The following is a 111,031-nucleotide window of genomic DNA, read 5'->3' on the forward strand; positions in this document are numbered from 1 at the left end:
GTGGCCATCACCTCCACCAGAACCTCGCCCGCCTTCGGACCCTCCAGCCGGATCGTCTCAATCGTCAAAGGCTTGCCAGCCTCCCACGCAACCGCCGCCCGCGTCTCCATCTCGTCCTCCCCATGCGATTCGATGCTGGAATATGTGAACCGGCTTAACGGAAGGTCAATGGACGGCAGCCTTCGATCGCGGGGTTTCCAGGAGAGCCTGCGGGTCATATGTGTTGCCTCGACAATCGAAGGATCCGCCCGTGCCCAATGTTCGCGCCGCCATCATTCCCGTGACGCCATTCCAGCAGAATTGCACGTTATTGTGGTGCGAGAAGACCAGGAAGGCCGCCGTGATCGATCCGGGCGGCGACCTGGAGCGTGTGCGCGATGCGATCGCGCAGAGCGGCGTCACCGTGGAGAAGATCCTGCTCACCCATGGCCATATCGATCATGCGGCGGGAGCGGCCGATCTGCGCGATGAGCTCGGAGTGAAGATCGAAGGCCCGCACAAGGCGGACGATTTCCTGCTTCAGCGCCTCGCGGAGCAGGGACAGGCTTACGGGATCCCTGCGCGCGCCGTCACGCCGGACCGGTGGCTCGACGAGGGTGACGTCGTGACCATCGGAGAATTGACCCTCGACGTCCTGCACTGTCCGGGACATTCGCCCGGCAGCGTGGTGCTGGTCTCGAAGGCCGAGCGGTTCGCCATCGTGGGCGACGTGCTGTTCCAGGGCTCGGTGGGGCGCGTGGATCTTCCCGGCGGCGATGGCAAGGCCCTCATCCGCTCGATCGAGGACAAGCTCCTGCCGCTCGGAGACGACATCGCGTTCATCTGCGGTCACGGTCCCATGAGCACCATCGGGCAGGAGCGCCAGACCAATCCCTTCCTTCAGGGTGAGGGGCTGCTCTGAGAAACAAGGACGGCCCGGGATCGCTCCCGGGCCGCTTCTGATCGCCCCTACGGCTTGCTTTGTTTATTCGGCTGCCTGGATCAGGACGGCGCCTTTCAGGCCCAGGCGCTCCGCGACGCCGAGACCATAGGCCTTGTCGGCGAGATAGAAGTGCACGATCTGGCGCTTCACGATCTCCTCCGGCACGCCCTGCATCGCTTCCGCGATGTTGTCCATGAGCCGGCTCTGCTCGTCCGGCGTCATGAGGCGGAAGAGGTCGCCCGGCTGCTTGTAGTCGTCGTTGCCGGCGCGGTGATCGTAACGATCGGCATTGCCCGAAATCTTGAGCGGCGGCTCCGCGGCGCGGGCGGTCTGCACCGGTCCGTTGAAGGAATTCGGCTCGTAATAGGCATTGCCCCGGTTGGGGATATCGAACAGCATGCCGCCATCCGCATGGTAGTGATGGACGGGGCAGCGCGGACGGTTCACCGGCAGCGCCTCGTAATGGGTGCCGACGCGATAGCGGTGCGCGTCCGCATAGGCGAAGATGCGGCCCTGCAGCATCTTGTCGGGCGAGAAGCCGATGCCCGGCACGATGTTCGACGGCGAGAACGAGGACTGCTCCACTTCCGCGAAGTAGTGCTGAGCGTTGCGGTTGAGCTCGAGCACGCCCACCTCGATCAGCGGGTAATCCGCGTGCGGCCACACCTTGGTGACGTCGAAGGGGTTGTACGAGGTCTTCTCCGCATCGGTCTCGGGCATGATCTGCACGCAGAATTTCCAGCGCGGGAAGTCGCCGCCTTCGATGGCCTCGTAGAGATCGCGCTGGGCGCTCTCGCGGTCCTTGGCCACGACGGCTTCGGCCTCGCGGTTGGTCCAGGTCTTGATGCCCTGCATGGACTTGAAGTGGAACTTCACCCAGAAGCGCTCGCCTGCCTCGTTGATGAAGGAATAGGTATGCGATCCGAAGCCGTGCATGAAGCGGTAGCCCTGCGGCAGGCCGCGGTCCGAGAACAGGATCGTCACCTGATGCAGGCTCTCGGGGCTGAGCGACCAGAAGTCCCACATGGCCGTGGGCGAGCGCAGATTCGTGGAGGGATGACGCTTCTGGGTGCGGATGAAGTCAGGGAACTTCAGCGGGTCGCGGATGAAGAACACGGGCGTGTTGTTGCCGACGATGTCCCAGTTGCCCTCTTCCGTGTAGACCTTCAAGGCGAAGCCGCGCACGTCGCGCTCGGCGTCCGCCGCGCCGCGCTCGCCGGCAACGGTCGAGAAGCGCAGGAACACCTCCGCCTGCTTGCCGATCTCGGAGAACACCTTCGCCTTGGAATATTTCGTGATGTCGTTGGAGATGGTGAGCGTGCCGTAGGCCGCCGAGCCCTTGGCGTGCACCACGCGCTCCGGGATCCGCTCGCGGTTCTGGTGCGCCAGCTTTTCGATGAGCTGATAATCCTGAAGCAGCAGCGGACCGCGCTCGCCGGCCGACAGGCTGTTCTGGTTGTCGGCGATCGGCGCACCGGCCGTGGTGGTCAGAGTCGTTGTCTTCGTCATGGTCGTCCCCGTTGTGTGGGCGCACCATGCAGGGAAGGTTCGATAAGGTCAAATTGGATTGATTAGAAAGAGCGATCAGATATTCTGATCAGCATCATGGTCACACTTCGTCAGCTACGTTATTTCGACGCGCTCGCTCGCGCGCAGCATTTCGGCGTGGCGGCCCATCACTGCGCCGTGACGCAGCCTGCGCTCTCCATGCAGATCAAGGAGCTGGAGCGGGAGCTCGGCGTCGAGCTCGTGGAGCGGCGCGGCAATTCCGTCGTGCTCACCCGCGCCGGACGGGAGATCGCCGAGCGGGCCGAGGCGATCCTGGGTCAGGTGCGTGAATTGGCGGCGCTCGCCCGTCAGCATCAGGGCGTGCTCTCCGGCCCCGTGCGTCTCGGAATGATCCCCTCCGTCGCGCCCTATCTCCTGCCCGCGATCCTCTCGGAGGTGCAGCGGCGCTATCCTGCCCTCGATCTCCAGATCCGCGAGACGCAGACGGACATGCTGGTGGACGAACTCCTGCGCGGCGATCTCGATGCGATCCTGATCGCCTTGCCGGTGCAGAATGCACAGCTCGAAGCCGTGCCGCTCTTCGACGACCGCTTTCTCGTGGCGGTGCAGGCTCAAGCCGCTCATCGATGGGCCTCCGAGAACCTGCTGGAATGGATCGGTCAGGAGCGTTTGCTTCTGCTGGAGGAGGGGCATTGCCTGCGTGACCAGGCGCTTCAATATTGCCAGGTGGCCAGCATGCAGGCGCGAAAATCCCTCGGCGCCGCATCGCTCACCACCATCATGCAGATGGTGGCGGCAGGGCATGGCATCACGCTTCTGCCGGAACTGTGCGCGGACGCCGAGGTCGATCGCCGGCGCGTGACTCTCATTCCGTTTCCAAACGATCCGCCCAAGCGTACCCTGGGCCTCGTGTGGCGGAAAACGTCAGGACGGAAAAAGGACTTTTTGGCTCTCGCCGATCTCATCAAGAGCCTACGGCAATCTCAGACGGCATAGAGGATGAAACGGGCTTCCCGATGCGCATCGGGAAGCCTCTCTGTGTGGGAAGCGACAAGCCTAACAGCCCGTGAGCTTCACGCGCTCCACCTCCAGGCCAAAGAGCGGACGCACGCGGGTGCCGATCACGTTGCCGGCGAAGGCCGCCACGAGCCAGATCCAGCCATGCAGGCTGCCCGAGGCGATTCCGGAGAAATAGGCCCCGATGTTGCAGCCATAGGCGAGACGGGCGCCATAGCCGAGAAGCAGGCCGCCGACGATGGCTGCGACGGCCGAGCGGAGCGGGACCTTCCAAACCGGTGCGAAGCGCCCCGCGAGCGCCGCCGCGAGCAGGGCGCCGAGGATGATGCCGAAATCCATCACGGTCGTGACGTCGTTGAAGATGCTGCCGTTGAGCTCCGCCAGACGGGCCGGCGAGGACCAATAGGGCCAGCTCGCCACGTCGAACCCGATGGCGGCTGCGATCTTCGAGCCCCAGAGGGCGAACGCGGAGGTCACGCCCCAGGGGCGGCCCGCGAGATAGAGCGTCACGAAGTTGAGCAGGGCGAGCGCCACCGCGCCGGCCACGATCGGCCAGGGACCGCGCAGGAAGCGGGCGAGGCCGTGGCGGGGCGAGGGGGCTGCCTGGATCAGCCGGCCGTGACGGCGCTTCTCGAACACCACCGTGACGGCGGCGATGAGCGCGAAGACGGCAAGCTGAACGGCCAGCGCGGTCCAGGGCCCCCAGAGCTCGATGATCGAGATCTTGGGCAGGCTCGGCAGCGCCGTCCACCAATGCAGGTGCGCCGCGCCGACGGCGGAACCGGCGATGAAGGCGGCGAGCGTGATCAGCATGCGGGTCGAGCCGCCGCCCACCGTATAGAGCGTGCCGGAGGCGCAGCCGCCGCCGAGCTGCATCCCGATGCCGAAGATGAAGGCGCCGAACACCACGCCGACGCCTGCGGGCGAGACGTTGCCGGCAACGGGCTGGCCGAAGAGGGTGCCGGAGGCGAGGACGGGAAAGAACAGGATGGAGGCGATCGCGAGCATCACCATCTGCGCGCGGAGACCTTCTCCGCGCCGGTCGGCGATGAACACGCGCCACGCGGAGGTGAAGCCGAAAGCGGCATGATAGAGCACGAGGCCGAGCGCCGCGCCGAGCACGTAGAGCGTGGCCTGCTTGGGATTGATGACAGCCCCGAGAAGAGCTGCGCCGCCGATGATGCCGGCGGCAGCCGCCAGGGAGGCTGGGGCGCTGAGGGTCGAGCCCGCCCGGTTCCCAGCGGAAAGAGGCGAAGCCACGGCAGAGCTGGACATGGAAGGTTCCTTGCTGTGTCGATAGAAGCGGAATGTGATCTGAGGATCCGCAAAATGAACATGTGGTTCTTTTTAAAGAACGTCAACACTTGTATTATGATAAATAATAGCGATATCTGGGTGTGGAATAGCAACGAATTGCGTCCTTTCGTCCTCCGTCCGATGCTCCGCCGCTGAAACCTCAAGGAACGAGCGCAGCCATGTCCATCAAGTGCGACGTCCCCGCCGCCATCGGCAACACGCCCCTCATCAAGCTCCGCCGTGCCTCGGAACTCACCGGCTGCACGATCCTCGGCAAGGCCGAATTCATGAATCCCGGCCAGTCCGTGAAGGACCGGGCGGCGCTCTTCATCATTCAGGATGCGGTGAAGCGCGGGGCGCTGAAGCCCGGCGGCGTCATCGTGGAAGGCACGGCCGGCAATACCGGGATCGGGCTTGCCCTCGTGGCCAATGCCCTGGGGTTCAGGACGGTGATCGTGATCCCCGAGACGCAGAGTCAGGAGAAGAAGGACATGCTGCGGCTGGCCGGCGCGGAACTGATCGAAGTGCCGGCGGTGCCTTACGCCAATCCCAACAACTACGTGAAGGTTTCAGGCCGGTTGGCGGAGCGGCTTGCGGCATCGGAGCCCAATGGGGCGATCTGGGCGAACCAGTTCGACAATGTGGCCAACCGGCAGGCGCATATGGAAACGACCGGACCGGAGATCTGGGACCAGACGGACGGCAAGGTCGACGGCTTCGTCAGTGCCGTCGGCACAGGTGGGACGCTGGCCGGGGTCGGCATCGCGTTGAAGGAACGCAATCCCGGCATATCGATCGCGCTCTCCGATCCCATGGGCTCGGCCATCGCGAACTGGGTCAACACGGGCGAACTCAAGGCAACCGGCACGTCCATCACCGAGGGCATCGGGCAGGGGCGGGTGACGAAGAACCTGGAAGGTGCGCCCATCGACGTGGCATTCCAGATCCCCGACGAGGAGGCGCTGCCTGTCGTGTTCGATCTTCTGGAGCACGAAGGGCTATGTGTCGGCGGGTCGTCGGGGATCAATGTTGCGGGTGCGATCCGGCTGGCGCGGCATCTCGGCCCTGGGCACACGATCGTGACCGTGCTCTGCGATTACGGCACGCGCTATCAGTCGAAGCTCTTCAACCCGGACTTCCTGCGCGAGAAGAATCTGCCGGTGCCTGCGTGGCTGGAACGCAGGAGCGCGATCGATCCGGGCCTCGTCTAACGCCTCGTGCAGACCCGGCTTTCCGCGTCCAACAATGCTCTAAGGTCTTGCAAAACGAACGCCACGCCCGCGGAGAAGGCGGGTGCGGCGCTCGGGATCGTTTGCAGATTCAGGCGGCCGACGGCGTACTGGTTTCGGCGTTCTCGTTCTCATCAGGCCGCTGTGGATGCGTGCGGGAGAGATTGACCGGAGGACGCGGCGCCTGAGTCGATCCGTTCTTTGGGACGCCCGTGAAGTTCTGAAGGTCCGCCTGGATGCTCTCGAGGAGGTCGATCATCCATATCTCGCTCGCGTCGATCTTGTCTCGCAATGCGGACTTGGCGATGTCGACCTTCGCCGAAATCTCCATCGGGTTACGGGATTGCAATGTGCTGAAATCCTGCTCGACGGTCGCGAGCTCAACCAGAAGCTCATCGCGAAGCGCCCGCTGTTCCTCGGCGGCGATCAGCGGCGAGTTCAGCATGCCGCGCAAGGCGGCCCAGCGCAGGCCGAGAGCGCTCACCGACTGCGTGCTGCTGAGTTCTGCAAGTTTCTGTGTTTCAGCCACGAGATCATCCTCTGAAAGAATTGGATTCGAACCGCGCCAGAAAGCGGGATTGTTGTGGCGTGAATCGGGCAGCGTGGAAGAAATGCGCCCTTACGCGCGAACTTTTCGCGCACCGTCAGCGAACGAAGAAATACAGTGTCAGCGCAGCGCCCACCGCAATCACCAGCCAGCGGATCACGCTCGCCGGCAGACGGCGTCCGAACACGACGCCCAGATAGCCGCCGACCACGGATGCAGCGCCCACGATGAGCGTTTCGGGCCAGCTCACGAGACCTGCCGCGATGAACAGCACGACGGCGACGAGCTGGATGAGCGTGGAGCAGAGATGCTTGGCCGAGTTGATGAGATGGAAATCATCACCTTCGGTGATGGCGAGCGCCGCCAGCATGACGATGCCCATGCCCGCTCCGAAGAAACCGCCATAGACGGCAACGAGCGTCTGGAAGGCGAGGCCCGCCGCCCAGGCGCGGGTGGAGGGATGGCTGCCCTCGCTCTTCCCGATGCGGCGGGCCAGCGCCACGATGCGTGGGCTTGCGGCGAAGAGCGCGGTGGCGAACAGCAGAAGCCACGGCACGAGGAGGCGGAACGCTTCGTTGTTCGTAACGGTGAGGATATAGGCGCCGCCCAGGCCGCCGATGAGGCTCACCGCGCCCAGAGCCGCAAAGCGGCGGGCGTTCTCGGCAAGCTCGCGGCGATAGGCCCAGGCGCTCGACAGGTTGGCGGGCGTCACCGCCACCGCGCTCGTGGCATTGGCCACCACCGGAGGGAGGCCTGCCGCGACAAGAGCCGAGAACGTGAAGAAGGTGCCGCCGCCTGCGATGGCGTTCACGAGACCTGCCGCAAGACCTGAAGCTGCCAGAAGCGCCGCAGTGGTGAGTTCCATGATCCGATCTGTCTGCTGAAAAGAGGGCGAGGAAGACGAGAGGGGCAGATAGCACGCTGGCGCTTGCAAAGCCCATAGGGCGAATGTCTAGAGCTGTTTTCCCTGCCGGGGAAACAGCTCTTTTCCTTGATCTGCCGCATTTGTTGACGGCGAAGCGGAGCCACTTCGCCGAACAATGCCCTTGAGCACCGGCGTCACCTGGATCCGGGATTGGCTTGCGATGCGCCCGCGACCGGCGGCCAATCCAAGGATCCAAGGAGCCGAAATCAGCCGTCGGGAGCGCCTTCGTGTGGAAAAGCCGCTGCTTTCCTGTGGATCGCAGCGCGAGCGTCCATTGCTCTTCGGCCCGCGAAAGCGGATTTTAGAACACATGTCGAACGTCATTCCCCTCGCCCCGCGCCTGAAACAGGCCAGGTCCGCCGTCACCGAGGCGGAGGAGCGTGCCGCTTTGGCTGCCGATCTCATCGATCTCATCGAGCGCGTGCGGGACGTGACCGAACATGTGGCCGCCCTTTCGGGCCCGTCTCTGCCGATTCAGCAGACCGCCCAGCAGCTTCTCGATGCCGGCACCGCTCTGGAGCGGGCCGTCGAGACGCTAACCGAAAACGGCGAGTGGGTGCCTTTCTAGGATGCCCTCGGCGTCCGGCCGAGCGATGCTCCTGGGCGAAACTTCATTTCAATGCCTGTAATCGCTCGGAAGCCTGGGACATCCCGAGCGCCTGGGCTTGCTCATAGAGCTTTCGGGCCTTGTCCGCGTCACCCCGGATGCCCAGCGCTCCGAGCCTGGTGAGAGCATGGGGGTCAAAGGTCTCGGCCAGCAGGAAGGCAGCCCTTGCGTTGCCGCTGTTGAGGGATCGTTCGAGCAGGAGACGGGCGCCGCTCACGTCGCCTTTTCGAAGGAGTTCCTCCGCGCGCGCCGTGAGCCGGTCCTCCGGCTTGATCGCGGGCGGGGCGGGGATGACCTTGGAATCCCTGGCCGGCGGCGCTTCCACCTCAACAGGAGCGGGGGCAGGCGCAATGCTGGCCGACAGGGGGAGCGCGCCTCCGGACAATTGAGCGACTTCTACCGGGGCGCCGTCCCCCAAGGGGAGCGCGGATGCAGGCTTGGCGGAGGCCGGTATGTCCTCCTGAGGCGGAGCGATGTCCTCCGCTTCCACCGGTACGGATTCGGAGATCAGAGGCTTCGGCTTTCGGTTGTTCGCCTCCTGGAGCAATCGCAGCGCGCCGGTTGCGGCGGCGAGCTTTTGCGCAAAGTCGTCGCTTCTCGCTCGCGTCTGCGACAGGGCTTCTTCCAGTTCGGCGATCCGAACGGCCGATGCGGCCTCGTTCTCAAGCTGGCTGTCCTTGAAGGCCAGCAGGTTGCGGGCCTCCTCCCGGGCGCTGGCGAGTTGGCGTTCGGCGTCTTCGCTGCGCTCTCGCTCCCGCTGCAGCAGGGCTTCCAGATCCGCAACATGCGATGATGTCCGTGCGTCCTTCGACTGCGCCGAGGCTTGGAGCGCATGATGCTCCGCCTGCAGAGTTGCGAGTTCGCTCACAATCGCCTCACGCTTCTGCTGCTCTTGCTGCAGGGCATTCTGAAGCTGAGAAACCTTGAGCAGGGTCTCGGACGCGTCCGCGTCCCGGCGGGCCGTGAGGGCGTTGTACTGTCCCATGAGATCGGTCAGCGTCCGTGTCACCATGCCGCTGTAGGCGGCCTCGTGATCCAGGGCTTCCTGCAACTGCGCCACATTGGATGCGGGTATCGCGGCAGGCGCGGGGCATTCCCGAGCGGCGTTCGATCGTCGCGCATCCTGAAGGTCGAGACCTTTCAGGCTTGAGAGCAGGTTCGGATCGTTCAGCCGGTCGATGAGAGCAATCGCGAGAGTGCCGGTCTCAATCGCGGCATTGAGGCTGTGTTCGGCGCCTTTCAGGTTGCCCTGTTCGATGGAGTCGAGAAGCTCTGCCGCAAGCCGCCTCCGCTCGAAGGAGGTGATCAGGAATGGGAGCGCGGCGGATAGGTCGTTGGCGCTTTCCGCCACGTCCGAGGGTCCGTGGCTTACGGGCTCGTCGAGGCGTCCAGCGGGGAGGCTCTCGGCGAAGCCGGGGCCCAGAAGCGGAAGGCCGATCAACGGGAGCGCCAGCCATCCGGTTGCGGGTTTCAGGAGTTTGGGACGATTGCGCCGTGTCATGTCGGACCTCCTCGGGTGGTGGCCGAAGGCCCGTTCATGAGCCTTCGCTTCGGTCCTGCTGTCGCGTCTTCGAGTGTTGGATCAATCCTGGCGGGTCACCCGTCGGGATGCCCTCTGGCGGTCGTTCCGCCAGGCGAGGAAATCGCGGAAGAGTGCCTCGCGCTGTTCCGGCGAGACCACCATGCCCCGGCTCTGCATGAAGCTCTCGAAGGTCTGTGCCTCGGGCGAGGGCCTGCTGGCGGCCACGGCCCGGTCCAGCCAATCCTGCGCGGCCCTGCTCCGCTGCCAGCCGGGAACGTCCGCCGCCAGATTGACCTCTTTCCACTTCGGGTGCCGGCCCGGCTGGAGGAATTCGTCGAACCGGGAGAAGAACGCGTCCACGAAGCGCTTCACACGATTGTACCGGTCGGTGTTCTCGGGCCAGTTGTACACCGCGAGCAGGCTCCCGACCGCGAGGGTGTCGACCGTCTTGTCCTGTTCGACCAGCTGAGGGTAATCCGCATTCTCGAAACGGGCCGGGAAGTAGGATTCGGCGATCTCGCCCTCGAACGGAATCGAGAGGAGGTGGAAACGTCCCTCGGTCTGAAACTCCGCAATCGCCCGGACGGGGCGTCCGGCGACGTAGAGAGCCGCCTGGATCTCTCCGGATTTGAGCTTCGCGTAGGACGAAGCCTGATCGAAGGTCGTCATCTCGGGCTTGATCCCCAGCTTGTCGAAGATGAGGCGCGCGGTCAGGTTGGTGCCGCTTCCGGCCTTGTCGATATTGACCTTCTTGCCTTCGAGCTGACGGATGTCCGTGATCTCGCGGTTCGCGATGATATGAACCTCCTCGTTATAAAGACGCGTGATGAAGCGCAAGCGCTGCACGGCGTCGTCCTGGAGGTTCTCCGCCCTCAACTGCTCGCGCGCGTCCATCTGCACGATGCCGATGTCGACGCCGCGCAGGAACATGATGTCCTTCAGGTTCTGCAGCGATCCGCGCCCGATCATCGGCAAGATGCGCAAGTCCTCGTTGTCGAGCACGTTCGCGAGATCGGCCGCAATCCGGATATAGGTGCCGTCGGCGCCGCCAGAGATGACGCCCAAGGTGCCCTTGTTGGCGCGCGATGCGTTGAAGCCCTGTAACGTCTGGGCCGAGACGCCGACGATGCCGGAGAGAAGGCCCGCAGCAATGAGGCCCACCCGGATTACATGCCGGATTGATGGAACACGAATGGCCAGAAGATCATGAACTCGGCCCGCCATACTTCGTCCTCCCTGGACTAGCCATTCGGCTGTTTATCGTTTCGATCGTTTTGCTTCACGAATACTGTATATGAAAAGAATCTTGCTGTATCCGAAGTGCATAGCGAAAGAACGAGCATCGTATGCCCATGAGAGGTTCGGTCAATTATGTTTTGAGGACGGATTAATACTCAAGAAGTGCTAGGTAATAGCCACAAAGGTATAGATATTATCTCTATATTCCTTGCTTCGGCTCAATTTCTTAAAAGGCTATCCCGTCATACCCCTTCGGGAAAAATGGGAATCTCCGGTCGGCTACTAAAAAATTGTTAGCGAAGGAGCGCGCTCCTTAACGGTCCATTAACCATAAGCGTTCGAAATCAGGGGGTATTAAAGGAATTTGAACTCCCGTGACCATCGCCGTTCGCCCCCGTCCCGCACTTCGCTTCCGTGGCAGGTCCTTCATGGCCCTGGTCCTGGCACCTGAAGTGCCGCTGAGGGACTGGCTCGAGGATCTCGATGCCGTGTCGGAGCGTTCGCCCGGATTCTTCACCGGACGTCCGATCATTGCCGACGTGTCCAACCTCAAGCCTTCCAAGTCCGAGCTGAAGTTTCTCCTGGCCGCGTTCAAGATGCGCAACATCCGCATCATCGGCCTCGAAGGCGCTGCGCCTGAGAACGTCGAGCCCGACATGCCGCCGCCGATCACGGGCGGCAAGCCCGCGGGCGAGATCGACGTGCCGGACGCAGCCCAGGCTGCCGCCATGGCAGCGACCGCAGTCTCCGCGTTCGCTCATCAGCCTTCTGCCGACAAGACGCTGATGATCGAAGGCTCCGTGCGTTCCGGCCAGTCGATCCTTCACCCGGAGGGCGACGTGACGGTTCTCGGTTCCGTCGCCTCGGGCGCGGAGATCGTGGCTGGAGGTTCCATTCACGTTTACGGCGCGCTGCGCGGCCGGGCGATCGCCGGCTGCACGGGCAATGGTCGCGCACGCATCTTCTGCAGAAAGTTCGAGGCCGAGCTGATCGCGATCGACGGCCTCTATAAGACCGCCGACGACCTCGGCACCAAGTTCCATGGTCAACCCATCCAGGTGAGTCTGGATGGCGATTCGATCATCCTGCAAACCCTGGATTGATAGAGAGAAAGAGGGACGACAATGGCCAAAGTCTTGGTCGTAACATCCGGCAAAGGTGGCGTTGGCAAGACAACGTCCTCGGCAGCTCTGGGCGCGGCGCTGGCGCATGGCGGCGACAAGGTCGTCGTCATCGACTTCGACGTCGGCCTGCGCAATCTCGATCTCGTCATGGGCGCCGAGCGCCGCGTGGTGTTTGATCTCATCAACGTGGTGCAGGGCGACGCAAAGCTCTCCCAGGCTCTCATCCGGGACAAGCGCCTCGAGAATCTGTCGCTGCTTCCCGCTTCCCAGACACGCGACAAGGATGCGTTGACGGAAGAAGGCGTGGCCAAGGTGCTCAACGAACTGCGTGAGAAGTTCGACTGGATCATCTGCGACAGCCCGGCCGGCATCGAGCGCGGAGCGACCATGGCCATGCGCCATGCCGACGTGGCCGTCGTCGTCACCAACCCGGAAGTGTCTTCCGTGCGCGACTCCGACCGCATCATCGGCCTCCTCGATTCGAAGACCGAGAAGGCGGAGAAGGGCGACCGCATCGAGAAGCACCTGCTGCTCACCCGCTACGATCCCGCTCGCGCCGAGCGCGGCGAGATGCTGAAGGTCGACGACGTGCTGGAGATCCTCTCCATCCCGCTCATCGGCATCATTCCGGAGAGCGAAGAGGTTCTGCGCGCATCGAACGTGGGCTCGCCGGTGACCCTCAACAACCCGGCGAGCGCCCCCGGCCGCGCTTATTTCGACGCTGCGCGCCGCCTGAAGGGCGAGAGCGTCGAGCTCACGATTCCGAGCGACAAGAAGAGCCTGCTCGGCAAATTGTTCGGACGGAGGGCCGCATGAGCCTCATGAGCTTCTTCAACCGGCGCACGTCTGCGCCTGTGGCGCGAGAGCGCCTGCAGATCCTGCTGGCGCACGAGCGTGGCATCGTCGGCGGCAAGCCCGATCTGATCGCGCAGCTGCGCGAGGAGATCCTCGCGGTCGTTCGCCGCCATGTGGCGGTCGAGCACCAGAACGTTCAGGTGAAGATGAACCGCGATGCGGACATCTCGACCCTGGAGATCGAAGTGGAGATTCCGGGTCCCACTCCGGTTGCGGCTCGCTGACCCCGTCTCCAAAATCGTTCTGACGGCCCTCCGCCGTGCGGGGGGCCGTTGCGCCTAATTCTGCTTGCTCCACACGCCGAGCTTCGCTTCGCGCGCTTGGTCCGCAGCAGCCTTGAGTTCCGGGGTCGCCTCGGAGGTTGGTTGTCCGCCCCCATTGTAGAGAATGACCCGCGACAGATCCTGCTCGCCGACACGGCAGCGATAGGTGTCGTTGCCGCCCGCGGGCTCACAGGTCACTTCGCGCCCCTGGAGATAACTGGTTAGGTCTTCGGGCTTGCCTGCGCCGGGCGCCCATTCCACGCCGAAGAGGCGAACCACTTCGCCGTCCAGTGACAGCGTGGCGGTATCGATCACATCCGGCACACCGCGCAGAGTGCGACCTCCCGATGAACGGGACACCGGCGTCTGCGCAGATGCAGCCTGGCTCGGCGCGAGGGAGCCCGTTTGCGAAGGATTATCGGCAGCCGCCTGGGTGGCATTCTCGGGACGCAGAAGGAAGAATGCTCCCACGGCCAGCAGCAGCGCGACCGCCGCCACAGCGCCCAGCGCAAAGCCTGGGCGGCGGGAGACGGGCTTGTCCTGGAGATGGTCGAAGAAAGCCTGAGCGCGTGCCTTGGATTCGGCGATGGAGTTCGTCAGGTCGTGCCGGAGGCCTGACGCCTCGGAGCCGCTCAGGGCATGCGACACCCTTTTGGACCAGCCATGGAAGCGAACCTTGCCCTTGCGCCAATGCGTGAGCGCATGCGTGCTCCGTGCCCGCGCAGGCTCGTCTCCGGACACCGGTTCACCGGAATCGAGCTTCAGCCAATCCCGGCGCGGAGGCTGTTTCACCTGCTTGGCCGCCGGAGGCTCGGGTGTTGCAGATATTTCTTCGGCGGCAGCTTTCGGCGGGGGCGGGGATTTGAACAGAACCGGGTGGAGCGTGCGCAGCTCCGCGATGAGGTCGTGCAGGGTGAAGGGTACCTGCTGCCCATTCTTCTCGACCATGCGCGGTTGCCCCGCGCTATCGATCACGGTGAGTTTCAGTTCGCCATCCGCGTTGGACGGACGCAGGGACGATTCGATGATGAGTTCCAGTGCCCGGCGAGCATCGTCCGTGGGATTGATTTTTTCAACCTCGGCATGGATGAGCGCGCGCATCCGCTCTCTCAGCTGCACGGCGTTGCCGATTGGAGTATCGCCAAGGTTCCCAGAGGTGGTGCGAAGAGACGTGACATCACTCATTCGAGGTTCCCTCCAGAGCAAGGGTGCGCCTACGCGTCTGCTTGAGCAACGTGCTGTGCTCCGCGACGATCACAGGTTTCTCACCGATGAATTCCACGATGAGCCGAACGGCCCCAGATCCTTCCGAGATCTGGCGGCGCTTCGGATTGGCGGCAGTATAATCGAAGACCGCGTGCACGGTGCAGATCGACCCGTCGGGATTGCACAAGACACCCATGGCATCGGAACGGGGCCGGTACTCGCGTTCAGGCCAGCGGCGAACGAAGCGCTGCTTTTCCCTGTAGAGCCGCTCGAGGGTCACAGTGCGCCCATGGAAGAGAACGCGCGGGGCATATAGCTCGGCCGTTGCCTCGAGTGCGACATCGTTCCGCGCCGACCATGAACTCAGATACTCGATGGCGAAGTTCTTCGCCATCTCGGCCCGCGCCAGGCGACGCTCATCCCAGGACGGCGATTGTCGCGGTTCGGCCGCTTTCGTACGCGGCGCAGGTGATACCGGCTGCGAAGGTTGCGGCGAGGCTTGCGGGGGCTGCACCGGCTGACGCACTTCCGGCGTTGGCGAGACGGGCGGAAGCCTGGGCGGCTCAGGGGATGCGGCAGGCGGTGCCGCCGGTGCCGCCTGCGGAGCGCCGCCATTTGCCGGCGGGTCGACCCATGATCTTGCTTCCTGGGCAAAGGTTGTCGAGCCGCTGTCCGCGCCCAGAAGGACGAGAATCAGCGACGATGTCAGCAACCGGCGCGCTTGCATGGGATGCTCCGAACAGCTTTCCCTGGTTGAGAAGGTGACCGGGGAAAAGCGGGCTGGACGGTTCCAAGTTCCATCGAGCGCCCGCTTTGAGATGCTCGATCAAAGCTTCGCAACGGTGACGGCAGCGACGCCCTTGATGCCGATAGCCTCAGCCGAGGCGCGGGAGAGGTCGATGACACGACCATGCGCATAGGGGCCACGATCATTGATCCGCACCACCACCGACTTTCCGGTGCGCTTGTTCACGACGCGCACCCGGGTGCCGAAGGGCAAGGTGCGATGCGCCGCCGTCAGGTCATTGGTATTGAAGGTTTCACCGCTTGCGGTCCGTCGCCCATGGAAACCGGGGCCGTACCAGGATGCACGCCCGTCCTGGATGACTTTTTCGGATTCTTCCTTCGGCTCAGCCTGCGCCGTCGAAACGGGCAAGACAGCGAGAGCCGAAAGGAGGAGACCTGCCAGGTTAAGTGTTACCTTTCTTTGATCCACAATGCATTCCCTTGTTGTTGTAGAGGGCGCGCAAGATGGAGCTTAATGAGGCGATAATGAGACCTTCATAGTTGATGATCTTCGGAGTTCCCCAAATTTATACTGAACAGTTATTCATGTGGGAGGTTAATATCGTAACTTTATGCTGATTATAGCCTCAGGCTTTGTTTGATGACGCTGAATTGCAGGCTGATCGTTTCCAGGTCCTGAGGATCCATTCATTGTGAGCATGGTGCCGGTGTGGTCTTTGCACTTCTCATGCGGGGAAAACGAATCTTTAGTGGTGTGCTCATTGCCTCCAGGCTCGCAGCGCCCGCGTGCGGGCCTCTTTTTTGAGTCGTGCATGACCGCTGCTTTCAAAACGTCCGACAGCAAGGTTCTTTCCGGGATCGCTGATCAGCCCCTCCATGCGCAGGCTCAATCTCCGGCACGGGGCATTCTGCTTCTCGTGGCATCCACAATCGTCTTCTCCTTGTGCGATGTCATCACCAAGCATCTGGCTGCCACGCTGCCTGCGGTCGAGGTTGCGTGGCTCCGTTATGTCACCTTTGCGTTCATCGTTGTTCCCTGGGTTATGGTCTCCGGCGGCAGAACGTTGTTTCGCGCAAAGCGTCCGGGCCTCCAAGTGCTGCGGAGCTTCGGTATCATCGGCTCGACTTTGTTCTTCACCCAGGGCTTGCGTTACCTGCCGGTGGCGGAATCGACCGCGATCTACTTCATCTCGCCGATCCTGATCATGGCGCTCTCGATTCTGTTCCTGGGCGAGACGGTCGGCTGGCGGCGTTGGACGGCGGCCCTCGTCGGGCTCGTCGGGGTGCTGATCGTCATCCGGCCCGGTACGGATGCCTTTCAGCTGACGGCGCTCCTGCCCTTGCTCGGGGCGACAAGCTGGGCCGCCGGAGCCGTGGTGACGCGCAAGATGAGCGGCAGCGAACATCCGCTGACCACGCTTGTCTATTCAGCCATCATGGGTTGTCTCGTTCTGAGCCTTCTGTTGCCCTTCAACTGGGTGACTCCGACGGGGAGCGAAGTGGGGCTTGCGGCTCTCATGGGCGTGTTCTTCGCTGCCGGGCAGTGGCTCGTCGTGCTGGCATACCGCCACGGCAATGCGTCCGTGATCGCGCCCTTTTCCTATGTGCAGCTGCTCTGGGCCGGAGCGCTCGGTTATCTGGTCTTCGGCGCGCTGCCCGATGGCTGGACCATCCTGGGTGCCGGCATCATCGCCGCGAGCGGTCTCTATACCGCCTATCGTGAGCGCGTCCGCATGCTGCAGGCGCGCCGGGGAGCCTGACCGGTCAGGCTCCCGAGTGCACGACGCGCAGACGCGGGCGCGCTGCGCGGCTGTAGAATGTAAGCGCGACGCAATCCTCTGCAGATGCGCCTTCGACCAGGCGATAGCCGAACTGTTCCGCCACCGCTCGTACCTGGCCCAGATTGGCCTTCGAGATGCGGCGGCTGAACTCCGTGACGTCCTGGCTCATGAGGGCGGCGAGCATGCCGACCTCGACGCCCTGGTCGAAATCGACGCTCCGTGCCGGAAAACGAAGCCGCAACCCCTCGGCAAGGTGGATGTGATGCATGGTATCCCGTTCGCTTCACGACGTTTCGGAAGGGTTATGGCGCACAACATCCTACCGCTTGTTTAAAGCGTGCCCCGAGCGGCCCGCTCTGTGGATAGGGTGGAGAAGACGTCCTGGATCCGAAAGCTCCTTCCGGCATTTATTCACTCACAGGCTGTGCTGTTGGGCCATGGAATGGCAAGGGGTGTGAGATGAAGATGCAGGGAATGGGTGTCGTGCTCGTGGCGGGCTTTCTGGGTGCGGGGCCGCTGGTTGAAAATACTTATGCTGCTGACATGACACGACAAACGGTGACCCGAACCACGCGGGTGACCCGCGTCGTACCCGTTGTCCCGGAGCGGGCCATCGCCCGCTTGGCGGATCGGGGGCTCGGCTATTCCGTCCTGCATGAGGGCGCCGGCGTGCCGCAGCGGGGTTACCGGGTGCATGTCACCTGCACGGTCACCGAGACCTTCGCGCAGACCTATTGCCCCACCCCGGCCTATCAATCCTACTGCCCGAGCGCCACCATCGTCTGTCGTTAGGGACACGCGGTCTGAACGACCCCAGAGGAAGGGACGGTTTCCCCGAATTGAGGGAAAGTTGTTCCATGCCGATCCAGGCTATTGGCGCTGCCGAACGCACTGAACGATGAATTACTTTCGGTGAGTGCCTTGTCATTTGGGGTTTGGGGCACTACGTGATGCTTATCGACATTTGGCCGGACAATCGGGCCGTACCGCCTTGGCATGCCGGGCGCACGTTCAGACACTCTCCCAAACATCGACGAACCGAGCAGGGGCGCGCTTTGGCGCGGGCCGACGCTCACGTGCACTGACGCAAACCAAGGAAGACTGCCATGATCACGGGCACCGTGAAGTTCTACAACGACCAGAAGGGCTTCGGCTTCATTCAGCCGGACAACGGCGACAAGGACGTGTTCGTCCACGCCACCGCGCTTGAGCGCGCCGGCATCCGCGGCCTGCGCGAAGGCCAGAAGGTGTCCTTCGACACGGCCGAGGACCGCCGCTCCGGCAAGGTCGCGGTCAACAACATCCAGACGGCCTGACGCGCCGTCTCCCGCGGGCGGCGGGCTCACCCAGGCCGCCCGCCAAAGCCGCCCTTCGGGAGCGGCTTTTTTGTTTGCGAAGAAAGGAATTTCCCAATGGCCAAGGAAGAACTGATCACATTCGAGGGCGAGGTCATCGAAATCCTGCCGGATGCCCGCTACCGCGTGAAGCTGGAGAGCGGCCATGAGATCGTCGCCTACACGGCCGGCAAGATGAAGAAGAACCGCATCAAGACGCTGGCGGGGGACCGCGTGACCGTCGAGATGTCGCCCTACGATCTCGACAAGGGCCGGCTCATCTTCCGTCACAAGGACAGCGGTTCGGGCGCTCCCCGTCCGGGGGCCCCGCGCCGTCCGCAGTTCCGCCGCCGGTAACCCGCATCAGTCGAGGATTTGAGCCCAGGGAAAGGTTATGATGCCTGAAAAGACTTGGACGTTCGAGGCTGGTGACCTGGTGCCGGAATGGCTCATGCGCCAGACCAATTGCGTGCTGAGGTTCGGCCGGGACGCGATCGTTGTGGAAAGCAACAGCGAGTTCCAGATCTATCCGGCCAGTGCCATGGAGCCGGAGGACACGATGGTGCTGGCCGAAATCATCGATCAGCAGGTCGATGCTGAAGTCGAGCATACTTTGCCGATCAAGGCCCACACGGTCCCCCGGTCGATGTCCCTCAACTGAACGCTACACAGGAGACCTTCATGAGCCACAAGTACTCCCTGGGCCAGCTGGTCCACTCCGCCGGTGCGAGCTTTGCGGACCGGACGGGCGGCGTCTACGAGGTCGTGCGCCTCATGCCGGAAAGCAGCAATGGAGAACTCGGCTACAGGATCCGGCACACCACCAGCGGCACCGAGCGTGCCGTCGGGGAATCCGAGATCCGCGCCGTTGCTGCGGAGGAGGCTCACACCACGGCCGGCTGAGGTGTGAGGCGGGTGTTTTGACGTTTACCTTCGGGGTGGCGGCATAATAAGAACACGGCTCGTTCAGTGTGGACCGAGCAGCTTTGCAAGACATGACAGTGACCGGCGTCTATGGGACACCTCCGGCAGAACTGGCCGAAGCGCCAGCGGGCAGCATCCAGTTCTCTCCCCTGATTCCGGGTTCCGGAAGGTTGGAGGACCGAGAGGAGGGCGCCTTGAGCGCAATGGTGCTGCTTGCACCTCCCGGTACGGTCGAGCGGCGCTATACGGTCGCTCTGGCCCTGAGGGCGCTCGCTCCCGGGGGAGTGCTCACCGTTCTCGCGCCCAAGGACAAGGGAGGCTCGCGGCTCGGCAAGGAGCTGAAGGGCTTCGGCTGCGAGGTCCGGGAAACCTCCCGACGGCATCACCGGATCTGTGAGTGCGAAAGACCGCCACAGCTTGCCGGGATCGAGAGCGCTCTTGCCGAAGGCGCGCCGCGTGTCGACGATGGGCTTGGCTTGTGGACGCAGCCCGGGGTATTCAGCTGGAACCGGCTGGATCCCGGCAGCGCCCTCCTCAAACGGAACTTGCCCGCCTTGAGCGGCAAGGGCGCCGATTTCGGGTGCGGCATCGGAACATTGTCGCGCACCATCCTGTCCTCGCCGAAGGTCACGCATCTGGTGATGCTGGATATCGACCGCCGGGCCACCGAAATGGCGGCGCGCAACGTTCAGGATTCCCGCGCCGAGATCCGCTGGGCCGATGTGCGCTCGGGGCTGCGCCTCAGCGGCCTCGACTTCGTAGCGATGAACCCGCCGTTCCACGACGGCGGCGCCGAAGACCAGAGTCTGGGCCAGAGCTTCATCCGCAGGGCGGCCGAGTCCCTGCGCCCGGGCGGTGTCCTCTGGCTCGTCGCCAATCGCCACCTGCCCTACGAGGGCGTGCTGAAGCCCTTGTTCAAGCGCGTGACGCTTCGAGCGGAAGCTGCCGGCTACAAGGTCTACGAGGCCCAGAAATGAGCAAGATCCCCACGCTTCGTCTCGACCGGCTGCTCGCCAATATGGGCTATGGCTCGCGCCGCGAGGTGCAGCAGCTCGTCCATGCCGGTCTCGTCACCCTCGACGGCGAAACGCTCGAGGATCCCGATCAGCGCATGGCTGTCACCCGCGATCTTTCGGAGCGCATGCTCATTCGCGGCAAGCCCCTCGATCCCCCGCCGGGCCTCGCGCTGATGCTGCACAAGCCCTTGGGGGTCACCTGCTCGCACAAGGAGGCGGGGCCCCTGGTCTACGGGCTTCTGCCCGAGCGCTGGCGTCGCCGCGACCCGGCGATCTCCACCATCGGCCGCCTCGACAAGGAGACCTCCGGGCTCCTGCTCATGACCGATGACGGCAACCTGCTGCACCGTGTCATCTCCCCACGCACCCATCTTCCGAAGCGCTACCACGTCACCCTCGACCGCCCCTTGCGCGGCGACGAGGCCGAGATTTTCGCCGCCGGCACCCTGATGCTGGAGGGCGAGGAGAAGCCGCTTCTGCCGGCCAGACTGGAGGCGCTGGCCGAGCAAAGCGCCTATCTGACGCTCACCGAGGGACGGTATCATCAGGTCCGCCGGATGTTTGCCGCCGTTGGCAACCACGTGACCGCCCTGCATCGCGACAGGATCGGGGATCTGATCCTGCCGGGCGATCTGGAGCCGGGTCAATATAGGGTCCTGAGCGAGGCCGATCTGGCCTTAATCCTACCGCCTGCAAAGGGTGCATAGGCGAGAGACTCCGATCCAGGTTGTCCCGGAATTGTTCATCTGGTCAGTCTCAATCGCATCGAACCTCTCAAATTCCGTCCTGATCCTGGGGCTATGCCGTGCGGCAGCGGACCGCCAAGGAAGCCTGGCCTGCGCGGGCGCCCCGGAAGCATCCCGGGTCCGGGCTCCGGTGCATGGGTTGGGGACGAGGAAGCCGTTCAGGCGGCTTCCTCGTCAGAGGTTGTCTTGGCGCTGCTAATCGGGTAGGGAAGAGATCAGGCCCACCGCCGTAAAGCACCCGTAGCTCAGCTGGATAGAGCGTTGCCCTCCGAAGGCAAAGGTCACACGTTCGAATCGTGTCGGGTGCGCCATTCCTAACCCCTTGTATAACTTGGGTTTCAGGCGCAAAGGCTAAGCCTCCCAAACAGCCAAGAAGTCCAATCCGTAACAGCCCTGTCACAGCTGAACGGAAACACGACGAATGGCGACCATCCGCAAGAGAGGCTCTTCCTGGCAAGTTCAAGTGCGCAGAGAAGGCTTCCCGCCTGTTACAAAGACATTCTCCACCAGAGCCGATGTCGCTGAATGGGCAAGGGATAAGGAGAGGCAGATCGACCGCGCTGAGCTTCCGACCACAATACGAGACTTCAAAGGAATGACCGTTGCTGACCTTCTCAAGAAGTATGAGCATGAGATTACTCCTAAGAAGCGGGGTGCTAAGTTCGAGCGGTCTCGGCTCCGCCAACTCCTCAGCCACAGCATAGCTAACGCTGGGCTTCACCACCTGTCCGGTGAGCTGGTTTCTCGCTACCGAGATGAGCGGTTGAAGGCTGTTAAACCTGCCTCTGTCCGTCGGGAGCTAGTGGTTCTCCGCCGTGTCTTCGAAGTGGCTAGGACTGAGTGGAACGTGCCTATCCGCATCAACCCAGTCCATCAGATCAAGCTTGCAAGTGACTCTAAGCCGAGAGAACGGCGTCTTGAGGAGGGGGGACAATGAGCGGTTATCCCATGCAATCAACTCAAACTCCGCTTGGTATCTCCGGCCCTTGATAGCCCTAGCCATCGAGACCGGGATGCGCAGAGGAGAACTCCTGTCGATTGGATGGAAGGATGTCGATATGACTGCTCCAACCATCCGCATCCTCAAGACCAAGAACGGCCATCCTTGCACGATCCCGCTCACTCCCAAGGCGGTTGAGATACTGTCCTCACTAGATGCGAAGCTGGCTAAGGCTACGGTCGGGTAGGGGTCAAAAGAAACGAGACGAATCCGGGCATTGGTCAAGGCGGCAGGTCTGGGAAGAGCCCAGATGCCACATTGCCTTGTCCTGGCGAGCATTCCTAGGAAATATGACCTGTGCGCTATAGCACAGCTTGTTTGTTCTCGGCTATGTAGTCACGGGTCGCCTAGATCGATCTAGGACCATGACGGAACACCTTAGGGGCGAGAATGGCAATCATCCGTGGAACAAGCACCAACACGAAACTGATCGGCACGAGCACGAAAGACTGGATCTACGGCTTTCTGACCAACGATAGCATTGATGGCGGCGCTGGAAACGACTTTCTGTCTGGCGGCAACGGAAACGACACTGTCTTTGGCGGCACGGGCAATGACAAACTGTATGGAGGCTTTGGAATCGACAATCTTGATGGCGGTATCGGTAATGACTTCCTCGATGGAGGGCTTGATACGGTTCGGGACATCCTGAAGGGCGGCGACGGAGACGATACGGCGGTCGTTTACGATAACGATAGCGCCCTCGGAGGCAGCGGGCTGGACATCCTGTCGATCGGCAGCTTTGACGTAGATACGGCCATCAAATACACGCTCAATCTGTCCAAGATCAACGGATCAACAGCAACGGCGATTGGCCACAAAGGTATCACTGCTGGCCAGTTCGAGGGCGCATATGTGTACATGGGCAAGTTCCTTGCCGGGTCGTCGGTGATTGGCTCTGCTGGTGAGGATGAGATCATCGGCGGTTGGAACGACACCACCAGTCTGATCGGAGCAACACTGGACGGTGGCGCAGGGGATGACATCATTCTCGGCACCAACAAGAATGACTCTGTCATTGGTGGGGCAGGCTACGATCAACTCGCTGGCGGCGATGGCGCTGATACTCTCACAGGCGGAACGGGTGCTGATCAGTTCGTTGTTGATCTGTCATCAATCCAGTATCTGCCGCCCAAAGTGGACATCATCACCGACTTTAGTGCAGAGGACTTTTTCCTCGTCGATCCCAGCCCGTTCTATGGGTATATGGCAAGCACCGCAAGCAATGTCGATCAGAACAATCCTCTTGAGGTTGGATCAACCCCGAAGGCCAAGTCGACCAAGGCTCAGTTCCTGTATGACACTGATGACGGACGGCTCTTCTATGATGCGGACGGAACCGGCTCTAAGGCGGCGATTCACCTGTACACCCTTAAGAACAAGCCTGTTCTGAACGATTTGGACTTCATCGTCTGAAATCAAGCCTGAGAAGCCACCTTCGTTCTGCCTCTAAGATCCCCCGCTGCGTGTCATACCAGTGGGGGTTTTTGCGTTCGCAACTAATTCGATTGACCTCTCACTCAGGTCCACTTTGAGAATAACCCTGAGCCTGATCAGGGTGTCAGACAGGATCCAGCAATTCGATCGCTCTATGATGTTTGCAGGGTAGCTGCCCCTTCAGCGCTCATCCTGCCCCAGGTCAAATTAGCGCCCACAAGACGTTAGAATGGACCTCTTGGATCGTCGTGCCAGTAGTCCCTCAGTTCCTTCTGGCGGTTGCGGTCAGGCCAGACCAGATCGTCACCTTCGTACCCATAGAACGATGGTGCGTCTCGGACCTGCTCCTCGGTAATCTCAGTGCGGTAGCCTTCAAGTGCCTTGTCATAGGAGAGCTTATCCCACGGGATGGTGCGGTGGTGAACCCCGATGCCAAGAAAGCCACCAAACGTCACGTCAACATAGAGGACTTTGCCGCTGACCTTCTCGATCAGGAGACGCTTGATGGTGCCGATCTGGCTGCCCAGCTGATTGAACACAGCCGTGCCTTCGATCCTATCGCTCTCGATTATCGGGTGAAATGTGGCTGTGTTGTCGCTTGCCTCCCAGAGAAAGAAGCCATTCTCTAGCATCCCGGCCGCAACGAAGGCTCGACCAACGCCAAAGGTCCACTGCTCGGCTGGGCGAACCTCCTTCACAAATGTCCAAGGTCCACTCTCGGCTGGAACCTTCTCGCCAGTTGCACTGTCAGTGAAGGCCAAGAGGTTGGGGTTCGCGTCAGACTGGAAGACATAGCAGGTTCTCATAGGTGCCTCTTGAGTGGATAAGACGCACGACCATTGTCTCAGTCATTCATGACCAAAATAGAAACAGATAAACAGGAAGATTTAACCAGAAATCGGGATGTTGCCCTAGGATAAAGCTAATATTCATCTATGTTTTTCAAGATGTATTTTGACTTGCTACCATACTAGTACACTGACATGATCAGAGGTACTTGTCTCGAACCGACTATCATGAATCGTACAACAAGGCTTCAGAAGATCTAACGTAACCTAAGCACTGATCAATTGAGGCGATAACTGAATCCGGCGATTGGTCACGGCTATTGAGCTAAGCCTCAGCCTAACTTCAAAGACGGACTATGTAAGGCGCAGGGCTAACGCAAAGGCTTTTCCCCTCCCACGAGTAAGAACGCCTCTGATGACTGCTCCTGAGGAGTTCACATGTTGTCACCAACGCTTTATAGCGCAGCTTGATGAAGCAGTTTCCAGGTCTTTCCGCAAGGCGGCTACAGAGTATAAAGATGATTAACGCGCCTGATTAAAACTTCGGTGTTGCTTTTAAGGCATAGGACGTTCTTGATACTGTCGACTGAGGGGAAGTTAGCTTATTTCGAAGCGAGCTCATCGCCGGAAGCGAAAACACTCTATCTGGTTACTTGGTATTCAGAAGCTGGTCTCGCTGCACTTCCCCGGTGCTCCTGACCTGTCACAACGCATATGGCAGTCGGTGGGCTAACATAATCCCTCCAGGCCCTTAGCTTCCGCCCTTTCAAGCCACGCTTCATCCTTGTCCGTCACTAACTCCCCACAACATGCGAATCGTGCCAGCAGCCTCAATGAGCAAAGCGGATAGCTCCTCGGGTATCTCGTCAGCCGCTCGGTCCGATCGTCCAACGATGTCTGTCAGATCGCTCATTGTATCCCTTCTTAAACAGCAGCCTGTCCAATAGGTCAGCCGGGGATCGCCGGGTTACAGGGACTTCCAGTTTCACGGCAGGGCAAGCCGAGCAGAGCCAGCACGGCTCGTAACGGACGCGCAGGTGTCTCCGCTCTGATGCTTCAAGAGTATTACTGAGATATGCCTTACGGAAATATGAGAGCCGAGACCAACACACTTGCCATGAACGCCAACAGAATCAACAGCGGAGCCAGTAGTGAACCTGATACAATCAGCAACAGGGATAGACTGAGGCGTCGCATGGTGAGGCTCCTCCACTCCGGTAGGTAAAGCCTAAGGCAGACCGTGGCCGCAATATGTTGCATAGCCTAGCCCACAAGAGGGAGAGCTTCGTTCTTTGTTACAAAATCCTTTGAGTCCATTGCGCCACCCTTGTTCAGCCCTGTTCCCCCGGGTGGGGGTGGCCTTCGGCTTGTCACAGCGAGTGTGATTAACTAGGTCAAGCGGATGGCTACAAGCCCCTTGCCAAGCTCGGGGAGACTGTTAGGTTGGTCATTGTAACTGATTGGATTCACTAACTGTTTCTTAGGCTCATCGCCGTAAAGCACCCGTAGCTCAGCTGGATAGAGCGTTGCCCTCCGAAGGCAAAGGTCACACGTTCGAATCGTGTCGGGTGCGCCACCTCCCAGCCGCATGTCGAACATGACCGAGAGCCCGTGTTCTCGTCTGCCGCCGGGAGCATGTGAGAGCCTGCCTCGCCCGTGCCATGCCTCCTCGGCCTATCGCTCAGGCAGCGATCGTTGCGAGGAAGCATCCGTCCCATGATCGCAGCATGGTCGGCCAATCCCTAAGCGCAACCTTACAAGCTCCACGGGTGGCAGTGCTACGCTGGGTTGTCAGCGCGCGTGATATTCTATTACTCTTGCCTGGTGAGTCATCGGCGGCCCTTGCGCTGTGCGTGCCCGCCTAGGATCGGTTGAACGGCTCGATGAACAGGGCCGGTCAGGGAACCCTGCCTTAGGTCTCAGAGGGCAGGGCTAGTAGAAAAGGGGCGCCTATGAAGCCAGTAGAGCAGCGTCGCGCCAGCCCTCGGTCGCACACCCATCTCAAAGGGCACATCATCTTCAATAACGGTCTCTCCCGTATGGAATGCACGGTGAGGGACTTGTCCGAAACCGGCGCGCGCCTCGCGTTCGCTCACCCGGTCAAAGTTCCCGCCGAGTTCCAGTTGCAGATCCCGGGGAAGAAGCTCATTCGGCGTGCCCAGGTCATATGGTATGACGGGCGCAGCCACGGGATCATGTTCCTCGACCGCGACGTGGGAGCCGACGCCCCCGAAAGGCTATCCTTGCCCGACCTGGAGGCATCGGGCGTATCGGATATTCTGGAAGAGGCCCGCCAGAGGATCGCCCAGCTTCTGGGGGTCTCTGTCGATATGGTCCAGCTGAAGGTCGCGATCGAGCGATGAAACGCCGGATCTCCTGCCTCGCATCACCTCGTGCGGACTTGAAGGCCCGCGTCGGCGAATCACCGGGATCGTCTTCCTGCCCGATCGCCGAGAGCTGTTTCCAGGGGGTGTGGGATCATCCCTTCTTGGGTGCGCCGCATTCTTAACGGCGAAGCGGATCCACTTCGCCGAAAATGCTTTAGGCGACCATCCATTCGTGGTCCGGATCGTTGTGGAATTTCCAGATCCGTTTCGGCCCCGCCATGACGTTCAGATAGTAGAGCTCGTAGCCGTGCGGCGCGCCGACCGGGTGATAGCCTTTGGGGACCAGAACCACGTCGCCATTGCTGGCGGCCAGCGTCTCGTCGAGGGAACGGTCGTCCGTATAGACCCGCTGCAGGGCGAAGCCTGTGGGCGGGTTGAGGCGGTGGTAATAGGTTTCCTCCAGCAGCGACTCGTGAGGGAGCATATCCCTGTCATGCTTGTGGGGCGGATAGCTCGACCAGTGCCCGGACGGTGTGATCACCTCGACCACGAGCAGGCTTTCCGCGGTTTCCGTCTCAGGCAGGATGTTGCGCACATGGCGCGTGTTCGTGCCCTTGCCGCGAGTCTCCTGACCCACCTGATCGGGACGGATGACCCGCGCCGGCAGCTTGCCCTCGGCAGGTGCGGTGCAGACGGCGATCTCGCCATCCGTCTCGGCTCTCAGGAGCCACTCGGAGCGGGCGGGCACATAGAGCGACCAAGGATCCGGCTCGAACGGCGAGGAACGACCGCCGATCACCCCGAAATCCTGGTTTCCCGCTGCCACATGGGCCTTGCCCGCGAGCATGACGATGCAGGCTTCACGATCTCCCGTCTGCTGTTTCAAGCTCTGCCCGGCGTTCAACCGGTAGACCTCGAAGCCCACATAGGTCCAACCGGCGGAGGCCGGCGTGATGGCGTGAATGCGCCCGTTCGAATCGGGCGTAGACGGCTTGACGAGAAGCTTCGACATCGTCCGTTGTCCTTATCGCAGGCCTGCTTCCTTCAGGAAGCGGGTGAGATTGGCATAACCCATCTTGGCATAGGTGAGCGGGTGGGCCTTCTTGGGATCCTGCTCCGCTTCGATCACCACCCAGCCGCTATAGCCCGGCAATTCCTTGAAGACCGAGACGAAATCCACCATGCCGTCACCCGGCACCGTGTAAACGCCCTCGATGACGGAATCGAGGAAGCTCCAGCCCTCGGCCCGGGATTTCTCCATCACGCTCTTGCGCACATCCTTCGTGTGCACGTGGCTGATGCGGCTGCGGTACTGGCGGGCGAGCGCCGCCGGATCCGCGCCGCCCCAAGTGGCGTGCCCGGTATCGAGCAGCAGATGCACCGCGTCGCCCGTGGCGCGCATGAAGGCGTCGATATCGGCCTGCGATTCCACGATCGTTCCCATGTGGTGGTGATAGACCACGCGCACGCCCTCCTGCAGGGTGCGCTCCGCCACCTGCGTGATGCGGCGTCCGAACTCCGCCCAGTCGCCTTCCTTCATGACCGGCCGCTGTGAGAGTGGCTTGGAGCGGTCTCCGTGAATGGCGTTCGACGTCTCGGCGAAGACGAGCACGTTCGAGCCCATGCTTTTGAGGAGATCGAGATGCGGGCGCAGCGCCTTCATCTCGGCATCGGCATCGCGCGTGAGCAGTTCCGCAGAGTACCAGCCGGACACGCAGGCGAGGCCGAAGGGCGCGAGCGCCTTCTTCAGGGCCTCCGGCTCGCGCGGGAACTTGTTGCCGAGCTCCATTCCCTCGAAGCCGGCCTCCTTGGCCTCGGCCAGGCACACTTCGAGCGGCGTTTCGCCGCCGAGTTCCGGCATGTCGTCGTTGGACCAGCCGATGGGGTTCGCCCCGATACGGATCGTCATCTGTCGTTACCCTTCCGTTTTGATCAGTCGCCCACGCGCTGTGCGGCGAGGGCTGTTTCGTAATCTTTTCGCGCGGCCTTCACCTGCTCGCGCACGGAGACTTCCGGCACCGCCACATCCCACCAGTGGCCGCCCTCATCGGTGGAGACGAGCGGATCGGTATCGATGACGATCACGGTGCTGCGCTCGGCCGTGCGGGCCTTCTTCAGCGCATCCTCCAGTTCGGCGATGCTCTTCACCTTCAGCGAATGGGCACCCAGGCTCGCCGCATGGGCGGCGAAGTCGATCTCTGGCAAGGTCACGTGGTGGGTGTGCTGCAGGAGATTGTTGAAACTCTCGCCGCCGGTGGCGCGCTGCAGGCGGTTGATGCAACCATAGCCGCGGTTGTCGAGCAATACGACGGTGAGCTTCTGGCCCAGCATGACGGAGGTAGCGAGTTCGGAATTCATCATGAGGTAGGAGCCGTCGCCCACCATCACGATCACTTCGCGCTCCGGGTCGGCCATCTTCACGCCGAGGCCGCCCGCGATCTCGTAGCCCATGCAGGAATAGCCGTATTCCATATGGTAGCCGAGGGCGGCGCTCGCCTTCCAGTGCTTGTGGAGCTCGCCCGGCAGGCCGCCCGCCGCGCAGACCACCACATCGCCGGGAGAGGAGCTGCGCTGCACCGCGCCGATCACCTGAGCATCGGACGGAAGTTCCGCGTTCGTCGGATCGGTGAAGCGGGCCGCGGTTTCGAACCACCGGGCCTTTTCTTCGCGACCCTTCGCCGCCCAGGCCTCCGGTGCCTTCCACGGGCCCAGTGCGTGGCTAAGTTCGTCAAGGCCTACACGCGCGTCGCAGACGAGCGGCAGCGCATTATGCTTGGTGGCGTCGAAGGCCTGCACGTTCAGCCCGACGATGCGGCGGTTCGGGTTCTTGAACAGGGCCCAGGAACCGGTGGTGAAATCCTGTAGGCGGGTGCCGACGGCGATCACCACATCGGCGTCCTCGGCGAGGGCATTGGCGGCTCCGGTGCCTGTGACACCCACAGCGCCGAGATTGGCTTGATGATCATGGGGAAGGCTCGACTTGCCCGCCTGAGTCTCGCCGACGAAGAGGCCGTGCCGTTCCGCAAAGTCCGCCAACACCGTCTCGGCGCCGGAATAGAGCACGCCGCCGCCGGCCACGATGAACGGCTTCTTCGCGTTGCGGATGAGATCTGCGGCTCGTGCGAGCTCCGCAGCATCCGGACGGATGCGGCGTGGCGTCCAGACTTTCTCGGCGAAGAAGCTTTCGGGATAATCGTAGGCCTCGGCCTGCGTGTCCTGGCAGAGCGCGAGCGTCACCGGCCCGCACTCGGCGGGATCGGTGAGCACGCTCATGGCGCGCTGAAGAGCGGGGATGATCTGCTCGGGGCGCGCAATGCGGTCGAAATAGCGGGAGACCGGCCTGAAACAATCGTTGGCCGAGACCGTGCCGTCGGAGAAGCCCTCGATCTGCTGCAGCACCGGATCGGGCCTGCGGTTGGCGAACACGTCGCCGGGCAGGAGCAGGACGGGAAGGCGGTTGACGTGAGCCACGGCGGCCGCCGTCACCATGTTCGTCGCGCCGGGACCGATGGAAGTGGTGCAGGCCATCAAGCGGCGGCGGCGAGAGGCCTTCGCGAAGGCGACCGCCGCATGCGCCATGCCCTGCTCGTTGTGGGCCCGGAATGTCGGGAGCGTGTGGCGCACCCCGTGCAGGGCCTCGCCCACGCCTGCCACGTTGCCGTGACCGAAGATGGCCCAGACGCCGCCGAATAGCGGCAGGATATGTCCGTCGATCTCCGTCTTCTGCGCGGTGAGAAACCGGGCGAGGGCTTGCGCCATGGTGAGGCGGATCGTGTTCATGAGCGTTTCTCTCGACATGCGCCGGAATCGATGCCGGCAGCGTTCTCAGGTTTTGCAATGCATGAAAAGAGAGCGGAGCCGATCATCGGATCCGCCCTTCGTCTTAAGCCGCCTTGGCCGGGCTCGACACGCGCTGCCACGCGTCGACAAGGCGTTGGAAACGGGCGGCCATGTCGGCAATCGCGGCTTCGTCCGAGATCTCGCCCTTCAACCAGCCACGTGCGGCTTCGTTGAAGAGGGTCCGGCCGACCGCGAAGCCCTTCACCTGGGGCTCGCTCGCAGCGGCGGCGAAAGCGGCTTCGAGTTCATCCTCGGGTGCCTCCAGGCCGAGCAACACGATGCCACGGCAATAGGGATCGTTCCTCGTGACCACCTCGCCGATAGCCTTCCAGGCCGCCTTGTCCTGCTGCGGCTCGAGCTTCCACCAATCCGGCCTGATGCCGAGATCGTAGAGGTGCTGGAGGATGCCTGCGACCGTGTCGGTCTTCAGCGATCCGTGCTTGCCGGCGATGATCTCCACCAGCAGCTCGCGGCCGATGCGGCGCGCGGCGTCATGGATGCGCAGCAGCTCGCGCTCCTGGCGTGCTTTCAGTTCCGACGGATCGTCCGGGTGATAGAAGCACAGGCATTTGATGGTATGGCCCACCGGCCATTCCACGAGCTTCGCGCCGATGCTGCCGCCACCTTCGAAATCGAGCGGGCGCGAGCCCGGCAGCTCCACCGGGCGACCGATCCAGAACGGATGATCGGCGGCGCGGAATAAGGCTTCGCGGCCGTAGGTGCCGTCAATCAGCATGCCGAAGCCGGAGCGGCCGTTGGCCACCTTCGCGGCCGCCTGCACGGCGAGCACTTTGAAATCGGGAATGCGGTCGATGGATGCGCCAACCTCGCTCGCCATCGCCTCCAGCTGCACGCGGTGGTCGATCGCGAATGCCATGAGCGTGCCGGACTCCGGCCGGCGCGTCGTCGCCCAATGGATATGGTTGATGTCTTCATCGAATCGCAGCGCCCTGTGGCGGCTGCCTTCCTTGAGGAAGTGCTGCAGCTCCGGAAAGGTCGGGATCTCGGGCGAGCAGAGAAGGCGCGAGACCGCGAAGGCCCCGCTCGCATTGGCATAGGCGCAGCAGGTCTCGAGCTTTTCGTCCCGAAGCCAGCCGCGAAGGAAGCCGGACAGGAAGGCATCGCCCGCGCCGAGCACGTTGTAGACCTCGACCGGGAAGCCGGGCCCCTTCACGCCCTCGTCAAGCGAAGCCGGGATCTCACCGGGAAACACGACGCAGCCCATGGAACCGCGCTTGCACACGATGGTGGCCGTCGAGATAGAGCGGATGGTGCGGATGGCCGCAAGCGTGTCTTCCGAGCCCCCGGCGATGTGCAACTCCTCTTCCGTGCCGACGATGAGGTCGCAATCCGCAAGGATCGGCTTCAGGTGTTCGGTGACAGTATCGGAACGCACATAGCGCGACTCACCTGCGCCATGGCCGAGCAAGCCCCAGAGGTTCGGGCGATAATCCACATCGAACACCACCTTGCGGCCGTTCGCCTTGGCGATGCGGATGGCTTTCCTCTGAGCCGCGGCTGTGCTCTCCCGCGCGAAATGCGTCCCCGTGACGACGATCGCCGCGGCGGAGGCGACGAAGCGCTCGTCGATGTCGTCTTCGGACAGGGCCATGTCGGCGCAGTTGTCACGGTAGAAGATGAGCGGGAATGAAGCCTCGTCCCGGACCCCGAGGAGCACGAGCGCCGTCAAGCGCTGCTTGTCGGTGATGATGCCGTGGGTGGAGACGCCCTCGCGCTCCATCTGCTCACGGATGAAGCGGCCCATGGCCTCGTCGCCCACGCGGGTGATCAGGCCGGATTTCAGGCCGAGCCGCGCCGTGCCGATGGCGATATTGGCAGGGCACCCGCCGACAGCTTTCGAAAAGGAAGCCATGTCCTCCAGCCGGCCCCCCACCTGCTGGCCGTACAGATCGACCGAGGCGCGGCCAATGGTGATCACATCCAGGCTCGGCTTCATGGTATTCCTCCCGCGGCCGGTCTTTCCCGAAAGCCGTCTCAGGGCTCTACTATTCTGGCCCTTGCAGTTATAGAACGTTTATTCTATTAGCATCAAACACTGGAATATCAATTCCAAATTCGCCGATAGCCGGCAAAGGACCCGGGGGAAACATGATCAGGATCGCCGTTCTGGGCGCAGGCCGCATCGGCCGCATTCATGGGTGCAATGCCGCCAACCATCCCGACGCTCGCCTCGTGGCGGTCGCCGACCCGCATGCCCCCTCGGCGCAGGAGCTGGCGGCGGCGACGGGGGCCGAGGTCGCGGCGCTCGACGAGATTGTCGAACGCTCCGATGTGGACGCCATTCTCATCTGCACGCCGACCACCACGCATGCCGATCTCATCGAGCGCGGCGCCAGGGCCGGCAAGGCGGTGTTCTGCGAGAAGCCGGTCGACCTGTCGAGCGAGCGCATCGAGACCTGCCTCGCTGCCGTCGAGAAGGCGGGCGCGCCGCTGATGATCGGTTTCAACCGCCGCTTCGATCCCAATTTCGCGTCCTTGCGCCGCCGGCTCGCCGAGGGCGAAGTAGGGGAGGTGGAGCTCGTGACGATCCTGTCCCGGGATCCCGGCCCGCCGCCGGTGAGCTATATCAAAACGTCCGGCGGCCTGTTCCGGGACATGATGATCCACGATCTCGACATGGCGCGGTTCCTGCTGCTCGGGGACGAGCCGGTGGAGGTGCACGCGGTGGGCTCCTCCCTGGTGGATCCGGCGATCGGCCAGGCGGGCGATGTGGACACGGCGGCCGTCATGCTGAAGACGGCCAAGGGCAAGATCGTCCAGATCTCCAATTCCCGCCGCGCCACCTACGGCTACGATCAGCGCATCGAGGTGCATGGCGCGAAGGGCATGATCCGCGCGGGCAACATCCATCGCACCACGGTGGAGGTGGCGAACGCCTCCGGCATCACGGCCGATCCGGTGCAGGACTTCTTCCTGGAACGCTATGCGGACGCCTATCGTGACGAGCTCACCGCATTCCTGAACGCGATCCGCGACGGCAAGCCGTGCGACCCCACGGGTCGCGACGGTCTCATGGCGCAACGCCTCGCGGATGCGGCGACGCAGTCGGCGCAGACCGGCAGGCCGGTGAAGCTGTAAGGCTTACATTGCGTGTCGCTAACTCAGTTAGCTGCCGAGATAGGCGAGAAACTGGAATATAGCGGCTAGGGCGGCTGAGAATGCCGCCCGAACAGCATGCTTGGATTGCCGTGACAGGCTATGGACGAGGTCTTCGAAATCGCTGCCGAACCAATCTTCCCCGCCTCTTGTTCATGCGGGCAAGGATCTCCTCGGGTGACGGCCTGACAGGGAGAGTTGCAAGCGTTGCTCCAACGGCAGCGCTCGCGTACGAAGCGAACTGTAACGAGCCTTCCATTCTTCCTTACCTCTCCGCCCGCTTCTCCGCCGTGCCGACGGCGAGCGCCATCGCCAGCGCGAACGATGCGGAAAGGGAACGGAACGCGCCGAAATCTGCCTCCGCCACCTCGAGCCATATGTCGGCGCTCGTCACCAGGGGGCTGAAGGCGGAATCCGTGATCGCCACCACGGGAATGTTGCTGCGGGCGGCGGCGGCGGCGAGTTCGGCGGTCACCGGCGCATAGGGCGTGAAGCTGATGGCGAGAACCGCATCGCGCTCGGTCGCGGTGCCCAGCTGCTCGGGACCGAGCTGTCCCACATGGTCGATCAGAATGGTGCGGATGCCGAGCTTGCCGAAGGCATAGGCGCAATAGGCCGCGATGGGAAACACCCGGCGTGCGCCGAGCAGGTAGATCGTGTCGGCCTTCGCCAGGGTCTCGATGGCGCGGGAGAGTTCCTCCGGCCGAACGGAATCGCGCATCTTCTCGAGGGAAACCGCCGCCGCGTTGGTGAATCCCTCCAGGAGCGAGGCCGCGTGGACATGGTCGCCTTCCAGATTGCGCAGCACCTTCAGCCGTTCCCGATAGTCGGGAAAGCGCTCCCGCAGGCGATCGCGAAAGATCTGCTGCAGGTGGGAGAAGCCGTCGTATCCGAGGCTCTTGGCGAAACGCACGAGGGTGGAAGGCTGGACGCCCGCGTGCTCGGCAATGCCCGCCACCGTGCCGAAGGCGACCTCCTCGGGGTGCTCCATGGCGAAGGCGGCGAGCTGCTTGAGCCTCTTGGGCATCGTCTCCCGGCGGCTGATCAGCAACGCCCGTAAATCGTCGTAATCGCCCGGTGCCTCCGTTGCGGCATCGGCGCCGATCATGCTTTTTTCCGTCTCCATGGCGCTGTTCTTGGTCTCCAGATGGCTGTTTTCAGTCTCCATGCAGCCATATTCCGCTTCGATGCGACCTTGACACCGTTCCTCGAAAAATGGAATGAATATTCCACTGTATAAACAAAAAGGTTCTGGCGTTCCATTCAAAGGCGCGACCGGAGCGGCAGAGGAAACGGCCTGGAAAAGGGTGATTCGCCCAAGTCATGGGGCGATCCTCTGCAAAAGCATGCACGGCCAAGAGCCATGGCCTTCGCCATAGCCTTCGCCCTTGCTCTCGCCGTAGCCGGAGCCTCCGGCTGCGGAACGCGAATGAGAACCCTTTTGGGGAGGAAACCAATGAAATCTCTCGTTACCGGCCTCGTTGCCGCCGCAGCCTTGACCGTTGCCGCCGCAGCCCCCGTCTCGGCCCAGCAGAACACCCGCATCATCGTGGTCAGCCACGGCCAAGCCAATGATCCCTTCTGGTCCGTGGTCAAGAACGGCGTGACCGCCGCCGGCCAGGACATGAAGGTCCAGGTCGATTACCGCGCCCCCGAGACCTTCGACATGGTGGCCATGAGCCAGCTCATCGACGCGGCCGTGAACCAGAAGCCCGCGGGGCTGATCGTGTCGATTCCGGACGCCTCCGCGCTCGGGCCATCGATCCAGAAGGCCGTCGCCGCCGGCATCCCGGTGATCTCGATGAACTCGGGCTCGGACGTGTCGAAGAAGCTCGGCGCCCAGCTTCATGTGGGACAGGACGAGGTCGAGGCCGGACGCATCGCCGGCGCCAAGCTCAAGGAGATGGGCGGCAAGGTCGGCCTGTGCGTGAACCAGGAGGTCGGCAACGTGTCGCTCGACCTGCGCTGCAAGGGCTTCACCGAAGGCTTCGGCGGCAAGGTGACGGTGCTCCCCGTCACGAACGATCCGGCCGACATCCGCGCCAAGGTGAAGGCTGCGATCGCGTCCGACAGCTCGATCGACACGATCCTCGCGCTCGGCGCCGGCACGGCGGGCGAGCCGTCGGTCGCGGCCGTGAAGGACGCCGGCAAGACGGGCGCCATCCGGGTCGCGACATTCGACATGTCGGCCGGCTTCCTCAAGTCGGTGGCGAGCGGCGAGGCGGTCTTCGCCATCGACCAGCAGCAATACCTGCAGGGCTACCTGCCGGTGGTGTTCCTGGCGAACTATGCCAAGTACGGCCTGATGCCCGGCGGCAACGTGCCGTCCGGTCCCAACCTGATCACCAAGGAGAAGGCCGCCCAGGTGGTCGAGCTGTCCGCGAAGGGCATTCGCTGATCCGGACGAAGCCCGCGGCCATGACGCCGCGGGCTTTTCTCCTTGTGTGCATCGTTGGTTTCTTTGAGGGAGGCTCTCCATGGTGAACACCACCCAGCCGACCGCCGATCTGTCTCCGGCTTCCGCCGTCAAGGCCCTTCAGGACGAGCGCCTGAAAGAGGTTTCCCTCCTGACGAAGATCATGCGCCGCCCGGAACTGGGCGCGCTCGCCGGCCTGGTCCTGGTCGCGATCTTCTTCCTCTCCACCGCCGACGCGTCCATGTTCTCGCTGGCGGGCGTCATGAACATTCTCTCGCCCGCGGCCCAGCTCGGCATCCTCGCCATCGCGGCGGCGCTTTTGATGATCGGCGGCGAGTTCGATCTCTCCATCGGCTCCATGGTGGCGTTCACCGGGCTCGTCTTCGGATGCTTCATCACGCTGACCGGCTGGCCGCTGCTGCTCGCGATCGCCGCGACCTTCGTGGTGGCCGCCGTCCTCGGGGGACTGAACGGGCAGATCGTCATCCGCACGCGGCTGCCCTCCTTCATCGTCACGCTGGCTTTCCTGTTCATCCTGCGCGGGCTGTCCCTCGTGGGCCTCAAATGGGCGACGGGCGGCTCCACGCAGATGCGCGGCCTCGGCGGCGAGGGCGAGTCGGACCTGGTGCGCGAGATCTTCTCGGGCACGGCCCTGGAGGGGCTGTTCTCGTGGCTGGCCGCCCATGATCTCATCGCGAAGTTTCCGAACGGGACACCCACGGTCGCCGGCGTGCCGGTGTCCATTCTCTGGTTCGTCGGCTTTGCGCTCGTCGCCACATGGATCCTGCTGCGCACGCGCGCCGGCAACTGGATTTTCGCGGCCGGGGGCGACGCCAACGCGGCGCGCAACTCCGGCGTGCCGGTGGACCGGGTGAAGACCGGCCTCTTCATGCTCACCGCCTGCGCGGCCGCGCTGGTCGCGATCCTGACCGTGCTCGACGCGGGCTCGACGGATGCGCGGCGCGGCTTTCAGAAGGAATTCGAGGCGATCATCGCGGCGGTGATCGGCGGCTGCCTGCTCACCGGCGGCTACGGCTCGGCCATCGGGGCGTTCTTCGGCGCCATCATCTTCGGCATGGTGTCGATCGGCCTCACCTACACGCGCTTCGATTCCGATTGGTTCCAGGTGTTCCTGGGCGCCATGCTGCTGCTGGCGGTTCTCTTCAACAACTTCATCCGCCGGAAAGTCACGGGAGAACGCTGATGGACACGCAGGCTCCACTCATCGAGATCCGCAATCTCGTCAAGCATTTCGGCTCCGTCATCGCGCTCTCCGGGGTGTCGCTGTCCGTCCATCGCGGCGAGGTGATGTGCCTGCTCGGCGACAACGGCGCGGGCAAGTCCACCCTCATCAAGACCCTCGCGGGCGTGCACAGGCCGACATCGGGCGATTTCCTGGTGGAGGGGCAGCCCGTGTCCTTCACCAGCCCGCGCGATGCGTTGGACGCGGGCATCGCCACGGTCTACCAGGACCTCGCGATGATCCCGCTCATGTCGGTGACGCGCAACTTCTTCATGGGCCGCGAGCCGGTGAGGGGCGTCTGGCCCTTCCGCCATGTGGATTTCGACCATTGCGACACGGTCACCCGCGAGGAGATGCGCAAGATCGGCATCGACGTGCGGGACCCGCACCAGGCGGTGGGCACGCTCTCCGGCGGCGAGCGCCAATGCGTGGCGATCGCCCGCGCGGTCTATTTCGGCGCGAAGGTGCTGATCCTCGACGAGCCGACCTCCGCGCTCGGCGTGGCGCAGACCTCGATGGTGCTCAAATACATCCACCAGGTGCGCAGCAAGGGCCTCGGGGTGATCTTCATCACGCACAACGTGCGCCACGCCTACGCGGTGGGCGACCGCTTCACGGTGCTCAATCGCGGCAAGACGCTCGGCACCTATGCGAAATCCGGGATTCAGATCGAGGAGCTGCAGAACCTCATGGCCGGCGGCAAGGAATTGCAGGCGGTGTCGGAGGAACTGGGCGGGATGGTGTAGGCGGATCGCACGCGTGTTCCGTCTCTCAAGGAGAGGCGACAGGCACGGATCGGCGGGTGATGAAGTCAGACGCTCGTCGTCATCCCCGGGTCAAGCCCGGGGATCCACGTCTCCCTCGCAACGCAAAAGACGCGGATGGCCGTGACTGATCCACGGATCAAGTCCGGGGACGGCCATGACGAAAAAGGCATGGCGGGAGGGGGCCATGACGGTGGAGGATGCTCGCAATCTCTGATGCCAGCACTGCGCTCCGATTTGGAGAATGATGGATGAAAACACTCAGCATCGGCCTCATCGGCACCGGCTACATGGGCAAGTGTCACGCGCTCGCCTGGAACGCGGTGGCCTCCGTGTTCGGCGACGTTCCGCGCCCGCGCCTCGTTATGCTGGCGGAAGCCTCGCAGGAGCTTGCGGAGCGCAAGGCCCAGGAACTCGGCTTCGAGCGCGCGACCGGCGATTGGCGCGCGCTCGTGAACGACCCCGGAATCGACGTGGTGTCGATCACCACGCCCAACGCCTTTCACCCGGACATGGCCATCGCGGCGCTCGAGGCCGGCAAGCACGTGTGGTGCGAGAAGCCCATGGCGACGCGGCTTGCGGATGCGGAGCGCATGCTGGCGGCTGCCCGCGCTTCGGGAAAGGTTGCGGCGCTCGGCTACAACTACATCCAGAACCCGGTCATGCGCCTGATCCGCCGCATCCTCGACGAGGGGCAGATCGGTCGCGTGAATCATGTGCGCCTCGAAATGGACGAGGACTTCATGGCGAACGCGGACGACCTCTTCTATTGGAAGAGCGAAGCCTCCTCGGGCCACGGCGCGCTCGATGATTTCGGCGTGCATCCGCTGAGCCTTCTGTGGGTGCTCCTCGGCGGCGTCAGGCGCGTGTGCGGGCATATGGCGAAGCCCTATGCGGAGCGTCCCGTGCAGGGCGGCGGACGCCGCGCGGTCGAGACCTATGACATCGCCACCGTGCTGATGGAGCTGGAGAGTGGCGCGTCGGGCGTCTTGGCTCTCAACCGTTCCGCCTGGGGCCGCAAGGGCCGCATCTTCGTGCAGATCTTCGGTTCCAATGGCACCATCGTCTACGACCAGGAGCGCATGAACGAGGTACAGCTTTACACGGCCGATGGCGCGAAGGAAGCACAAGGCTTCCGCACCATCCTCACCGGCCCGCAGCACCCGCCCTACGACAAGTTCATTCCCGCGCCGGGCCATGGATTGGGCTTCAATGATCTGAAAATCATCGAATGCCGGGAGCTGATGCGGCGCATCGCGGGCGAGAAGGCGCATCTCATCGATTTCGAGGACGGCATCCGGATCGAGCGGACAATCGACGCCATGGCGCGGAGCGCCCATGAGGGGCGCTGGGTCGAGGTGTAACGGTCTGCGGCATCCCGGGGCTGCACAGCAGAACCCGGGATCGTGAGACGAGAATGGCGCAGGTTCCCCTCTCCCTGGGGGAGAAGGTGAGGGGTGACAGCCCTATCCGGAAAGGCGTAAGCCCTCACCCGCCGCGCTCTATTCTGAGAACGATTCCGGATCTTCGCTGCGCTTCGTCCGGGATGAATGCATGTGTTCGCTCTTACGCCGCGTGCGCCTTCAGCACGTCGAGGAAGGCGTCCGCATAGCGGTCGAGCTTGGCCTGGCCCACGCCGTGAACCTCGCGGAAAGCGTACACGGTCGTGGGGCGCTTCGCCGCCATGTCGATCAGGCTGCGGTCGGAGAAGATCACGTAGGCCGGAACGCCCTCCTCCTTCGCGAGACGCGTGCGGAGCGCCTTGAGGTCGAGGAGCAGCGGATCGTCGGAGGGCACCACCGATTCCGCCTCGATGCGCGACCGGCGCCGGCGCCGGTCGGCGGGCTTCATGAGAACGTCGGAGCGCAGCTCGATCCGTTCCTGGCCCTTCAGCACGGCCACGCCCCTGTCGGTGAGCGTCCAGCGTCCGTATTCGGCGAGCTCCAGCCCGACGAGACCGGCGGCGTAGATCTGACGCAGGAGGGAGCGCCACTCGTTCTTCGTGCGGTCCCGGCCGACCCCGAAGGTCTTGAGCTTGTCGTGCCCGAAACGGCGAACCGCGTCGGTCTCGTCGCCCACCAGGATGCTGATGAGATGCTCCGTGCCGAAGCGCTCGCCGGTGCGCACGATGGCCGAGAGGATCTTCTGCGCCTCGATGGTGCCGTCGAAGGACATCACGCCCTCGATGCACAAATCGCAATTGCCGCAAGGCTCCGTGGTCTCGCCGAAATAGGCGAGCAGCGTCTGGCGGCGGCAGCGCGGCGCTTCGCACAGCGCCACGAGGGCGTTGAGGCGCTGGCGCTCCACGCGCTTCTGCTCGTCGGCCGCGTCGCTCTCCTCGATCTGCAGCCGGCGCAGGCGCATGTCGTCGAGGCCATAGAGGGTGAGCGTGTCGGCCGGCGCTCCGTCGCGGCCCGCGCGGCCGATCTCCTGGTAATAGGCCTCGATGGATTTCGGCAGGGCCGCATGCGCCACGAAGCGCACGTCGGGCTTGTCGATGCCCATGCCGAAGGCGACGGTGGCCACCATCACCACGCCGTCCTCCTGCAGGAAGATGTCCTGGTTCTTGGCGCGCTCCGCCTGGTGCATGCCCGCATGATAGGGCAGCGCCCGGTAACCCGCCTGGCTCAGGGAATCCGCGAGCTTTTCCGTCGCGTCGCGGGACGAGCAATAGACGATGCCGCTCTCGTGCCGGTGCCGGTCGAGGAACGAGAAGAGCTGGCGCCGCGCGTGCTCCTTCGCCTGCATGGCGAGCCTGAGGTTCGGGCGGTCGAAGCCGTGGATGAAGAGGCGCGGCTCCTCCTCGAACAGGCGATGCATGATGTCGCCGCGCGTCGCCACGTCGGCGGTGGCGGTCAGTGCGATGGTCTGCACGTTGCCGAGCCTACGGCGGACATCGCCCAGCATGGCGTATTCGGGACGGAAGTCATGGCCCCATTGCGAGACGCAATGGGCCTCGTCGATGGCGAGCAGGTTCACGCCGGAGCGGCCGAGCCACTCGGTGGTGCCCGTGTTCGCCAGCCGCTCGGGAGAGGCGTAGAGGATGCGCATTCGCCCGTCGCGCACGCTGTCCACCACGCGGCGGTTCTCCTCCGGGTCGTTGGCGGAGTTGAGGCTTCCGGCTTCGATGCCGAAATGGCGCAGGGCCGCCACCTGGTCGCGCATGAGCGCGATGAGGGGCGAGACGACGACCGTCAGGCCCTGCCGGGCGAGCGTCGGGAGCTGGTAGCACAGGGACTTGCCCGCGCCGGTAGGCATGACGGCGAGCACGTCCTCGCCGGCCAGGACGGCGCGCACGATCTCTTCCTGTCCTTCGCGGAAGGAGGGAAAGCCGAAGACGTCGTGGAGAATCTTGTGCGGGTCGATCACAGGTGCCGTGTGGCCGATGATGGTGCCCAGGTCAATGCGGCATCGGGAATCCGAAAACGCGCCAGCACGCCCCGGGCGGCGGCGAGCCCGGTCGCGAAGGTGGCCTGGAGCAGGTAGCCCCCGGTCGGCGCCTCCCAGTCCAGCATCTCGCCGGCCACGAAGACGCCCGGCAGGCGCCTGAGCATGAGATGCTCGTCCACTTCGGCGAACGGGATGCCGCCGGCGGTGGAAATGGCCCGTTCCAGGGATTTCGTGCCCGTGAGCGTCAGGGGCACGGCCTTGATGAGCCGGGCCAGGGCCTCGGGCGCGTCGGGCAGCCGGGGCGTCGATTCGCGCAGCAGCGCGATGCCGACGGGGCTCAGGCCCGCCGCCTTCCTGAGGAAGGTGGAGGCGGATTGGCCCTTGCGGGGGGCGCTCAGCCGCTGCGTGAGGGCCTCCAGGGGAAGATCGGGCCGGAGATCAAGCCGCACGGTGGCGCGGCCCTCGCGCGCGATCGCCTCGCGCAGGCGGCCCGAGAGGGCATAGACCGCCCCACCCTCGAGCCCATCCGCCGTGACGATCGCCTCGCCCCTGACGGTGACGCCCTCGAAGGAGAGGGCGATGCGCTTCAGGGGCTCGCCCTCGAAGCGGCTGCGCATCACCTCGGACCAGGACAGGGTGAAGCCCATATTGGCCGGGCGTAAGGGAGCGACAGGGATGCCCTTGCCCTCCAGGATGCCCGTCCAGGACCCGTCGGAGCCGAGCCGGGGCCAGCTCGCACCGCCCAGCGCCAGGATCGTCGCGTCGGGGGCGGCGCTCACCGTCTCGCCGGTCGGGCCGGTGAACAGGAGGGCGCCCCCGGAATCCCAGCCCCGCCAGGTGTGGCGGAGCGCAAAGCGCACGGTAAGGCCCTCGAGCCGCGCCAGCCAGGCCCGGAGCAGGGGCGAGGCCTTGAAGGCCTTCGGGAACACCCGCCCGCTCGACCCGACGAAGGTGTCCTGGCCCAGGCCCTCGCACCAGGATCGCAGATCCTCGGGCCGGAACGCCTCGATCAGGGGCTTGAGCACGGGTTCGGCTTCGGCATACCGGGTGAGGAAGCGCCCGAGATCCTCGGAATGGGTCAGGTTCAGGCCGCCCCGTCCCGCCATGAGAAACTTGCGTCCGACGGAGGGCATCCGGTCGTAGACGGTCACGGCGACGCCTGCGCGCGCCAGGATTTCCGCCGCGAAAAGGCCGGCGGGGCCGGCGCCGACGACGGCGGCCTTAAAAGAGAGGGGAGGCAGGGACATGCGCTCAGCTGACGCGGAAAACGGGACGGGAACAGTCTGGACCCTCACGCTGCACCGTGGCATTCAGCGCTGCGGGTCATGGCTCTGCACATGACCGTCACAGGACTTTTTTTCAAGGGGAGCGGTGGGTCAAGCCGCCCCGAGGGGAATGTCGATGCGTGCTCTTTTCATCCCGGCTCTCGTCGTCCTGGCGCTTGCGGGCTGCGCCGGCGATCTGTCGCTCGACGGCGGCGATGCGGTGCTTGCCAGCTCCACGAGCGATGCCGCCGCGGCCGCCAGGCTCATCTCCGCCTATCGGGCCTCCAAGGGCCTGGGTCCGGTGAGCGTCGACCCCAAGCTCAACGAGGCGGCGGAATACCAGGCCCGGGTGGTGGCGGCCGCCGGACGCTTAAGCCACGGCAATTTCGCCAGCCGCATGGATAAGTTCGGGGTAATGGGCTATTCGGCCGAGAATCTTTCGGCCGGCTCCGATACGGTCGACGGCGCCATCGGCCGCTGGAAGGCGTCCCCCGGACACAACGGCAACCTGCTGATGCCCCAGGCCCGCAAGATCGGCCTCGCCCGCGCGGACGCCAACAACCGCTACGGGCGCTACTGGGCCCTCGTTCTCGGTCAATAGGCACCAGGGCACAAAGAAGGCCGGTCGCGCGTTAGGAGGGAGGTTTCCTCTCACGCGCATCCTCATGACCCATCAGCAAATGCTCTCCTTCGCCGTCGTCGCCGGGATGATGGCTCTCTTCGTCTGGGGACGCTTCCGATACGACCTCGTGGCCGTGATGTCGCTGCTGGTGGCGGTGCTGGTCGGCATCGTGCCGGCCGACGAGGCTTTCTCCGGCTTCAGCGACGATATCGTCATCATCGTCGCCAGCGCTCTTCTGGTCAGCGCGGCGGTGGCGAAATCGGGCGTGCTGGAGGTGGCCCTCAACCGGGCGGCGCCTTACCTGCGCACGGAGCAGAGCCAGGTGATCGTGCTGGTCGCGTCGGTGACGGTTCTGTCCGCCTTCGTGAAGAATATCGGCGCGCTCGCGATGATGATCCCCGTCGCGTTCCAGATCGCGCGGCGCACCAATACGCTGCCCTCCCGCTTCCTCATGCCCATGGCGTTCGGGTCTCTCCTGGGCGGCATCGTGACGCTGGTGGGCACCTCACCCAACATCATCGTGTCACGGGTGCGAGGGGAGCTGCTGGGCGAGCCCTTCGGCATGTTCGACTTCACGCCGGTGGGCGTCGGCATCGCGCTGGCCGGCATGGCGTTTCTCGCCTTCGGCTATCGTCTCCTGCCCAAGGGACGAAAAGGGGCGGCCTCCCTCGACGAGGCGCTCAACATCAAGGATTACGTCACCGAGGCGCGCGTCACGGCCGAGTCCGACGTGCTGGGACAGACGGTTGCGGACCTGCACAAGCTCGCCGATGGCGAGGTGAAGGTAGCGGCCATTATTCGCAACGAGACGCGCAGCTCAAGTCCGCTCCCCGACATGACGATCCGCGAGAACGATCTCCTCATGCTGGAGGGCGAATCCGAGTCGCTCGAGAGCACCGTCGCGCGCGCCGGCCTCAAGCTCAGCCGCGAGCACCACCTGCCGGAAACGGATGAAGCGACGGACGAGATCGGCGTGATCGAGGCCGTCGTCGGGCCCAACTCGGTGCTCGCCGGCCTGTCGGCGGAGCGCATCGGTCTCTACGAGCGTTTCGGCGTGAACCTGATCGCCGTCAGCCGCAGCGGCCAGCGGTTCAAGGAGCGGCTGCGCACCATCACCCTGCGGGCGGGCGATGTGCTCGTGCTCCAGGGAAATCTCAAGAAGCTGCCGGATACCTTGCGCGATCTCGGCTGTCTTCCGCTCGCCGAACGCGAGATCCGCCTCGGCAACGCGCGCCGCAGCCTCCTGCCGGTCGCCATACTCGGCGTCACGATGGTGCTCGTCGCGTTCAACGTGCTTCCCGTCTCCATCGCGTTTTTCGGCGCAGGCGTTCTGCTCGTCCTGTTCGGCACGCTCACCCTGCGCGAGGCTTACGAGACCATCGAATGGCCCATCATCGTCATGCTGGGCGCGCTCATCCCCGTCAGCGAATCCATCCGCACCACGGGAGGCACGGATCTGATCGCGGGCTGGCTGTCGTCCCTGGCGAACATGCTGCCGCCCACAGGCGCCCTCGTGCTCATCATGGTGGCCGCCATGGCGGTGACGCCGTTCCTCAACAATGCGGCGACCGTGCTCGTGATGGCCCCCATCGCGGCGAGCTTCGCCACGCAGCTCGGGTTCCGGCCCGACGCGTTCCTGATGGCGGTGGCGATCGGCGCGGCCTGCGATTTCCTCACGCCCATCGGGCATCAATGCAACACGCTCGTGATGGGGCCGGGCGGCTACCGCTTCGGCGATTACTGGCGGCTCGGCCTGCCGCTCTCGATCCTCGTGGTCGTGGTGGGAACGCCGCTCATCATGCTCTTCTGGCCGCTCCGGTAGGGCCGCACTCGTTACGGCCATGACGGGCAGGGGCCATGAGAGGCGAAGGAATCAGCGCAGGACGGCGGTGAGAAGCAGGGTGGTGCCGGCCGCCGACGAGGCCAGGGCGATGATCATGGACCAGCAATGCAGCCGATCCCGCTCGGCCTGGTTGAGCAGCGGACGGATCCGTGAATCCGAGCGGCCGAAGATGAAGCTGGCGTTGCGCGCCGGATGCGACGTGTGGGGCATGATGCAGAAGCTCGACCTCACGGGACCGCGGGGCTGGCCGAAACGGGAAGCGTCGGTGCCGTAGGACGGGTGGCGCGAGGATTGCGGGTTCATGCCTGACGATTCCAGGGACGTGTCATGCGTCTAAACTCGCCCTCAAGGCGTGAACGACCCGTAAAGACGGGAAACAGCCTGGAATTGTCGTAAATCAAACCTTTCCGCCGGTTTCCCGGTCGGGGCGGGGATAACGTCCGCTGATCGGAATCATCACAGAAATCGGGTCGCGGGCTCTCGCGTCCCGTGGCATGAAAGGGCCGTCTCACCGGAACCGGCAGATGTCTCAGGCTCCCATTCAAAGAACCATCGCAGCCTCGGATTGGGCGCTGCTCGGGCTTCTCTCCGTCATCTGGGGCGGATCGTTCCTGTTCGTCGGCGTGGCCGTGCGCGAGCTGCCGCCCCTGACCATCGTGGCGCTCCGGGTCCTGCTCGCGGCGCTCGCCCTGCAGGGCGTGCTGCTGGTCGCGGGGATGCGCCTGCCGCGCGAGCGTCGGGCCTGGGCGGCGTTCGTCGGGATGGGAATTCTCAACAACGTCATTCCCTTCACCCTGATCGTCTGGGGCCAGACCCATATCGCCAGCGGCCTGGCGTCGATCCTCAACGCCACCACGCCGCTCTTCACGGTGGTCGTGGCGCATTATCTCACCCAGGACGAGCGGCTGACGGGTTCGCGCCTGGGCGGCGTGGTCGTCGGGTTCGTGGGCGTCGCGGTGATGATCGGAAGCGCGGCCCTCACATCGCTGAACGCCCATGTGCTGGCGCAGCTCGCGGTGCTGGGCGCGGCCTTGTCGTATGCCTTCTCCGGCGTGTTCGGCCGCCGCTTCAGGACCCTGGGGATCCCGCCCCTGGTGGCGGCCGCCGGGCAGGTGACGGCGTCGAGCTGCATCCTCCTGCCCGTGAGCCTCGTCGTCGACCGGCCCTGGACCCTGGCCATGCCGAGCACCGGCGCCGTCCTGTCCCTTCTGGCGCTCGCGCTCGTGTCGACGGCCTTCGCCTATCTCATCTTCTTCCGCCTGCTCGCGCGGGCGGGGGCGACCAATGTCGGCCTCGTGACCTTCCTGATTCCGGTCAGCGCCATCCTGTTCGGCGTGCTGATCCTCGGCGAGGCGCTGGAATGGCGGCACATGGCCGGCATGGCCCTGATCGCGGCGGGCCTCATGCTGATCGACGGCCGGGCGTTGGCGGCGATCGGCCGGGTGTTCAGCGCGAAGGAGCCGGCTCCGCGCGGAAACGGTTGAAGATCACGTCCGGAGCGCTGGTGTTGTGGCGCGAGGGCACGAGCCGCCCCATCCACGCATCGGTCGCCGAGGCGTCGCGGAAGTTCATGATCATCTCCTCGCGCCAGGACCGGGCCTTTTCCTCGCGAACGGCGATGCGCGCCACGTCCGCGTTGAACTCGGTCACGTACATGGAGCGCAGGGTCGCGAAGGGCACGCCCGAGATCGCCTGATCGAAGCTCACGTCGAGGCTCATGCGCTCCTCGTTGAGATCGGCGACCGTGACATGGGCCTTGCCGCCCTTGGCGAGGGTGAGCGTGAAGCGCATGGCCTTGGGATCGAACGCCACGTCCTTCAGGTTCGTCACAGGGCGCTGATCGATCTCCACCGGGCCGACGATGAAGGACGAGCCATAGGCGGTCCAGTCCAGGTGCCGCGGCGCGAGGGGCTTGATGCGCCAGTAGCCGTCGCCCGGATAGAGCGCAATCACCTCCTCCGCCTTGCCGTCGCGCTTCTTGAGCAGCTGGAGCAGGTGGATGTTGCGCGAAACCTTGCTGCCGATGGTGACCGTGACGTCGGTGGGGCGCCAGAACTCGCTGAAGGTCAGCCCGGTGATGCGCATCTCGCCGTCCTCGTAGAGCGTCTGCATCACCGGGTGCGGCTTCGTGGAGGTCTCCTCGGAAATATCCTCGCAGGCGGTCCAGTCCGGCTCCCACCGGTCCTGGCGCAGGCTGCCCATATAGGCCGGATGGGCGGCCTCGATCCGGAAGCTCTTCACCTCCGGCGAGGCGAAGTTGATCGCAACGTTATCCTTTTCCGCGCAGAGCACCGGCTCGCTCGTGTTCGTCACCTGGACGGCCAGACCGTCGAGGGTGGCGGCCTGCGCCGGAGCGGCGAGACCGAGGAAGGAGAAGGCGCAAAGCCGGGAAAGGAACGTGCGGGCCATCAAATCGTCTCGAGAGTGCAGTTCAAGCCGTGGGAGCGGCACAGATAGGGCATCGTGCGGAAAAGTGGATCCGGTTTTCCGCACGATCGATGCTGTAGCCCGGAGGACAGCGCCCGTCGAGCGGTCTGTTGATGGGACATGGCTGTCATCCCATCTCCGGCATTAGGGTTCGCGGGAAGCCTGTGATAAAGTGCCTTCGAGCCGCAAGCCTGGCTGTCAGCAGCCTGTCGGCCCGAAAATCCCCATGACCGGAAGGGCCCTTCCCTGAGTTCATCGATGATGCGCCTTGTTTTAAGCCTGTCAGACAATCCCGCCACGACCTCCGTCGAACGGGCCATCATGGAATTGCGCAGCGCCCGCCCGGTGGTGATCGACGGGCCCGAGGGCAGCGCGCTTGTGGTGGGCGTCGAGGATCTCAACGAGAGTCGCAGCGCCGAGATCGAGGCCGTGGCCGGGGGCCATGCCCATCTTGTGCTTCCGCCCGCCCGCCTGCGCCGCCTGGGCCTCGAGCGGAGCGGGCCCGGCCGTGTCGCCTTGCCGGTGGTGGAGGCCGGGCGGATCGAAGCCCTTGCCCTCAGGCTCGACGGGCGCATCGACGCGCCGGTCCGGGCCGCGGACGCTCTCGACGAGGAGGCGCTGGAACTGGCCCGTCTGGCCCAGGTTCTGCCCGCCGTGATCGTGGCGCCCCTCTCGGCCGGCATCGCGATCGACCCGTCCCTGGTGCGCGTCCCGGGCGCCGCCATCCGCGATTATCGGCGGACCAAGGCGGCCGATCTGTCCATCGTCAGCCGCGCCCCGGTGCCGCTCGAAGGGGCGAGCGCCAGCGAGTTCGTGGTGTTTCGTGGCGGCGAGGGCCTGCGCGATCAGGTGGCGATCATCGTCGGCAAGCCCGATGTTGCCAAGCCCGTGACCGTCCGGCTGCACTCCGCGTGCCTGACGGGCGATCTCTTCGGCAGCCTGAAATGCGATTGCGGCGACCAGCTGCGCGGGACCGTGCAGGCCATGGCCGAGAGCGACGGCGGCATCCTGCTCTACCTCGACCAGGAAGGGCGCGGCAACGGCCTCGCCAACAAGATCCGGGCCTACAAGCTGCAATCTCAAGGCTACGACACCTACGAGGCCGACGAGGTGCTCGGCTTCGAAGCGGACCAGCGCCGGTTCGACTTCGCCGCCACCATGCTGAAACAGCTCGGCGTGAGCGCGGTGCGCCTCATGACCAACAACCCGGACAAGATCCGGGCGCTCTCCGAGGCCGGCCTCCAGGTCATCTCGGACCATCGCGTGCTCGGCCGTCCGACGGCGGAGAACGTGAGCTATCTCGCGGCCAAGCGGGATCGCGCGGGGCATTACATCGATCTGGAGGGCCTGACGGCCTGCTCCAACAAGGATTGATGCCTGCGCATGGCAGCCGCCGGGCTGGTCAGGTCTCGGCGACGGCCTTCGGCGTCGAGTCATCACACCCCTCCGCCTGCCGCCAGAAGCGGTAGAGCTCCTCGATGCCCTGGCGCAGCGGGATTCGGGGCCGCCAGCCGAGCGCCTGGATGCGGCTGCTGTCGACGAGCTTCCTCGGAGCCCCGTCCGGTTTCGTCGTGTCGAAGATGAAATTGCCTTCGAAGCCCACGACGTCGGCGATGATTTCCGCGACATCCCGGATCGAGATCTCCTGGTTCGAGCCGACATTGACGAGCGCTGCATCGTCATAGGTCTTGACCAGGAAGATGCAGGCATCGGCCAAATCGTCCACATGCAGGAACTCGCGCAGGGGACTTCCCGACCCCCAGATCTCGACGACGCGGCTGCGGTTGTGCCTGGCCTCGTGAATCCTGCGGATGAGAGCCGGAAGAACATGGGAGTTCACCGGATCGAAATTGTCGTTCGGGCCGTAGAGATTGGTCGGCATCGCCGAGATGAAGCGGCGCGCGTGATGCCGGTTGTAGTATTCCGCGAGCTTGATCGCCGCGATCTTGGCGATCGCATAACCCTCGTTGGTCGGCTCCAGGGGACCGCTGAGGAGCGCATGTTCCGGAATCGGCTGAGGCGCGTGCTTGGGGTAGATGCAGCTCGAGCCCAGGAACAGGAGCTTCTCGACGCCGCACTCGCGGGCGCTGTGAATGACGTTCGCCCCGATCATCATGTTTTCATACAGGAACTCGCCGGGATAGGTGGCATTGGCCATGATCCCGCCGACCCGGGCCGCGGCGACGAGCACCACGTCCGGCCGGTTCCGTTCCATCCAGCGTTCGACCTGGATCTGACGGGTGAGATCGACCTCGGAGCGGTCGACGGTCACGATCTCGCAGGATTCCTGCGCCAGGCGCCTGACGAGAGCGGATCCGACCATTCCGCGATGTCCGGCGACCCAGACCCTCTTGCCCGCGAGAGCAAAGGACGGGGAGGCGGCGCGGGGGCTATCCATGGAGGTCATTGCGCGTCGCCTCTCTGAGGATGACCTGCAGATCCGAATCCACCATCTCGGAGACGAGATCCTTGAACCCGACCGTGTGGCGCCAGCCGAGGCGCGTGCGCGCCTTCGACGGATCGCCCAGCAGAAGATCGACTTCCGTCGGACGGAAGTAATCCGGGTCGACTTCGATCAGCGGCCGGCCCGTGGAGCGGTCATAGCCCTTCTCATGAACGCCGTGGCCATCCCAATCGATCGTGCGGCCGACACGGCTGAACGCCGTTTCGACGAACTCCCGCACCGTGTGGGTCTCCCCCGTCGAGAGAACGAAATCGTCGGGCTCGTCCTGTTGGACGATGCGCCACATTCCTTCGACGTAGTCCCGCGCATGACCCCAGTCGCGTTTGGCGTCGAGGTTGCCGAGATACAGCTTGTCCTGAAGCCCGTAGTGAATGGCCGCGACGGCGCGCGTGATCTTGCGGGTCACGAAGGTCTCGCCGCGGATCGGGCTCTCATGGTTGAACAGGATCCCGTTCGATGCGTGAATCCCGTAGGCCTGGCGATAATTGACCGTGATCCAGTAGGCATAGAGCTTCGCGACCGCGTAGGGGCTCCTCGGGTAGAAGGGGGTCAGCTCGTCCTGGGCGCAGCCTTGAACGCCGCCGAACAGCTCCGAGGTCGAGGCCTGGTAGAAGCGGCATGTCTGGGTCATCCCGAGAATGCGGATCGCCTCCAGGACGCGAAGCGTTCCGATCGCATCGGCATTGGCCGTGTATTCCGGCGTCTCGAAGCTGACCTGGACATGGCTCTGGGCCGCGAGATTGTAGATTTCGTCGGGCTTCGTTTCCTGAATCACGCGGATCAGGTTGGTGGCATCCGTCATGTCTCCATAATGCAGCTGAAAGCGCCGGTCCGGGACATAGGGGTCCTGATAGAGATGGTCGATGCGGCTGGTGTTGAAGGACGACGAGCGCCGTTTGACCCCATGCACCCTGTATCCCTTGTCCAACAGGAGCTCCGACAGGTAGGCTCCGTCCTGACCGGTCACGCCGAGGATGAGCGCAACTTTCTCCGCCATGTCTTCTCTCCGCATCGTTTCTGCTCTGGGCAGTTGATGCGGCGAGTGTAGAGGACGCCACGACAGGATGGAGCTTGCGCAAAGAGCGTGACCAAATCCCCTCATCGGATAAGCGGACGCTCCCGCATCATCATTTCGACGGATGCGCCTACGATCCCCGAGGGACCCGATGCGCCGAAGAGAACGCCCTCCGGCGCAGGCTTCGTCCGACGGGAGGGAGGGGATCAGGATCCTACGACCTATGCACCGGACGTTTAAGGCTATTGGGTGAAAGCCACGCCGTCGCAACTGGACTAGTTTGAGGGCATGGGTGTTGCCGATCTCCAGGGCGCAGGCTCATGCCGCTTTCCACTGTGAGACGTTCGCCGTAGGGGCGCCGTATGAAGCAGGACTGGTAACTGGAATGAATATTCGACGCGCTCTGCTCCTCGCAACAGGTGAGCAGCATATCGGTCTGATCCTCAATTTCTGCCTGATCGCCGTCGTCTCGCGGCTCCTGACTCCGGCAGAAGTCGGAATATCGGTCGTCGCGGCGGGGATCGGCACCATCGTTCTCTCCTTGCGTGAGTTCGCGACGGCGGATTTCCTGATCCAGAGGAAGAACCTGTCCGCGGAGGATATGCGCACCTCGTTCACGATCCTGATGGGAACCGGACTCGTGATCGCCCTGATGCTGTTCGCGGTCAGCCCGTGGATCGCGAAATTCTACGGCTATCGGGAATTGTCGAGGATTCTGCAGGTCATCGCCCTGTCCCATGTCCTGAGCGCGTTCTCTCTTCCGACGATGGCGCTGCTGCGGCGGAACATGGCGTTCGGAACCGTGGCATGGATCAACATCACGGTCGGCATCGTCGGCGCGGCGACGACGGTCGCCCTTGCGACCCTGAAGTTCGGAGCCATCAGCTTCGCCTATGGGACGCTGGCGGGATCGGCCGTCACGGCTCTCTGCGCTGTCTTCCTGTGCCAGGACCGCCGCATGTTCCGGCCGTCCATCGCGTCGTGGCGGGATGTGATCGGGTATGGTGGATACAACGGCATGAGCACTCTGCTCGACCGTGCTTACGAGGCCCTGCCGCAGCTTTTTCTCGGGCGAGTTCTGCCGGTGTCGGCGGTCGGCTTCTACAACCGCGCGAACATGATCTGCGGGATCCCGGACCGGCTGATCCTGAGCGGCGTCTTCTCCGTCGCCTATCCGGCCTTCGCGAAGGAGTTCCGCGAAGGGCGGTGTCTGACGGAATCGTACCTGAGAGCGATCACCTATCTCACGGCGTTCCACTGGCCGGCGCTGATCGCCGTGGCCTTGCTCGCGAAGCCTATCGTCATGGTCGTTCTGGGACCGCAATGGCTCGATGCCGTGCCGCTGGTCCAGATTCTCGCCCTGGCCGGTCTGCTCTGGTTTCCGACGATCCTCACGCAGCCGCTTCTCGTGGCCGTCGGGGCGATCCGCCACAACTTCCTGAGCAGCCTCATCACCCGCCCGCTGGCGGCCATCATCCTCTGCTGCGCAAGCCTTTACGGCGTCACGGCCCTGGCCGCCTCGCAGTTCATCGCCCTCCCTCTCCAGGTGAGCATCACGCTCTATTTCGTGCGTCGCCATGTGCCGTTCACATGGCGTGAGATGGGGGCGGCGGTGTGGAGAAGCGCCGTTGCCTCCCTTTTCAGCGCGGCGGGCCCCGTTGCCATCATCATTCTCTCCGGCTTCAGCTTCGATCTGTCGATCGGGGCGACGATCGCCGCCGGCCTTCTGGCGGCCGCCGGCTGGCTCGCCGGCCTGTGGCTGACCGATCATCCCGTTCTGGTCGAACTCCAGGGGGCTGTCGATACCGCCCGGCGCCACCTGCCCTGGAGCTTCCCCGCCCCGAACGTGGATCCTGCTCCTCGTGCCATCCGGTCCACGATCGAGCGCGTCTAAACCGGCACCCGCGGCGCTGAAGAGGGAATACCCTTTCGCCGTTGCCTTTCCCTCCGCCATCATGCCCGCGCTTGTCGCGGGCATCCCCGTCTTTTTCTGCACAATGGGTTCAAGACGTGGATGGCTGGCTCAAGGCCGGGCATGACGAGGAGGATGCTGAACGATCCTCACTCCTCCGGGCGTCGGAACACGCGCTGGATGACATGGTCGCGTCCGATCAGCTCCGGCAGCGGATTGGTCCAGTCGATCTCCTGCGACGGGTGACCGCGCCAGTAGCTCATCCAGCGGCCGCTCTCGTCCTGGTAGACGCCGTAGATCAGGACACCGCGCCGGTGGTCGGGGAGTTCAGAAGCCTTACGAGGATGACCGCGATGACCTTTAGGCTTTCGCCCTGAACATGCGACAGCGCCTCCCCGACCGTGAGGTTGGGAAGGCATCGTGAGCGGTCGATGCTTGCGCCGCCCTGGGTCGGGGTTGTCACGCTCCAGAGCCGGATGCGTCCGGCTCCACAGGCAGGCTTAGCACGCCCAAGGCCTAGGTTCGAAGTGGCGGCCCTCTGTCATTCCCGGCCGGAGAGGGCGGAGCCCTCGCAGGGGAAGGGAATCCACACGGATCCGCGACGCTGAAGAATGGCTCCCCTTCCTGGCTGCTCCGCAGCCGCCGGGGATGACACAGGGGCTGCGCTTGGCCTGTGGATGACACCAGGCCTCACCGGGTCACGGCCCGAAAATCGGGTCGCTTTTCACGTCCGATGCTTCAGCCGAGGATGACCTTCTTGGCGAAGAACGCTTCCGCATAGCGGCTCACGGAGCGGCACTCCATTCCGCGAAGGCGTGAGAGCCCCCGGAACGTCTCCGCATCGAACCAATCCTTCGAGCGCTGTGTTCCGAAATGGGCCAGGAGAAGTTCGATCTTGCGCTCCAGGATGCCGTCCTGAAGGGGAACATAGACGTTGGGACGCCCCAGATCGCCGTCCCATTTCGGAATCTCGTATTCCAGCACGAGATGATCCCGGAACGTGTTCCATGTGAGCCGGCTGACCTCCCGGTGATCCTGATGCGCGTCGTCGGCCCTGTGCGTCAGGACGATGTCCGGGTTCATGCCGCGCCTGAGGTCTTCGAGGAAGGGCTTGATGTCGCTGCCCTGATACGGAAAGAACCCGTCCCTGAAGTGCGCCAGGGTGATTCTCGTGCGGGATGCGCCTGCGAGAAAGGCCGCGGCGGAAGTCTCCGCCTCGTGGGCGCGCACGCCGGTTGCGCTGAGAACGCACCAATGGATATCGAGCTCGATGCCCGATGCGATCCATTGGAGGATCATGCCTCCCGCACCGATCTCGATGTCGTCCGAATGCGCGCCCAGGCACAGCACCGAAAGGCGCTGGCCCGGCTTTGCGAGGTCGAGTGCTTTCATCGCAGGGCTTTCGTCCGGATGGAGGCCGGGGCGTTTCCATCCTCGACCCGCCAGGGCATATAGCCGTGCTCGACCATGTCCTCGAGAACCTGGCGGTCCTTGAGGGTGTCCATGGAGCGCCAGAAGCCCTCGTGCTTGAAGGCCAGGAGCTGATCGGCCTCGATCAGCCGCTGGAACGGCTCGGCGACGAATTCCTCGCCCTCGCGCATGTAGTCGAAGACCCCCTTGCGCAGCAGGAAGTACCCGCCGTTGATCCAGATGTCCGAGCGGTCCGACGTGCGGAACTCGCGCACGCGTCCATCCGGCGCGATGTCGGCGAGATGATAGGTCAGCGGCGGGCGGGTGGCCAGGAAGCAGGCCATCTTTCCGCTCTTCTTGAAGATCTCGATCATCTCATTGAGATTGGCGTCCGTCAGACCGTCGCTGTAATTGGCGAGAAAGATCTCGTCGTCCTGCACGTGGTCGCGCACCGCCCAGAGGCGCTCGCCGATATTGCGCCAGATACCGGTGTCGATCAGCGTCACGCGCCAGTCTTCCGGAGGCTGCTCCCCGAGGATCTGAACGTCCGCCCCGCCGCGGGAGACCACGCAATCGGCATAGGTCTGCTGGCGGTGGTTCAGGAAGAAGTCCTTGATCGTGTTGGCCTTGTAGCCGAGGCAGAGGATGAAGTCGCGGTGGCCGTACTGGCTGTAGTACTGCATCACGTGCCACAGGATGGGCTGGTATCCGATCGGGATCATCGGCTTCGGAATGTTCTCCGAGTACTCGCGAATCCGGGTTCCTAGGCCGCCGCAAAAGAGAACGACTTTCATCAGCGTAGATCCTCTGGGTTGATGATCTCGACATTCGGGATCGGAACGACGAACCGGCCTCCCCACTCGCCGATATGCCTCATCTGGTCCACGATCTCGCGCTTGAGATTCCACGGCAGGATGAAAACGTAGTCGGGCTTGGCGTCGTCGATGGCCGAGACGGGAAGAATGGGGATGTGCATGCCCGGCGTGTACCGGCCATGCTTGTAGGGATTGCGGTCGACGGTGAAGTCCAGGAAGTCGACGCCGATGCCGCAGTAGTTCAACAGGGTGTTGCCCTTGCCGGGCGCCCCATAGCCGCAGATCGTTTTCCCTTCGGCCTTGGCGGCGATCAGGAACGACAGGAGCTGACGTTTGGTGCGCTTCACCTGATCGGCGAAGGCGTCGTAGGTGGAAAGCTCCCGGAAGCCGAGGCGCTGCTCCCGGTCGAGAAGATTTTGGACACGCTGCGAGGGGATGTATTGCGATCCTTCATGGGCAAGGTAGATGCGCAGCGAGCCGCCATGGGTCGGCAGTTCGTCGACGTCGATGAGCTTGAGCCGGTGCTTCTGGGCGAGCCGCTCGATCGTCACGAACGAGAAATACGAGAAGTGCTCGTGATAGATCGTGTCGAACTGGTTTTCCGCCATCAGCCGCTCGAGATGGGGAAACTCGAGGGTGATGACGCCGTCGGGTTTGAGCAGCCTGCACATCCCGGCGACGAAGTCGTTCAGATCGGGCACGTGGGCCAGCACGTTGTTGCCCACGATCAGGTCGGCCTGCACGCCCGAATCGACGAGGTCCTGGGCCACCGTCTGGCCGAAGAAGTCGGTCCGTGTGGGAATCCCTTTGTCGATCGCCACCTGGGCCACATTGGCCGCAGGCTCGATCCCGAGAACCGGAATGCCCAGTCCGACGAAATGCTGAAGGAGATAGCCGTCATTGCTGGCGAGCTCGACCACGAGACTCTCCGGACCGAGGTCGATCCGGCGCGTCATCGTTTCGCAATAGGCCTTCGCATGGGCGACCCAGCTCGTCGAGAACGACGAGAAATAGGCATATTCCCGGAAGATGTTGTCGGGGGTGACGTATTCCTTGAGCTGGACCAGCAGGCACTCTTCGCAGATGAGCACATGGAGCGGGTAGTAGGGCTCCATCGTGTCGAGTTTCTCCGGCGGGACGAAGCTCTCGCAAAGCGGCGACATGCCGAGATCGACGAAGGTGCGCATGTGAGAGCTGCCGCACAACCGGCATGATCCGGCGGCCCGGTCGACCAGTGTGTGGAAGGGTGTCATGGCCCTGACGTTCATGCGCGATCTCCTGGTGCCGCTTTCCTCGACGGACGAGGGGCATGGGCGCGTGCCGGCGAGGGTTACGGGTCCCGCCGAACACATGATCCTCGTCGAACTGTCCTTGAGGAATTTAGCGGGAATCTTGCCTGTCCGGATCTTCCCATTGCGGCGAGGGCGGTATCGTCAAAGGAGGCTCGGCCACCCCCGGCGAGGCGCGAAGGAGTGAGTTGTGCGACTGCGGGCGAATGGAACCGCCATTCGGCGAAGGGAGCGATCCTATGCCTCCGAGCCCTGCCTACGCCTTTCGGCGATCTTGCGGATGCGGCTCGGGCTTTCATCATGGGGCATCGCGCTCGCGCTGCCTGGGACGACCATCGATGCTGTTTCAAGAAACCATTCTGGCAGGGGCGTGGATCATCGAGCTCGAGCCCGTCAGCGACCACCGGGGCTTTTTCACGCGGACGTTCTGCACCGACGAATATGCCCGGCACGGGCTCGAAACGTCGTTCCTGCAGCACAGCCTCTCCGGGTCCCTGACGCGCGGCACCGTGAGGGGGATGCACTTCCAGCGGCCTCCGCATGAGGAGGTCAAGGTCGTGACCTGCATCAAGGGCGAGGTGTGGGATGTCATCCTGGACCTGCGGCCCGATTCACCGACCTTCTGTCGCTGGGCGGGGTTCAAGCTGACGGCGGAGAACCGGAGGCGCATTTATATCCCGAAGGGATTTGCCCATGGTTTTCAAACCCTCTCCGACGACGCCGAAGTGAGCTATCTCATCTCGACGCCCTACAGGCCGGAATCCGCGAGCGGCGTCCGCTACGACGATCCGGCCTTCGCCATCAGATGGCCTCTCCCGGTGGCCGCGATCTCGGACCGGGACCGCGGCTGGGCCGATTTCTCACCGCCGCGGCGCAGTCGCGGCACGAGGATGCAACCCGGGCTCAATCCTCATCCGGATAGGTGATCAGCTCTTTCTCGTGAAGCCGGGCGGCGGCCTGCGCAATGATGCCGAAGGGCATGCCGGCGCGCTCCGCGATGCCGAGCAGGTCATTGTCTCCGTCGGCGAGGTTGAGAACCCATAGGAGAGCCATGCTCTTTGCAGGCCCGTCCGGATCGCCGCCGAAAGTCGAGAACAGGCCGCGCCGGCCGAGCTGCGGCTCGCATTTGGGAAGCAGGTTCACGGGACGGCGGTTGTTCTCGACGATGTCGATCGCCTTCATGACGAGGGCGTAGGACGAAGCCAGGTGCTCCGGCCTGATGAAGTCGAGATTGTCGGCGGAGGTGTGATATTCCGGGAAGGTTCCGAACTGACTGCGCTGCAGAAGGCCGACGGGAAGATTGAACCCCGGCGAGCAGAACTGACGTTCGTCGTAGCCGTAAGGCGAGAAATCGACGATCGTCGCCGCGGGCCAGTCGTGCTTGAGGAGATGGCCCATGGCCCGGTCGATCATGGCATTGCCCTGCCGGCTGCGCTTGTAGGTCGGGCCGCCCCCATCCCCGACGCAGGACACGACGAGCCCGTGCTCGATGCGCCCGACATCCGCTTCATGGGACGAGAGCCACGCGATCGCCCCGATGGTCCCGGGCGCGAACAGCACCCTGTAGCTGTAGCGCGTCTTGAGGGACGAGAGGCGCTTGGCCACGGTGGTGAGCAGAGCGAGCCCCGAGCAGTTGTCGTTAGCGAGCGAGGGATGGCAGATATGCGCCGACAGGAGAAACTCCTTCGGCGATGCGCCCGCGTGAAGGAACTCGCCATAGTTCAGGTGGCCGTCCTCCAGACTGGAATCGATCACGGCTTCATAGATCCCGTCGGGAAGCGCCTCGAGGTCCCGGTGGGCCATGCAGAACCCCCACCGCTCCTGATAATAGGAGGTCCGGTAGGGAATGAGATCGGGCTGGTCCGGAAGCGTGAAGATATGCTGCTTCAGCTCCGACAGCGGCAGTTGCACATGGACCGGCATGCTGTAGTTCAGGACATGGAGATTCGAGCGCCTGAAATCGACGACGCGCTCCCCTGCGGAATTCTTGATGAAGGCGTCGCGGATCGTCCATTCCTTCGGAACCTGCCAGTCGAACACCTGGGTTCCCGTGGGCACCGCCCGGACGTTCAAATCGATGTGACGCGACAGGGACGCGAGGGTGGTCCGGACGCCGCTTCCCGTGATGCTCCGGCAGAGGGGATAAATCTCCGACGCCAGGGCATGGATTTCTTCCCCAATGTGGGAGGTGTCTCTCGTCTCGGTGAATGTCGGGAGATATCGCATGCGTCCCTCCACGGGGGTCATCGATCGATCCAGGCCGGTCAGATCGTTTCGGGATCCGGCTTGATGTCCAGAAGCGTCAGGCCCTTGGTTTCGCCGCTCTCCTCCCCGGTTCCCGCGAGGCTGCCGCTCTCATGCTGAGGGAGCTGCGAGACCAAGGCGACGTTCTGAAGGTGAAGACGGCTTTGGTAGATCGTGTTCATCCGCGCCAGGGCCGTGCGATGGAGGTCTCCCTGCGCTTCCAGATCCAGGAATTGCTCCATCAGCTTCCCGACATCGAGCCCTTCGATGGTCTGGCAGTACTCGGCCAGCCCCATATCGGCCATCAGGTCGTCGTTCTTGCTGGAATAGCTGATCGACAGGGCCGGGCGACACAGCTTGAGCGAGCAGACGATGTTGTGAAAACGGCTTGCGACGACGAAATCCGTCATGGCGATTTCGCGCATCAGCTCGTGCAGGTTCGCGATGGGCTCCGCAACGATGGAGCCCGAGCGCGAGCCCGCCTCCATGGGCGCCAGGGCCGCGATCAGGTCCGCGACGGCCTTCCGGTCGACGGCGTCACCGGTCAGAATCCTCACGGAATATCCCTGATCGAGAATCCACGCGGTGAATGTGGCCATCTTGCCGATATAGGCGCGGTAGACGCTCTCGCCTTTCTTCGGGTTGTTCCGCCAGCCATGATAATTCATGATGCCGATGCCGACCGTGCGCGTCCGGGCGGCGGGCGGAACGAGCCCGGTTTGCGGCGCCGGAAGAGCGAAGACGAGATCGGGGAAGATCCGATCCTTGTCCGGATCGAGTCCGATTCCCGCGATGAACGCCTTCGACGTCACGTCCCTGTAGGAGCGGTAATCGGCGAGCTTCATGGCGCGTTTCATGAAAAAGCGACTGACGGGGTGGTGAATCGGGCCCGCCCCGACGCTGACGAAGCTTACCCTCGCTCCCGCCAGCTTGGCGGCCAGGCACCATCCCAGCAGCGCGGCCGGCACACCGAAAGGACTCTCGCCGAAGTCGTCGAGGATGCCGGTCCCCGGGAAGATGAGCGCATCGAGCGTCCGGCAGATCGAGTAAGCCCGCACGAAGTTTCGCAGCTCGTGGGCGATCCGGCCGAAAAGGACCATCCGGGTGCGCTGGATAGGCGAAAGAGGTTGCTGGGAACCGATCGGGAGCGCCCTGACGCCGAGGCTTCGTCGCACCTGCGCGGGATTGGTGCAGATGCAGACGATCTCGTCCTGCGGTCGCGCCGCGTTCAGGAACAGAAGCATCGCCTCCAACGATCCGTCGTTGCCGGCATTGCCTGCGCCGAATATGCCGAAAAGGCCGATTCTGGGCGCCGCCTGCGGGTTCTTCTTCCGACGCCGCCTCATGGGGAGGCCTCCACGACAAGAACCCAGTCGGTCGTGCCGGAGCTGTTGCGGCCTGCCGGCTGGAAGCGCGCAGGCCCGCCGGAACGAGGGATGTCGAGCGGCTCGGAGAAGGTTCCGCCCGCCGGATCGAACCAGCGCGCCGTCCGGCCGGATCCCGCGAGACGGGACAGATCCACCGCGATCGGCCGGAGGTCCGGAACATACACGAGCGCGTACGCGGCGTCGTCGGTCACGGCAGAGGACGGTCTGTCTCCTTCGCCCTGTCTCTCCTGTTTGAGAAAGAGGCCTGCGCGATCCGGCTCGAGCCTCCACCAGGGAAGGCTCCGAAACAGCGAGGCGAGGTGAGACATGCTCTGGCTGCCGCGCCCGTTCAGGGCTTCCTTCCATGACACCGGCGAGGGGTAGAGGCCTCCCGAGCCGAAATGCCAGACGGGATTGTTGCCGAAGATCTGCCCGGCTGCGCCCGACAGCAGCGCATGATAGGCCTGCATGCGCAGGAATTGCTCGCTGGACAGGTGCTCGTTCTCGTAAATCGCCTCGATGAGGAAAAACGGCATCCTGTCGCCCCGGGCATATTCCCGTTGGGCTGCATCGAGGACGGAACCGTAAGTGTAGAAGGTGTTGACGCCGAGCCAGGCTTCGCCGCGCCAGACATCGAGGGGCGGGACGTCGCGGGCGCAATGGGCGGTATGGAGGGCGTGTGGAGCCTCCGAGCGGATCCCTTCTGCGATGGCTCTCACGAGATCCTTCTCCGAGGGACACCCGTCCCCTCCATGAACCCAGATGATGTTGGTGAAGTCGCGATACCGCCGGCCGAGATAGCGCCCGTATTCGCGAAGCTTGTCCGGCCCGTTCTCCGCCATCGCCAGGAACCAGCCCTGCCCGCCGCCTCCCGCCCCCACATAGGAGGGTGTCAGAAGAACGAGGAAGCCGTGATCCGCAGCGCGCCTCAAGATCCAGTCGGCATGGGCGAAATACCGCTCATTCGGCGTCGAGAAGTCTCGCGCCTTCAGAAAAGGTGGATCATGGTCGATATTGGCGGGCGCATGGCTGGAGAACTGATGCTCGATGAGGTTGACCAGAAGCGTATTGAAGCCTCTGGCCCTCCGGTCGGCCAGGTAGAACTCCGCCTCGTCCTTCGTCAGCTGCGCGATCAAGGACCAGGCCGTGTCGCCGTGAATCAGAAAGGGCTTGCCCGCGGCATCCGAGAGATGGCGGGCGCCCGGCTCGATCGTCACGGGAAAGCGCACGCCGTCCGCGCTGCGCGCAGGCTCGCAGGCAAGGGCGGCAACCAGCATGGCCAGGATCAATGGATAGGTCCGGGCGATGAGCTTGGGGATCTGTTTCGCCATCCACATGCCATGCTCTATCGGGCGTGCAACATGGCAGAGGCCTTGAATTCGTCGGCGGCGTCCGAACGGTTGTAGCGCCGGTACACGACCTCCGACGGCCTCCCGATCAGAAAACGTTCGACGCCCGAGTCAAGCGCCTGTCCATAAACCTCCAATGCGCCGTCGACAGCCGCGAGCGTCGCATCGATATCCGAGTCGGTGTGGGAATAGCTGACCACGAAGGAGGGCGCGAGCACATGCCTGCGCGCCATCTCCTGGAGAAACAGGGTCCTGAAGGCCTGCGACGACGCCCCGGTCGCATCGAGGGTCGCATAGAGCAGGCAGGATGGCCGGCCGAGCACCTTGAAGTGATTTCCCAGCCGGCGCCGGGACACGATGTCCTCGATGCCGGATCTGAGAAGCGTGCCGCAGCGGACCAGGTGCTCGATGACGGGCTCGTTCTCGTAGACGCGCATCGTCGCGATGGCCGCGGCCAGCGCGTGCGTCTCGGCGCCGTGCGTGGTGGACAGAAGAAACACGCGCGGCCTATCCGAATGCGCCAGGCCGCCGAGGCGCATGAACTCCCGCTTGCCTGCCAGTGCCGAGACCGAGAACCCGTTGGCGAGCGCCTTGCCGAAGCAGGAGAGATCGGGTGTCACCCCGTAGAGCGTCTGTGCGCCGCGGGCATGCCACCTGAATCCCGTGATCATCTCGTCGAAGATCAGAAGGGCTCCGTTCGCATGGCACAGGTCCCGGAGCGCCTCGAGATAGCCCGGGAGGGGCTCCTCCGCGCGAGCCGGCTCCAGGATGAGAGCGGCGATCTGGTCGGGGTGCCGGGCGAAAAGCGTTCTCACGCTATCCAGGTCGTTGTAGCGGAACGTGAGGGTGAGATCGCGAACCGCTTGAGGAATTCCAGCGTTCATCGCCGTGGTGCCGATGAACCAGTCATCGGTCGAGAAGAAGGGATGATCCCCGCAGCAGGCGATCAGGTCCCGCCCGGTATAGGCCCGCGCCAACCGCATGGCGCCGGAGGTCGCATCGGAACCGTCCTTGCAGAACTTCACCATTTCGGCGCCTTCGATCAGGCTCAGAAACTGGTCCGCGCACTGCACCTCCACGGGAGAGGGGCGGGTGAAGTTGCAGCCGCGGGACAGCTCGCGCTGCACGGCCTCGATGACGGGCGGATACGCGTGACCGAGCCCGACGGCCCGGTTGCCCATGCCGTACTCGATGTACTCGCGATCATCCAGATCCCAAACGCGACATCCAAGTCCCCGGGCAATGAAGCCGGGCGCCGAGATCGGATATTGATCGTCGCCCTTGGCATAGGTGTGGCAGCCGCCCGGGATCAGATGATGGGCCAGAGTTTTCATGTGTTCGAACGCCGGCGATCGAGTGTTTCTTGCATCCATGCGAAGCTCCGGCGAATACGGTCTAAGAAGCGGTTTCCGACAAGGCTGAATCCGGGCGATTCCGGGAATTCGCTTGCCATTGACGACCGTACCGCGCGGCATCGCGTTGGGCAGTGCTGGAATTCGGATGATCACCCTCCGGAGGAGGGACTAGCCGGAGGGAGAGGGAGAAGGATGACGGGTGTGGGCTCGGGAGGGGCCCGCCTGCTCTTGGCTACCCTGTCTACTCCCATTGCGAACCTAGTCCCGCGGACGATGCGTCTGGAGAATGCATCTCGACGCAGCTTGCCATCCATTCTCCAGCCTGGGCGCGGCCATGAAGGTCATTTTCGTAAACCGGTATTTCTATCCCGACGAATCGGCGACCAGCCGGATGGCGACGAGCCTGGTGGAAGGGCTCTCCCGGTTGGGCCACGAACACGTCCATGTCATCACCGGCCGCGTCCGCCACGACGATACGAGCAAGACGCTCCCGAAACGGGAGCGCATCGGAGGTGTCATGGTCCACCGGGTGTGGACGACACGGTTCGGGAGAGCCGGCCTGATCGGTCGCGCCTTCGATTACCTCACGTTTCACCTGGCTCTGGTGTGGCAGCTCTTCCGCCTTGCCCGTCGCGGCGACATCTGCGTCGTCTGCACCGATCCGCCTCTCCTGTCGGTGAGCGTCCTGCTGCCGACGCTGATCATGGGGGCAAGACGGGTGAACTGGGTCATGGACCTGTTTCCCGAAGTCGCCATCGACCTCGGCCTCCTGCGCAAGAACAGCATCAAGTCCCGGCTCGCCCTTTGGATCCGGGACCTGTCGTTCGAATGGGCCGACATGAACATCGCGCTGACCGGAAAAATGGCCGAGTATCTCGCGGCGAGGGGCATTCCGTCGCACAAGCGGAGAATCATTCATCACTGGTCCGACGGGACGGCGATCAGGCCGCTCCCGTCCCAGGAGAGCAGCCTGCGCCGGGAATGGGGATTGCAGGGGAAGCTCGTCGTCGGGTATTCCGGCAATATGGGCCGGGCCCATGAATTCGCGACCGTGCTCGACGCCGCGCGGCGCCTGTCCCACCGTCGGGACATCGTCTTTCTCTTCGTGGGCGGCGGCTATCATCAGAAATGGATCGAAGGCGAGGTCGAGCGCCTGGGATTGCGGAACGTCCTCATGAAGCCGCTCCAGCCGCGCGAGAGGTTGTGCGACAGCCTCGCGGCATCGGACATCCATCTCGTGTCGCTTCTGCCGGACATGGAGCCCTACATCATTCCCAGCAAGTTCTACGGCATCGCGGCGGCGGGACGCCCGACGCTCTTCGTCGGGGACAAGGATGGCGAGATCGCCCGGACCGTGGCGCGGGCAGGCTGCGGCGCCGCGGTGGAGATCGGAGACGGGGAGGGCCTCAAGCGAGAGATCCTCGGGATGGCAGCCTCCGAACCCCTGAGGCACGCGATGGGGTCGCGCGCGCGCTCGCTGTTCGAGGCGGAATTCAGCGAGGCCCGCGGCCTCGCCGACTGGTCCAGGCTGCTGAACGACTTGAATGTGCTCCCGGCGGAGTTGCCCGTGTCGTCTTCGGGACAGGAGATTTGACCATGAGACCCAAGGTCGTCGTCAGCCAGCTGGGCGCCCGGATGCACTACGCCGTCCCGCGCATTCTCCAGGCTCACGGGCAGCTGGAGCGTCTCTATACGGATATCTGCGGCTCCAAGGGCTGGCCGAGAATGTTCGGCGCGATCCCGTCGAGCATGCGCCCCCACGCCCTGAGAAGGCTCGTGGGACGGGTTCCTTATGGCGTCCCGCCCGAGCGGATCACGACGTTTCCTCGCTTTGGAATCGAGTGCGCCGTGCGGCGAGCCAGGGCGAGGACTTTGACGGAGCGCACGGCCGTGGAGATCTGGTCCGGCCGGGTCCTGTCCGACCTCGTCGCCCGCAGCGGCTTCGGAAGCGCGCAGGCGGTCTTCGGCTATAGCGGCGAATGCCTGGGATTGCTGGAGGCCGCGCGAGCCGCGGGCCTGCGGACGATCGTCGAGCAGACGAACGCCCCGCGCGGCATCGTGAGCGAATTCTTCGACCAGGAGCAGGAGCGCTTTCCGGAATGGGAGGAGCGCGTCGGACGCAGCGCCAGCATCGCCGAGTACAACGCCCTGGAGGCCGCCGAGTGGAACGCGGCCGACGTCGTTCTCTGCGGCTCGAACTTCGTGCGCCAGAGCATCGCCCGCCAGGGCGGGCCCGTAGAACGGTGCGTCGTGGTTCCCTACGGCGTCGGGCCACGGTTCACCCTGGCCCCCAAGAAGCGCCGAGACGGACCCTTGCGCGTCCTGACGATCGGGGAGGTGGGGCTGCGCAAGGGATCTCCGTATGTCATGCAGGCCGCACGCCTGACCAGGGGCATCGCGGAGTTCCGGATGGTGGGCCTCTGCAGTCTCAGCCCCCAGATCCAGACGCTGGTCTCGTCGGTCGTCGACCTGAGAGGAGCCGTGCCCCGGTCCGAGATCCTCGAGCATTATCAATGGGCCGACGTCTTCCTGCTGCCTTCGATCTGCGAGGGATCCGCGACCGTCGTGTATGAGGCGCTCGCCGCCAGCCTGCCGGTGATCACGACGCCGAATACCGGCACGGTCGTGCGGCACGGCGTCGACGGCTATGTCGTCCCGATCCGCGATGCGGAGGCGATCGCGCATGCCATTCATCTCCTGGCGCACGACGAGGAACTGCGAATCGCCATGGCGGCGAATGCGGGGGCTCAGGCCCGAAACTACGATCTCGAGAATTACGGACGCCGCCTCACGGACGCCATCAGCCCGGAGGCAGACTATGCCTCCGTATGAAGCCATGGCTGAAACCGCGCCGGGACGGCCCCGCCCGGAACAGGGTCCAGGCCGGGGGCCCGTGAAGGTCGGGATGCTCATCGGATCCCTCGCGCCCAGGAGCGGCGGCCCGGCCGTGGTGGTGAAATCCTTGAGCCGCAGACTGCGTCAGCCGTCCCGACTGGATCTCGAAATCTTCAGTCTTCAGGAGCCCGGCAGTCCCGCCCTGCAGGACTGGCCGGATGGCGTCCCGTTGAGTCTGACCGAGGTGCAGGGGCCCCGAGTCTTCGGCTATTCGCCGATGCTTCCGCGCCTCTTGGAGCACGGAGCCTTCGATCTGCTCCATGTGCACGGGCTCTGGATGTATCAATCCATCGCGGCTCTGACATGGGCGAGACGGGGAGGGGCTCCCTATGTCGTGAGTCCGCATGGCATGCTCGATCCATGGGCGCTGCGGAACAGCCGCTGGAAGAAAAGGATCGCGGAGCGCCTGTTCGAGACGGCTCACCTGAGGCATGCCTCCTGTCTCCACGCCCTGTGCCGGCAGGAGCTCGAAGCCATCCGCGCCTATGGGCTGCGCAACCCCGTCTGCGTGATTCCGAACGGCGTCGAGCCGGCGGTCCGTGGCGTTCGAGACCCGCAATGGCGGTCGGCCCTGCCCCGGAATGCCAAGATCCTGCTGTTCTTCGGGCGGCTCCACCCGAAGAAGGGCCTGAACAATCTGATCGATGCCTGGTGGAAAGCGCTGAACGCCGGAACCCCCCACGGCAAGACCTGGCACCTGGTCGTCGCGGGCATGGGATCGGAGGCTTATCGGCGCGAGCTGATCGAACTGGTCGAGAGCCGGGGCTTGAAGGACCGGGTTCATCTCGTCGGGCCGCAATATGGCGAGGACAAGAGCGCGACCTTGCAGGCCGCCGACGCCTTCATCCTCCCCTCGGTGAGCGAAGGGCAGCCGATGGCCGTCCTTGAGGCCTGGGCGTATTCGCTCCCGGCCCTGATCACGCCCGCCTGCAATCTGCAGGAGGGATTCGAGCAGGGAGCCGCCCTTCGCATCGGGACAGATGTCGAGAGCATTGCCGACAGTCTCGCGCAGCTCTTCGGTTTGTCGCCGGAGGCGCTGCTGCGGATCGGCGATGCGGGCGCCCGCCTTGCGGCCGACACGTTCAACTGGCACCGCATCGCGGATCGGTTCGAAGAGGTTTACCGCTGGCTTCTCGGGCAGGCCGATCGGCCCGACTGCGTCGATCTCTGCACGATGCGCTAGAGCATCCGACGTGAAAAGCGAGCCTACACTTTTGACAGTGACTCAGTTTGAGGTTTGGTGTCATCCCCTTCCCGGCTGCGCCAGCAGCCGGGAAGGGGATCCACTCCCATGCGTTGAGCCATGGATTTTCTTCTCCTGCGAGGGCCTCGCCCTCTTCGGCCGGGAATGACACGCGGTTGCGAAGCTCAGCGATGCAACCGAGCCTCCGCCCACGATTGCGTTCGATTCTTCAGGCTGCATAACCGCGCTCGGAACCGGGCATCGCCTCGACCGTTCTCGGCACCCGCACACGCGCCAGGAAGAGAAGCGGGATCAGGATGACGGCCATCTGGAACCAGGCCGAGAAGACCCACTGCGTGTAGTGCGTGATCGACGTCATCGCAGGCGTGATGCTCAGAATGTAGATGATCTGCGGCAGGGCGAAGCCTTCCAGGGCCGTGTGGTAGAGCCGGCTCAGAAGATAGGCGATCAGGAAGAGCTTGAGCGCGCCGAGATAACCGAAGGATGCGAATGTATCCGCCATGGCCGTCTCGGTCGTGCCGAGATCGGGCGTGTAGAAGCGGTCGATCTGCTCGGGCAACGGGACGTAGAGCTCCTCCTTCACCTTCGCTCCGACGAGTTGCGCCGGCACGAACGTGTAGACCAGGGCATTCCAGTGGGTGAGGCCGAAATCGAAGGCCTGATTCTCATGGATGAAGTGAATGCGCAGGGCGGCGTTGCGCATCTCCGGGCCGCCCTTGTCGAGGAGCGCTCCGAAATTCCCGAGAACGTCGATCTGCGAGACCGACGACCAGTCGACACCGTTCGACCCCCGCGAATGTTCCCGGTACACCTCGACGCTCGTGAGCGCCACGCCCGCCAGCAAGGCCGCCGACAGGAACAGGACCCTCGGCACGACGATGCGTCGCTGGAAGAAGGCCGCGAGGAGAAAGGCCAGGGCGAATTCGGTCAGCTCGCCACGCTTGCCCGTCGCGAGGATCCGATCGAACAGAAAGATCGAATCGACGGCGATGATCGCGAGAGCCGGCAGCGAGATTCTGCTGGCGCAGCAAAGAACCGCGATCACGAAGCCATAGATCATCATGCGCGCGAAGAACAGATAGATCGTCAGGATGCCGCTCGGCATCGTCGTGGTGCGGATCTCCTCCGGGAGCCGGCTGATCTTGAAGAAGAAGAAAGCGCCGAACGCGGACAGGCCGCCGGCGATCCAGAGAAGATGTCTCTCGCTCAGGTGCCACCTGAAGGATCGCTGGAACGGCCGGCGGCCGGCGAGCCAGCCTAGTCCGCACATGGCTGCGCAGAGGATCGTCACGATCAGCATTCGCGGGACGGACCCGTCGGGCAGGAAGCGGTCGTCGAGGATGCCGGGGAGCTGCGGTCCCACGAATCCCAGGAACGTCGCCCCTGCGAGGAACGGATACTCGTAAATCCCGCCGCGCCGGAAGAGGCCGTGGGCAAGACAGGCGAAGCAGACCACGAGAAAGATGGAAAAGAGCAGCCAATCCATGCCTTACCCCTGCCATGCGCTTGCGTCGGCGTCACGCCGCGAGGCGGCTTGCCGGCTCTGGCGAGAACCCGCTTGCTCGCGAGCGAGAGCCGGCAGCGGGTCAAGATGGTACTTCAAGACGTAGCCGGCGATCTTGAAATATTCCAGGACGACGGCCCAGCCGTCTCGGCTCGCCGCCATGTCGACCAGCGTGGAGCAGGGTGGCGTTCCCACCGGGAGCCATTCGATGTCCGGCGAGACGGATTGGAAGCTCGCGAGAGAGCGCCGCGTGTGAAACCAGCTCGTGACGAGAAGGGCCGAGCCGATTCGATCCCGCGCCAGAAGCGGCGCGGAGAAAAGGGCGTTCTCCCAGGTGCTGCCCGATTGGCATTCGACCTCGATCGCCGATGCCGGCACCCCTCCATTGATCATGGCAAGCGCGATGTGCAGACAATCCCCGTCCCCGGCGACCAGGACGTAGGGCGCGAGGCCTTGCTTGTACAACTGCGTCGCTCTTTCCGCCCGTCGTGGGCCGTCGCCTCCGAGCACGACGATCGCATCGACGGGCTTCGGAGCAGCCTCCATCCAGAGGAGCGGCCCGGCGAGGAGAAGCAGAGCGCCATAGGCGAGCGCTCCCAGCAGCACCAGAAGCGGAGGACCCACGAGCAGCCACGCCCAGGAGAGTGGCCTCCTGTCCGCCGAAGACGGCCCGTTGTCGGCGCGAAGGTCCATCACACCGAAAGCCCCTTTTCGCGGCGGCGGATCTCCGCGATCTTGAACACGATCATGCTCTCGTAGGTCGTCAGCAGGCGGCAATAGACGTAGCCCGCCCATCCGTCGAGAATGCCGAGGCGGAAGAAGTACATGTAGAGGAACCGGAGCATCGGCCTGAAAGGCAGGCGGAACGAAAGCTCCTTCATGCCGCGTCGCCTGATCTCCGGCTTCAGGCTGATCAGATCCTTCCAGTCGAAGCCGTCACGCAGACCCTTGAGCGACTCTCGCGCCTCGTGCCAGGAGTAGCGGTTGTGCTTCTCGTACCAAGCCGTCAGGCCCTTGTTGAACGTGTAATGCAGAAAATGGCTCCTCAGGCGCCCCTCAGGGCCGTCGATCACACACCGTGAGTTGATCTCCCGCACGAAATGCGCCTTCTCCGGGCGGACCAGGCGCACCACCCAGGTGGGATAGAGGCTGCTGTTCCTGATCCAACGCCCCATGAACATCACCTTGAAGCGCACCCGGAACGCGGCCTCGGGACGATCCGGGGCCGCCGCGATGGCGAGCATCTCGTCGCGCAGCTCGGGCGTCGTGATCTCGTCCGCATCGGGGATGTAGACCCACGGGTGCTTGAAGGGGATTTCCTTGAGGCCGTAGGTATGCTGGCTGTCCTCGTTGTCGTAGACGCGCTGATACACCCTCGCGCCGGCGGCCTTGGCGATCTCCACCGTGCGGTCCGTGCTGAAGGAGTCGAGGACGACGATATCGTCGCTCCAGGAGACCGATTCGAGACATTCGGGCAGGATGTTTTCTTCGTTGTAGGTGAGAATGAGAACCGAGATGCTCATGAGTGGGCCCGCTATCGTTCAGATGGGTCGGAAGCAAGGGTGCGTGTGCGAACGAGCCTCGCCGGGTTTCCGGCCATGACGCTCCAAGGCGCGACATCCTTCATGACCGTCGAGCGGGCGCCGATGATCGATCCCGGTCCGACAGTGACGCCTGGGCCCACGAAGGCATCCGCGGCCACCCAGGCGCGTTCGCCGATCGTGATCGCAGCCGTCGTCAGGGGAAGGTGCAGATAGCGGATGTCGTGGCTCGCGGTGCAAAGAAAGCTGTATTGGCTGACGACCGAGAACGCGCCGAGTTTGACCTTGTCGACGCAATAACAGTCCACATGCGCGGACAGGCAGCTCTCATATCCCATCTCCAGGTTCCATGGAGCCCAGATCTTCGCGGATGCGTGAACCTTCGCGCTCGGGTCGATGCGCGCACCGAAAAGACGCAGAAGAAATCTCCGCCAGCCGTGCATGATCTTCGGGCTGGGCCGGAAAAGAACGAGCCACACCACCCCCCACGCGGCCCGCGCGGCACGGTTCGCGAGACTATGCGGGCTGGCAGGATAGCCCTCAGCGCGTTCGGCGCCCGTCGGCGCCAGGATCTCGGAGGAAGTCATGGGGACTCTCATGCGATGAAGCGCTCTTTCGTCAGACGGAGGAAGTTCTTGACGGGAACCGGGAGATAGCTCCTCAAGGAAGGCTCCAATCCGCCCGCCATGGACCAGTGTTGAATCGGGAGCGGCGTCGCTGTGCGGGGCGGGTCCCGGGACAGGCGCCTGAGCAGATCCCGATACGCATCCGACATGACGGCGAGGTTGAACGCGGCGTGCGCTTTCGCTCTCGCTCGCCGGGACATCGACGCCAGTCGTTCGGGATAGTCGCTCAGTTCCCGGATGGAAAGCGCGGCCCGATGCCTGTCGCCGATCGGGAAAAGGAGGCCGTCCTCGCCATGGGTGACGATGGCGCTCGTCACGCCCTTGATCTGCGAAGCGACGGGCACACAGCCGGCCGCCATCGCCTCGATGAGAGCCACGGGATAGCCCTCATACCGGGACGGCATGAGAAAGATGCCGTGCTCGGACAACAGCGTTCCGACCCGCGCCGCCGGTACGGCACCGAGAAATGTGACCCGCTCGCCCAGATCGGCACACTTTCGTCGAAGACGGGGCAGATCAGGCCCGTCGCCTGCAACCGTGAGGCGGATCTCCTCCGGCAGCTGGCGGAGGATCTCCGGCAGCCAAAAGACCCCCTTCGACGAGTCGTCGATCCTGCCAAGAAAGATGATATCGGGGCCACGTTCCTCTCTCTGGCTTTCGGAAAGGCCCCCGCGGCTCAAATCGACGCCGTTGGGAATGGTGATCGTCCAGCGCTCGTCGAAGCCGTGCCTGCCGGTGAGATCGGCCTGGATCCTGGGCGAAACGCATATGGTTGCATGGACATGCTCCCGGATCGAACGCGCTGCGGCGTAGGTTGCCGGCGTGATCGTGTGAACGACCATGATTTTCAGGAGCCGCTCCGGCAGGTAGCGCATGACGTTGGTTTCGACCCTGCCGCCGAGGACATTCACGAAGACCCCCGAAAACTCCTCTTGCTCCAGCAGATGGATGACCTCCTGCGCCATATCGACATCGGATTGCCGATCATGCCCGACCGCGAAGCCAAGATCCCGCTCACTGGCCCATTCAGGAGATTCCGCGGCCTTCCGGGCCGCCCCTCCAACACCCATCCACCGCAGATCGATGCCGAATGGAAGGAGACCGTTCCGGAGATTGCGAAAGACCGAATAGGTTCCGCCGGCATGCGGAAAGACGAAGTATGCGAGTTTCATGGGCGACGTCCGTTCGAGGGTGCGGACGTGTCGAGAGCGGGCATCCGCACGAGCGCTGCCGTGCTTCGTTCGGCCGATCTCCAAAGGACGAACAGCGTATGGAGCGCGGCGGGCACCAGAAGCCCCCAGACCAGAAGGCTATCCGGGACGCCGAGGACAGCCCCTGCCGTTCCGATGGCGCCGTGCAGCGCGCACAGCGCCACAACGATCGCGCTGGCTTGCCCCGGCGTCGCTCCGCTCTCGAGGAACAGGTGATGAAGGTGATCGCGATCGGCCGAGAAGGGACTGCGCCCTGCCCAGATCCTGCGAACGATCAGGCTGAGCGTGTCGAGAGCGGGAACGGCGAAAAGCCAGAGCAGAGCCGGCAGGCTGATCTCGCCCGTGGAGCGGCTGTTCAGGGAGATCGTGAAGAATGCGATGGCTGCGCCGAGCATGGTGCTGCCTGCATCCCCCATGAAAACGCGGGCCCGCTGGCACCATGGGTGACGCATGTTGAAGGTCAGAAAGCCCAGCGTCGCGGACAGCAACAGCAGCAAGGGAACGGTGATGCCGACCTGATCACCCGAGGAGGCCATGACGGCAAGCCAGAAGAAGGCGCATGCGGCTGCGCCGCCGGCGACCCCATCGACGCCATCGAGCATGTTGAAGGCGTTGATCAATCCGACCATGAACACGAGAGTGAAGGGAAGAGCCGCAGGCCCGAGGTGAACGCTGCCTTGTCCGAAGAGATCGCCAAGGCTGCCGATCAGGTGCCAACCGGGAATGATGATGATGGACGCTGCAATGATCTGAACCATCAGCTTGATGAGCGCAGGGATATCGAGAATGTCGTCGAGAGCGCCCAGCATCACGAGAGCGCCCGCGCCGACGATGAAGTTCCAAGGCGCTCTTTGGGCCTCCTCGGCCAGGAAGGAGGCAACGAGGAACGACATGAAGATCGCCAGTCCACCAACAAGGGGAACATGACGCCCATGCGCCTTCCTCTCTGTCGGATAATCAACAAGGCCGACGCGGAAGGCTACTCTCTCCAGCATCATGATCATCACGACGCTGAGAAGGAAGGCATTCAAGAAGTGGGTCAGATGAGGTTGCATCCTGCTGCCACCATGATTGGTACCTTTTGCGGCGCCCTTCTCGACAGGCCTGGAGCACATCGGGCAGGCGACACGGCTTCCGAGGCGAAAGCGTGCGTTCATAGTACCGCGCAATCTCGGATTGTTGCCTCTTCGCTTTTCGGGTACCGCTCTCCATCGAACGGGTCGATGCATCCACCTTTAGGTGAGAGCGAAATCTGCCATGGGTCTAGGGCGAGTGGGGACCGCGGGGGCCAGCCTCAACCTTCGAGAGTGGCCCGAGTGGCCGGAAGCTGACGCCCCGGGATGAGGTTCATGAGGATGTGCCGGATGCGCGCCGACGTATCATCCCTCCGAAGAAGATAGCCGAGAGGGGGAAGAAGGAGGAGGCTGGGCCGGCGTCGGACGGCGAAGCGCAGCAGCGCGAAGCAATCCCGCAGGCTGCCGCGGGCCAGGTTGGAAACGGCCGACCAGTAAGCGCGCTCGGCGAGGCTGCGCCGCGCCATGTGAAGCAGGTTGGACGCGCCCGGAAGAGCGGCCCCGTCGTTGGCGAAGAAGCAATCGATCGCCATCTCCGTATGGACAAGATGCCAGACATGAACCTGGGCGAGGAGTGTGGAACGATTGGATCCGTGCATGCGCAGGATCGCCTGAAACGCGTCCGTCTCTGCGACGCGTCCTCGGCATGCCAGGCGAAGCCATACATCGTAATCGTCAGAGTGCGGCAGTTCAGGCCGGTAGTGGCCTGCTTGCTTTTGAGCGGATGTCCTGACGATCAGGGCGGATCCGGGGACGTGAAACACGGCGGTGCGGCAGAACCGATCGATGAATGCGAGGCCGTCCATGATCCGCCAATCGGATTTCTGCGGCGGGATTTCAAGAGAGCTGGCCGGGGCATCCCCATAGAGAGCTGCGGCTCGCCCATAGGTGACGCTGATGTCAGGGTGCTCCTCCATGATCGCGATGGCGCGAGACAATGCCCCCGGTGTCAAAAGATCATCCGCAAAAAGCAGTAGGAAATAGTCCGCCGTAGCCCAGTCGATTCCCTCGTTGAAGGAGGCATGGGGCCCTCGATTGACACTGTGAGCAACGACACTGACCCTGGCGTCTTCCGCGGCAAGCTGACGGGCGATGTCCGCGCTGCCGTCCGTCGATCCGTTGTCGATGATGAGAACGCGCAGCTCATCGACGTCCTGATCAAGAACGCTCTGCACGCATTCTCGCAAGTAACGTCCATATTGGTAGGAAGGAATGACGACGTCGATGCTGGCCATTGAAAGCTCATCTCCTCCCGGTCGGGCGTCGGATTGTCGATTCGGTCGATCGGCATCTGCCGGACGCCACCCGGTCATGATGCCAAAAATTGTCCACCGGCGCGCTTGCCGCGAGCAAGGCTGGAAAGGACGTAGCCATCTACCCCTTTGGGTGAACAGATCTGCCTTTCGGCGCGCAGAGCAGGGTGAGCGGGATCAAGCGCTATTAAGAGATGTGTCCAATATGAGGCAAAAAACCGGCAGAATTATTCATACTGGGTAGCGGGAGTATCCGTTGTAGCCACGATCAAGCCCTATTCAGCAAAACGTTGATCTGCTTAAATTCCCAGTAGTTCGACCTTGGGTCGTAACCGAGTGCACGCTCAACAAGAGTAGATGTGCATTACAGCTTTCGCCACACAGGCTCAGTCGTTCTGATGAGGAACGCGAACGCAGCATGTTCTGCGGGCGGCCTTTTATTGCCGGAGTATCACATGTCGACTGAACAATGGAGCTTCTCACCTGTGGCAAGAGTTCTTGAGAAAGACGTTCTTGGGCGCTCACATGGCGACGATGACAGCTACGAGGCTCAGAAGAGGTGGCCCCTCGAGAGCCTCGGTCGCCTGTCGGATCTCACCATCGCCATGATCGAGCCTCGTGCCTTGATGCGCGACTGCTTCGTCCGGTCGTTGAAAGTGGCTGCACCGGGCGCGAGCATTCTCGCCTTCTCGAGCATCCGGGAATGGATCGAGTCTCCGCATCTTCACAGCCAGGCGTCCTTGGTTCTCCTCTGCCTCGGGAGCCAAAAGATAAAGGACGAAGAGACCGAACGTGGAATCTCTCTCCTGACAGGTTCTCCCCATTCGGTTCCCGTCGTCATCCTCTCGGATATGGAAGATATCGATCAGATGATGAGCGCCCTTGCCAAGGGCGTACGGGGCTTCATTCCCTCAAGCCTCAATCTGGATATTGCGATCGAAGCGATGCACTTGGTCAAGGCAGGAGGGATCTATGTGCCGGCCAACAGCCTGATGTCCTGGAAGAAAACGAGTGAGGAACAGGACACGTCGGACAAAGGCAGTGCGGATGGAAAGTTCACCGCCAGGCAATATGCCGTCCTGAAGGCTCTTCGACAGGGAAAGGCGAACAAGATCATCGCGTACGAGCTGAACATGAGGGAGAGCACGGTCAAGGTCCATGTGCGGAACATCATGAGAAAGCTCAAGGCCCGCAACAGAACCGAAGTCGCCTACCTCACAAGTCACGAAACGACGGCCTGAGGAAGTCTCGGACGTAGACGGCATGATCGGAGACCTGCTGTGACCATATCGAAGGAATCGCCTGCCCGTAGCCTTCAGATCAAGCCTCATGAGTTGATAGGAGTGATCCTTCGGAGAAAATGGATCGTCGTCGTTACGTTGATCGTCAGCGCTGCGGCCGGCCTGGGACTGACGGCTCTGCAGAAGGAGCAGTATGTCGCAACGGCGGCGATCGCCCTCGACGCGCGCAAGATCCAGGCGGTTCCCCAGGATGTCGTCGTCTCCCGGCTTTCACAGGAAAGCCCCTTCCTCCGCACTGAAATCGATGTGATCGCCTCCAGAACCATGGCCGAAGAGGTCATGCGGCACCTCGATAAGACCCAGCAACCTCTTATTGTCCAAGATGAGGTGGGCTCTACGTCCATTTTCGCGACCCTGAGATCCCTCCTCCGCCCGGGCGGTGAGAGTGAAACAGGTCTGACCATGGCGGAGTTGCAGAAGCGAAGGGTCATCGACTTCCTCCTGTCCGGTCTCCGGGTCGACAATGACGGGCGCTCCTACACGGTGTTCATCTCGTTCGCAGCGGCGGATCCGGCGCTCGCGGCGCGGGTGGCGAACGCGTACGCCGATGCGTACCTTGCGCATCTCGCATCGATCCAGACATCCGCCACGCGAGGCGTCAGTCACTGGCTGGCCGACCGACTGGGCGAGCTTCGCAGCGCGCTCGAGAATTCGGAGCGCGCCGTCCAGGCGTTTCGCCAAAGTGCGGAGCTCGTCGAGGCAAACGGCATGACGTTGCAGGCGAATCGGCTGAATGCCCTCAACCTCCAGCTCATCCAGGTTCGGGCAGAGCGCGCGGCGGCCGAGGCCAGGATCGACGTTGCAAGACAGTATAGGGTCTCCGAGACCGGCGGTGATGCCTTTGCAGAGGTCGTAAGGTCGCCCGTCATCCAGAACCTGCGACAGCAGGGAGCCCAGATCGAACGGGCCATCCAGGATCTGAACAACAGCGGTGCGACGCAGAGCGTGCAGCTCTCGTCCCTGAAAGTTCAGCAGGCGTCCCTGCGGAGGCAGGTGGATGATGAGATTTCTCGCATCGTCGACAGTCTCGCCAGCGAAGTCGAGGTGATCCTCCGCCGCGAAAACGATCTCGAACGCGCGATCGCCGAAACCTGGGAGAGAACCGCCCAGGAAAGCAAGAATCTCGTCAGGCTCCAGCAGCTCGAACGCGAGGCGAATGCGAACCGTGCGATTTATGAAAGTTTCCTCACACGGTACAAGCAAACGATCGAGCAGGAGGGGTTTGTCGCCCCGGAGGCGCGGCTGATCTCGGCGGCCGAAGTTCCCGTGTCCGCATCGGGAAGAAACCCGCTTGCCATGCTCATCTTCAGTGTGATGATCGGGACGATCGGCGCGGGCGGACTGGCATTCGCCGTCGATCGCCTGGACCGGCGCGTCCGGTCGGGCCTGCGTTTGGAGGAGCTGGTCGGTCTTCCGGTCATCGGCCGGATTCCAAGCCTGCCCAAGGAGAGCCGGCTCAAGCCGCAGGATCAGGTCGTGACGGTTCCGAGATCTGCTTACAGCGAGGCCCTCAGACGTCTTGCCGCCGCGCTGCAACGGTCCCGCTTCATGAGCCGGGCGAAAGTGATCGTGGTGACGTCATCCGAGCGGGGAGAGGGAAAATCGACCACATGCATCTCCCTGGCCCGGACGCTGGCGGCGACCGGCAAAAAGGTCATCGTGGTCGATGCCGACCTGCACCGTCCCAACGTCGCCGCCACCTTCGGGTATGGCTCGATCCCAAGTCTCAACGACCTTGTTTCGAACGCAAGGAGCCTGCTCGACATCGTCCGCCACGACGAGACGTCGGGAGCGGATTTCGTCGCCGCGAACCCCGCCAAGCAGCATCCCCATGAAATCCTGCAGGGCAGTGCCTTCAAGACGCTCATCCGCAGTCTCCGCGAACGATACGACTTCGTGATCATCGATACTCCACCCGTCCGTGCGGCGGTGGATGCCGCACTCGTGGCCGCCTATGCCGATGCGGTTCTCCTCACGGTGCGCTGGGGTGTCACGGCCGATTCGGCCGTGATGGCGGCCCTCGACGAGCTCAATATCTTTTCCGCCCCCGTGGCCGGGATTGTGCTCAACGGCGTCGATCCTCGTGGCCCGTCCTACGAGGCCATGGACATGCTCGTCGATCATCCGACGCCCGTGGCCGTCAGAAGACAGCCCGGACCCTTCTTCGAAGAGTCGGGTGCGCATTCAAGGATTCATCTGAAGACCGTCAATGTCACGAGGATGAACAGGGCTGCCAACGATCGTCCCTCAACACCACCGCTCTGAAGAGAGAGACCATGCCTCGCACATCTCGTTCATGGGGCTGCTGCTCCAAGAAGCGTTACTCACCTTGGCTCTTTAGCGCTGCCTTCCTCCTGCTCGGCCTTGGTTTCCCTCAAGCCGCCGATCAGGGCTATGCGATCGGGGAGGGCGACGTTCTGTCGATCAAGGTTTACGGTGAGGACGGATTATCCGGGCAGTATCGTGTCGGTCCTGGCGGGGTCATCAATTATCCCCTGGTGGGTGAATTCAGTGTTCAGGACCTGACCAGCGCGGACGTCACGCGCCAGCTTGCCGAGCGCGTTTCCGCGTTCAGTCCGAATGGACGTAACCTGACCGTCGAGGTGGCGGAGTACGCTCCTGTCTTCGTCGCCGGCGATGTCGAGAAGCCAGGGGCGTTCCAATTCCGGCCCAGAATGATCGTCCTCGAGCTGATGGCGCTTGCCGGCGGACCCCGCAGAGTGGCGCCGGAAGCCGAATCCAGCCTCGTCTCCCTCATCAACGCCGAGACCGAGCTCAGCGACCTCCGCCTGACGCGCTTTTCCCAGGTTGCGCTGAAGTCTCGCCTCGAGGCAGAGATCAAAGAAGCCCCGTTCGACGCCGGTGCCGTTCCGGAGGAGAGCTTCGTAACGCCGCATCTCCAGCAGCGCATCGTCAATGACGAGATCGCGCTCTTCCGGACCCGCCGGGAGGCGCGTCTGGATCAGGAAAAGGCCTTGAGCAATCAGCGCGAAGGCTACGAGCAGGAGATTCGCTCGCTCCAGTCCAGCATTGCCCTTCATGACAGCGAGGTGGCGCTCCTCGAACAGGAACTCGCCACCGCGGAGAAGCTGCTCGAACGGGGCATTACGGTTCAGCCCCGGGTGCTGGGCCTCAAGCGCGAGCTCTCGGCGGTCAAACGCAATGCGCTCGATCTTCGCCTCGCCCTGGCCCGCGCGAAACAGAAACAGCTTGAAATCGACCTGAAGCTCGTCGAGGTTCGCAACACGAGGATTGGCGAGAACACGCAGAATCTGAAGGAGCTCAACCTGACGATTGCACGGACCGAGCAGAAAATCGCCTCCGCCGTTTCCGTGATCGCCGAACTGCAGGCGAAGCTCGGCGAGCGTACCGGCCCACGGTCGTGGAGAACCGTCTTCACGCTCACGCGTCGATCCGCAGGGCAGTACAGCTCGATGGAAGTGGACGATCTCGCGGCCATCCGGCCAGGCGACATTCTACGGGTGGAGCGTCGGGAGGTGGCACAGGCACGGGCCGCCAGCCAATCGCGCCCGCGCGGCGCCTCGGCCCAGATTTCTGCAGACATCAATTGACAAGGCGAGGACGGAGACGATCAACATGAGAATCCTGATCACGGGAAACATGGGCTATGTGGGACCCGTTCTGGTCCGACACCTGCGGATGCAGCGCCCGGAGGCCTGGATCGCCGGTTACGACACCGGCTATTTCGGGCATTGTCTGACGGATGCAAGCCTCCTTCCGGAGTGCCAGGCCAACGTTCAAGTCTTCGGCGATGTCCGCCAGATCCCGCGGGACGCCTTGTCCGGCATCGATGCCGTCATCCAGCTGGCGGCCATCTCCAACGACCCGATGGGCAGCAAGTTCGAGACGCCCACAAACGAGATCAATCACCTGGCGAGCGTCCGGCTTGCCGAGATGGCTCGAGACGCCGGCGTCAAGCGCTATATCTTCGCGTCGAGCTGCAGCATGTACGGCGCTGCCGGAGACAGGCCGCGGCTGGAGACCGATCCGCTGAACCCGCTGACCGCCTATGCTCGCTCGAAGCTCGCCACGGAAGAGAGTCTTCGGACCATGGATCGTGGCGACATGGTGGTGACGGCTCTTCGTTTTGCAACCGCCTGCGGAATGTCTCCGCGTCTGCGGCTCGATCTCGTTCTGAACGATTTCGTCGCCTGCGCTCTGGCGAATGGCGAGATCACGGTTCTGAGCGACGGAACGCCGTGGCGGCCCCTGATCCATGTGGAGGACATGGCCCGTGCGATCGACTGGGCCTTGGAGCGGACCTCGGAAGCGGGAGACTTTCTGGCCGTGAATGCCGGCAGCGAGGCCTGGAACCATCAGGTGCGCGACCTCGCCAATGCCGTTGCGGACATGATTCCCGGGGTGCGGGTCACCATCAATGCCGATGCTCCGCCCGACAGGCGCTCATACCGCGTCGACTTCAGCCTGTTCCGGAAGCTCGCGCCCGACCATCAGCCGCAGGTTTCTCTGGCCGCCGCCATCGGAGGCTTGAAGAAGGGGCTCGAGCGGATGAACTTCAAGGACGGTGCTTTCCGCAACTCGTCCTTCATGCGTCTCAAAGTGCTCGAAGAGCATATCTCGGCGGGTCGTCTGAGCAACGATCTCTACTGGCGGTCGGGCGACAACGAGCGGCTGGCGCATCAGGCCATGCCGAGCATCGATGCTGCCCTTGCTCATGTGAGGCCTGCAAGGGAGAAGCTCGCGTTGTGAGCTTTCCTCTGATGTCCCGGAATCCGCCCAGGCCGAAGCGCAGGCATCCTTGATGCGCGAGCGCCCAGACTGATCCGCCTGGGCGTCGACCTGCGGATGGCTCATCGCGCCGGCATGCCTGTTTCGATGATCTTCGCCCAGAGCGACACGCCATAGGGCGTGGCCGCATCGTTGAAGTCGTAGGCGGGGTGATGCACGCCCGCCGTGTCGCCGTTCCCGAGGAAGATATAGGCGCCCGGGCGCTTCTCCAGCATGTAGGAGAAATCCTCGGCGCCCATTTCCGGCGGAAACTGCGTCTGCACGGCGCTCTCGCCGGCAACGGCCTTCGCGACCGAGGCGACGAACTCGGTTTTCTCGGCGTCGTTCACGGTTACGGGATAGCCGCGATCATACCTGATGGAAGCCCTCGCTCCGAAGGATGCGCAGGTGTTCTCGACGATGGTGCGGATCCGCGTTTCCGCCAGGTCGCGGATGGCGGCCGAGAGCGTGCGTACGGTGCCGAGCAGCGTCGCGGTCTGCGGAATGACGTTGAAGGTGTCGCCCGCCTTGACGGAGCAGACGGACACCACGACCGATTCGAGCGGGTCGACGCTGCGGGACGCCACGGATTGCAGGGCGGTGATCATGTGCGCAGCCGTCACGATGGGATCGATGCATTTGTGGGGATAGGCCGCGTGGCCGCCCTTGCCCTCGATGGTGATCGTAAAACGATCCGCCGCCGCCATGACCGGCCCCTTGCGCATGGCGAAATGCCCCACCGCCACGCCCGGCCAGTTGTGCATGCCGTAGACCTCCTGGATGCCGAAGCGCTCCATGAGGCCGTCTTTCACCATGGCGTCGCCACCGCCGCCGCCCTCCTCCGCCGGCTGGAAGATCATCACCGCCGTTCCGTCGAAATTGCGCGTTTCGGCAAGGTACTTCGCTGCGCCGAGCAGCATGGCGGTATGGCCGTCGTGGCCGCAGGCATGCATCTTGCCCGGCACCTTGGACGTGTAGGGCAGGTCGGTCGCTTCCAGGATCGGCAGGGCGTCCATGTCCGCGCGCAGGCCGATGACCCTGCCGGACGAGTTCGTCCTGCCCTTGATGATGCCGACGACGCCCGTGCGGCCGATGCCGGTCACCACCTCGTCGCATCCGAAGCTCTTCAGCTTCTCCGCGACGATCCCGGCCGTGCGATGAACGTCGTATCCAAGCTCGGGGTTCTCGTGGAAATCCCGCCGCCAGGTGGTGATCTCATCGGCGAGATCGGCAACGCGGTTGATGATGGCCATGGAATATCCTTTGCACGAATCGAGCGCCCGCCAGCGAACCAGAGGCGGGTGGCATCGGTCAACATGAATGGAAACGGCTCTCTTCTCCGGCTTGCCGCATTTCCGGGGCGGCGAACCGGGCCCACGTTGCCGAAAATGCTCCAGGGCAGCCCCTCGCTCAGCGCAGGCGGCGCAGAATGGCCTTCGGACGTTTGGTGCGGAACTGCCCGCGTTCGACGGCCACGAAAACCAGCACCAGAACGACGAGCGCCGTGAACCACCAGACCTGGGCGGTGCCGATGCCGCAGGCACCGAGGGCGAAAGCCGTGGCGAAGGATGCCATGATGCCGGGTCCGAGGATGGGGCGATGCCCTCGCGCGCCGAAAGCGGCCTGGAGGAGCAGCACGGCCCCGGACACGGCCCCCACGATGCCGAGTTCGTACCAGACCTCGAACAGGAGACTGAAGGGAGCCGCGGGAGGCAAGAGGCCGAACAGACGTCCGCGCCAGGCCGTTTCGAGCCCGTGGCCGGTGAGAAAGCGCAGGGGCTCCTTGAGCACGAGGGCCTGCCAGATATCGAGGCTCGCCATGCTGGACGAGCTTGCCCCCAGCATCCCGGCCACGGGCTTCAGGACGAAAGGCAGAACAGGCGCGGCGATCAGAAGCCCTGCCATGAGCAGGCCGATCAGGCGAGAACCGGTTCGCGGGCTGGCGGCCGTCAGGGCAAAAGCGAGGGCCCCGACGACGAGACCGATGGAGGGCAGGGGATCCGCCGTGAGGAAGGTGCCCACGGCGACCGTCAGGGCCAGCGCGACCGCTTCCAGGTTTCGTCCTCGGGAGTGAAGCCATGTCAATGCGGGCCAGAGCAACAGGACGAGGACGACCATGCCGCGCTCCACGCCCAGCCCATCGGGCTCAAGGTGGCCGCCACCCTTGAGGAGCATGGCGATGCCGACCAGGCCAGCAAGGCCCGCCCCGACCGGGAGCAGGTACAGGTTGGCGGAGCGCATCCGTTCCGGCAGGGCCAGATAACCTGCCGCCGCGGTCAAGCCCATCGCGATGATGTTGAGGAGCCGTTCCGAGGCCTGGGGCACGAAGGGGGTCCAGATCAGCGACAGGGCCGCCCAGAACACCAGGAGGAGCCCCGCGAGTCCGGCGCGCGAGGTCACGAGGCCCATGGCCCTCTGCCGGGGGTTCGTCGCGCTTCCGTCGAGAAACGCCGCTATGACGATGAGCGCCACCGCCAGGGGCGTCATCACCACGAGGGCGCGGCGGGTGAAAAGCGCCGCCAGCGGAATGGCGAACAGCAAAATCGCGAAACCGAGGCGCCGCAACAGGGCGGCGGCGTCGGTGGAGGGATTGGCCGTTGGAAAGGCGGATCGAACCATGCGGGCTGGCAATCGTCGGTTGGGCGATCAGGGAAGGGTCAAGCTAATCGACCAAGAGAGCGAATGCTGTAGGTGTCGTGCAACACATCCCGGACCTTTAAACTCAAGCTGCCTGTCATAGCCTGTCGGCCGGCCTGGTTCGCGCGTCGTCACCCGACGCTCCGCCGGAGGAGGAATCCTCCGGAGCCCCGATCGCCTCGGGGTCCGATGGCCGGGCCATGAGTCCGGCCATGCCATGTGGCCGCCCACGATCACGCCTTCTGCCCGCGCAGGAAGTTGATGATGCCTGAAAAGTCGTCGCCCTCGTGGCCCGCGCCGTTGAAGAGCGCATAGAGCTGGGCGGCCTCTGCGCCGAGCGGCGTCGAGGCTCCGGACGCAAGGGCAGCCTCCTGGGCCAACTTCAGATCCTTGAGCATCAGCGCCGCCGCGAAGCCCGGCTTGTAGCCGTTGTTGGCGGGTGAGGTCGGTACCGGGCCGGGCACGGGGCAATAGGTGGTGAGCGACCAGCACTGGCCCGAGGAGGTGGAGGCCACGTCGAAGAGGGCCTGGTGCGAGAGCCCCAGCTTTTCGGCCAGCACGAACGCTTCCGCTACGCCGATCATCGAGATGCCGAGGATCATGTTGTTGCAGATCTTCGCCGCCTGGCCCGCACCCGCCTCGCCGCAATGGACGACTTTCTTGCCCATCGCCGAGAGAATGGGTTCGGCGCGGTCGAAGGCTTGGCCAGTGCCGCCGGCCATGAAGGTCAGCGTCGCGCCCTTGGCGCCGCCGACGCCGCCCGAGACCGGAGCATCGAGGCTCAGGAGGTTGCGGTCCTGCTCGCGGGCCATGGCATGCGCCCTGCGGGCATTGTCCACATCGATGGTCGAGCAGTCGATCACCAGGGAGCCGTCCTTCACGGCAGGCAGAATGTCGGTCCAGACCGAGAGCACATGCTTTCCGGCCGGCAGCATGGTGACGACGATCTCCGCGTCGCGCACCGCATCGGCCGTGGAGCCGGCGATCGCCACGCCATCGGACCGCGCCTGATCGCAGGAGGCCGAAGAAAGGTCGAAGCCCGTCACAGCGTGTCCCGCCTTGACGAGATTGGCCGCCATGGGGCCGCCCATGTTGCCGAGGCCGATGAAGGCGATTCTGGTCATTGTTGTCCTCCCTGTTTGTCATGTGATGCTGTTCTGAGCAGCCAGAGCGACGCGCCTGCCATGACGGCTGCGCTCACCCCATGCAGCATTAGGTTCGAAATGGCGTCCGGTCCGCGCGCGGAGGCGACAATCACGAGATCGCCGATGGGGATCACGAGAGTCGCGGCGAAGATCAGGCCGAGTACGCGCTGTGTCGACGTGAACGAAAGGATCAGCAGATAAAGTCCGAAGGCGAGGTCGCGCAGGCCTATGGCCGGCAGATAGCCCGAGCTTTCGAACTCCGGTGCAGGAAGCCCGAAGAGAGAGGCACCTGCGCGCGGCGCGAAAACGAAGACCAGGCCAAGGACCATGAAACCCAGACTCAGGAGACGCACGAGCCAAGTGCTGGGCTCACCGGCCGGGAGTCCGCGCCTGCTCCCCGTATGGGTCATGGCTTCCGGGCCCTCCAGAGCGCCCCCATGAGACAAAATCCGTAGAACCAGAGCATGAGCGAGCCGAATACCTTGTCGAGAGACGGGTTCAGCCCTGGGAAGAACACCGCAAAGTGTGAGCCGACGGCTGCCATGATCATCATGCCGGGAGCAGCGGCGAGTGCCGTCGCACTCACCGCCTGGTGAGACGGCACATTCAGAAGGCGGGAGATGCAAAGGCCCAGCAAAAGGCCCAAAGCGGCTCCGGCTGAAAAATTGATTTGGAAGGGCCTGCGCCCTTCCACGAAAAACCAGGGACCCGCCAGCAGAAACAGAGCGAAAATCGCCGAGGCGATGCCGAAGCCGAGGCCCAGCGCTCGGATGGTCATCGATTGCCCCGTCCCACCAGATCGCGGGCCACGATGAGGCGCATGATCTCGTTGGTGCCCTCCAGGATCTGATGGACGCGCAGGTCCCGCACGATCTTCTCGATGCCGTAATCCGCCAGGTAGCCATAGCCGCCATGAAGCTGAAGGGCGGCATTCGCGACCTCGAAACCCGTATCCGTGGCCATGCGCTTGGCCATGGCGCAGAGCTTCGTCGCATCGAGCGCCTTGGCGTCGAGCGCGGAGGCCGCACGCCACAGGAAGGTGCGCGCGCATTCGAGTTCGGTCGCCATGTCGGCGAGCTTGAACTGCAGCGCCTGGAAATCCGCGATCCGCTTGCCGAAGGCCTTGCGGTCGTTGGTATAGGCCAGCGCCTTGTCGAGGGCGGACTGCGCCCCGCCGAGCGAGCACGCACCGATGTTGAGGCGCCCGCCGTCGAGGCCCGCCATGGCGATCTTGAAGCCCATGCCCTCGTCCGACAGGCGGTTGGCCACGGGCACGCGCACGTCCTCGAAGATCACGGCGGCGGTGGGCTGCGCGTTCCAGCCCATCTTCTTCTCCTGCGCCCCGAAGGAGACGCCGGGCCTGTCCTTCTCGATGACGAGCGTCGAGATGCCGGAGGAACCTTCCTCGCCCGTGCGCACCATGGTCACGTAGATGTCGGAGGTGCCGGCACCGGAGATGAACTGCTTGACGCCGTTGACGACGTAATGGTCGCCGTCGCGCACCGCCTTGGTCTTGAGCGCCGCCGCATCCGAGCCGGAGCCGGGCTCGGTCAGGCAGTAGCTGCCGATGAGCTCCATGGTGCAAAGCTGCGGCAGGAAGCGGCTCCGCTGCTCCTCCGAGCCGTAGCGGTCGATCATCCACGCGACCATGTTGTGGATGGACAGAAACGCCGAGATGGCCGGGCAGCCGGTGGCGAGCGCCTCGAAGATGAGGGCCGCGTCGAGGCGCGTCATGCCCGATCCGCCGACATCGTCTCGGGTATAGATCGCCGCCATGCCTAAGGACGCCGCCTCCCGCAGCACGTCCACGGGAAAATGCTTCTTTTCGTCCCATTCGAGGGCATGAGGCGCAAGGTTGTCCGCCGCGAAGGCAAGGGCCATGTCGCGGACGGCAATCTGGTCTTCGGTCAAGGAGAACTGTGTCATGGCTCTAAATCGGCATGAGAGGGGCGCTTCGTGCACCCCGACTTTGGATTGAGAGACAAAAATGGCCGGGACTTTCGTCCCGGCCACCCTGAAGGTTCCTAGCGCATCGTCGGAATGGAGAATTCCGCGCCCTCTTTGATTCCGGACGGCCAGCGCGAGGTGACGGTTTTCGTCTTGGTGTAGAAGCGCACCGCGTCCGGGCCGTGCTGGTTCAGGTCACCGAAGCCCGAGGCCTTCCAGCCGCCGAAGGTGTAATAGGCGAGCGGCACCGGGATCGGCACGTTGATGCCGACCATGCCAACGTTCACGCGGGAAGCGAAGTCGCGGGCGGCGTCGCCGTCGCGGGTGTAGATCGCGACGCCGTTGCCGTATTCGTGATCGGAGGGCAGGCGCAGCGCCTCGTCGTAGTTCTTGGCGCGCACCACCGAGAGCACGGGGCCGAAGATCTCTTCCTTGTAGATGCGCATGTCGGTCTTCACCTCGTCGAAGAGGCAGCCGCCCATGTAGAAGCCGTTCTCGTAGCCCTGCATCTTGAAGTTACGGCCATCGACCACGAGCTTCGCGCCTTCCTGAACGCCGAGATCGACGTAGGAGCGCACCTTCTCCATGTGTGCCTTGGTCACCATGGGGCCGAAATCGGCGGACGGATCGGTGGAGGGGCCCACTTTAAGGCTCTCCACGCGCGGGATCAGCTTGTCGAGCAGCGCGTCGGCGGTCGCCTTGCCGACGGGAACGGCGACCGAGATCGCCATGCAGCGCTCGCCCGCAGAGCCGTAGCCGGCGCCGATGAGCGCGTCCGCCGCCTGGTCGAGATCGGCGTCGGGCATGATGATCATGTGGTTCTTCGCGCCGCCGAAGCACTGGGCGCGCTTGCCGTTGGCGGTGGCGCGGGAATAGACGTACTGCGCAATCGGCGAGGAGCCGACGAAGCCCACGGCCTTGATGTCGGGATCGTCGAGGATCGCGTCCACCACCTCCTTGTCGCCATTGACGACATTGAGGATGCCGGCGGGAAGACCGGCCTCGATCATGATTTCCGCGAGGCGCATCGGCACGCCCGGATCGCGCTCGGATGGCTTGAGGATGAAGGCGTTGCCGCAGGCGATGGCGGGGGCGAACTTCCACATCGGGATCATGGCCGGGAAGTTGAACGGCGTGATGCCGGCAACCACGCCGAGGGGCTGGCGGATCGAGTACATGTCGATGCCGGGGCCTGCGCCTTCCGTGAACTCGCCCTTCAGGAGGTGCGGGATGCCGCAGGCGAATTCCGCCACCTCGACGCCGCGCTGAATGTCGCCCTTGGCGTCGGGGATGGTCTTGCCGTGCTCGCGGGCGAGGAGCTCCGCCAGCGAATCCGTTTCCTTGGCGATGAGCTCCAGGAACTTCATCATCACGCGGGCGCGGCGCTGCGGGTTGGTGGCGGCCCAGGCGGGCTGGGCGGCCTTGGCGTTCTCGACCGCCTGACGCAGCTCGTCCCTGGACGCCAGCGCGACCCGGCCGATGACCTCGCCGGTCATGGGCTGGAAGAATTCGGTGGTGCGACCCGACTTTCCGGGAACTTGCTTGCCGCCGATGAAATGTCCGACTTCGCGCATGGCGTTTCTCTCCTGATTTTAGGTGCCCTGTTCTAGCATTGTCGAAACCGCACGGCTATGGGCGAAGATGAAGCCACGTTGTGCAAAAACACCAATATGCTAGAGGGTGGGCATGAGCACTTTCGATTGGGACGATCTCCGCTTTTTCCTGGCGGTGGCCCGCGCCGGCCGGCTGACCGTGGCCGCTCGCCGGCTCGAGGCCGATCATACCACGGTTTCCCGTCGCATCTCGTCCCTTGAAAAGGCCCTTCAGGCCCAGCTCTTCGAGCGCAGGCCGCAAGGCTACACCTTAACCGAGCAAGGGGAACGGCTGCTGGCGAAGGCGGAGAGCATGGAAAGCCAGGCGCTGGCGGTGGCCAGCGAAGTGGGCGGATCGGATCTCGCTCTCTCAGGCATCGTGCGCGTGGGCGCGCCGGACGGGCTCGGCACCTACTTCCTGGCGGCGGAACTCGGGGCCCTGGCCGAGCGCCATCCGCATCTCACGATCCAGCTCGTCGCCCTGCCGCGCACCTTCTCGCTCTCCAAGCGCGAGGCGGACATCGCGGTCACGGTCGAGCAGCCCACGGAAGGGCGCCTGATCTCGCGCAAGCTCACCGATTACCGTCTCAGGATGTATGCCTCGCAGGACTATCTCGACCGTCACGGCTTTCCAGTCACGGCGGAGGACCTGTCGGGCCGGCTTCTCGTCACCTATGTGGCGGATCTCATCTACAGCCCGGCACTGGAATATTTTTCCGGTCTCGAGAAATATGGCCCCCGGCGCTACGAATGCGCCAGTGTGGTCGCGCAGCTCGAAGCGGTGCGGGCTGGGGTCGGGATCGGAATCCTGCACGATTACGCCGCCCGGCAATATCCGGAGCTGCGGGTGATCCTGCCCGAGATCGCCTTCACCCGGACCTATTGGATCGTCACCCACGCGGAAGTACGCAATCTGCAGCGCATCGCGGAGGTCCACGCCTTCATGCTGGAGAGGGTCAAGGCCAACCGCGGCCTCTTCATGTGACGCATTTTCCCTTCACGGAAGGGTCTTAACCCACTAAGTCTGGCGCAAACGAAACCCACGGAGACCGGAATGCCTTCCAAGCTCGACCAATTGCGCGCCATGACGGTGGTTGTCGCCGATACCGGCGATCTCGACGCGGTGCGTCGCCTGAAGCCTCAGGACTGCACCACCAACCCGACCCTCCTGCTGAAGGCGGTCGAGACCCCGGCCTACGGTCACATCCTCGAAGAGGCGCTCGCCTGGGGGCGCAGCCAGGGCGGCTCGCGGGAGGGCGCGGTGTCCTCCATCTGCGACCGGCTGGCCGTCGCCTTCGGGGCGGAGCTCGCCGGCATCGTTCCGGGCCGCGTCTCCACTGAGGTGGACGCCGACCTGTCCTTCGACACGCAAGCGACCGTGAACAAGGCCCGCTCGATCATCAAGGCCTATGAGGAGCGCGGCATCGGGCGCGACCGCATCCTGATCAAGATCGCCTCCACGTGGGAAGGCATCCGCGCGGCGGAAATCCTCCAGAAGGAAGGCATCGACTGCAACCTCACGCTCCTGTTCTCCATGGCCCAGGCGCAGGCCTGCGCGGAAGCGGGCGTGTTCCTCATCTCGCCGTTCGTGGGGCGCATCCTCGACTGGCACGTGAAGGCGGGCGGTGGCCCCTACACGGGCGAGACCGATCCGGGCGTGATCTCGGTGCGCAACATCTACGCGGCCTACAAGGCGCAAGGCATCAAGACCGTGGTGATGGGCGCGTCCTTCCGCAATGCCGGGGAGATCGAGGCCTTGGCCGGGTGCGACCGCCTCACCATCTCGCCCGCGCTCCTCGACGAGCTGGCGAAGGCCGAAGGCGAGCTGCCGCGCAAGCTCTCGCCCGACAATGTCGACAAGATCGCACCTCTGCCCCGTATGGATGAAAAGACCTTCCGTTTCGCCCTCAACGAGGATGCGATGGCGACCGAGAAGCTCGCCGAGGGCATCCGCTCCTTCGTGAAGGACCTGCGCTCGCTGCGCTCGCTCGTGGCGAAGCGGCTCGATGAGGCGAAGGCCGCCTGAGCATCCGGCTCCGCCACGATCGGGGTGCAGCCCGCAGGCAAGGCTTTCGCTGCGGCGTGATCCCAGAAAGCAAGAGCGCAAGAGAAAAGGCGCTGCGGTGACCGCAGCGCCTTTTCTCGTTTCTCGCTTTCGCTCCAGGAGGAGGGCAGGGCTTACTTCTTGCCTGCCAGCGCTTTGTCGCGGATCGCCGAGAGGGACATGGCGGGCGTGATCGCCTCGGGGTCCAGCATGCAGTGCAGGATCGCGGGCCTGCCGGAGGTGAGGGCGCGCTGGAGGGCCGCGGGGAAGTCCTCCGTTGTCTCCACGCGCTCGCCATAGCCGCCGAACGCCTTGGCGTAGGCCGCGAAGTCCGGGTTCTTCAGCATCGTGGCCGAGACGCGGCCCGGATATTCGCGCTCCTGGTGCATGCGGATCGTGCCGTACATGCCGTTGTCGAGAAGGATCACGAGGATCGGCAGGTCGTACTGGACGGCGGTCGCGAATTCCTGCCCGTTCATCAGGAAGTCGCCGTCGCCGGCGAACACCACGACCGTGCTGTCGGGATTGATGCGCTTGGCGCCGACGCCCGCCGGAACGCCGTAGCCCATGGAGCCGGAGGTCGGGGCAAGCTGCGTGCCGTAATGGCGGAAGGGCCAAAAGCGGTGAACCCAGGTGGCGAAGTTTCCGGCACCGTTGCAGTAGACCGTGTCGGAGGGCATCACCTCGCGCAGGTGGGCCATCACCTCACCCATCTGCAACTGGCCGGAATGCTTGATCGACGCGGGATCGCTCCAGGCCAGATAATCCGCATGCGCCGTCTTCGTGCCTTCGCTCCACGGCAGGGTGGCCGGCGGATGCACCCCTTCCAGCGCCGCCGTGAAGGCGACGGGCGAAGCGTTGATGGCGAGGTGGGGGGAATAGACGCGCCCGAGCTCGCTCGAATCGGGATGGATGTGGATGAGCGTCGAGCGGGGCGCCGGGATGTCGAGCAGCGTATAAGCCTGGCTGGGAATCTCGGAGAGACGCCCACCGACGAGCAGGATCAGATCGGCTTCCTTGATGCGCGCGAGCAGCTTGGGATTCACGCCGAGGCCGAGATCGCCGATGTAGGAGGCGTGATCGGCGGGAAACAGCATCTGCCGGCGGAAGGTGCAGGCGACCGGCAGCTCGAAGCGCTCGGCGAAGCGCACGAAGCGCTGCACGGCGACCTCCGACCAGCGGCTGCCGCCCAGCAGCGCCACGGGCTTCTTCGCGTCCTGCAGCAGCTTCTGCAGCTCGGCCATCTGAGCCAGCGAGGGATGCGTCTCGATCACCTGATAGCGCGGCGCATCGGCCACCTCCGCCATCTCGGTCAGCACGTCCTCCGGCAGGGCGATCACGACGGGCCCGGGGCGGCCCGAGGTCGCCACATGGAACGCGCGGGAGACGATCTCGGGGAAGCGCGCGGGATCGTCCACTTCCGTCGCCCATTTGGCCAAGGGACCGAAAGCGGCGCGGTAATCGAGCTCCTGAAAGGCTTCGCGCTCGCGCATGCCGCGCTCGATCTGACCGACGAAGAGGATCATCGGCGTGGAATCCTGCTTGGCGATGTGGATGCCCGGCGAGGCGTTGGTCGCGCCGGGGCCGCGGGTCACGAAACAGATGCCAGGACGACCCGTGAGCTTGCCGTAGGCTTCCGCCATCATCGCGGCGCCGCCTTCCTGGCGGCAGACCGTCACGTTGATGTCGGTGTCGTGCAGGGCATCGAGCGCCGCCAGATAACTCTCGCCCGGAACGCAGAAGATGTGATCGACTCCGTGCAGAGTCAGCTGATCGACAAGAATCTGGCCGCCGGTGCGGGAGGTCGCTGTCATGGAGGGCTCGCGAAAAATGCAAAGAAGCGTGAATGAAGGAACCGGAGGGCATCGCTGCCCTCCGGACGGTCTTTTAAGAACGATCAGGCGTCCACGTCGAACTTCACGCCCTGAGCGAGCGGAAGCGAGGTGCCGAAGTTGATCGTGTTGGTGGCGCGGCGCATATAGGCCTTCCAAGCGTCGGAGCCGGATTCGCGCCCGCCGCCGGTTTCCTTCTCGCCGCCGAACGCGCCGCCGATCTCGGCGCCCGAGGGGCCGATATTCACGTTGGCGATGCCGCAATCCGAACCCACGGCCGACACGAAGGTCTCGGCCTCGCGCAGGTTGAGCGTGAAGATCGAGGAGGAGAGACCGGCGCCGACGGCGTTGTGCTGCTCGATCACCTGGTCGAAATCCGTGTAGCGCATCACGTACAGGATCGGCGCGAAGGTCTCGCGCAGAACGGGGCCCGTCTGCTCCGGCATCTCGACCAGAGCGGGACGAACATAGACGCCCTCGCCCGCCACGTCGGTGTAGCGTCCGCCGCCATGCACCATGCCGCCGGCGTTGCGGGCCTCGTCGAGCGCGCGTTCCATGCCTTCGAAAGCCGCCTTGTCGATCAGCGGGCCGATGAGCGTGCCCTCGGCGCGAGGGTCGCCGATCTTCGCGCTGCCATAGACCTTGACGAGACGCGGAACGAGCTGGTCGTAGACGCTGTCATGGACGAAGAGGCGGCGCAGCGTGGTGCAGCGCTGGCCCGCGGTTCCCATCGCGGCGAACGCGATGCCGCGTAGCGCAAGGTCGAGATCGGCGGAGGGCGCCACGATGGCGGCGTTGTTGCCGCCGAGCTCGAGGATCGCACGCGCGAAGCGCGCCGCGAGCTTCGGGCCGACCTGACGGCCCATGGCGGTGGAGCCGGTGGCGGAGAGAACCGGCACGCGGTGATCGTCGACCAGGATCTCGCCGATCTCACGGCCGCCGAGGAGAACTTCGAGAAGTCCCTCCGGCACGCCGCCGAAGCGCTTGGCGGCACGCTGAGCGATGGCATGGGTGGCGAGAGCCGTCAGCAGGGTCTTCTCCGAGGGCTTCCAGACCACGGAGTCGCCGCAGACGAGCGCGAGCGCCGCGTTCCAGGACCACACGGCGACCGGGAAGTTGAAGGCGGAGATCACGCCGCAGACGCCGAGCGGATGCCAGGTTTCCATCATGCGGTGATCGGCGCGCTCGGTGGCGATGGTCAGGCCGTAGAGCTGGCGGGAGAGGCCGACCGCGAAGTCGCAGATGTCGATCATCTCCTGAACCTCGCCGAGGCCCTCGGACACGATCTTGCCGGCCTCCAGGGTCACGAGGCGGCCGAGGTCCTCCTTCGCGGCGCGCAGCTCCTCGCCGAGCAGCCGCACGAACTCGCCGCGCTTCGGGGCGGGGATCTGGCGCCAAGCCTTGAAGGCGGCATCGGCGCGGCCGATGGCGGCCTTGGCCTCGTCCGGCGTGGTCTCGCGCACATGGGCGATCACCTCGCCGGTGATGGGGGAGGCGGCGGGACGGCCCGTGGGGGCGAAGGCGCTGTCCGGCACGCCGAGACGGGCGAGAATGGCGCGGGCTTCTTCCGCCACGCTGGCGGACGAGGTCGAAACGGATGGCAGGGCGGACATGTTCATTCTCCCATGGGGCGGGGGCCGGGCTCCTTCCTCGAGCCCGCCACCTTCGCCCGTTCCTGAAACAAGGACGACGGCGGCTTTCAGGCCACCGTCTTAATGCATGACCGGGAAATGTGGGAACTTCTTTTCCCGAATAGGATCATGCGATTCCGGAAAGAAGCCCGACAGGCTCCCGCTCGGTTCCGAGCGGGAGCCTGTTCCAAATCCTCATGCAACGGCGTCGAGGCGGATGTTCTTCACGGCCGGCTCGTGGCTCTCGTCCAGGCGCACGCCCGCATAGACACGGCCGAAGCGGTTGGCCAGGAACGTGTCGAGATCGATCTCTTCCTGGCGGATGAAACCCTGTTGCGGCAGCTTGCCCTCGACGAGAAGGTCGAGCATCGCGCAGATGCCGGCGGCCGTGGTCACCTGGATGGCGGTGCGCTGCTGGCCCGCGATCGTCTGGCCGTAGATGCTGCGGGCATAGGTTTCCTGCACGTAGCGGCCGCCGCGCTCCCCGGTGACGGTCACGAAGACGATGACCATGTCCTGCATGGTGGCGGGAACGGCGTTCTCCAGGATGTCCTTCAGGACCTCGCGACGGTTGCGCAGCTGCAGGTCGTTGAGGAGCACGCGCATGAGCGCGCAATGGCCCGGATAGCGGATGGTCTTGTAGTTGAGATTGCGCACCTTGCCCTCGAGCGTCTCGCAGAGGGTGCCGAGGCCGCCCGAGGTGTTGAAGGCCTCGTAGCGCGTGCCATCGAGGGAGAATTCCTCGAGTTCTTCCATGGCGGGCACCTCGCGCAGGCGTCCGTCGACCACCGCCTCGCAGCGCTCGATGTACTCGTTGATGACGCCGTCCGTGCTCCAGGTGAGATTGTAGGACAGGGCGTTGGAGGGGTATTGCGGCAGGGCGCCGACGCGCAGGCGCACCGTATCGAGCTTGTCGAAGCGGCTGGCGATGTCATGCGCCACGATGGAGATGAAGCCGGGCGCGAGGCCGCATTGGGGAATGAAGGCCGTATCGGCCCCTTGCGACAGCTCCTTCACCATGCGCGTGGTGGCGACGTCCTCCGTGAGGTCGAAATAGTTCACCTCGGCAATGCGGGCGGCCTGGGCCACGTGGCCGGTCAGGTGGTAGGGCGCGGCGCTCAGGACCGCGTAGTGGCCCTTCAGGGCGTTCTGCAAGGCGACCGCGTCGTTGAAGTCGAGCTGGACCGTCCTGATGCCGTCCTTCGCCACAGCCTCGAGGGCTTCGGCGGAGGCGTCCGCGACGGTGACCGCGTAATCGCCGGTCTCGTGGAGCATGTCGACGATGGTGGATCCGATCTTGCCGGCGCCGATGACGAGAATGGATTTCATATGGTGCATCTCCCTGTGATGGGAGAAGAAGAGGGCAAAGCCTTGCAGAACGCCATAGACAAACCGACGGAAAGCCGAGTACTTCTCGGCGAAGTGCCGTTAACATTGGTCATAATGATGCTCGACGCGACGGATCGTGCCTTAATCGCGCTTCTGCGCGAGAACGCCCGGATCGGCCATGCGGAGGCCGCCCGGCGTCTCAGGCTCTCCCGCACGACCGTCCAGGCCAGGGTGGAGAGCCTGGAGCGGCGCGGGATCATCGTCGGCTATACGTTGCGGCTTGCCGAGGAGGTCAGCCGCCGCATGGTGCGGGCGCATGTCACCATCGTGGTCGCACCAAAAGCCTCTGCGGCCGTTGCCACGGCGCTGCAGCGCATGCCAGAGTTGCGCGCGCTTCATTCGGTCGCCGGTGTCTTCGATCTCCTGGCGGTGGTAGAGGCAGAAGACGTTCCTACCCTTGATGCCGCGATCGACGGGATCGGCGCTCTGGAGGGTGTGGAGCGCACGCAATCCTCCATCATTCTTTCAACGAAATTCGAACGATGACCTCTCCAGCTTCCAATGTCGCCGATGTCGTGATCGTGGGCGGCGCCGTCATGGGCTCCTCCACCGCTTACCATCTCCTCGCCGATTCCGGCTTCAAGGGGCGCGTCGTCGTCATCGAGAAGGATCCGACCTATCAGCTCTCGGCGTCAGCCCTCTCGGCCGCCTCGATCCGCCAGCAATATTCAAGCGCGGTGAACATTCGGATCTCTCTTTATGGAATTCACTTCCTGCGGAACATCGGCGATTATCTCACCGTCGACGGCGACAGGCCGGAGATCGGTTTGAGGGAGGGTGGCTATCTCTATTGCGCGTCGGACGCCGGAGAGCAGATCCTCCGGGAGAACCAGGCCCTGCAGACTGCGGAAGGCGCCGATATCCTGTTCCTGAAGCCCGACGAGCTGAAACAGCGGTTCCCCTGGCTCAACGTGGAGGATCTTGCGGCCGGCACCTGGGGACGCTCCGGCGAAGGCTGGTTCGACGGTTGGGGCCTGCTGCAGGCCTTCCGCAAGAAGGCCCGCTCCCTCGGCGCCGAATACGTGAAGGGCGAGGTGGCCGACGTGGAGCGCGACGGCAATCGCGTCGTTGCCGTGCGCCTCAAGGACGGAACCCGCATCGCCTGCGGCACGCTCATCAACTGCGCGGGCTCGGGCGGCAGGGCGATTGCCGAGATGGCGGGCGTCCCCATTCCCGTGCAGGCCAAGCGCCGCTACGTGTTCACCTTCTCCTGCAAGGAGCCGGTGGAGAACTGTCCTCTGCTCATCGACACCTCGGGCGCCTATGTGCGCCCCGAAGGCGAGGGCAACTTCATCTGCGGCGCCTCGCCGGAGGCGGATCTTGACCCGGATTGGTTCGACGAGGATCCGGCGAGCCAGGAGATCGACTTCTCCTTCTTCGAGGAGTTCATCTGGCCATCACTCGCGCACCGCGTCCCGGCTTTCGAGGCGATCAGGCCCGGCCGGGCATGGTCGGGGCCCTACGACATGAGCCTCATCGACCACAACGCCATCATCGGCCAGGCGGGCGAGATCGAGAACTTCTATCTGTGCAACGGCTTCTCGGGCCACGGCCTGCAGCAGGCGGCGGCCGTCGGGCGCGGCCTGTCGGAGCTGATCGTCCATGGGGGCTACCGCACCCTCGATCTCTCCGAGCTCGGCTATGAGCGCGTGCTGGCCAACCGCCCGCTCCTCGAGCGCAACGTGATCTAAACCGAGCCCTCGTCGAAGGTGCGATAGGCCCAGATCCGGCCGCCCCGGTTCATGTGCCGTTGCATCAGGCCGGGCTGATCCGGGGAGGGCTGGGAGGCGACGGCGAGCTCGTTCACACCCTCCCGGTCCGCCCGGTCGTCGCTCCGGCGGGCGCCTGTTCCGGTGGTGGTCTGCGCGCCCGCATTCGGCTGGCCGGTCTCGCCGGTGCGCAGGTCGGCGGAGCCCAGATCGTCGGCACCCTCCGCCATCAGGCCCATGCCGGGAAGCGAGCCCGTATTGGTCTGGCCCGCCTGCGAGCCGCCGGTCAGCCCTGCGCCCAGGGGAGCAGCCAGGGATGCGCCGAGGTCTGCGCCCTCGTTTTGTCCGGCATCGGCCTTGAGCCATTCCCGGCTGCTGCTGTCGAGGTCGAGAGGCTCGAACATTTCCAGGGCCCGGGCGGCCTCCTCCATATTGTCCCGGTCGACCTGGACGGCGATCATCGTGCAGCCTTCGTGGAGGGCCCGGCCGAAGACGCGAAGGTCTTCCTGCGGCAGGTTCAGGTCGTGAAGGGCCTCAAGGGAATCGTCCCGGGCCGACAGGCTGCGGAAACCCGAGATCGAGGAGATCTCCCGGGCGTCTTCGGTGCCGACGGTGACGATCCGGTGCCGGGCGATGCCCAATTCCATCAGCGCCTGAAGCGCCTGGCGGGCCTGGGCGGTATCCCTGAACAGGGCTGTGATCATCTGGGGCATGTGTTTCTTCCGTTGGGTCACTTCCTCAACGAAGAGCGCTTCCGGCCTGTTCCCATCCCCAGTCGTTAAGTCTTTTCAATGAAAAGGGCTTCCATTTTGAAGCCGGCTATGATTGTCATGTTTGTGTCATTAAAGCGTCATCCGGCTTTCGTGCAGGGATGGTGAACGACAATAACATCCCCGAGGGGGGATGATACGGGAGAGACGAATATGATGAAGAAATCCCTTCTCGGCGCCCTGGCCTTCGGTCTCGCGACGAGCACGTCCGCTTTTGCTCAGACAGAGATCCAATGGTGGCACGCCATGACGGGTGCCAACAACGAGGTCGTGAACCGTCTGGCCGAAGAGTTCAACAACTCGCAGAAGGACTACAAGGTCGTCGTCAGCTACAAGGGGCAGTACGCCGACACGCTGAACGCCGGCATCGCCGCGTTCCGCGCGGGCAACGCTCCGCATATCCTGCAGGTCTTCGAGGTGGGCACCGCGACCATGATGGGCGCGAAGGGCGCGGTCAAGCCGGTCTACCAGCTGATGGCCGAGGCCGGCGAGAAGTTCGACCCCAAGGCTTACCTGCCAGCAATCACCGGCTATTACTCCACCGCGAAGGGCGAGATGCTCTCCTTCCCCTTCAACTCCTCCTCGATGGTCATGTGGATCAACCGGGACGAGCTGAAGAAGGCCGGGGTGAACGAAATCCCGAAGACCTGGCCTGACGTGTTCGCCGCCGCCAAGAAGCTGAAGGCGGCCGGTCACGATACCTGCGGCTTCTCGAACGCCTGGGCGAGCTGGGCTCATATCGAGCAGTTCTCGGCCTGGCATAACGTGCCGATGGCCACCAAGGCCAACGGTCTCGACGGCTTCGACACGGAGATGAAGTTCAACTCGCCGGTGCATGTGAAGCACCTGCAGAACCTCATCGACCTGCAAAAGGACAAGACCTACGATTACTCGGGCCGCGACTCGAAGAGCGAGGGCCGCTTCACCTCCGGCGAATGCGCGATCTTCCTCACCTCCTCGGGCTTCTACGGCAACGTGAAGGCCAACGCGAAGTTCGACTTCACCTCGGCTCCGATGCCGTATTATCCGGACGTCCAGGGTGCTCCGCAGAACTCCATCATCGGCGGCGCTTCCCTGTGGGTCATGGGCGGCAAGTCGGCCAACGAGTACAAAGGCGTCGCCAAGTTCTTCGCCTTCCTGTCGGACACCGACCGTCAGGCCAAGCTGCACCAGGAATCGGGCTATCTTCCGATCACCAAGGCGGCTTACGAGAAGACCAAGGCGTCCGGCTTCTATGAGAAGAACCCGGTTCTCGAGACCCCCTTGAAGGAGCTGACCAACAAGGAGCCGACCGAGAATTCCCGCGGTCTGCGCTTCGGCAACATGGTTCAGATCCGCGACGTGATCTCCGAGGAGATCGAGGCGGCGCTCGCCGGCCAGAAGCCTGCCAAGGATGCCCTCGACGCCGCCGTGTCGCGCAGCAACCAGATCCTGCGTCAGTTCGAGCGTACCGTTCGCTAAGACGGATTGGATGTCGGCCTTTCATCCCGGGCAGCCGAAAAGCTGTCCGGGATGATCTTATAGATCACTTCGCAGACCGGTGGACCCCGTCATCTGCGCCATCACCGGACGATTGTAAGCGCGATGGAAAAACGAGCTCACTTTTCAGGTTGGACGCTGCCCCTGCTGCTGATCCTTCCGCAGATGGCGATCACCGTCATTTTCTTCTACTGGCCGGCCTCCCAGGCGATCTGGCAGTCCTTCCTCAGGGAAGACGCCTTCGGCCTTTCCTCCGAGTTCGTCGGATTTGAGAACTATCTCGCTCTCTTCGAGCAGCCCGAATATTACCGGGCCATGGTCACGACCATCATCTTCTCGACGCTGGTGGCCTTCTTCTCGCTTTCCGTCGCGCTGCTTCTCGCGACCCAGGCCGACAAGAACATTCGCGGCGGCCATGCCTTCAAGACCCTGCTGATCTGGCCCTATGCGGTGGCTCCCGCCATCGCGGGCGTCCTGTGGATCTTCATGTTCCATCCGACGCTCGGCACGCTGGCGCGTCCCATCCGGGCGGCCGGCATCGACTGGAATCCGATGCTCAACGGCAACCATGCCATGATCCTGCTGGTGCTCTCCGCCACCTGGAAGCACATCAGCTACAACTTCCTGTTCTTCCTCGCGGGCCTGCAGGCCATTCCGAAGAGCGTGATCGAGGCAGGCGCCATCGACGGCGCCGGGCCCATGCGCCGTTTCTGGACCATCGTCTTCCCGCTTCTGTCGCCCACCACCTTCTTCCTTCTCGTGGTCACGGTGGTCTACGTGTTCTTCGAGACGTTCGGCATCATCGATGCCGTCACGGGCGGCGGCCCTGCCGGTCAGACGACGACACTCGTCTACAAGGTTTATGCGGATGGCCGCCTCGGCGGCGATCTCGGCGGCTCCGCCGCGCAGTCGGTGATCCTCATGGTCATCGTGATCGCGCTCACCGCCATCCAGTTCCGCTATGTCGAGCGCAAGGTGCAATACTGATGGTCGAGAATCGTCCCTTTGCCCAATTCATGGCCTACCTGACGCTGGTCATCGGCGTCCTCGTGGTGGCCTTCCCGGTCTATCTCGCCATCATGGCGTCGACCTTCGATGCCGCGACGATCATCAACGGCAACATGCCGCTGGTTCCCGGCGATCAGGCCGGTGTGAACTATCCGCGTGCCCTGTTCTACGGCGGCGTCCATGCGCGCGAGCCTGTGGGCGGCATGATGCTCAACTCGATGATCATGGCGATGGGCATCGCGATCGGCAAGATCCTCATCTCGATCCTGTCGGCCTATGCGGTGGTGTACTTCAAGTTCCCGTTTCGCAAGACGGCGTTCTGGATCATCTTCATCACGCTGATGCTGCCCGTCGAAGTGCGTATCTACCCGACCTACAAGATCGTCGCGGATCTCGGCCTGCTCGATACGTATACGGGCCTCATCATGCCGCTGATCGCATCGGCCACGGGCACGCTGCTCTTCCGCCAGTTCTTCATGACGATCCCGGACGAGTTGCTGGAAGCATCGAAGATCGACGGCGCGGGCGCGTTCCGCTTCTTCAAGGATACGCTGCTTCCCCTCTCCATAACGACGATCGCGGCGCTCTTCGTGATCCAGTTCATCTACGGCTGGAACCAGTATCTCTGGCCGCTGCTCATCACCACGAAGAGCTCGATGCAGACGATTGTGATCGGCATCAAGAAGATGATCACGACCACGGATGCGCTCACCGAGTGGCAGATCGCGATGACGACTGCCGTGCTCGCGATGGTGCCGCCGGTGCTGGTGGTGATCTTCATGCAGCGGCTCTTCGTGAAGGGTCTCGTCGAAACGGAAAAGTGACGCGCGGCCGCCGTGCGTCGGCCCTTCCGCCGTGGCGGAAGGGGCACCAAGGGATTATCGGAATTTTTCAGTCTGGTGCCTCATGCCGCACGGGCTGACGGGAAAAGGAATGAACCAATGGCTGGGGTAACACTCGATACGGTCCGAAAGATCTATGCGGGCAACGTGGAGGCCGTCAAAGGCGTCTCGCTCGGAATCGAGGACGGCTCTTTCTGCGTGCTGGTCGGGCCGTCAGGCTGCGGCAAGTCCACCCTCCTTCGCATGATCGCGGGCCTGGAGACGATTTCCGGCGGCGAGATCAAGATTGGCAACCGGGTCGTGAATCAGGTCGAGCCCGCGGATCGCGATATCGCGATGGTCTTCCAGAACTACGCGCTCTATCCGCATATGAGCGTGTACGACAACATGGCCTATGGGCTGCGCAACCGGAAGACCCCCAAGGACGAGATCGAGAAGCGCGTGAAGGAAGCGGCTCGCATCCTCGCCATCGAACCCTTCCTCGATCGTAAGCCGCGCGCATTGTCGGGCGGACAGCGCCAGCGTGTGGCCATGGGCCGTGCCATCGTGCGCAAGCCGCAGGTGTTCCTCTTCGACGAGCCGCTGTCCAACCTCGATGCGAAGCTGCGCGTGCAGATGCGCGTCGAGATCAAGCGCCTTCAGAAGGCTCTCGGCGTGACGTCGATTTATGTGACGCACGACCAGGTCGAAGCCATGACCCTGTCCGACAAGCTCGTGGTGATGTCCGGCGGCCAGATCGAGCAGGTGGGCTCCCCCTCGGAGGTTTATCGCCGCCCCGAGACGCGCTTCGTCGCCACCTTCATCGGCTCCCCGCCCATGAACATCCTTCCCGGCAAGGTGGAAGGCCCCGGCCGCGTGTCGGTCGGCGGGCAGGTGATCGCCGTCACGGATATGCGAGAAGGCCTCACGCCCGGTTCTTCCATCGAGGTGGGCCTGCGTCCCGAGGACGTCCAGGCGGGCAGCGCTCCGGGCGCCTCGAGCCTCGCCATGGAAGTTGACTTCGTCGAGGAGCTCGGCGCGACACAGCTTTTCCACGGCAAGGTCGCGGGCACGGATTTCGTCGTGCAGGCATCCACGGGCCAGATCGGCGCGGATACCCGCAAGCTGACCCTGTCCATCGATCCAGGCAACGTTCACCTCTTCGACCCGCAGAGCACGAAGCGCCTGGGCCGGGTCTAAGACACCCCCAAAGCTTGACCTTTTGCTGCAACAGCCGTTCCGGGCACCTCGGAACGGCTGTTGCGCGTTCGGAGCCGCCCCATTATCCCTTGAGGAGAACATGAGGGACAGCGATGACGGTCAAGCTCGACGGAGCGACGCTTCAGATTCAGGATGTGGTGCGGGTGGCTCGCCCGGACGCCCAGGGGCGCTTCGCGCAAGCGGAGCTGGCACCCGAGGCGCGGGAGCGGATTGCGGCGACGCGGGCCTATATCGACCGCAACTGGATGCATGACGATGCGCCGCTCATGTATGCCTTCAACACCGGCGTCGGCCTGTTCAAGGATCAGCGGGTGCTGATCGCCGACATGGCGGCCTATCAGAAGAAGACCGTCTATGCGCACGCCACCGGCGTCGGCGAGCCCTTCGCCGAGGACGTGACGCGCGCCATGATGCTGTTGCGGGCCAACGCCTTCGCGTCAAACTATTCGGGTCCCCGGGTGGAACTCGTCGAGCGCCTGCTGGCCTTCCTCAATGCGGGACTGCATCCGGTCATCCCGCAGAAGGGGTCCGTCGGCGCCTCGGGTGATCTCGCGCCACTGGCCCACATGGCCGGCGCGGTGTGCGGGTTCGAGGAAGCGGACATGGTCTACCAGGGCCGCGTGATGCCCGCGCGCGAGGCGATCCGCATGGCAGGCTTCGAACCCGATTTCGACCTCGGCGCGAAGGACGCCTCCGCGCTCATCAACGGTTCGACCACATCGCTTGCGCTTGCGTCTCTCGCGACGAGCGATGCACGTCGCATCCTGAAACATGCGGACATCGCCATGTGCCTGTCGCTCGAGGCGATGCGTGGCGAGCTGGCCGCCTTCGATCCGCGCGTGCACAAGGCGCGTCCGCATCCCGGACAGGCGCGCGTGGCGCGCAATCTGCTGCGTATTCTCGAAGGCTCCAGGCGCTGCTCGCAGGACGCGCGCGACATCGTCTTCCCCGACGAGCCGCGACAGCCCGGCACGCCCGCGAGCCCCCGTGTGCAGGATGTTTATTCGCTGCGCTGCACGCCACAGGTCCACGGACCTGTTGTCGAGGCCCTCGAATATGTCGAGCGCCTCGTCGGCACGGAAATGAATTCCGCCACCGACAATCCGTTGATCTTCGACGACGGGCAGGGCGGGTACGTGTCCATCTCAGGAGGCCACTTCCACGGACAATATATGGCGCAGGCGATGGACTTCCTGAGCATCGCCATGGCCGATCTGGGTGCCATTTCCGAGCGCCGCCTCGCGCGGCTCGTCGACCCGACCATGTCTTACGGCCTACCGCGCAATCTGCTCGCCGGCAAGCGCGGGCTCAATACGGGCTTTGCGACCGTGCAGTGCTCCATGTCGGCCCTGGTGATGGAGAATCGCGGTCTCGCAACGCCGGGTTCGGTCGATTCCATTCCGGGCAAATCCAATGCGGAGGATCACATCTCCAACTCCACCTGGTGCGGGCGCAAGGCGCGCATCATCGTGGAGAACGTGGAGCAGATCGTGGCGGGCGAATTGCTGATGGCGGCGCAGGCTCTCACGCTCGTGGAGCCGCTCGCCAAGGATTATCCGCTCGGAAAGGGATCGCGCGCTGCCATGCAGGCGATCCGCGCGGCCATTCCTCCGGCGCTCGACGGCGACCGCTGGTATGCGACCGAGATGCGCCAAGCGCTCGATCTCGTTCGCTCGGGCGCCGTCGTGGAGGCGGTCGAAAGCGCCGTTGGGGCTTTGGAATAGGGCTCGGCATGATCCGAGCCCTCGATACAGCCGGCGGCGTCCGCTCAGCGGCAGCGGCGTACGTCGCGGATCACGACGGAACCGTTCGGGCGCTGGATCCGCTCGCGGACGACGCGGCAGCGCTCTCTCCTACGCTCCCAGGCCGGCACGCCGCAGCGGCGCACCGTGCGATACACCACACGGCCATTGGGGCGTACGGTACGAACGCGGCGTGTCACGCAAGCGACGTTGTCGACGAGGGATGGTGTTTCGATCGCCTGCGGGCTGAAACGGGCCTGTGCCTCGGGAGCGGTCCCGAAAAGAGTGGCGCCGAAAACGACAGCGACGGCAGGCATGATGAAGGCTCGCATAATCCTATCCTTCGTTGCGGGGGACTGACGATAACTTGAATGTCTAGGCGATGGTTCCTGAAATGAGGATGAATGCATGGTTCAGCGTGTCATCATCAATCACGTCCACCTTCAGGACGGGGAAGAACTGATTGCCGCGAATCTCGCGAGCATCGCGCTGCACGAGCCATGGGTGTCGCCTTGTCGCGATCATGTGAGCTTCCAAGGATATCTCTCCCGTTGCGACGGTGACAGGTCCGTCGGTTTCATCGCACGCGAGCGTGAGAGCAACAGGATCGTCGGCGTCATCAATCTGAGCGAGATCGTGCGCGGCTACTTCCAGAGCGCATATATGGGCTATTACGCGATTGCCGGGATGAACGGGCGCGGCCTGATGAGCGAAGCCGTCCGCCTTGTGGTGACCCATGCTTTTTCGGAGCTGAGACTCCACCGGATCGAAGCCAATATCCAGCCCCGCAACGAGCCGTCGCGCGCGCTCGTGAAGCGCCTGGGGTTTCGGCAGGAGGGCTACTCACCGCGATATCTCAAGATCGACGGCGAATGGCGCGATCATGAACGCTGGGCGATCCTGTCTGAGGATTGGCGCGGCTGAGGGAAATTCACGCTGCTGCGGGTTGCTCGAGTTTCTTCTGCAGGAAGAAGCGGCTGCCGCCGATCGGGAAATCCTTCAACTCGCCGAAGCGTTCGTATCCCAGCCGCTCGTAGAGTGCGAGAGCCTTCGGATTCAGCGTGTCGAGCCAGACGAAATGGCAGCCGCGTTCATGGGCTTCCTCCTCCGCCATGCCGATGAGACGCGTGGCGAACCCCTGGCCCCGGAGAGCTTCCGGAACGAAGATGAACTCTATGGTGAGCCATCCCCATCCGGTGCGGCCCCACAATCCTCCGAAAATTTCCTTCGTGTCGGCCTGCCGGATCACGACGGCCATGTCCTCAATGTGAAGGCCGGGCATCAGGGATGTCCGGTTGAAATCGGACAACCCGTTGAGGATGATCTGACGGACGACGCTATGCGGCCTTGCGAGGAGCTCCAGATGATAGTTCAAGCAACAATCCTCTTGACGGCATCGAGCAACACGCGGGCTGCCATATCCGCATCCTCCAGGGTGATCGACTCGGCCGGATTGTGGCTGATGCCTCCCTTGCAGCGCACGAAGAGCATCGCGGTTGGGCATAGAGTGGCCATCGCCACCGCGTCGTGTCCTGCGCCCGAGGCGAGACGCAGGGGTTCCACGCCGATGCCTTTGACCGCTTCCTCCAGTTGGGCGGTCAGATCCTTGTGCATCGGTGTCGCGGGTGATTCCATGAAGGGCTCGATGGCAAAGGAGACACCACGCCGTCGAGCGACGGCTTCGCATTCGGTCACGATGTCCTGCACCATGGCATGGCGCACCGCATCATCCGGCGAGCGGGCGTCGAGGGTGAAATCGACACGCGCGGGAATCACGTTGATCGCGCCCGGCTGCACCTGAGCCACGCCCACGGTCGCGACCGTATCGGTGCGCGTCGAACTCGCACGCTCCACGATACCGATCATCTCGGCGACGGCGGCCAGCGCATCGCGGCGCATGGTCATCGGGACGGTGCCTGCATGTCCTGCTTCGCCGATCACATGCGCCCGGGCGCGGGTGATCCCGTTGATGGCGGAAACGATGCCCACGGGGAGATCGCGGGCTTCCAGCTGCGGGCCCTGCTCGATATGCACTTCGAGGTAACCGCGATAGCGTGCCGGATCCCGGGCGAGGGCCGATATGCCGAGAGGATCGCCGCCGAACGCGACCAGCGCGTCGCGGAGAGACACGCCTTCCGCATCCTTGCCATCGAGCCAGACGGGATCGAAGCGGCCGGCGAAGGCGTATGACGTGGAGAGATTGGTGGGAAAGCGAACGTTCTCCTCGTCCCCGAAGGCCACGATCTCGATCGGGCAGGATGGCGTGATCCCTTCCGCCGCCAGAGCTTCCGTCACGACGATGCCGAGGACGACGCCCAGATTGCCGTCATAGCGTCCTGCATCGACCACGCTGTCGATATGGGAGCCGATGAGCAGGGCCGGGGCTTCAGGATTGGAGCCTTCCAGGCGCCCGACCACGGAGCCGAGAGCGTCGATATGGGCGCGAAGCCCGGCCTCCCGCATGAAGGACAGCGTCGTGTCGGCTGCGGCCCGGTGAGCCGGGGAAAGATAGAGGCGGGTCAGGCGCCCTATCTCGTCCGTGTGCTGGGCGAGGTCCTCGATCATCGCCATCACGCGGCGGCCGAGGGGGAGATCCGGTTGATGTGTCATGAGGATAGAGTTTCAGGAACGGGCCCGCTCCGCAAGAGGCGCGCGGGCCGATCTCCCTGAACTCCTGTCAGGCTGCGACGCCGAGCTTCTTCTGCAGGCTCGTGGACGAGGTGGTGTATTGGAAGAGCAGCTTCTTCTCGGGGTACACGTAGCGGTGCACCCTTTGGGCCGCCAGCGCCCCCTCGTGGAAGCCGGAGAGGATGAGCTTCAGCTTGCCCGGATAGGTGTTGATGTCGCCGATGGCGAAGATGCCGGGCACATTGGTCTCGAACTTCTCCGTATCGACCGGGACCAGGTTCTCGTGAAGGTTCAGGCCCCAATCGGCGATCGGGCCGAGCTTCATGGTCAGGCCGAAGAACGGCAGCATCACGTCGCAATCCACGGTGAATTCGGACCCGTCGTCCTTGCGGATCACGGCACCCTCCAGAACGTGATTGTCGCCTTTCAGCGCGCTCACTTGGCCGAGATGCAGGTCCATGTCGCCGGAAGCGACCAGCGAGCGCATCTTCTCCACCGTGTGGGGGGCGGCGCGGAAGGCGTCGCGGCGGTGCAGGAGGGTGAGGCGCTTGGCGATGGGCTGCAGGTTCACGGTCCAGTCGAGGGCCGAATCGCCGCCGCCGACGATCAGGATCTTCTTGTTCCGGAACATCTCCATCTTGCGCACGGCGTAGAACACGCTCGTGCCTTCATAGGCCTCGATGCGCTCGATCGGCGGCTTCTTGGGCTGGAACGAGCCGCCGCCGGCCGCGATGATCACGGACTTGCAGATGAAGGTGGTGCCGTTTTCGGAGGTCTTCACGCGAAACAGCGGAGCTTCGGGTGTGCCGATGGATTCCAGGCTCTCCACCATCTCGTTGAGGTGGAAGGTGGGGTTGAACGGCTCGATCTGGGCCATCAGGTTATCGACGAGGCCCTGGCCCGTGACCATCGGGAAACCGGGAATGTCGTAGATCGGCTTTTCGGGGTAGAGCTCGGCGCACTGGCCGCCCACCTTCGGCAGGATGTCGATCAGGTGGCATTTGATGTCGAGAAGGCCCAGTTCGAACACGGCGAACAGGCCCACGGGGCCGGCACCGATGATGACGACGTCTGTTTCGATATGGTCGGTCATGAACAGGCTCCTTCGAGAGACGGCCCTTGGAAAAGCACGGTCTCCTGGTCTTGGCAATGCGGCAGGCTTGTCGGCTAGGCCCCGGTCGGGGCCAACGTGACCTCCAGGCCATCGAGGTCGGGGGTCCAGATGATCTGGCAGGACAATCGGGAACTGGGCTTCGTGACCACCGTATCGAGCTGGTCCTCCTCCTCCTCGGTGGGCGGATAGAGCTTGTCCAGCCAGTCCTCGGCGACGAAGACGTGGCAGGTGGCGCATTCGCAGGCTCCGCCGCACAGGCCCTCGATGGGCAGGCCCCAGTCGCGGATGATCTCCATCACCCGCCAGCCCTCGACGGCCTCGAGGGTATGGCGCTGGCCGGCCCGGTCGGTCACATGGATGACGCCCATGAAGCGGGAATTCCTTTGCGAAAAGTCAGGGAAACGGCGCGGGAGTCCGCGCCTTTGGGCTGGATATCGACGTTTCGGCCCGCCGCGTCAATGGTTTAAGGGCCACGTTTGTTTCCTGAAGGCCAAGCCTTCTAGACCCCCAGGGTTTCCGTCCTGAGGCGCTCATCCGCGATCAGCTCGGCCATGGAGCCCTGGAAACGCATCTCGCCCCTCTCGATCACGATGGCGCGGTCGCTGATGCCGGCGGCGAAGGCCCAGTTCTGCTCGGAGAGGAGCACGGCCACCCCCTCGGCCTTCATGACCCGGATGGCTTGCGCCATCATCTGCACGATCACCGGAGCGATGCCCTCGGACGGCTCGTCGAGGAGGATCGCGTCCGGGTTGCCCATGAGGGTCCGGGCGATGGCGAGCATCTGCTGCTCGCCCCCGGACATCTGGTTGCCACGACGCCCGCGCATCTCGGCGAGGTTGGGGAACAGCTCGAAGAGGCGCTCCGGCGTCCAGGGGGAGCGGCCCGCGCCTGCCGCCTTCCGGCCCGCCTCCAGGTTTTCATCGACCGTCAGGTCCGTGAAGATGCGCCGGTCCTCGGGCACGTAGCCGAGGCCGAGGCGCGCGATCCTGTAGGGCGGCAGACGCGAGAGGGATTGGCCTTTGAAGTTTGCTCTCTGGGCCGTTGCGGGCACGAGGCCCATGATGGCCTTCAACGTGGTGGTCTTGCCCGCGCCGTTGCGGCCGACGAGCGCCAGGACCTCGCCCGCCCGAAGCTGGAAGGTCAGGCCGAACAGCACCTGGGCCCGTCCATACGAGGCTGTCATATTCCAGATTTCCAGCAGCGGCTCGCTCATGCGGGGTTCAGTCCTTTCGGCTTCTCCAGCGCATGTTCGTCGCCGAGATAGGCGCGCCGCACCTCCGGATCCTGGCGGATGTCGTCCGGCGAACCCATCGCGATGATCCGGCCGCGCACGAGCACGATGACCCGCTCCGCATGACCGAACACGACATCCATGTCATGCTCGGTGAAGAGGATTCCGATGCCCTTCGCGTCGGCGATCGAGGCGGTGAGATCCATGAGGTCCGCTCTCTCCCGGGCGGCCATGCCTGCGGTCGGCTCGTCCATCAGAAGGAGCTTCGGCTGTCCCGCCAGGGCGACGGCCAATTCCACCCGCTTCACGTCGCCATAGGCCAGGGCGGAGCATGGGGCGTCCGCGGCATCCGCCATGCCGACCTGCTCGAGCAGCCCGATGGCTTCGTCCCGGTAGCGGTGACGGGCGGAAGACCACAGGGCTCCGCTCTCGCGGCGACAGCTGACAAGGGCCATCTGCACGTTCTCGGCGACGCTCATGGACAGGAAGGTCTGGGCGACCTGGAAGGTGCGCCCCACGCCGAGGCGGAAGCGCTTCTGCGGCGATGCCGTGGTGATGCTCCGCCCGTCGAGCAGAACCGCGCCTCCATCCGGGCGCAGCTGTCCGCCGACCATGTTGAAGACGGTGGACTTTCCGGCGCCGTTGGGCCCGATGATGGCCAGCATCTCGCCGCGTTGCAGCGTGAAGCTCACGTCCCGCGCCGCCGCCACGCCGCCGAAGGACTTGCTCAGATGCTGAACGGAGAGCAGCGTCATGCCCGCTCCTCCTGCCACGCGCGAAGGGTGCCGACGATCCCGCGCGGGAAGATGAGCACGATGGCGATGATGCTCAGGCCCAGCACCAGGCGCCAGAGGGAGGTCAGCGGCATGATCTGATCCCGCAGCACATGCAGGACGCCTGCGCCGACGAGGGGCCCCGTCACGGTCTGGATGCCGCCGACGAGCAGCATGGTCAAGGCGTCGACGGAGGTGGGGATGCCGAGCAGGGTCGGATCCACGGAGCCGCGCGAGAACGCGTAGATTCCGCCGGCAAGACCTGCAGCCGCGCCGGATAGGATGAAGGCGATCCAGCGATGGCGGCGGATGTTGAGGCCGATCGCTTCGGCGCGCGCCGCGGAGTCCCGTGCTGCGCGCAGCGCATAGCCGAACGGCGCGTCGATGATGCGCATCAGCAGGAGGACCACGGCCGTCGTGAGCGCGAGCGCGAAGAGATAATAGGCCGTTGGACCGCTGGCCCATGCTGAGGGCCAGACGCCGACGATGCCGTTATCGCCGCCGGTGACATCCACCCACTGGAAGGCAACGGCGAAGACGATCTGCGCGGCCGCCAGCGTCATCATGGCAAGGTAGATGCCCGAGAGCCGCACGACGAAGGCGCCGACCAGCGCCGCGCCGAGGGCCGCAAGCAGCAGGCCTGTCGGAAGCGCCGCCTCCATCGGGAGAGCAAGCCATTTCACGGCGAGCGCCGCACCATAGGCGCCCAATCCGAAGAAGGCTGCGTGACCGAAGCTCACGAGGCCGCCGACCCCGATGAGAAGCTGCAGGCTGAAGGCGAAAAGGGCGAAGATCAGGATTTCGGTGGCGACCTTCAGCACATAGGCGTCCCCGATCAGCGGAAGAGCCGCGAGGATGCCGACAACGGCGAGGACCGCCAAGACCGCGAACGGCGAGCGCTCGCGGCTTGCGATGCCCACCGCATGGGTGCCGCCGATCACCTCCGGGCGTCCGAAGAAACCGTAGGGGCGGACGGCGAGCACGACGGCCATGAGCAGGAACACCACGACAAGGGTGCTCTTGGGGAAGATCAGGATCCCGAAGGCCTGCAACTGTCCGATGACGATCGCCGCCAGGAACGCGCCGGGCACGCTGCCCATGCCGCCCACGACGGTGACCACGAAGGCTTCCGCGATGATCGAGAGGTCCATGCCCGCATGGGCCGATACGCGCGGTATCTGCAGCGCGCCGCCGAGGCCGGCCAGGAACGCGCCGAGAAAGAGCGTGCCGGTAAAGAGGAGCGCCTGGTTTACGCCCAGCGCTGCGATCATCTCGCGATCCTGCGTGGCGGCGCGCACCAGAACGCCGAAACGCGTCTTGCGCAGCAGAAGCCACACGAGCCCGAGGACGATCGGCCCGGCCGCGATGAGCACGAGTTCGTAGGAGGGGAAGCGCCGTCCGAGAATGTCGACGGGCGCGCGCAGGCCCGGAGCGCGGGGGCCGAGGATGTCCTCCGGGCCGAAGATCAGGATGGTGAGATCCTGCACCACGAGGACGACGCCGAAGGTGGCAAGCAGCTGGAAGAGCTCCGGCGCGCCGTAGATCCGGCGCAGGAGAAGCACTTCGATCAGAATGCCGATCAGGCCGACGATGATGGCCGAGGCCAGAATGCCGGCCCAGAACGTGACCGGGCCGAAGGAGAGTTCGAGCAGCCGCGGCACCAGCGTCGCGGCCGTGTAGGCGCCGATCATGTAGAGCGAGCCGTGAGCGAAGTTCACGATCCGCGTGACGCCGAAAACGAGAGTGAGGCCGCAGGCGGTGATGAAGAGCGAGGAGGCGCTGGAGAGCCCGTTGAGAGCCTGGATGGCAAGAAAGGAAAGATCCATGCCCAATCTCTCACCGGACGCCGATCATGCGCTCTGCCGCCACCCCATCAATCCTTCCGTACGGCCTTCACGCTGGCCTCTGTCGGCATGAAGGACGCACCGTCCTTGTAGGACCAGTCCGTCATGCCGCCATTGGCGCCCTTGAGCACGAGCTTGCCGATCCAGGCGCCCATGGTGGATTGATTGTCGATGCCGCGCATGGTGACGGGGCCCACGACCGTGTCGAACTTCGCATCCTCCAACGCTTTGATCATCGCCTCGGTCTCGACGGATCCCGCGCGTTCGATGGTGTCGCGGATCATGTAGACGACCATGTAGCCGAGGAGCGACCCGAGACGCGGCGTCTCCTTGAATTTCGCCCGGTAGGCATCAATGAAGGCCTTGTGCTTGGGATCGGTGATCTCGTCCCACGGATACCCGGTGACGGTCCAGCCTTCCGGCACTTCGTCCTTCAGGGGCAGCAGCCATTCGGGCTCGCCTGTGAGAAGGGAAAGGACCGTCGCGTCCTCGAAAAGGCCACGCGTGTTGCCTTCCCGCACGAACTGCGTGAGGTCGGGCCCGAAGAGCACGTTGAAGATGCCGTCGGGCTTGGCCTGCTCCAGGGCCGAGACGGTGGCGCCCGCTTCG

At 64.0% G+C, this 111,031-nt stretch carries 104 protein-coding genes, 2 tRNA genes and 1 pseudogene (1 of these 107 cut by a window edge); 49 read left to right on the forward strand and 58 right to left on the reverse strand.

Going from position 1 to position 111,031, the window contains the following annotated elements; genetic code table 11:
* Positions 1-110, reverse strand: a pseudogene (locus E4K09_RS18985) (S-(hydroxymethyl)glutathione dehydrogenase); the annotation flags it as partial.
* A 140-nt stretch (positions 111-250) separates the two neighbouring features.
* On the opposite strand from E4K09_RS18985, the gene E4K09_RS18990 reads away from it, so the two are divergent.
* Entirely contained in the window at positions 251-901 is a 651-nt protein-coding gene (locus E4K09_RS18990; RefSeq protein ID WP_134499308.1) for an MBL fold metallo-hydrolase, read from the forward strand.
* Between the two features lie 63 nt (positions 902-964).
* Here E4K09_RS18990 and E4K09_RS18995 read toward each other — a convergent pair whose 3' ends face one another.
* Positions 965-2,431: a catalase gene (locus tag E4K09_RS18995; RefSeq protein ID WP_134499309.1), complete on the reverse strand. Its 1,467-nt coding sequence runs from the start codon at positions 2,429-2,431 to the stop codon at positions 965-967.
* 96 nt (positions 2,432-2,527) lie between these two features.
* Between E4K09_RS18995 and E4K09_RS19000 the strand changes: the two genes are divergently transcribed.
* Entirely contained in the window at positions 2,528-3,427 is a 900-nt protein-coding gene (locus E4K09_RS19000; RefSeq protein ID WP_134499310.1) for a LysR substrate-binding domain-containing protein, read from the forward strand.
* A gap of 60 nt (positions 3,428-3,487) precedes the next feature.
* On the opposite strand, the gene E4K09_RS19005 is transcribed toward E4K09_RS19000, so the two are convergent.
* On the reverse strand, positions 3,488-4,723 hold the full coding sequence (locus E4K09_RS19005) for a YeeE/YedE family protein (protein WP_204985761.1): 1,236 nt from the start codon (positions 4,721-4,723) through the stop codon (positions 3,488-3,490).
* 200 nt (positions 4,724-4,923) lie between these two features.
* On the opposite strand from E4K09_RS19005, the gene E4K09_RS19010 reads away from it, so the two are divergent.
* Positions 4,924-5,955: a cysteine synthase A gene (locus E4K09_RS19010; protein WP_134499311.1), complete on the forward strand. Its 1,032-nt coding sequence runs from the start codon at positions 4,924-4,926 to the stop codon at positions 5,953-5,955.
* Between the two features lie 109 nt (positions 5,956-6,064).
* Here the strand turns inward: E4K09_RS19010 and E4K09_RS19015 are convergent, their stop codons facing one another.
* Both E4K09_RS19015 and E4K09_RS19020 read right to left on the reverse strand, forming a co-directional pair.
* Positions 6,065-6,502: a hypothetical protein gene (locus tag E4K09_RS19015; protein ID WP_134499312.1), complete on the reverse strand. Its 438-nt coding sequence runs from the start codon at positions 6,500-6,502 to the stop codon at positions 6,065-6,067.
* A gap of 115 nt (positions 6,503-6,617) precedes the next feature.
* A complete protein-coding gene (locus E4K09_RS19020; RefSeq protein ID WP_134499313.1) occupies positions 6,618-7,385 on the reverse strand; it encodes a sulfite exporter TauE/SafE family protein in 768 nt (255 codons plus the stop codon).
* Positions 7,386-7,755: 370 nt separating this feature from the next.
* Here E4K09_RS19020 and E4K09_RS19025 point away from each other — a divergent pair, with 370 nt between their 5' ends.
* Positions 7,756-8,013 (forward strand): hypothetical protein, encoded by a 258-nt coding sequence (locus E4K09_RS19025; protein WP_134499314.1) that lies wholly within the window; start codon positions 7,756-7,758, stop codon positions 8,011-8,013.
* A gap of 43 nt (positions 8,014-8,056) precedes the next feature.
* Here the strand turns inward: E4K09_RS19025 and E4K09_RS19030 are convergent, their stop codons facing one another.
* Together E4K09_RS19030 and E4K09_RS19035 are read right to left on the reverse strand one after the other, a co-directional pair.
* Positions 8,057-9,553 carry a hypothetical protein gene (locus E4K09_RS19030; protein ID WP_134499315.1) on the reverse strand — a complete coding sequence of 499 codons (1,497 nt, stop codon included), beginning with the start codon at positions 9,551-9,553 and terminating at the stop codon, positions 8,057-8,059.
* Positions 9,554-9,634: 81 nt separating this feature from the next.
* Positions 9,635-10,798 (reverse strand): TAXI family TRAP transporter solute-binding subunit, encoded by a 1,164-nt coding sequence (locus E4K09_RS19035; RefSeq protein WP_134499316.1) that lies wholly within the window; start codon positions 10,796-10,798, stop codon positions 9,635-9,637.
* Positions 10,799-11,241: 443 nt separating this feature from the next.
* On the opposite strand from E4K09_RS19035, the gene minC reads away from it, so the two are divergent.
* From minC to minE, 3 genes are read left to right on the forward strand one after another with little or no spacing between them, the layout of a single operon-like run.
* Positions 11,242-11,916 carry a septum site-determining protein MinC gene (gene minC / locus E4K09_RS19040; RefSeq protein ID WP_134499430.1) on the forward strand — a complete coding sequence of 225 codons (675 nt, stop codon included), beginning with the start codon at positions 11,242-11,244 and terminating at the stop codon, positions 11,914-11,916.
* A gap of 21 nt (positions 11,917-11,937) precedes the next feature.
* The gene (minD, locus tag E4K09_RS19045; protein ID WP_134499317.1) at positions 11,938-12,753 is read left to right on the forward strand and encodes a septum site-determining protein MinD; all 816 of its coding nucleotides are present in this window, start codon (positions 11,938-11,940) and stop codon (positions 12,751-12,753) included.
* On the forward strand, positions 12,750-13,016 hold the full coding sequence (minE, locus tag E4K09_RS19050; RefSeq protein ID WP_134499318.1) for a cell division topological specificity factor MinE: 267 nt from the start codon (positions 12,750-12,752) through the stop codon (positions 13,014-13,016). The genes minD and minE overlap by 4 nt, the downstream gene beginning before the upstream one ends.
* A 54-nt stretch (positions 13,017-13,070) precedes the next feature.
* Here minE and E4K09_RS19055 read toward each other — a convergent pair whose 3' ends face one another.
* From E4K09_RS19055 to E4K09_RS19065, 3 genes are all read right to left on the reverse strand, one after another.
* Positions 13,071-14,240: a thermonuclease family protein gene (locus E4K09_RS19055; RefSeq protein ID WP_134499319.1), complete on the reverse strand. Its 1,170-nt coding sequence runs from the start codon at positions 14,238-14,240 to the stop codon at positions 13,071-13,073.
* A complete protein-coding gene (locus tag E4K09_RS19060; RefSeq protein ID WP_134499320.1) occupies positions 14,233-14,988 on the reverse strand; it encodes a hypothetical protein in 756 nt (251 codons plus the stop codon). Before E4K09_RS19060 ends, E4K09_RS19055 begins: the two co-directional genes overlap by 8 nt.
* Positions 14,989-15,087: 99 nt before the next feature.
* A complete protein-coding gene (locus E4K09_RS19065; RefSeq protein WP_244610595.1) occupies positions 15,088-15,417 on the reverse strand; it encodes a septal ring lytic transglycosylase RlpA family protein in 330 nt (109 codons plus the stop codon).
* Positions 15,418-15,820: 403 nt separating this feature from the next.
* Here E4K09_RS19065 and E4K09_RS19070 point away from each other — a divergent pair, with 403 nt between their 5' ends.
* Positions 15,821-16,768 carry a DMT family transporter gene (locus E4K09_RS19070; RefSeq protein WP_134499322.1) on the forward strand — a complete coding sequence of 316 codons (948 nt, stop codon included), beginning with the start codon at positions 15,821-15,823 and terminating at the stop codon, positions 16,766-16,768.
* A 4-nt stretch (positions 16,769-16,772) separates the two neighbouring features.
* On the opposite strand, the gene E4K09_RS19075 is transcribed toward E4K09_RS19070, so the two are convergent.
* Complete coding sequence (locus tag E4K09_RS19075) at positions 16,773-17,057, reverse strand: hypothetical protein (RefSeq protein WP_134499323.1); 285 nt, start codon at positions 17,055-17,057, stop codon at positions 16,773-16,775.
* A 191-nt stretch (positions 17,058-17,248) separates the two neighbouring features.
* On the opposite strand from E4K09_RS19075, the gene E4K09_RS19080 reads away from it, so the two are divergent.
* From E4K09_RS19080 to E4K09_RS30740, 11 genes are all read left to right on the forward strand, one after another.
* Positions 17,249-17,581 carry a hypothetical protein gene (locus tag E4K09_RS19080; protein ID WP_134499324.1) on the forward strand — a complete coding sequence of 111 codons (333 nt, stop codon included), beginning with the start codon at positions 17,249-17,251 and terminating at the stop codon, positions 17,579-17,581.
* Between the two features lie 314 nt (positions 17,582-17,895).
* Positions 17,896-18,105, forward strand: a complete 210-nt coding sequence (locus E4K09_RS19085) for a cold-shock protein (protein WP_116528134.1) — start codon at positions 17,896-17,898, stop codon at positions 18,103-18,105.
* Positions 18,106-18,201: 96 nt separating this feature from the next.
* A complete protein-coding gene (gene infA / locus E4K09_RS19090; protein WP_134499325.1) occupies positions 18,202-18,480 on the forward strand; it encodes a translation initiation factor IF-1 in 279 nt (92 codons plus the stop codon).
* A 40-nt stretch (positions 18,481-18,520) separates the two neighbouring features.
* Positions 18,521-18,784 (forward strand): hypothetical protein, encoded by a 264-nt coding sequence (locus tag E4K09_RS19095; RefSeq protein WP_134499326.1) that lies wholly within the window; start codon positions 18,521-18,523, stop codon positions 18,782-18,784.
* Between the two features lie 20 nt (positions 18,785-18,804).
* Positions 18,805-19,026: a hypothetical protein gene (locus E4K09_RS19100; RefSeq protein ID WP_134499327.1), complete on the forward strand. Its 222-nt coding sequence runs from the start codon at positions 18,805-18,807 to the stop codon at positions 19,024-19,026.
* Between the two features lie 92 nt (positions 19,027-19,118).
* Positions 19,119-20,024: a class I SAM-dependent methyltransferase gene (locus E4K09_RS19105; RefSeq protein WP_134499328.1), complete on the forward strand. Its 906-nt coding sequence runs from the start codon at positions 19,119-19,121 to the stop codon at positions 20,022-20,024.
* The gene (locus E4K09_RS19110; protein WP_134499329.1) at positions 20,021-20,770 is read left to right on the forward strand and encodes a pseudouridine synthase; all 750 of its coding nucleotides are present in this window, start codon (positions 20,021-20,023) and stop codon (positions 20,768-20,770) included. Before E4K09_RS19105 ends, E4K09_RS19110 begins: the two co-directional genes overlap by 4 nt.
* A gap of 273 nt (positions 20,771-21,043) precedes the next feature.
* Positions 21,044-21,120 (forward strand) — tRNA-Arg (locus tag E4K09_RS19115).
* A 110-nt stretch (positions 21,121-21,230) separates the two neighbouring features.
* Positions 21,231-21,746, forward strand: coding sequence for a site-specific integrase (locus tag E4K09_RS29290; protein WP_166802408.1), 516 nt, complete (start codon positions 21,231-21,233; stop codon positions 21,744-21,746).
* A complete protein-coding gene (locus tag E4K09_RS31140) occupies positions 21,700-21,996 on the forward strand; it encodes a tyrosine-type recombinase/integrase (RefSeq protein ID WP_425293865.1) in 297 nt (98 codons plus the stop codon). Before E4K09_RS29290 ends, E4K09_RS31140 begins: the two co-directional genes overlap by 47 nt.
* A 203-nt stretch (positions 21,997-22,199) precedes the next feature.
* Positions 22,200-23,225 carry a calcium-binding protein gene (locus E4K09_RS30740; RefSeq protein WP_134499331.1) on the forward strand — a complete coding sequence of 342 codons (1,026 nt, stop codon included), beginning with the start codon at positions 22,200-22,202 and terminating at the stop codon, positions 23,223-23,225.
* A 245-nt stretch (positions 23,226-23,470) separates the two neighbouring features.
* Here E4K09_RS30740 and E4K09_RS19130 read toward each other — a convergent pair whose 3' ends face one another.
* Positions 23,471-24,052 carry a PRC-barrel domain-containing protein gene (locus tag E4K09_RS19130; RefSeq protein ID WP_134499332.1) on the reverse strand — a complete coding sequence of 194 codons (582 nt, stop codon included), beginning with the start codon at positions 24,050-24,052 and terminating at the stop codon, positions 23,471-23,473.
* A 1,481-nt stretch (positions 24,053-25,533) separates the two neighbouring features.
* On the opposite strand from E4K09_RS19130, the gene E4K09_RS19135 reads away from it, so the two are divergent.
* Together E4K09_RS19135 and E4K09_RS19140 are read left to right on the forward strand one after the other, a co-directional pair.
* Positions 25,534-25,610, forward strand: a tRNA-Arg gene (locus E4K09_RS19135).
* A gap of 376 nt (positions 25,611-25,986) precedes the next feature.
* Entirely contained in the window at positions 25,987-26,397 is a 411-nt protein-coding gene (locus E4K09_RS19140; RefSeq protein WP_134499333.1) for a PilZ domain-containing protein, read from the forward strand.
* A gap of 178 nt (positions 26,398-26,575) precedes the next feature.
* Here the strand turns inward: E4K09_RS19140 and iolB are convergent, their stop codons facing one another.
* The 4 genes from iolB to E4K09_RS19160 all read right to left on the reverse strand — a co-directional run bounded on the left by iolB (position 26,576) and on the right by E4K09_RS19160 (position 32,158).
* Positions 26,576-27,373, reverse strand: coding sequence for a 5-deoxy-glucuronate isomerase (gene iolB / locus E4K09_RS19145; RefSeq protein ID WP_134499334.1), 798 nt, complete (start codon positions 27,371-27,373; stop codon positions 26,576-26,578).
* A gap of 12 nt (positions 27,374-27,385) precedes the next feature.
* Positions 27,386-28,270: a myo-inosose-2 dehydratase gene (gene iolE, locus E4K09_RS19150; RefSeq protein ID WP_134499335.1), complete on the reverse strand. Its 885-nt coding sequence runs from the start codon at positions 28,268-28,270 to the stop codon at positions 27,386-27,388.
* 23 nt (positions 28,271-28,293) lie between these two features.
* On the reverse strand, positions 28,294-30,141 hold the full coding sequence (iolD, locus tag E4K09_RS19155) for a 3D-(3,5/4)-trihydroxycyclohexane-1,2-dione acylhydrolase (decyclizing) (protein ID WP_134499336.1): 1,848 nt from the start codon (positions 30,139-30,141) through the stop codon (positions 28,294-28,296).
* A gap of 103 nt (positions 30,142-30,244) precedes the next feature.
* Positions 30,245-32,158 (reverse strand): bifunctional 5-dehydro-2-deoxygluconokinase/5-dehydro-2-deoxyphosphogluconate aldolase, encoded by a 1,914-nt coding sequence (locus E4K09_RS19160; RefSeq protein WP_134499337.1) that lies wholly within the window; start codon positions 32,156-32,158, stop codon positions 30,245-30,247.
* A gap of 152 nt (positions 32,159-32,310) precedes the next feature.
* On the opposite strand from E4K09_RS19160, the gene iolG reads away from it, so the two are divergent.
* On the forward strand, positions 32,311-33,300 hold the full coding sequence (iolG, locus tag E4K09_RS19165; RefSeq protein WP_134499338.1) for an inositol 2-dehydrogenase: 990 nt from the start codon (positions 32,311-32,313) through the stop codon (positions 33,298-33,300).
* Positions 33,301-33,583: 283 nt separating this feature from the next.
* On the opposite strand, the gene E4K09_RS19170 is transcribed toward iolG, so the two are convergent.
* On the reverse strand, positions 33,584-34,444 hold the full coding sequence (locus tag E4K09_RS19170) for a MurR/RpiR family transcriptional regulator (RefSeq protein WP_134499431.1): 861 nt from the start codon (positions 34,442-34,444) through the stop codon (positions 33,584-33,586).
* A 330-nt stretch (positions 34,445-34,774) separates the two neighbouring features.
* Here E4K09_RS19170 and E4K09_RS19175 point away from each other — a divergent pair, with 330 nt between their 5' ends.
* From E4K09_RS19175 to E4K09_RS19190, 4 genes are all read left to right on the forward strand, one after another.
* Positions 34,775-35,716 (forward strand): sugar ABC transporter substrate-binding protein, encoded by a 942-nt coding sequence (locus E4K09_RS19175; protein ID WP_134499339.1) that lies wholly within the window; start codon positions 34,775-34,777, stop codon positions 35,714-35,716.
* Between the two features lie 79 nt (positions 35,717-35,795).
* A complete protein-coding gene (locus E4K09_RS19180; protein ID WP_244610596.1) occupies positions 35,796-36,938 on the forward strand; it encodes an ABC transporter permease in 1,143 nt (380 codons plus the stop codon).
* On the forward strand, positions 36,938-37,723 hold the full coding sequence (locus tag E4K09_RS19185) for an ATP-binding cassette domain-containing protein (protein WP_134499340.1): 786 nt from the start codon (positions 36,938-36,940) through the stop codon (positions 37,721-37,723). The genes E4K09_RS19180 and E4K09_RS19185 overlap by 1 nt, the downstream gene beginning before the upstream one ends.
* 269 nt (positions 37,724-37,992) lie before the next feature.
* Entirely contained in the window at positions 37,993-39,105 is a 1,113-nt protein-coding gene (locus tag E4K09_RS19190) for a Gfo/Idh/MocA family protein (RefSeq protein WP_134499341.1), read from the forward strand.
* A gap of 202 nt (positions 39,106-39,307) precedes the next feature.
* Here E4K09_RS19190 and recQ read toward each other — a convergent pair whose 3' ends face one another.
* Both recQ and E4K09_RS19200 read right to left on the reverse strand, forming a co-directional pair.
* Complete coding sequence (gene recQ / locus E4K09_RS19195) at positions 39,308-41,110, reverse strand: DNA helicase RecQ (RefSeq protein WP_134499342.1); 1,803 nt, start codon at positions 41,108-41,110, stop codon at positions 39,308-39,310.
* A complete protein-coding gene (locus E4K09_RS19200) occupies positions 41,107-42,378 on the reverse strand; it encodes a BaiN/RdsA family NAD(P)/FAD-dependent oxidoreductase (protein WP_134499343.1) in 1,272 nt (423 codons plus the stop codon). The genes recQ and E4K09_RS19200 overlap by 4 nt, the downstream gene beginning before the upstream one ends.
* A 154-nt stretch (positions 42,379-42,532) precedes the next feature.
* Between E4K09_RS19200 and E4K09_RS19205 the strand changes: the two genes are divergently transcribed.
* Positions 42,533-42,997 (forward strand): CAP domain-containing protein, encoded by a 465-nt coding sequence (locus tag E4K09_RS19205; protein ID WP_134499344.1) that lies wholly within the window; start codon positions 42,533-42,535, stop codon positions 42,995-42,997.
* Between the two features lie 64 nt (positions 42,998-43,061).
* Entirely contained in the window at positions 43,062-44,840 is a 1,779-nt protein-coding gene (locus E4K09_RS19210) for an SLC13 family permease (protein ID WP_134499345.1), read from the forward strand.
* A gap of 51 nt (positions 44,841-44,891) precedes the next feature.
* Here E4K09_RS19210 and E4K09_RS19215 read toward each other — a convergent pair whose 3' ends face one another.
* Positions 44,892-45,164 (reverse strand): hypothetical protein, encoded by a 273-nt coding sequence (locus E4K09_RS19215; protein ID WP_134499346.1) that lies wholly within the window; start codon positions 45,162-45,164, stop codon positions 44,892-44,894.
* A gap of 221 nt (positions 45,165-45,385) precedes the next feature.
* Between E4K09_RS19215 and E4K09_RS19220 the strand changes: the two genes are divergently transcribed.
* On the forward strand, positions 45,386-46,345 hold the full coding sequence (locus tag E4K09_RS19220) for a DMT family transporter (RefSeq protein ID WP_134499347.1): 960 nt from the start codon (positions 45,386-45,388) through the stop codon (positions 46,343-46,345).
* Here the strand turns inward: E4K09_RS19220 and E4K09_RS19225 are convergent.
* Positions 46,308-47,270, reverse strand: a complete 963-nt coding sequence (locus E4K09_RS19225; RefSeq protein ID WP_134499348.1) for a hypothetical protein — start codon at positions 47,268-47,270, stop codon at positions 46,308-46,310. The two genes, E4K09_RS19220 and E4K09_RS19225, sit on opposite strands and share 38 nt — an antisense overlap.
* Before the next feature lie 279 nt (positions 47,271-47,549).
* On the opposite strand from E4K09_RS19225, the gene ribA reads away from it, so the two are divergent.
* Positions 47,550-48,662, forward strand: a complete 1,113-nt coding sequence (gene ribA, locus E4K09_RS19230; RefSeq protein WP_134499433.1) for a GTP cyclohydrolase II RibA — start codon at positions 47,550-47,552, stop codon at positions 48,660-48,662.
* A 28-nt stretch (positions 48,663-48,690) separates the two neighbouring features.
* Here the strand turns inward: ribA and E4K09_RS19235 are convergent, their stop codons facing one another.
* Positions 48,691-49,695: a GDP-L-fucose synthase family protein gene (locus E4K09_RS19235; protein ID WP_244610597.1), complete on the reverse strand. Its 1,005-nt coding sequence runs from the start codon at positions 49,693-49,695 to the stop codon at positions 48,691-48,693.
* Positions 49,679-50,749 carry a GDP-mannose 4,6-dehydratase gene (gene gmd / locus E4K09_RS19240; RefSeq protein ID WP_134499349.1) on the reverse strand — a complete coding sequence of 357 codons (1,071 nt, stop codon included), beginning with the start codon at positions 50,747-50,749 and terminating at the stop codon, positions 49,679-49,681. The genes E4K09_RS19235 and gmd overlap by 17 nt, the downstream gene beginning before the upstream one ends.
* Positions 50,750-51,152: 403 nt before the next feature.
* Here gmd and E4K09_RS19245 point away from each other — a divergent pair, with 403 nt between their 5' ends.
* Positions 51,153-52,661: a lipopolysaccharide biosynthesis protein gene (locus E4K09_RS19245; protein ID WP_134499350.1), complete on the forward strand. Its 1,509-nt coding sequence runs from the start codon at positions 51,153-51,155 to the stop codon at positions 52,659-52,661.
* A 316-nt stretch (positions 52,662-52,977) separates the two neighbouring features.
* Here E4K09_RS19245 and E4K09_RS29295 read toward each other — a convergent pair whose 3' ends face one another.
* The 4 genes from E4K09_RS29295 to E4K09_RS19265 all read right to left on the reverse strand — a co-directional run bounded on the left by E4K09_RS29295 (position 52,978) and on the right by E4K09_RS19265 (position 56,172).
* Positions 52,978-53,142, reverse strand: a complete 165-nt coding sequence (locus tag E4K09_RS29295) for a hypothetical protein (protein WP_166802407.1) — start codon at positions 53,140-53,142, stop codon at positions 52,978-52,980.
* Positions 53,143-53,417: 275 nt separating this feature from the next.
* A complete protein-coding gene (locus tag E4K09_RS19255) occupies positions 53,418-54,071 on the reverse strand; it encodes a PIG-L deacetylase family protein (protein ID WP_134499352.1) in 654 nt (217 codons plus the stop codon).
* Positions 54,068-54,883, reverse strand: coding sequence for a glucose-1-phosphate cytidylyltransferase (locus tag E4K09_RS19260; protein WP_134499353.1), 816 nt, complete (start codon positions 54,881-54,883; stop codon positions 54,068-54,070). Before E4K09_RS19260 ends, E4K09_RS19255 begins: the two co-directional genes overlap by 4 nt.
* On the reverse strand, positions 54,883-56,172 hold the full coding sequence (locus tag E4K09_RS19265) for a class I SAM-dependent methyltransferase (protein WP_134499354.1): 1,290 nt from the start codon (positions 56,170-56,172) through the stop codon (positions 54,883-54,885). Before E4K09_RS19265 ends, E4K09_RS19260 begins: the two co-directional genes overlap by 1 nt.
* 359 nt (positions 56,173-56,531) lie before the next feature.
* On the opposite strand from E4K09_RS19265, the gene rfbC reads away from it, so the two are divergent.
* Entirely contained in the window at positions 56,532-57,119 is a 588-nt protein-coding gene (gene rfbC, locus E4K09_RS19270) for a dTDP-4-dehydrorhamnose 3,5-epimerase (RefSeq protein ID WP_134499355.1), read from the forward strand.
* Here the strand turns inward: rfbC and E4K09_RS19275 are convergent.
* The 4 genes from E4K09_RS19275 to E4K09_RS19290 are packed head-to-tail and all read right to left on the reverse strand — an operon-like array spanning position 57,097 to position 62,487.
* On the reverse strand, positions 57,097-58,419 hold the full coding sequence (locus E4K09_RS19275; protein WP_134499435.1) for a DUF4910 domain-containing protein: 1,323 nt from the start codon (positions 58,417-58,419) through the stop codon (positions 57,097-57,099). The two genes, rfbC and E4K09_RS19275, sit on opposite strands and share 23 nt — an antisense overlap.
* Positions 58,420-58,457: 38 nt before the next feature.
* Positions 58,458-59,783 carry a polysaccharide pyruvyl transferase family protein gene (locus tag E4K09_RS19280; RefSeq protein WP_134499356.1) on the reverse strand — a complete coding sequence of 442 codons (1,326 nt, stop codon included), beginning with the start codon at positions 59,781-59,783 and terminating at the stop codon, positions 58,458-58,460.
* A complete protein-coding gene (locus E4K09_RS19285; RefSeq protein WP_244610598.1) occupies positions 59,780-61,135 on the reverse strand; it encodes a glycoside hydrolase family 140 protein in 1,356 nt (451 codons plus the stop codon). Before E4K09_RS19285 ends, E4K09_RS19280 begins: the two co-directional genes overlap by 4 nt.
* Positions 61,136-61,149: 14 nt before the next feature.
* Positions 61,150-62,487 (reverse strand): glutamate-1-semialdehyde 2,1-aminomutase, encoded by a 1,338-nt coding sequence (locus tag E4K09_RS19290; protein WP_244610599.1) that lies wholly within the window; start codon positions 62,485-62,487, stop codon positions 61,150-61,152.
* A 355-nt stretch (positions 62,488-62,842) separates the two neighbouring features.
* On the opposite strand from E4K09_RS19290, the gene E4K09_RS19295 reads away from it, so the two are divergent.
* From E4K09_RS19295 to E4K09_RS19305, 3 genes are all read left to right on the forward strand, one after another.
* A complete protein-coding gene (locus tag E4K09_RS19295; RefSeq protein WP_166802411.1) occupies positions 62,843-64,102 on the forward strand; it encodes a glycosyltransferase family 4 protein in 1,260 nt (419 codons plus the stop codon).
* A 2-nt stretch (positions 64,103-64,104) separates the two neighbouring features.
* On the forward strand, positions 64,105-65,340 hold the full coding sequence (locus E4K09_RS19300; RefSeq protein WP_134499359.1) for a glycosyltransferase family 4 protein: 1,236 nt from the start codon (positions 64,105-64,107) through the stop codon (positions 65,338-65,340).
* 73 nt (positions 65,341-65,413) lie between these two features.
* Entirely contained in the window at positions 65,414-66,586 is a 1,173-nt protein-coding gene (locus E4K09_RS19305; protein ID WP_166802412.1) for a glycosyltransferase, read from the forward strand.
* A 229-nt stretch (positions 66,587-66,815) separates the two neighbouring features.
* On the opposite strand, the gene E4K09_RS19310 is transcribed toward E4K09_RS19305, so the two are convergent.
* From E4K09_RS19310 to E4K09_RS19340, 7 genes are all read right to left on the reverse strand, one after another.
* A complete protein-coding gene (locus E4K09_RS19310; RefSeq protein WP_134499361.1) occupies positions 66,816-68,093 on the reverse strand; it encodes a hypothetical protein in 1,278 nt (425 codons plus the stop codon).
* Positions 68,094-68,096: 3 nt separating this feature from the next.
* Positions 68,097-68,804: a YdcF family protein gene (locus tag E4K09_RS19315; protein ID WP_166802413.1), complete on the reverse strand. Its 708-nt coding sequence runs from the start codon at positions 68,802-68,804 to the stop codon at positions 68,097-68,099.
* The gene (locus E4K09_RS19320; RefSeq protein WP_134499363.1) at positions 68,804-69,634 is read right to left on the reverse strand and encodes a glycosyltransferase family 2 protein; all 831 of its coding nucleotides are present in this window, start codon (positions 69,632-69,634) and stop codon (positions 68,804-68,806) included. Before E4K09_RS19320 ends, E4K09_RS19315 begins: the two co-directional genes overlap by 1 nt.
* Positions 69,635-69,645: 11 nt before the next feature.
* The gene (locus E4K09_RS30745; RefSeq protein ID WP_134499364.1) at positions 69,646-70,239 is read right to left on the reverse strand and encodes an LbetaH domain-containing protein; all 594 of its coding nucleotides are present in this window, start codon (positions 70,237-70,239) and stop codon (positions 69,646-69,648) included.
* Positions 70,240-70,247: 8 nt separating this feature from the next.
* Positions 70,248-71,450 (reverse strand): glycosyltransferase family 4 protein, encoded by a 1,203-nt coding sequence (locus E4K09_RS19330; RefSeq protein WP_134499365.1) that lies wholly within the window; start codon positions 71,448-71,450, stop codon positions 70,248-70,250.
* On the reverse strand, positions 71,447-72,544 hold the full coding sequence (locus E4K09_RS19335) for an MraY family glycosyltransferase (protein WP_166802414.1): 1,098 nt from the start codon (positions 72,542-72,544) through the stop codon (positions 71,447-71,449). Before E4K09_RS19335 ends, E4K09_RS19330 begins: the two co-directional genes overlap by 4 nt.
* A 239-nt stretch (positions 72,545-72,783) precedes the next feature.
* Positions 72,784-73,797 carry a glycosyltransferase family 2 protein gene (locus E4K09_RS19340; RefSeq protein ID WP_244610600.1) on the reverse strand — a complete coding sequence of 338 codons (1,014 nt, stop codon included), beginning with the start codon at positions 73,795-73,797 and terminating at the stop codon, positions 72,784-72,786.
* Positions 73,798-74,270: 473 nt separating this feature from the next.
* Here E4K09_RS19340 and E4K09_RS19345 point away from each other — a divergent pair, with 473 nt between their 5' ends.
* The 4 genes from E4K09_RS19345 to E4K09_RS19360 all read left to right on the forward strand — a co-directional run bounded on the left by E4K09_RS19345 (position 74,271) and on the right by E4K09_RS19360 (position 79,847).
* The gene (locus E4K09_RS19345) at positions 74,271-75,056 is read left to right on the forward strand and encodes a LuxR C-terminal-related transcriptional regulator (protein ID WP_166802415.1); all 786 of its coding nucleotides are present in this window, start codon (positions 74,271-74,273) and stop codon (positions 75,054-75,056) included.
* A 102-nt stretch (positions 75,057-75,158) separates the two neighbouring features.
* The gene (locus E4K09_RS19350) at positions 75,159-77,381 is read left to right on the forward strand and encodes a GumC family protein (RefSeq protein WP_166802416.1); all 2,223 of its coding nucleotides are present in this window, start codon (positions 75,159-75,161) and stop codon (positions 77,379-77,381) included.
* A gap of 11 nt (positions 77,382-77,392) precedes the next feature.
* Entirely contained in the window at positions 77,393-78,688 is a 1,296-nt protein-coding gene (locus tag E4K09_RS19355) for a polysaccharide biosynthesis/export family protein (RefSeq protein ID WP_134499370.1), read from the forward strand.
* A gap of 25 nt (positions 78,689-78,713) precedes the next feature.
* Entirely contained in the window at positions 78,714-79,847 is a 1,134-nt protein-coding gene (locus E4K09_RS19360) for an NAD-dependent epimerase/dehydratase family protein (protein WP_134499371.1), read from the forward strand.
* Positions 79,848-79,948: 101 nt separating this feature from the next.
* On the opposite strand, the gene E4K09_RS19365 is transcribed toward E4K09_RS19360, so the two are convergent.
* The 7 genes from E4K09_RS19365 to E4K09_RS19395 form a co-directional block, all read right to left on the reverse strand.
* On the reverse strand, positions 79,949-81,118 hold the full coding sequence (locus tag E4K09_RS19365; protein WP_134499372.1) for a M20 aminoacylase family protein: 1,170 nt from the start codon (positions 81,116-81,118) through the stop codon (positions 79,949-79,951).
* Positions 81,119-81,275: 157 nt separating this feature from the next.
* Positions 81,276-82,484, reverse strand: a complete 1,209-nt coding sequence (locus tag E4K09_RS19370; protein WP_134499373.1) for a peptide ABC transporter permease — start codon at positions 82,482-82,484, stop codon at positions 81,276-81,278.
* Positions 82,485-82,735: 251 nt separating this feature from the next.
* The gene (mmsB, locus tag E4K09_RS19375) at positions 82,736-83,626 is read right to left on the reverse strand and encodes a 3-hydroxyisobutyrate dehydrogenase (RefSeq protein WP_134499374.1); all 891 of its coding nucleotides are present in this window, start codon (positions 83,624-83,626) and stop codon (positions 82,736-82,738) included.
* On the reverse strand, positions 83,623-84,057 hold the full coding sequence (locus E4K09_RS19380) for a DUF4267 domain-containing protein (RefSeq protein WP_134499375.1): 435 nt from the start codon (positions 84,055-84,057) through the stop codon (positions 83,623-83,625). The genes mmsB and E4K09_RS19380 overlap by 4 nt, the downstream gene beginning before the upstream one ends.
* Positions 84,054-84,425, reverse strand: coding sequence for a DUF5367 family protein (locus E4K09_RS19385; RefSeq protein WP_134499376.1), 372 nt, complete (start codon positions 84,423-84,425; stop codon positions 84,054-84,056). The genes E4K09_RS19380 and E4K09_RS19385 overlap by 4 nt, the downstream gene beginning before the upstream one ends.
* Complete coding sequence (locus E4K09_RS19390; protein WP_134499377.1) at positions 84,422-85,573, reverse strand: isobutyryl-CoA dehydrogenase; 1,152 nt, start codon at positions 85,571-85,573, stop codon at positions 84,422-84,424. Before E4K09_RS19390 ends, E4K09_RS19385 begins: the two co-directional genes overlap by 4 nt.
* 98 nt (positions 85,574-85,671) lie before the next feature.
* Positions 85,672-87,168 (reverse strand): CoA-acylating methylmalonate-semialdehyde dehydrogenase, encoded by a 1,497-nt coding sequence (locus E4K09_RS19395; protein ID WP_134499378.1) that lies wholly within the window; start codon positions 87,166-87,168, stop codon positions 85,672-85,674.
* A 112-nt stretch (positions 87,169-87,280) separates the two neighbouring features.
* On the opposite strand from E4K09_RS19395, the gene E4K09_RS19400 reads away from it, so the two are divergent.
* Both E4K09_RS19400 and tal read left to right on the forward strand, forming a co-directional pair.
* Positions 87,281-88,171 (forward strand): LysR family transcriptional regulator, encoded by an 891-nt coding sequence (locus E4K09_RS19400; RefSeq protein ID WP_134499379.1) that lies wholly within the window; start codon positions 87,281-87,283, stop codon positions 88,169-88,171.
* 69 nt (positions 88,172-88,240) lie between these two features.
* Positions 88,241-89,212 (forward strand): transaldolase, encoded by a 972-nt coding sequence (gene tal / locus E4K09_RS19405; protein ID WP_134499380.1) that lies wholly within the window; start codon positions 88,241-88,243, stop codon positions 89,210-89,212.
* A 152-nt stretch (positions 89,213-89,364) separates the two neighbouring features.
* Here the strand turns inward: tal and E4K09_RS19410 are convergent, their stop codons facing one another.
* The 3 genes from E4K09_RS19410 to E4K09_RS19420 form a co-directional block, all read right to left on the reverse strand.
* The gene (locus E4K09_RS19410; RefSeq protein WP_134499381.1) at positions 89,365-91,044 is read right to left on the reverse strand and encodes a thiamine pyrophosphate-binding protein; all 1,680 of its coding nucleotides are present in this window, start codon (positions 91,042-91,044) and stop codon (positions 89,365-89,367) included.
* Between the two features lie 83 nt (positions 91,045-91,127).
* Positions 91,128-92,675 (reverse strand): L-piperidine-6-carboxylate dehydrogenase, encoded by a 1,548-nt coding sequence (gene amaB, locus E4K09_RS19415; protein ID WP_134499382.1) that lies wholly within the window; start codon positions 92,673-92,675, stop codon positions 91,128-91,130.
* Between the two features lie 213 nt (positions 92,676-92,888).
* Complete coding sequence (locus E4K09_RS19420) at positions 92,889-94,022, reverse strand: saccharopine dehydrogenase family protein (RefSeq protein ID WP_134499383.1); 1,134 nt, start codon at positions 94,020-94,022, stop codon at positions 92,889-92,891.
* Between the two features lie 117 nt (positions 94,023-94,139).
* On the opposite strand from E4K09_RS19420, the gene E4K09_RS19425 reads away from it, so the two are divergent.
* Together E4K09_RS19425 and E4K09_RS19430 are read left to right on the forward strand one after the other, a co-directional pair.
* Positions 94,140-94,568, forward strand: a complete 429-nt coding sequence (locus tag E4K09_RS19425) for an Lrp/AsnC family transcriptional regulator (protein WP_204985764.1) — start codon at positions 94,140-94,142, stop codon at positions 94,566-94,568.
* Positions 94,565-95,773 (forward strand): NAD(P)/FAD-dependent oxidoreductase, encoded by a 1,209-nt coding sequence (locus E4K09_RS19430; RefSeq protein ID WP_134499384.1) that lies wholly within the window; start codon positions 94,565-94,567, stop codon positions 95,771-95,773. Before E4K09_RS19425 ends, E4K09_RS19430 begins: the two co-directional genes overlap by 4 nt.
* On the opposite strand, the gene E4K09_RS19435 is transcribed toward E4K09_RS19430, so the two are convergent.
* Positions 95,770-96,504, reverse strand: a complete 735-nt coding sequence (locus E4K09_RS19435) for a hypothetical protein (protein ID WP_134499385.1) — start codon at positions 96,502-96,504, stop codon at positions 95,770-95,772. The two genes, E4K09_RS19430 and E4K09_RS19435, sit on opposite strands and share 4 nt — an antisense overlap.
* A 210-nt stretch (positions 96,505-96,714) precedes the next feature.
* Here E4K09_RS19435 and ugpB point away from each other — a divergent pair, with 210 nt between their 5' ends.
* The 5 genes from ugpB to E4K09_RS19460 all read left to right on the forward strand — a co-directional run bounded on the left by ugpB (position 96,715) and on the right by E4K09_RS19460 (position 102,814).
* On the forward strand, positions 96,715-98,022 hold the full coding sequence (ugpB, locus tag E4K09_RS19440) for a sn-glycerol-3-phosphate ABC transporter substrate-binding protein UgpB (RefSeq protein ID WP_134499386.1): 1,308 nt from the start codon (positions 96,715-96,717) through the stop codon (positions 98,020-98,022).
* 123 nt (positions 98,023-98,145) lie between these two features.
* Positions 98,146-99,027, forward strand: a complete 882-nt coding sequence (ugpA, locus tag E4K09_RS19445; RefSeq protein ID WP_134499387.1) for a sn-glycerol-3-phosphate ABC transporter permease UgpA — start codon at positions 98,146-98,148, stop codon at positions 99,025-99,027.
* Positions 99,027-99,872, forward strand: coding sequence for a sn-glycerol-3-phosphate ABC transporter permease UgpE (gene ugpE, locus E4K09_RS19450; RefSeq protein WP_134499388.1), 846 nt, complete (start codon positions 99,027-99,029; stop codon positions 99,870-99,872). Before ugpA ends, ugpE begins: the two co-directional genes overlap by 1 nt.
* A gap of 117 nt (positions 99,873-99,989) precedes the next feature.
* Positions 99,990-101,069 carry a sn-glycerol-3-phosphate import ATP-binding protein UgpC gene (locus tag E4K09_RS19455; protein WP_134499389.1) on the forward strand — a complete coding sequence of 360 codons (1,080 nt, stop codon included), beginning with the start codon at positions 99,990-99,992 and terminating at the stop codon, positions 101,067-101,069.
* 113 nt (positions 101,070-101,182) lie between these two features.
* Entirely contained in the window at positions 101,183-102,814 is a 1,632-nt protein-coding gene (locus tag E4K09_RS19460) for an HAL/PAL/TAL family ammonia-lyase (protein ID WP_134499390.1), read from the forward strand.
* A gap of 44 nt (positions 102,815-102,858) precedes the next feature.
* Here the strand turns inward: E4K09_RS19460 and E4K09_RS19465 are convergent, their stop codons facing one another.
* Positions 102,859-103,164, reverse strand: coding sequence for a hypothetical protein (locus E4K09_RS19465; protein WP_134499391.1), 306 nt, complete (start codon positions 103,162-103,164; stop codon positions 102,859-102,861).
* Between the two features lie 76 nt (positions 103,165-103,240).
* On the opposite strand from E4K09_RS19465, the gene E4K09_RS19470 reads away from it, so the two are divergent.
* Positions 103,241-103,756 (forward strand): GNAT family N-acetyltransferase, encoded by a 516-nt coding sequence (locus tag E4K09_RS19470; RefSeq protein ID WP_134499392.1) that lies wholly within the window; start codon positions 103,241-103,243, stop codon positions 103,754-103,756.
* 7 nt (positions 103,757-103,763) lie between these two features.
* On the opposite strand, the gene E4K09_RS19475 is transcribed toward E4K09_RS19470, so the two are convergent.
* The 8 genes from E4K09_RS19475 to E4K09_RS19510 all read right to left on the reverse strand — a co-directional run.
* Complete coding sequence (locus E4K09_RS19475; RefSeq protein ID WP_134499393.1) at positions 103,764-104,207, reverse strand: GNAT family N-acetyltransferase; 444 nt, start codon at positions 104,205-104,207, stop codon at positions 103,764-103,766.
* A complete protein-coding gene (locus E4K09_RS19480; RefSeq protein WP_134499394.1) occupies positions 104,204-105,442 on the reverse strand; it encodes an allantoate amidohydrolase in 1,239 nt (412 codons plus the stop codon). Before E4K09_RS19480 ends, E4K09_RS19475 begins: the two co-directional genes overlap by 4 nt.
* Positions 105,443-105,509: 67 nt before the next feature.
* Positions 105,510-106,553 carry an NAD(P)/FAD-dependent oxidoreductase gene (locus E4K09_RS19485; protein ID WP_134499395.1) on the reverse strand — a complete coding sequence of 348 codons (1,044 nt, stop codon included), beginning with the start codon at positions 106,551-106,553 and terminating at the stop codon, positions 105,510-105,512.
* Between the two features lie 74 nt (positions 106,554-106,627).
* Positions 106,628-106,942, reverse strand: a complete 315-nt coding sequence (locus E4K09_RS19490) for a 2Fe-2S iron-sulfur cluster-binding protein (RefSeq protein ID WP_134499396.1) — start codon at positions 106,940-106,942, stop codon at positions 106,628-106,630.
* 131 nt (positions 106,943-107,073) lie between these two features.
* Positions 107,074-107,787: an ABC transporter ATP-binding protein gene (locus E4K09_RS19495; protein WP_134499397.1), complete on the reverse strand. Its 714-nt coding sequence runs from the start codon at positions 107,785-107,787 to the stop codon at positions 107,074-107,076.
* Positions 107,784-108,560 (reverse strand): ABC transporter ATP-binding protein, encoded by a 777-nt coding sequence (locus E4K09_RS19500; RefSeq protein WP_134499398.1) that lies wholly within the window; start codon positions 108,558-108,560, stop codon positions 107,784-107,786. The genes E4K09_RS19495 and E4K09_RS19500 overlap by 4 nt, the downstream gene beginning before the upstream one ends.
* Positions 108,557-110,404 (reverse strand): ABC transporter permease, encoded by a 1,848-nt coding sequence (locus E4K09_RS19505; protein WP_134499399.1) that lies wholly within the window; start codon positions 110,402-110,404, stop codon positions 108,557-108,559. Before E4K09_RS19505 ends, E4K09_RS19500 begins: the two co-directional genes overlap by 4 nt.
* A 47-nt stretch (positions 110,405-110,451) precedes the next feature.
* On the reverse strand, positions 110,452-111,031 hold the 3' end of the coding sequence (locus E4K09_RS19510) for an ABC transporter substrate-binding protein (RefSeq protein ID WP_134499400.1). Its footprint extends 626 nt past the window's final position; only the last 580 of its 1,206 coding nucleotides appear in the window; its start codon lies off the right edge, out of view; it ends in the stop codon at positions 110,452-110,454.

Source organism: Microvirga pakistanensis, from assembly GCF_004458765.1.
Lineage (GTDB): Bacteria > Pseudomonadota > Alphaproteobacteria > Rhizobiales > Beijerinckiaceae > Microvirga > Microvirga pakistanensis.

What these genes read in the sequence shown, in the direction of transcription:
- E4K09_RS18995 (WP_134499309.1), bottom strand. Translation starts at nt 2,431, where the DNA reads ATGACGAAGACAACGACTCTGACCACCACGGCCGGTGCGCCGATCGCC.
- E4K09_RS19000 (WP_134499310.1), top strand. Translation starts at nt 2,528, where the DNA reads ATGGTCACACTTCGTCAGCTACGTTATTTCGACGCGCTCGCTCGCGCG.
- E4K09_RS19005 (WP_204985761.1), bottom strand. Translation starts at nt 4,723, where the DNA reads ATGTCCAGCTCTGCCGTGGCTTCGCCTCTTTCCGCTGGGAACCGGGCG.
- E4K09_RS19010 (WP_134499311.1), top strand. Translation starts at nt 4,924, where the DNA reads ATGTCCATCAAGTGCGACGTCCCCGCCGCCATCGGCAACACGCCCCTC.
- E4K09_RS19020 (WP_134499313.1), bottom strand. Translation starts at nt 7,385, where the DNA reads ATGGAACTCACCACTGCGGCGCTTCTGGCAGCTTCAGGTCTTGCGGCA.
- E4K09_RS19025 (WP_134499314.1), top strand. Translation starts at nt 7,756, where the DNA reads ATGTCGAACGTCATTCCCCTCGCCCCGCGCCTGAAACAGGCCAGGTCC.
- E4K09_RS19030 (WP_134499315.1), bottom strand. Translation starts at nt 9,553, where the DNA reads ATGACACGGCGCAATCGTCCCAAACTCCTGAAACCCGCAACCGGATGG.
- E4K09_RS19035 (WP_134499316.1), bottom strand. Translation starts at nt 10,798, where the DNA reads ATGGCGGGCCGAGTTCATGATCTTCTGGCCATTCGTGTTCCATCAATC.
- minC (WP_134499430.1), top strand. Translation starts at nt 11,242, where the DNA reads ATGGCCCTGGTCCTGGCACCTGAAGTGCCGCTGAGGGACTGGCTCGAG.
- minD (WP_134499317.1), top strand. Translation starts at nt 11,938, where the DNA reads ATGGCCAAAGTCTTGGTCGTAACATCCGGCAAAGGTGGCGTTGGCAAG.
- minE (WP_134499318.1), top strand. Translation starts at nt 12,750, where the DNA reads ATGAGCCTCATGAGCTTCTTCAACCGGCGCACGTCTGCGCCTGTGGCG.
- E4K09_RS19055 (WP_134499319.1), bottom strand. Translation starts at nt 14,240, where the DNA reads ATGAGTGATGTCACGTCTCTTCGCACCACCTCTGGGAACCTTGGCGAT.
- E4K09_RS19060 (WP_134499320.1), bottom strand. Translation starts at nt 14,988, where the DNA reads ATGCAAGCGCGCCGGTTGCTGACATCGTCGCTGATTCTCGTCCTTCTG.
- E4K09_RS19070 (WP_134499322.1), top strand. Translation starts at nt 15,821, where the DNA reads ATGACCGCTGCTTTCAAAACGTCCGACAGCAAGGTTCTTTCCGGGATC.
- E4K09_RS19075 (WP_134499323.1), bottom strand. Translation starts at nt 17,057, where the DNA reads ATGCATCACATCCACCTTGCCGAGGGGTTGCGGCTTCGTTTTCCGGCA.
- E4K09_RS19080 (WP_134499324.1), top strand. Translation starts at nt 17,249, where the DNA reads ATGAAGATGCAGGGAATGGGTGTCGTGCTCGTGGCGGGCTTTCTGGGT.
- E4K09_RS19085 (WP_116528134.1), top strand. Translation starts at nt 17,896, where the DNA reads ATGATCACGGGCACCGTGAAGTTCTACAACGACCAGAAGGGCTTCGGC.
- infA (WP_134499325.1), top strand. Translation starts at nt 18,202, where the DNA reads ATGGCCAAGGAAGAACTGATCACATTCGAGGGCGAGGTCATCGAAATC.
- E4K09_RS19095 (WP_134499326.1), top strand. Translation starts at nt 18,521, where the DNA reads ATGCCTGAAAAGACTTGGACGTTCGAGGCTGGTGACCTGGTGCCGGAA.
- E4K09_RS19100 (WP_134499327.1), top strand. Translation starts at nt 18,805, where the DNA reads ATGAGCCACAAGTACTCCCTGGGCCAGCTGGTCCACTCCGCCGGTGCG.
- E4K09_RS19105 (WP_134499328.1), top strand. Translation starts at nt 19,119, where the DNA reads ATGACAGTGACCGGCGTCTATGGGACACCTCCGGCAGAACTGGCCGAA.
- E4K09_RS19110 (WP_134499329.1), top strand. Translation starts at nt 20,021, where the DNA reads ATGAGCAAGATCCCCACGCTTCGTCTCGACCGGCTGCTCGCCAATATG.
- E4K09_RS29290 (WP_166802408.1), top strand. Translation starts at nt 21,231, where the DNA reads ATGGCGACCATCCGCAAGAGAGGCTCTTCCTGGCAAGTTCAAGTGCGC.
- E4K09_RS30740 (WP_134499331.1), top strand. Translation starts at nt 22,200, where the DNA reads ATGGCAATCATCCGTGGAACAAGCACCAACACGAAACTGATCGGCACG.
- E4K09_RS19130 (WP_134499332.1), bottom strand. Translation starts at nt 24,052, where the DNA reads ATGAGAACCTGCTATGTCTTCCAGTCTGACGCGAACCCCAACCTCTTG.
- E4K09_RS19140 (WP_134499333.1), top strand. Translation starts at nt 25,987, where the DNA reads ATGAAGCCAGTAGAGCAGCGTCGCGCCAGCCCTCGGTCGCACACCCAT.
- iolB (WP_134499334.1), bottom strand. Translation starts at nt 27,373, where the DNA reads ATGTCGAAGCTTCTCGTCAAGCCGTCTACGCCCGATTCGAACGGGCGC.
- iolE (WP_134499335.1), bottom strand. Translation starts at nt 28,270, where the DNA reads ATGACGATCCGTATCGGGGCGAACCCCATCGGCTGGTCCAACGACGAC.
- iolD (WP_134499336.1), bottom strand. Translation starts at nt 30,141, where the DNA reads ATGAACACGATCCGCCTCACCATGGCGCAAGCCCTCGCCCGGTTTCTC.
- E4K09_RS19160 (WP_134499337.1), bottom strand. Translation starts at nt 32,158, where the DNA reads ATGAAGCCGAGCCTGGATGTGATCACCATTGGCCGCGCCTCGGTCGAT.
- iolG (WP_134499338.1), top strand. Translation starts at nt 32,311, where the DNA reads ATGATCAGGATCGCCGTTCTGGGCGCAGGCCGCATCGGCCGCATTCAT.
- E4K09_RS19170 (WP_134499431.1), bottom strand. Translation starts at nt 34,444, where the DNA reads ATGGAGACGGAAAAAAGCATGATCGGCGCCGATGCCGCAACGGAGGCA.
- E4K09_RS19175 (WP_134499339.1), top strand. Translation starts at nt 34,775, where the DNA reads ATGAAATCTCTCGTTACCGGCCTCGTTGCCGCCGCAGCCTTGACCGTT.
- E4K09_RS19180 (WP_244610596.1), top strand. Translation starts at nt 35,796, where the DNA reads ATGGTGAACACCACCCAGCCGACCGCCGATCTGTCTCCGGCTTCCGCC.
- E4K09_RS19185 (WP_134499340.1), top strand. Translation starts at nt 36,938, where the DNA reads ATGGACACGCAGGCTCCACTCATCGAGATCCGCAATCTCGTCAAGCAT.
- E4K09_RS19190 (WP_134499341.1), top strand. Translation starts at nt 37,993, where the DNA reads ATGAAAACACTCAGCATCGGCCTCATCGGCACCGGCTACATGGGCAAG.
- E4K09_RS19200 (WP_134499343.1), bottom strand. Translation starts at nt 42,378, where the DNA reads ATGTCCCTGCCTCCCCTCTCTTTTAAGGCCGCCGTCGTCGGCGCCGGC.
- E4K09_RS19205 (WP_134499344.1), top strand. Translation starts at nt 42,533, where the DNA reads ATGCGTGCTCTTTTCATCCCGGCTCTCGTCGTCCTGGCGCTTGCGGGC.
- E4K09_RS19210 (WP_134499345.1), top strand. Translation starts at nt 43,062, where the DNA reads ATGACCCATCAGCAAATGCTCTCCTTCGCCGTCGTCGCCGGGATGATG.
- E4K09_RS19215 (WP_134499346.1), bottom strand. Translation starts at nt 45,164, where the DNA reads ATGAACCCGCAATCCTCGCGCCACCCGTCCTACGGCACCGACGCTTCC.
- E4K09_RS19220 (WP_134499347.1), top strand. Translation starts at nt 45,386, where the DNA reads ATGTCTCAGGCTCCCATTCAAAGAACCATCGCAGCCTCGGATTGGGCG.
- E4K09_RS19225 (WP_134499348.1), bottom strand. Translation starts at nt 47,270, where the DNA reads ATGGCCCGCACGTTCCTTTCCCGGCTTTGCGCCTTCTCCTTCCTCGGT.
- ribA (WP_134499433.1), top strand. Translation starts at nt 47,550, where the DNA reads ATGCGCCTTGTTTTAAGCCTGTCAGACAATCCCGCCACGACCTCCGTC.
- E4K09_RS19235 (WP_244610597.1), bottom strand. Translation starts at nt 49,695, where the DNA reads ATGACCTCCATGGATAGCCCCCGCGCCGCCTCCCCGTCCTTTGCTCTC.
- gmd (WP_134499349.1), bottom strand. Translation starts at nt 50,749, where the DNA reads ATGGCGGAGAAAGTTGCGCTCATCCTCGGCGTGACCGGTCAGGACGGA.
- E4K09_RS19245 (WP_134499350.1), top strand. Translation starts at nt 51,153, where the DNA reads ATGAATATTCGACGCGCTCTGCTCCTCGCAACAGGTGAGCAGCATATC.
- E4K09_RS19255 (WP_134499352.1), bottom strand. Translation starts at nt 54,071, where the DNA reads ATGAAAGCACTCGACCTCGCAAAGCCGGGCCAGCGCCTTTCGGTGCTG.
- E4K09_RS19260 (WP_134499353.1), bottom strand. Translation starts at nt 54,883, where the DNA reads ATGAAAGTCGTTCTCTTTTGCGGCGGCCTAGGAACCCGGATTCGCGAG.
- E4K09_RS19265 (WP_134499354.1), bottom strand. Translation starts at nt 56,172, where the DNA reads ATGAACGTCAGGGCCATGACACCCTTCCACACACTGGTCGACCGGGCC.
- rfbC (WP_134499355.1), top strand. Translation starts at nt 56,532, where the DNA reads ATGCTGTTTCAAGAAACCATTCTGGCAGGGGCGTGGATCATCGAGCTC.
- E4K09_RS19275 (WP_134499435.1), bottom strand. Translation starts at nt 58,419, where the DNA reads ATGCGATATCTCCCGACATTCACCGAGACGAGAGACACCTCCCACATT.
- E4K09_RS19280 (WP_134499356.1), bottom strand. Translation starts at nt 59,783, where the DNA reads ATGAGGCGGCGTCGGAAGAAGAACCCGCAGGCGGCGCCCAGAATCGGC.
- E4K09_RS19285 (WP_244610598.1), bottom strand. Translation starts at nt 61,135, where the DNA reads ATGGCGAAACAGATCCCCAAGCTCATCGCCCGGACCTATCCATTGATC.
- E4K09_RS19290 (WP_244610599.1), bottom strand. Translation starts at nt 62,487, where the DNA reads ATGAAAACTCTGGCCCATCATCTGATCCCGGGCGGCTGCCACACCTAT.
- E4K09_RS19295 (WP_166802411.1), top strand. Translation starts at nt 62,843, where the DNA reads ATGAAGGTCATTTTCGTAAACCGGTATTTCTATCCCGACGAATCGGCG.
- E4K09_RS19300 (WP_134499359.1), top strand. Translation starts at nt 64,105, where the DNA reads ATGAGACCCAAGGTCGTCGTCAGCCAGCTGGGCGCCCGGATGCACTAC.
- E4K09_RS19305 (WP_166802412.1), top strand. Translation starts at nt 65,414, where the DNA reads ATGCTCATCGGATCCCTCGCGCCCAGGAGCGGCGGCCCGGCCGTGGTG.
- E4K09_RS19310 (WP_134499361.1), bottom strand. Translation starts at nt 68,093, where the DNA reads ATGGATTGGCTGCTCTTTTCCATCTTTCTCGTGGTCTGCTTCGCCTGT.
- E4K09_RS19315 (WP_166802413.1), bottom strand. Translation starts at nt 68,804, where the DNA reads ATGGACCTTCGCGCCGACAACGGGCCGTCTTCGGCGGACAGGAGGCCA.
- E4K09_RS19320 (WP_134499363.1), bottom strand. Translation starts at nt 69,634, where the DNA reads ATGAGCATCTCGGTTCTCATTCTCACCTACAACGAAGAAAACATCCTG.
- E4K09_RS30745 (WP_134499364.1), bottom strand. Translation starts at nt 70,239, where the DNA reads ATGACTTCCTCCGAGATCCTGGCGCCGACGGGCGCCGAACGCGCTGAG.
- E4K09_RS19330 (WP_134499365.1), bottom strand. Translation starts at nt 71,450, where the DNA reads ATGAAACTCGCATACTTCGTCTTTCCGCATGCCGGCGGAACCTATTCG.
- E4K09_RS19335 (WP_166802414.1), bottom strand. Translation starts at nt 72,544, where the DNA reads ATGCAACCTCATCTGACCCACTTCTTGAATGCCTTCCTTCTCAGCGTC.
- E4K09_RS19340 (WP_244610600.1), bottom strand. Translation starts at nt 73,797, where the DNA reads ATGGCCAGCATCGACGTCGTCATTCCTTCCTACCAATATGGACGTTAC.
- E4K09_RS19345 (WP_166802415.1), top strand. Translation starts at nt 74,271, where the DNA reads ATGTCGACTGAACAATGGAGCTTCTCACCTGTGGCAAGAGTTCTTGAG.
- E4K09_RS19355 (WP_134499370.1), top strand. Translation starts at nt 77,393, where the DNA reads ATGCCTCGCACATCTCGTTCATGGGGCTGCTGCTCCAAGAAGCGTTAC.
- E4K09_RS19360 (WP_134499371.1), top strand. Translation starts at nt 78,714, where the DNA reads ATGAGAATCCTGATCACGGGAAACATGGGCTATGTGGGACCCGTTCTG.
- E4K09_RS19365 (WP_134499372.1), bottom strand. Translation starts at nt 81,118, where the DNA reads ATGGCCATCATCAACCGCGTTGCCGATCTCGCCGATGAGATCACCACC.
- E4K09_RS19370 (WP_134499373.1), bottom strand. Translation starts at nt 82,484, where the DNA reads ATGGTTCGATCCGCCTTTCCAACGGCCAATCCCTCCACCGACGCCGCC.
- mmsB (WP_134499374.1), bottom strand. Translation starts at nt 83,626, where the DNA reads ATGACCAGAATCGCCTTCATCGGCCTCGGCAACATGGGCGGCCCCATG.
- E4K09_RS19380 (WP_134499375.1), bottom strand. Translation starts at nt 84,057, where the DNA reads ATGACCCATACGGGGAGCAGGCGCGGACTCCCGGCCGGTGAGCCCAGC.
- E4K09_RS19385 (WP_134499376.1), bottom strand. Translation starts at nt 84,425, where the DNA reads ATGACCATCCGAGCGCTGGGCCTCGGCTTCGGCATCGCCTCGGCGATT.
- E4K09_RS19390 (WP_134499377.1), bottom strand. Translation starts at nt 85,573, where the DNA reads ATGACACAGTTCTCCTTGACCGAAGACCAGATTGCCGTCCGCGACATG.
- E4K09_RS19395 (WP_134499378.1), bottom strand. Translation starts at nt 87,168, where the DNA reads ATGCGCGAAGTCGGACATTTCATCGGCGGCAAGCAAGTTCCCGGAAAG.
- E4K09_RS19400 (WP_134499379.1), top strand. Translation starts at nt 87,281, where the DNA reads ATGAGCACTTTCGATTGGGACGATCTCCGCTTTTTCCTGGCGGTGGCC.
- tal (WP_134499380.1), top strand. Translation starts at nt 88,241, where the DNA reads ATGCCTTCCAAGCTCGACCAATTGCGCGCCATGACGGTGGTTGTCGCC.
- E4K09_RS19410 (WP_134499381.1), bottom strand. Translation starts at nt 91,044, where the DNA reads ATGACAGCGACCTCCCGCACCGGCGGCCAGATTCTTGTCGATCAGCTG.
- amaB (WP_134499382.1), bottom strand. Translation starts at nt 92,675, where the DNA reads ATGTCCGCCCTGCCATCCGTTTCGACCTCGTCCGCCAGCGTGGCGGAA.
- E4K09_RS19420 (WP_134499383.1), bottom strand. Translation starts at nt 94,022, where the DNA reads ATGAAATCCATTCTCGTCATCGGCGCCGGCAAGATCGGATCCACCATC.
- E4K09_RS19425 (WP_204985764.1), top strand. Translation starts at nt 94,140, where the DNA reads ATGCTCGACGCGACGGATCGTGCCTTAATCGCGCTTCTGCGCGAGAAC.
- E4K09_RS19430 (WP_134499384.1), top strand. Translation starts at nt 94,565, where the DNA reads ATGACCTCTCCAGCTTCCAATGTCGCCGATGTCGTGATCGTGGGCGGC.
- E4K09_RS19435 (WP_134499385.1), bottom strand. Translation starts at nt 96,504, where the DNA reads ATGCCCCAGATGATCACAGCCCTGTTCAGGGATACCGCCCAGGCCCGC.
- ugpB (WP_134499386.1), top strand. Translation starts at nt 96,715, where the DNA reads ATGATGAAGAAATCCCTTCTCGGCGCCCTGGCCTTCGGTCTCGCGACG.
- ugpA (WP_134499387.1), top strand. Translation starts at nt 98,146, where the DNA reads ATGGAAAAACGAGCTCACTTTTCAGGTTGGACGCTGCCCCTGCTGCTG.
- ugpE (WP_134499388.1), top strand. Translation starts at nt 99,027, where the DNA reads ATGGTCGAGAATCGTCCCTTTGCCCAATTCATGGCCTACCTGACGCTG.
- E4K09_RS19455 (WP_134499389.1), top strand. Translation starts at nt 99,990, where the DNA reads ATGGCTGGGGTAACACTCGATACGGTCCGAAAGATCTATGCGGGCAAC.
- E4K09_RS19460 (WP_134499390.1), top strand. Translation starts at nt 101,183, where the DNA reads ATGACGGTCAAGCTCGACGGAGCGACGCTTCAGATTCAGGATGTGGTG.
- E4K09_RS19465 (WP_134499391.1), bottom strand. Translation starts at nt 103,164, where the DNA reads ATGCGAGCCTTCATCATGCCTGCCGTCGCTGTCGTTTTCGGCGCCACT.
- E4K09_RS19470 (WP_134499392.1), top strand. Translation starts at nt 103,241, where the DNA reads ATGGTTCAGCGTGTCATCATCAATCACGTCCACCTTCAGGACGGGGAA.
- E4K09_RS19480 (WP_134499394.1), bottom strand. Translation starts at nt 105,442, where the DNA reads ATGACACATCAACCGGATCTCCCCCTCGGCCGCCGCGTGATGGCGATG.
- E4K09_RS19485 (WP_134499395.1), bottom strand. Translation starts at nt 106,553, where the DNA reads ATGACCGACCATATCGAAACAGACGTCGTCATCATCGGTGCCGGCCCC.
- E4K09_RS19490 (WP_134499396.1), bottom strand. Translation starts at nt 106,942, where the DNA reads ATGGGCGTCATCCATGTGACCGACCGGGCCGGCCAGCGCCATACCCTC.
- E4K09_RS19495 (WP_134499397.1), bottom strand. Translation starts at nt 107,787, where the DNA reads ATGAGCGAGCCGCTGCTGGAAATCTGGAATATGACAGCCTCGTATGGA.
- E4K09_RS19500 (WP_134499398.1), bottom strand. Translation starts at nt 108,560, where the DNA reads ATGACGCTGCTCTCCGTTCAGCATCTGAGCAAGTCCTTCGGCGGCGTG.
- E4K09_RS19505 (WP_134499399.1), bottom strand. Translation starts at nt 110,404, where the DNA reads ATGGATCTTTCCTTTCTTGCCATCCAGGCTCTCAACGGGCTCTCCAGC.